118 protein-coding genes, 2 tRNA genes and 4 pseudogenes (2 of these 124 cut by a window edge) are annotated in these 115,343 nt (G+C 36.6%); 19 read left to right on the top strand and 105 right to left on the bottom strand.

Annotated features, from left to right (window positions below):
• From alaS to budA, 11 genes are all read right to left on the bottom strand, one after another.
• Positions 1–590: the beginning of an alanine--tRNA ligase gene (alaS, locus tag M1F37_RS03550; protein ID WP_247934742.1), read on the bottom strand. It extends 2,029 nt beyond the left edge of the window; 590 of the gene's 2,619 nt are visible here — the first part of the coding sequence; the start codon lies at positions 588–590; its stop codon lies off the left edge, out of view.
• Positions 591–605: 15 nt separating this feature from the next.
• Positions 606–1,091, bottom strand: coding sequence for an LURP-one-related/scramblase family protein (locus M1F37_RS03545; protein WP_247934741.1), 486 nt, complete (start codon positions 1,089–1,091; stop codon positions 606–608).
• A gap of 294 nt (positions 1,092–1,385) precedes the next feature.
• Complete coding sequence (locus M1F37_RS10110) at positions 1,386–2,174, bottom strand: PASTA domain-containing protein (protein WP_247934740.1); 789 nt, start codon at positions 2,172–2,174, stop codon at positions 1,386–1,388.
• A 422-nt stretch (positions 2,175–2,596) separates the two neighbouring features.
• Positions 2,597–3,502 (bottom strand): GIY-YIG nuclease family protein, encoded by a 906-nt coding sequence (locus tag M1F37_RS03535; protein WP_247934739.1) that lies wholly within the window; start codon positions 3,500–3,502, stop codon positions 2,597–2,599.
• A gap of 204 nt (positions 3,503–3,706) precedes the next feature.
• Positions 3,707–4,777, bottom strand: a complete 1,071-nt coding sequence (locus M1F37_RS03530) for an ABC transporter substrate-binding protein (protein ID WP_247934738.1) — start codon at positions 4,775–4,777, stop codon at positions 3,707–3,709.
• Positions 4,774–5,547: an ABC transporter permease gene (locus M1F37_RS03525; protein ID WP_000712740.1), complete on the bottom strand. Its 774-nt coding sequence runs from the start codon at positions 5,545–5,547 to the stop codon at positions 4,774–4,776. Before M1F37_RS03525 ends, M1F37_RS03530 begins: the two co-directional genes overlap by 4 nt.
• Positions 5,544–6,350, bottom strand: coding sequence for an ABC transporter permease (locus M1F37_RS03520; protein ID WP_000753801.1), 807 nt, complete (start codon positions 6,348–6,350; stop codon positions 5,544–5,546). Before M1F37_RS03520 ends, M1F37_RS03525 begins: the two co-directional genes overlap by 4 nt.
• Positions 6,331–7,488, bottom strand: coding sequence for an ABC transporter ATP-binding protein (locus tag M1F37_RS03515; protein ID WP_247934737.1), 1,158 nt, complete (start codon positions 7,486–7,488; stop codon positions 6,331–6,333). Before M1F37_RS03515 ends, M1F37_RS03520 begins: the two co-directional genes overlap by 20 nt.
• Positions 7,489–7,648: 160 nt before the next feature.
• Complete coding sequence (murB, locus tag M1F37_RS03510; RefSeq protein WP_247934736.1) at positions 7,649–8,554, bottom strand: UDP-N-acetylmuramate dehydrogenase; 906 nt, start codon at positions 8,552–8,554, stop codon at positions 7,649–7,651.
• Positions 8,555–8,668: 114 nt separating this feature from the next.
• A complete protein-coding gene (locus M1F37_RS03505; RefSeq protein ID WP_247934735.1) occupies positions 8,669–9,421 on the bottom strand; it encodes a YhfC family intramembrane metalloprotease in 753 nt (250 codons plus the stop codon).
• A 9-nt stretch (positions 9,422–9,430) separates the two neighbouring features.
• On the bottom strand, positions 9,431–10,162 hold the full coding sequence (gene budA / locus M1F37_RS03500; protein WP_247934734.1) for an acetolactate decarboxylase: 732 nt from the start codon (positions 10,160–10,162) through the stop codon (positions 9,431–9,433).
• Between the two features lie 141 nt (positions 10,163–10,303).
• On the opposite strand from budA, the gene M1F37_RS03495 reads away from it, so the two are divergent.
• The gene (locus M1F37_RS03495) at positions 10,304–11,575 is read left to right on the top strand and encodes a PLP-dependent aminotransferase family protein (RefSeq protein WP_247934733.1); all 1,272 of its coding nucleotides are present in this window, start codon (positions 10,304–10,306) and stop codon (positions 11,573–11,575) included.
• 20 nt (positions 11,576–11,595) lie between these two features.
• On the opposite strand, the gene M1F37_RS03490 is transcribed toward M1F37_RS03495, so the two are convergent.
• The 11 genes from M1F37_RS03490 to M1F37_RS03440 form a co-directional block, all read right to left on the bottom strand.
• A complete protein-coding gene (locus tag M1F37_RS03490; protein WP_247934732.1) occupies positions 11,596–12,411 on the bottom strand; it encodes an ABC transporter substrate-binding protein in 816 nt (271 codons plus the stop codon).
• A 157-nt stretch (positions 12,412–12,568) separates the two neighbouring features.
• Entirely contained in the window at positions 12,569–13,222 is a 654-nt protein-coding gene (gene phoU / locus M1F37_RS03485) for a phosphate signaling complex protein PhoU (protein WP_000946458.1), read from the bottom strand.
• An 11-nt stretch (positions 13,223–13,233) separates the two neighbouring features.
• A complete protein-coding gene (gene pstB / locus M1F37_RS03480; protein WP_000133484.1) occupies positions 13,234–13,992 on the bottom strand; it encodes a phosphate ABC transporter ATP-binding protein PstB in 759 nt (252 codons plus the stop codon).
• A gap of 12 nt (positions 13,993–14,004) precedes the next feature.
• Positions 14,005–14,808: a phosphate ABC transporter ATP-binding protein PstB gene (gene pstB / locus M1F37_RS03475; RefSeq protein ID WP_020900241.1), complete on the bottom strand. Its 804-nt coding sequence runs from the start codon at positions 14,806–14,808 to the stop codon at positions 14,005–14,007.
• A gap of 10 nt (positions 14,809–14,818) precedes the next feature.
• Positions 14,819–15,703 carry a phosphate ABC transporter permease PstA gene (gene pstA / locus M1F37_RS03470; RefSeq protein ID WP_000543046.1) on the bottom strand — a complete coding sequence of 295 codons (885 nt, stop codon included), beginning with the start codon at positions 15,701–15,703 and terminating at the stop codon, positions 14,819–14,821.
• On the bottom strand, positions 15,693–16,610 hold the full coding sequence (gene pstC, locus M1F37_RS03465) for a phosphate ABC transporter permease subunit PstC (RefSeq protein WP_001070903.1): 918 nt from the start codon (positions 16,608–16,610) through the stop codon (positions 15,693–15,695). Before pstC ends, pstA begins: the two co-directional genes overlap by 11 nt.
• Complete coding sequence (locus M1F37_RS03460) at positions 16,610–17,488, bottom strand: phosphate ABC transporter substrate-binding protein PstS (protein WP_247934731.1); 879 nt, start codon at positions 17,486–17,488, stop codon at positions 16,610–16,612. The genes pstC and M1F37_RS03460 overlap by 1 nt, the downstream gene beginning before the upstream one ends.
• Before the next feature lie 221 nt (positions 17,489–17,709).
• Positions 17,710–19,014 carry an RsmF rRNA methyltransferase first C-terminal domain-containing protein gene (locus M1F37_RS03455; protein WP_247934730.1) on the bottom strand — a complete coding sequence of 435 codons (1,305 nt, stop codon included), beginning with the start codon at positions 19,012–19,014 and terminating at the stop codon, positions 17,710–17,712.
• Positions 19,015–19,788 carry an inositol monophosphatase family protein gene (locus M1F37_RS03450; protein ID WP_247934729.1) on the bottom strand — a complete coding sequence of 258 codons (774 nt, stop codon included), beginning with the start codon at positions 19,786–19,788 and terminating at the stop codon, positions 19,015–19,017.
• Positions 19,778–20,056, bottom strand: coding sequence for a UPF0223 family protein (locus M1F37_RS03445; protein WP_247934728.1), 279 nt, complete (start codon positions 20,054–20,056; stop codon positions 19,778–19,780). Before M1F37_RS03445 ends, M1F37_RS03450 begins: the two co-directional genes overlap by 11 nt.
• Positions 20,056–20,457: a Spx/MgsR family RNA polymerase-binding regulatory protein gene (locus M1F37_RS03440; protein ID WP_247934727.1), complete on the bottom strand. Its 402-nt coding sequence runs from the start codon at positions 20,455–20,457 to the stop codon at positions 20,056–20,058. The genes M1F37_RS03445 and M1F37_RS03440 overlap by 1 nt, the downstream gene beginning before the upstream one ends.
• Before the next feature lie 148 nt (positions 20,458–20,605).
• Here M1F37_RS03440 and M1F37_RS03435 point away from each other — a divergent pair, with 148 nt between their 5' ends.
• Complete coding sequence (locus M1F37_RS03435; RefSeq protein ID WP_247934726.1) at positions 20,606–20,764, top strand: hypothetical protein; 159 nt, start codon at positions 20,606–20,608, stop codon at positions 20,762–20,764.
• Positions 20,765–20,863: 99 nt separating this feature from the next.
• On the opposite strand, the gene M1F37_RS03430 is transcribed toward M1F37_RS03435, so the two are convergent.
• The 11 genes from M1F37_RS03430 to M1F37_RS03380 all read right to left on the bottom strand — a co-directional run bounded on the left by M1F37_RS03430 (position 20,864) and on the right by M1F37_RS03380 (position 28,906).
• Complete coding sequence (locus M1F37_RS03430) at positions 20,864–21,481, bottom strand: TIGR01906 family membrane protein (protein WP_247934725.1); 618 nt, start codon at positions 21,479–21,481, stop codon at positions 20,864–20,866.
• Positions 21,471–22,244 carry a TIGR01457 family HAD-type hydrolase gene (locus M1F37_RS03425; protein ID WP_247934724.1) on the bottom strand — a complete coding sequence of 258 codons (774 nt, stop codon included), beginning with the start codon at positions 22,242–22,244 and terminating at the stop codon, positions 21,471–21,473. The genes M1F37_RS03430 and M1F37_RS03425 overlap by 11 nt, the downstream gene beginning before the upstream one ends.
• A 9-nt stretch (positions 22,245–22,253) precedes the next feature.
• On the bottom strand, positions 22,254–22,991 hold the full coding sequence (locus tag M1F37_RS03420; protein WP_247934723.1) for an acyl-[acyl-carrier-protein] thioesterase: 738 nt from the start codon (positions 22,989–22,991) through the stop codon (positions 22,254–22,256).
• Positions 22,992–22,995: 4 nt separating this feature from the next.
• Entirely contained in the window at positions 22,996–24,126 is a 1,131-nt protein-coding gene (hemW, locus tag M1F37_RS03415) for a radical SAM family heme chaperone HemW (protein WP_247934722.1), read from the bottom strand.
• Between the two features lie 83 nt (positions 24,127–24,209).
• Positions 24,210–24,599 carry a YtxH domain-containing protein gene (locus M1F37_RS03410; RefSeq protein ID WP_247934721.1) on the bottom strand — a complete coding sequence of 130 codons (390 nt, stop codon included), beginning with the start codon at positions 24,597–24,599 and terminating at the stop codon, positions 24,210–24,212.
• A 15-nt stretch (positions 24,600–24,614) separates the two neighbouring features.
• On the bottom strand, positions 24,615–24,998 hold the full coding sequence (locus M1F37_RS03405; protein WP_000895040.1) for a DUF948 domain-containing protein: 384 nt from the start codon (positions 24,996–24,998) through the stop codon (positions 24,615–24,617).
• On the bottom strand, positions 24,999–25,787 hold the full coding sequence (gene lgt / locus M1F37_RS03400; RefSeq protein WP_247934720.1) for a prolipoprotein diacylglyceryl transferase: 789 nt from the start codon (positions 25,785–25,787) through the stop codon (positions 24,999–25,001).
• Positions 25,780–26,715, bottom strand: a complete 936-nt coding sequence (gene hprK, locus M1F37_RS03395; RefSeq protein ID WP_247934719.1) for an HPr(Ser) kinase/phosphatase — start codon at positions 26,713–26,715, stop codon at positions 25,780–25,782. Before hprK ends, lgt begins: the two co-directional genes overlap by 8 nt.
• 136 nt (positions 26,716–26,851) lie before the next feature.
• Positions 26,852–27,814 (bottom strand): hypothetical protein, encoded by a 963-nt coding sequence (locus M1F37_RS03390; RefSeq protein ID WP_247934718.1) that lies wholly within the window; start codon positions 27,812–27,814, stop codon positions 26,852–26,854.
• A 65-nt stretch (positions 27,815–27,879) separates the two neighbouring features.
• The gene (rpsU, locus tag M1F37_RS03385) at positions 27,880–28,056 is read right to left on the bottom strand and encodes a 30S ribosomal protein S21 (protein ID WP_000048054.1); all 177 of its coding nucleotides are present in this window, start codon (positions 28,054–28,056) and stop codon (positions 27,880–27,882) included.
• Positions 28,057–28,198: 142 nt separating this feature from the next.
• A complete protein-coding gene (locus M1F37_RS03380) occupies positions 28,199–28,906 on the bottom strand; it encodes a glucosamine-6-phosphate deaminase (protein ID WP_247934717.1) in 708 nt (235 codons plus the stop codon).
• Positions 28,907–29,056: 150 nt separating this feature from the next.
• Here M1F37_RS03380 and queA point away from each other — a divergent pair, with 150 nt between their 5' ends.
• Positions 29,057–30,085, top strand: a complete 1,029-nt coding sequence (gene queA / locus M1F37_RS03375; protein ID WP_247934747.1) for a tRNA preQ1(34) S-adenosylmethionine ribosyltransferase-isomerase QueA — start codon at positions 29,057–29,059, stop codon at positions 30,083–30,085.
• A 76-nt stretch (positions 30,086–30,161) separates the two neighbouring features.
• Here queA and M1F37_RS03370 read toward each other — a convergent pair whose 3' ends face one another.
• Genes M1F37_RS03370 through M1F37_RS03350 form a run of 5 tightly spaced genes read right to left on the bottom strand, consistent with a single transcriptional unit; the run spans position 30,162 to position 34,860 of the window.
• Positions 30,162–31,022 (bottom strand): YihY/virulence factor BrkB family protein, encoded by an 861-nt coding sequence (locus M1F37_RS03370; protein ID WP_247934716.1) that lies wholly within the window; start codon positions 31,020–31,022, stop codon positions 30,162–30,164.
• A gap of 27 nt (positions 31,023–31,049) precedes the next feature.
• On the bottom strand, positions 31,050–33,104 hold the full coding sequence (locus M1F37_RS03365; protein WP_247934715.1) for a cation:proton antiporter: 2,055 nt from the start codon (positions 33,102–33,104) through the stop codon (positions 31,050–31,052).
• A gap of 11 nt (positions 33,105–33,115) precedes the next feature.
• Positions 33,116–33,370 (bottom strand): hypothetical protein, encoded by a 255-nt coding sequence (locus tag M1F37_RS03360; RefSeq protein ID WP_000361084.1) that lies wholly within the window; start codon positions 33,368–33,370, stop codon positions 33,116–33,118.
• Positions 33,363–33,920 carry a tRNA (mnm(5)s(2)U34)-methyltransferase gene (locus tag M1F37_RS03355; protein WP_247934714.1) on the bottom strand — a complete coding sequence of 186 codons (558 nt, stop codon included), beginning with the start codon at positions 33,918–33,920 and terminating at the stop codon, positions 33,363–33,365. The genes M1F37_RS03360 and M1F37_RS03355 overlap by 8 nt, the downstream gene beginning before the upstream one ends.
• Positions 33,904–34,860: a TIGR01212 family radical SAM protein gene (locus tag M1F37_RS03350; protein ID WP_247934713.1), complete on the bottom strand. Its 957-nt coding sequence runs from the start codon at positions 34,858–34,860 to the stop codon at positions 33,904–33,906. Before M1F37_RS03350 ends, M1F37_RS03355 begins: the two co-directional genes overlap by 17 nt.
• A 91-nt stretch (positions 34,861–34,951) precedes the next feature.
• Between M1F37_RS03350 and M1F37_RS03345 the strand changes: the two genes are divergently transcribed.
• Positions 34,952–35,311, top strand: a complete 360-nt coding sequence (locus M1F37_RS03345) for a DUF3397 domain-containing protein (protein WP_247934712.1) — start codon at positions 34,952–34,954, stop codon at positions 35,309–35,311.
• 78 nt (positions 35,312–35,389) lie between these two features.
• On the opposite strand, the gene M1F37_RS03340 is transcribed toward M1F37_RS03345, so the two are convergent.
• The 23 genes from M1F37_RS03340 to M1F37_RS03230 all read right to left on the bottom strand — a co-directional run bounded on the left by M1F37_RS03340 (position 35,390) and on the right by M1F37_RS03230 (position 55,903).
• On the bottom strand, positions 35,390–35,698 hold the full coding sequence (locus tag M1F37_RS03340; RefSeq protein ID WP_001815396.1) for a hypothetical protein: 309 nt from the start codon (positions 35,696–35,698) through the stop codon (positions 35,390–35,392).
• A gap of 411 nt (positions 35,699–36,109) precedes the next feature.
• Complete coding sequence (locus tag M1F37_RS03335; protein WP_247934746.1) at positions 36,110–37,243, bottom strand: site-specific integrase; 1,134 nt, start codon at positions 37,241–37,243, stop codon at positions 36,110–36,112.
• 37 nt (positions 37,244–37,280) lie between these two features.
• Positions 37,281–37,616 carry a DUF771 domain-containing protein gene (locus tag M1F37_RS03330; RefSeq protein WP_000665060.1) on the bottom strand — a complete coding sequence of 112 codons (336 nt, stop codon included), beginning with the start codon at positions 37,614–37,616 and terminating at the stop codon, positions 37,281–37,283.
• Between the two features lie 61 nt (positions 37,617–37,677).
• Positions 37,678–37,923: a DUF4160 domain-containing protein gene (locus M1F37_RS03325; RefSeq protein WP_247934711.1), complete on the bottom strand. Its 246-nt coding sequence runs from the start codon at positions 37,921–37,923 to the stop codon at positions 37,678–37,680.
• A complete protein-coding gene (locus M1F37_RS03320) occupies positions 37,916–38,167 on the bottom strand; it encodes a hypothetical protein (RefSeq protein WP_000588738.1) in 252 nt (83 codons plus the stop codon). Before M1F37_RS03320 ends, M1F37_RS03325 begins: the two co-directional genes overlap by 8 nt.
• A gap of 49 nt (positions 38,168–38,216) precedes the next feature.
• Positions 38,217–38,534, bottom strand: coding sequence for a hypothetical protein (locus M1F37_RS03315; RefSeq protein ID WP_247934710.1), 318 nt, complete (start codon positions 38,532–38,534; stop codon positions 38,217–38,219).
• A gap of 61 nt (positions 38,535–38,595) precedes the next feature.
• The gene (locus M1F37_RS03310) at positions 38,596–39,468 is read right to left on the bottom strand and encodes an LPXTG cell wall anchor domain-containing protein (protein ID WP_247934709.1); all 873 of its coding nucleotides are present in this window, start codon (positions 39,466–39,468) and stop codon (positions 38,596–38,598) included.
• Positions 39,469–39,483: 15 nt separating this feature from the next.
• Entirely contained in the window at positions 39,484–40,578 is a 1,095-nt protein-coding gene (locus tag M1F37_RS03305; protein ID WP_247934745.1) for a phage tail tip lysozyme, read from the bottom strand.
• A complete protein-coding gene (locus tag M1F37_RS03300) occupies positions 40,578–42,644 on the bottom strand; it encodes a hypothetical protein (protein WP_247934708.1) in 2,067 nt (688 codons plus the stop codon). The genes M1F37_RS03305 and M1F37_RS03300 overlap by 1 nt, the downstream gene beginning before the upstream one ends.
• A gap of 9 nt (positions 42,645–42,653) precedes the next feature.
• On the bottom strand, positions 42,654–45,161 hold the full coding sequence (locus M1F37_RS03295; RefSeq protein WP_348771859.1) for an ATP-binding protein: 2,508 nt from the start codon (positions 45,159–45,161) through the stop codon (positions 42,654–42,656).
• Positions 45,145–45,537, bottom strand: coding sequence for a TcpE family conjugal transfer membrane protein (locus M1F37_RS03290; RefSeq protein ID WP_049504189.1), 393 nt, complete (start codon positions 45,535–45,537; stop codon positions 45,145–45,147). Before M1F37_RS03290 ends, M1F37_RS03295 begins: the two co-directional genes overlap by 17 nt.
• A 9-nt stretch (positions 45,538–45,546) precedes the next feature.
• Positions 45,547–45,765, bottom strand: coding sequence for a TcpD family membrane protein (locus tag M1F37_RS03285; RefSeq protein ID WP_049504187.1), 219 nt, complete (start codon positions 45,763–45,765; stop codon positions 45,547–45,549).
• Positions 45,766–45,770: 5 nt separating this feature from the next.
• The gene (locus tag M1F37_RS03280) at positions 45,771–46,691 is read right to left on the bottom strand and encodes a conjugal transfer protein (protein ID WP_419991946.1); all 921 of its coding nucleotides are present in this window, start codon (positions 46,689–46,691) and stop codon (positions 45,771–45,773) included.
• Positions 46,692–46,699: 8 nt separating this feature from the next.
• Positions 46,700–47,173, bottom strand: a complete 474-nt coding sequence (locus M1F37_RS03275) for a hypothetical protein (protein ID WP_247934705.1) — start codon at positions 47,171–47,173, stop codon at positions 46,700–46,702.
• On the bottom strand, positions 47,170–47,637 hold the full coding sequence (locus M1F37_RS03270) for an antirestriction protein ArdA (protein ID WP_247934704.1): 468 nt from the start codon (positions 47,635–47,637) through the stop codon (positions 47,170–47,172). Before M1F37_RS03270 ends, M1F37_RS03275 begins: the two co-directional genes overlap by 4 nt.
• 22 nt (positions 47,638–47,659) lie before the next feature.
• On the bottom strand, positions 47,660–48,028 hold the full coding sequence (locus tag M1F37_RS03265) for a hypothetical protein (RefSeq protein WP_247934703.1): 369 nt from the start codon (positions 48,026–48,028) through the stop codon (positions 47,660–47,662).
• A gap of 59 nt (positions 48,029–48,087) precedes the next feature.
• A complete protein-coding gene (locus M1F37_RS03260) occupies positions 48,088–48,360 on the bottom strand; it encodes a hypothetical protein (RefSeq protein ID WP_001152052.1) in 273 nt (90 codons plus the stop codon).
• An 81-nt stretch (positions 48,361–48,441) separates the two neighbouring features.
• Positions 48,442–48,762, bottom strand: coding sequence for a hypothetical protein (locus M1F37_RS03255; RefSeq protein ID WP_247934702.1), 321 nt, complete (start codon positions 48,760–48,762; stop codon positions 48,442–48,444).
• The gene (locus M1F37_RS03250) at positions 48,759–49,988 is read right to left on the bottom strand and encodes a replication initiation factor domain-containing protein (protein ID WP_247934701.1); all 1,230 of its coding nucleotides are present in this window, start codon (positions 49,986–49,988) and stop codon (positions 48,759–48,761) included. Before M1F37_RS03250 ends, M1F37_RS03255 begins: the two co-directional genes overlap by 4 nt.
• Positions 49,989–50,266: 278 nt before the next feature.
• On the bottom strand, positions 50,267–52,018 hold the full coding sequence (locus tag M1F37_RS03245; RefSeq protein WP_247934700.1) for an FtsK/SpoIIIE domain-containing protein: 1,752 nt from the start codon (positions 52,016–52,018) through the stop codon (positions 50,267–50,269).
• Between the two features lie 19 nt (positions 52,019–52,037).
• A complete protein-coding gene (locus tag M1F37_RS03240) occupies positions 52,038–52,496 on the bottom strand; it encodes a hypothetical protein (protein ID WP_247934699.1) in 459 nt (152 codons plus the stop codon).
• Positions 52,496–52,798: a hypothetical protein gene (locus M1F37_RS03235; protein WP_247934698.1), complete on the bottom strand. Its 303-nt coding sequence runs from the start codon at positions 52,796–52,798 to the stop codon at positions 52,496–52,498. Before M1F37_RS03235 ends, M1F37_RS03240 begins: the two co-directional genes overlap by 1 nt.
• An 87-nt stretch (positions 52,799–52,885) precedes the next feature.
• The gene (locus M1F37_RS03230; RefSeq protein ID WP_247934697.1) at positions 52,886–55,903 is read right to left on the bottom strand and encodes an SspB-related isopeptide-forming adhesin; all 3,018 of its coding nucleotides are present in this window, start codon (positions 55,901–55,903) and stop codon (positions 52,886–52,888) included.
• Positions 55,904–56,782: 879 nt separating this feature from the next.
• On the opposite strand from M1F37_RS03230, the gene M1F37_RS03225 reads away from it, so the two are divergent.
• Positions 56,783–57,115 (top strand): helix-turn-helix domain-containing protein, encoded by a 333-nt coding sequence (locus M1F37_RS03225; protein ID WP_247934696.1) that lies wholly within the window; start codon positions 56,783–56,785, stop codon positions 57,113–57,115.
• A gap of 2 nt (positions 57,116–57,117) precedes the next feature.
• Positions 57,118–57,543, top strand: coding sequence for an ImmA/IrrE family metallo-endopeptidase (locus M1F37_RS03220; protein WP_247934695.1), 426 nt, complete (start codon positions 57,118–57,120; stop codon positions 57,541–57,543).
• Between the two features lie 148 nt (positions 57,544–57,691).
• Here the strand turns inward: M1F37_RS03220 and M1F37_RS03215 are convergent, their stop codons facing one another.
• The 3 genes from M1F37_RS03215 to M1F37_RS03205 are packed head-to-tail and all read right to left on the bottom strand — an operon-like array spanning position 57,692 to position 62,638.
• Entirely contained in the window at positions 57,692–60,010 is a 2,319-nt protein-coding gene (locus M1F37_RS03215) for a hypothetical protein (RefSeq protein ID WP_247934694.1), read from the bottom strand.
• Between the two features lie 10 nt (positions 60,011–60,020).
• A complete protein-coding gene (locus M1F37_RS03210; protein WP_247934693.1) occupies positions 60,021–61,067 on the bottom strand; it encodes an RNA helicase in 1,047 nt (348 codons plus the stop codon).
• Complete coding sequence (locus tag M1F37_RS03205; RefSeq protein WP_247934692.1) at positions 61,049–62,638, bottom strand: ATP-dependent nuclease; 1,590 nt, start codon at positions 62,636–62,638, stop codon at positions 61,049–61,051. Before M1F37_RS03205 ends, M1F37_RS03210 begins: the two co-directional genes overlap by 19 nt.
• Positions 62,639–63,065: 427 nt before the next feature.
• On the opposite strand from M1F37_RS03205, the pseudogene M1F37_RS03200 reads away from it, so the two are divergent.
• Positions 63,066–63,242: pseudogene (locus tag M1F37_RS03200) on the top strand (ImmA/IrrE family metallo-endopeptidase); the annotation flags it as partial.
• A gap of 184 nt (positions 63,243–63,426) precedes the next feature.
• On the opposite strand, the gene cbpF reads toward M1F37_RS03200, so the two are convergent.
• From cbpF to M1F37_RS03180, 4 genes are all read right to left on the bottom strand, one after another.
• Positions 63,427–64,455: an N-acetylmuramoyl-L-alanine amidase family protein gene (cbpF, locus tag M1F37_RS03195; RefSeq protein ID WP_247934691.1), complete on the bottom strand. Its 1,029-nt coding sequence runs from the start codon at positions 64,453–64,455 to the stop codon at positions 63,427–63,429.
• 17 nt (positions 64,456–64,472) lie between these two features.
• Complete coding sequence (locus M1F37_RS03190) at positions 64,473–65,858, bottom strand: trypsin-like serine peptidase (protein WP_247934690.1); 1,386 nt, start codon at positions 65,856–65,858, stop codon at positions 64,473–64,475.
• Between the two features lie 264 nt (positions 65,859–66,122).
• The gene (locus tag M1F37_RS03185; RefSeq protein ID WP_247934689.1) at positions 66,123–66,407 is read right to left on the bottom strand and encodes a hypothetical protein; all 285 of its coding nucleotides are present in this window, start codon (positions 66,405–66,407) and stop codon (positions 66,123–66,125) included.
• 28 nt (positions 66,408–66,435) lie between these two features.
• Positions 66,436–68,205 carry a DUF4365 domain-containing protein gene (locus tag M1F37_RS03180; protein WP_247934688.1) on the bottom strand — a complete coding sequence of 590 codons (1,770 nt, stop codon included), beginning with the start codon at positions 68,203–68,205 and terminating at the stop codon, positions 66,436–66,438.
• Positions 68,206–68,489: 284 nt separating this feature from the next.
• Here M1F37_RS03180 and M1F37_RS03175 point away from each other — a divergent pair, with 284 nt between their 5' ends.
• A complete protein-coding gene (locus tag M1F37_RS03175) occupies positions 68,490–69,482 on the top strand; it encodes a hypothetical protein (protein WP_247934687.1) in 993 nt (330 codons plus the stop codon).
• Between the two features lie 43 nt (positions 69,483–69,525).
• Here M1F37_RS03175 and M1F37_RS03170 read toward each other — a convergent pair whose 3' ends face one another.
• Entirely contained in the window at positions 69,526–70,491 is a 966-nt protein-coding gene (locus M1F37_RS03170) for a polyprenyl synthetase family protein (protein ID WP_247934686.1), read from the bottom strand.
• A gap of 102 nt (positions 70,492–70,593) precedes the next feature.
• Here M1F37_RS03170 and M1F37_RS03165 point away from each other — a divergent pair, with 102 nt between their 5' ends.
• Together M1F37_RS03165 and M1F37_RS03160 are read left to right on the top strand one after the other, a co-directional pair.
• A complete protein-coding gene (locus M1F37_RS03165) occupies positions 70,594–71,490 on the top strand; it encodes a tyrosine-type recombinase/integrase (RefSeq protein ID WP_247934685.1) in 897 nt (298 codons plus the stop codon).
• 321 nt (positions 71,491–71,811) lie between these two features.
• Positions 71,812–72,464 (top strand): annotated as a pseudogene (locus M1F37_RS03160) (transposase); the annotation flags it as partial.
• Here the strand turns inward: M1F37_RS03160 and M1F37_RS03155 are convergent.
• The 5 genes from M1F37_RS03155 to M1F37_RS03135 all read right to left on the bottom strand — a co-directional run bounded on the left by M1F37_RS03155 (position 72,437) and on the right by M1F37_RS03135 (position 79,538).
• On the bottom strand, positions 72,437–73,102 hold the full coding sequence (locus M1F37_RS03155; RefSeq protein WP_247934684.1) for a NisI/SpaI family lantibiotic immunity lipoprotein: 666 nt from the start codon (positions 73,100–73,102) through the stop codon (positions 72,437–72,439). The pseudogene M1F37_RS03160 and the gene M1F37_RS03155 sit on opposite strands and share 28 nt — an antisense overlap.
• A 10-nt stretch (positions 73,103–73,112) precedes the next feature.
• The gene (locus tag M1F37_RS03150) at positions 73,113–74,384 is read right to left on the bottom strand and encodes a lanthionine synthetase C family protein (protein WP_247934683.1); all 1,272 of its coding nucleotides are present in this window, start codon (positions 74,382–74,384) and stop codon (positions 73,113–73,115) included.
• Positions 74,377–76,152 carry an ATP-binding cassette domain-containing protein gene (locus M1F37_RS03145; RefSeq protein ID WP_247934682.1) on the bottom strand — a complete coding sequence of 592 codons (1,776 nt, stop codon included), beginning with the start codon at positions 76,150–76,152 and terminating at the stop codon, positions 74,377–74,379. The genes M1F37_RS03150 and M1F37_RS03145 overlap by 8 nt, the downstream gene beginning before the upstream one ends.
• Positions 76,153–76,156: 4 nt before the next feature.
• Entirely contained in the window at positions 76,157–79,120 is a 2,964-nt protein-coding gene (locus M1F37_RS03140) for a lantibiotic dehydratase (RefSeq protein ID WP_247934681.1), read from the bottom strand.
• Positions 79,121–79,361: 241 nt separating this feature from the next.
• Positions 79,362–79,538 carry a gallidermin/nisin family lantibiotic gene (locus tag M1F37_RS03135; protein ID WP_247934680.1) on the bottom strand — a complete coding sequence of 59 codons (177 nt, stop codon included), beginning with the start codon at positions 79,536–79,538 and terminating at the stop codon, positions 79,362–79,364.
• Positions 79,539–80,114: 576 nt separating this feature from the next.
• Here M1F37_RS03135 and M1F37_RS03130 point away from each other — a divergent pair.
• The 3 genes and pseudogenes from M1F37_RS03130 to M1F37_RS03120 all read left to right on the top strand — a co-directional run bounded on the left by M1F37_RS03130 (position 80,115) and on the right by M1F37_RS03120 (position 82,207).
• A pseudogene (locus M1F37_RS03130) lies at positions 80,115–80,948 on the top strand (IS630 family transposase).
• A 4-nt stretch (positions 80,949–80,952) separates the two neighbouring features.
• Positions 80,953–81,116 (top strand): annotated as a pseudogene (locus M1F37_RS03125) (IS5/IS1182 family transposase); the annotation flags it as partial.
• A gap of 43 nt (positions 81,117–81,159) precedes the next feature.
• A protein-coding gene (locus tag M1F37_RS03120) for an IS630 family transposase (RefSeq protein WP_247934679.1) occupies positions 81,160–82,207 on the top strand; the annotation gives its coding sequence in 2 pieces (ribosomal slippage) (positions 81,160–81,656 and positions 81,655–82,207; 1,050 coding nt in all).
• An 87-nt stretch (positions 82,208–82,294) separates the two neighbouring features.
• Here M1F37_RS03120 and M1F37_RS03115 read toward each other — a convergent pair.
• The 22 genes from M1F37_RS03115 to M1F37_RS03010 all read right to left on the bottom strand — a co-directional run bounded on the left by M1F37_RS03115 (position 82,295) and on the right by M1F37_RS03010 (position 103,684).
• Positions 82,295–82,972, bottom strand: coding sequence for an ABC transporter permease (locus M1F37_RS03115; RefSeq protein WP_247934678.1), 678 nt, complete (start codon positions 82,970–82,972; stop codon positions 82,295–82,297).
• Entirely contained in the window at positions 82,950–83,690 is a 741-nt protein-coding gene (locus M1F37_RS03110) for a lantibiotic ABC transporter permease (RefSeq protein ID WP_247934677.1), read from the bottom strand. Before M1F37_RS03110 ends, M1F37_RS03115 begins: the two co-directional genes overlap by 23 nt.
• Positions 83,687–84,373, bottom strand: a complete 687-nt coding sequence (locus tag M1F37_RS03105) for an ABC transporter ATP-binding protein (RefSeq protein ID WP_247934676.1) — start codon at positions 84,371–84,373, stop codon at positions 83,687–83,689. The genes M1F37_RS03110 and M1F37_RS03105 overlap by 4 nt, the downstream gene beginning before the upstream one ends.
• Before the next feature lie 168 nt (positions 84,374–84,541).
• On the bottom strand, positions 84,542–85,885 hold the full coding sequence (locus tag M1F37_RS03100; protein WP_247934675.1) for a sensor histidine kinase: 1,344 nt from the start codon (positions 85,883–85,885) through the stop codon (positions 84,542–84,544).
• Positions 85,878–86,561 (bottom strand): response regulator transcription factor, encoded by a 684-nt coding sequence (locus tag M1F37_RS03095; protein WP_247934674.1) that lies wholly within the window; start codon positions 86,559–86,561, stop codon positions 85,878–85,880. The genes M1F37_RS03100 and M1F37_RS03095 overlap by 8 nt, the downstream gene beginning before the upstream one ends.
• Before the next feature lie 128 nt (positions 86,562–86,689).
• The gene (locus M1F37_RS03090) at positions 86,690–88,057 is read right to left on the bottom strand and encodes a S8 family peptidase (RefSeq protein WP_247934673.1); all 1,368 of its coding nucleotides are present in this window, start codon (positions 88,055–88,057) and stop codon (positions 86,690–86,692) included.
• Positions 88,058–88,244: 187 nt separating this feature from the next.
• Positions 88,245–88,406, bottom strand: a complete 162-nt coding sequence (locus M1F37_RS03085) for a DUF5966 family protein (protein ID WP_247934744.1) — start codon at positions 88,404–88,406, stop codon at positions 88,245–88,247.
• 837 nt (positions 88,407–89,243) lie between these two features.
• Positions 89,244–89,316 (bottom strand) — tRNA-Thr (locus M1F37_RS03080).
• Between the two features lie 100 nt (positions 89,317–89,416).
• Entirely contained in the window at positions 89,417–90,202 is a 786-nt protein-coding gene (locus M1F37_RS03075; RefSeq protein WP_247934672.1) for an ABC transporter permease, read from the bottom strand.
• Position 90,203: 1 nt separating this feature from the next.
• The gene (locus tag M1F37_RS03070; RefSeq protein WP_247934671.1) at positions 90,204–91,022 is read right to left on the bottom strand and encodes an ABC transporter permease; all 819 of its coding nucleotides are present in this window, start codon (positions 91,020–91,022) and stop codon (positions 90,204–90,206) included.
• Position 91,023: 1 nt separating this feature from the next.
• On the bottom strand, positions 91,024–92,016 hold the full coding sequence (locus tag M1F37_RS03065) for an ABC transporter ATP-binding protein (protein ID WP_001240792.1): 993 nt from the start codon (positions 92,014–92,016) through the stop codon (positions 91,024–91,026).
• A gap of 365 nt (positions 92,017–92,381) precedes the next feature.
• Complete coding sequence (locus M1F37_RS03060; protein WP_247934670.1) at positions 92,382–93,314, bottom strand: alpha/beta fold hydrolase; 933 nt, start codon at positions 93,312–93,314, stop codon at positions 92,382–92,384.
• 129 nt (positions 93,315–93,443) lie between these two features.
• The gene (locus M1F37_RS03055) at positions 93,444–94,325 is read right to left on the bottom strand and encodes a class II fructose-bisphosphate aldolase (RefSeq protein ID WP_033688381.1); all 882 of its coding nucleotides are present in this window, start codon (positions 94,323–94,325) and stop codon (positions 93,444–93,446) included.
• 140 nt (positions 94,326–94,465) lie between these two features.
• A complete protein-coding gene (vncS, locus tag M1F37_RS03050) occupies positions 94,466–95,794 on the bottom strand; it encodes a sensor histidine kinase (protein ID WP_247934669.1) in 1,329 nt (442 codons plus the stop codon).
• Positions 95,791–96,447, bottom strand: a complete 657-nt coding sequence (gene vncR / locus M1F37_RS03045; protein ID WP_247934668.1) for a response regulator transcription factor — start codon at positions 96,445–96,447, stop codon at positions 95,791–95,793. The genes vncS and vncR overlap by 4 nt, the downstream gene beginning before the upstream one ends.
• A 141-nt stretch (positions 96,448–96,588) precedes the next feature.
• Positions 96,589–97,968: an ABC transporter permease gene (gene vex3, locus M1F37_RS03040; RefSeq protein ID WP_247934667.1), complete on the bottom strand. Its 1,380-nt coding sequence runs from the start codon at positions 97,966–97,968 to the stop codon at positions 96,589–96,591.
• Between the two features lie 60 nt (positions 97,969–98,028).
• Entirely contained in the window at positions 98,029–98,676 is a 648-nt protein-coding gene (gene vex2, locus M1F37_RS03035; protein WP_247934666.1) for an ABC transporter ATP-binding protein, read from the bottom strand.
• Between the two features lie 126 nt (positions 98,677–98,802).
• Positions 98,803–100,080, bottom strand: a complete 1,278-nt coding sequence (locus M1F37_RS03030) for an ABC transporter permease (protein ID WP_247934665.1) — start codon at positions 100,078–100,080, stop codon at positions 98,803–98,805.
• 137 nt (positions 100,081–100,217) lie between these two features.
• Positions 100,218–100,303, bottom strand: a tRNA-Leu gene (locus M1F37_RS03025).
• Positions 100,304–100,384: 81 nt separating this feature from the next.
• Complete coding sequence (locus M1F37_RS03020) at positions 100,385–100,960, bottom strand: cysteine hydrolase family protein (RefSeq protein WP_247934664.1); 576 nt, start codon at positions 100,958–100,960, stop codon at positions 100,385–100,387.
• Positions 100,960–101,748: a GTP-sensing pleiotropic transcriptional regulator CodY gene (gene codY / locus M1F37_RS03015; protein WP_000940738.1), complete on the bottom strand. Its 789-nt coding sequence runs from the start codon at positions 101,746–101,748 to the stop codon at positions 100,960–100,962. The genes M1F37_RS03020 and codY overlap by 1 nt, the downstream gene beginning before the upstream one ends.
• Positions 101,749–102,109: 361 nt before the next feature.
• Positions 102,110–103,684 (bottom strand): DEAD/DEAH box helicase, encoded by a 1,575-nt coding sequence (locus tag M1F37_RS03010; protein ID WP_247934663.1) that lies wholly within the window; start codon positions 103,682–103,684, stop codon positions 102,110–102,112.
• Positions 103,685–104,012: 328 nt separating this feature from the next.
• Between M1F37_RS03010 and M1F37_RS03005 the strand changes: the two genes are divergently transcribed.
• From M1F37_RS03005 to M1F37_RS02990, 4 genes are all read left to right on the top strand, one after another.
• Positions 104,013–105,329: an FAD-containing oxidoreductase gene (locus M1F37_RS03005; protein WP_049535119.1), complete on the top strand. Its 1,317-nt coding sequence runs from the start codon at positions 104,013–104,015 to the stop codon at positions 105,327–105,329.
• Between the two features lie 204 nt (positions 105,330–105,533).
• Positions 105,534–106,877, top strand: a complete 1,344-nt coding sequence (murT, locus tag M1F37_RS03000) for a lipid II isoglutaminyl synthase subunit MurT (RefSeq protein WP_247934662.1) — start codon at positions 105,534–105,536, stop codon at positions 106,875–106,877.
• Positions 106,877–107,659: a lipid II isoglutaminyl synthase subunit GatD gene (gene gatD / locus M1F37_RS02995; protein ID WP_125386166.1), complete on the top strand. Its 783-nt coding sequence runs from the start codon at positions 106,877–106,879 to the stop codon at positions 107,657–107,659. Before murT ends, gatD begins: the two co-directional genes overlap by 1 nt.
• Before the next feature lie 126 nt (positions 107,660–107,785).
• On the top strand, positions 107,786–108,868 hold the full coding sequence (locus M1F37_RS02990; protein ID WP_247934661.1) for a M24 family metallopeptidase: 1,083 nt from the start codon (positions 107,786–107,788) through the stop codon (positions 108,866–108,868).
• Between the two features lie 101 nt (positions 108,869–108,969).
• Here M1F37_RS02990 and M1F37_RS02985 read toward each other — a convergent pair whose 3' ends face one another.
• From M1F37_RS02985 to M1F37_RS02970, 4 genes are all read right to left on the bottom strand, one after another.
• Positions 108,970–109,431 (bottom strand): ECF transporter S component, encoded by a 462-nt coding sequence (locus tag M1F37_RS02985; RefSeq protein ID WP_247934660.1) that lies wholly within the window; start codon positions 109,429–109,431, stop codon positions 108,970–108,972.
• On the bottom strand, positions 109,409–110,182 hold the full coding sequence (locus M1F37_RS02980; protein WP_247934659.1) for a bifunctional hydroxymethylpyrimidine kinase/phosphomethylpyrimidine kinase: 774 nt from the start codon (positions 110,180–110,182) through the stop codon (positions 109,409–109,411). Before M1F37_RS02980 ends, M1F37_RS02985 begins: the two co-directional genes overlap by 23 nt.
• Entirely contained in the window at positions 110,172–110,921 is a 750-nt protein-coding gene (gene truA / locus M1F37_RS02975; protein ID WP_247934658.1) for a tRNA pseudouridine(38-40) synthase TruA, read from the bottom strand. Before truA ends, M1F37_RS02980 begins: the two co-directional genes overlap by 11 nt.
• A gap of 98 nt (positions 110,922–111,019) precedes the next feature.
• Positions 111,020–112,171 carry an MFS transporter gene (locus M1F37_RS02970; RefSeq protein WP_101785892.1) on the bottom strand — a complete coding sequence of 384 codons (1,152 nt, stop codon included), beginning with the start codon at positions 112,169–112,171 and terminating at the stop codon, positions 111,020–111,022.
• Positions 112,172–112,299: 128 nt separating this feature from the next.
• On the opposite strand from M1F37_RS02970, the gene M1F37_RS02965 reads away from it, so the two are divergent.
• On the top strand, positions 112,300–112,497 hold the full coding sequence (locus M1F37_RS02965; RefSeq protein ID WP_247934657.1) for a hypothetical protein: 198 nt from the start codon (positions 112,300–112,302) through the stop codon (positions 112,495–112,497).
• On the opposite strand, the gene M1F37_RS02960 is transcribed toward M1F37_RS02965, so the two are convergent.
• The 4 genes from M1F37_RS02960 to M1F37_RS02945 all read right to left on the bottom strand — a co-directional run bounded on the left by M1F37_RS02960 (position 112,489) and on the right by M1F37_RS02945 (position 114,755).
• A complete protein-coding gene (locus tag M1F37_RS02960) occupies positions 112,489–113,118 on the bottom strand; it encodes a Pr6Pr family membrane protein (RefSeq protein WP_000033944.1) in 630 nt (209 codons plus the stop codon). The two genes, M1F37_RS02965 and M1F37_RS02960, sit on opposite strands and share 9 nt — an antisense overlap.
• Before the next feature lie 2 nt (positions 113,119–113,120).
• A complete protein-coding gene (locus tag M1F37_RS02955) occupies positions 113,121–113,459 on the bottom strand; it encodes a zinc ribbon domain-containing protein YjdM (RefSeq protein ID WP_020903640.1) in 339 nt (112 codons plus the stop codon).
• Between the two features lie 130 nt (positions 113,460–113,589).
• Entirely contained in the window at positions 113,590–114,261 is a 672-nt protein-coding gene (gene cmk, locus M1F37_RS02950; RefSeq protein ID WP_049551335.1) for a (d)CMP kinase, read from the bottom strand.
• Between the two features lie 8 nt (positions 114,262–114,269).
• Entirely contained in the window at positions 114,270–114,755 is a 486-nt protein-coding gene (locus M1F37_RS02945; protein WP_247934656.1) for an SAG1386/EF1546 family surface-associated protein, read from the bottom strand.
• 45 nt (positions 114,756–114,800) lie between these two features.
• Between M1F37_RS02945 and M1F37_RS02940 the strand changes: the two genes are divergently transcribed.
• A complete protein-coding gene (locus tag M1F37_RS02940) occupies positions 114,801–114,998 on the top strand; it encodes a ferredoxin (protein ID WP_004235080.1) in 198 nt (65 codons plus the stop codon).
• Between the two features lie 57 nt (positions 114,999–115,055).
• On the opposite strand, the gene M1F37_RS02935 is transcribed toward M1F37_RS02940, so the two are convergent.
• Positions 115,056–115,343, bottom strand: partial view of a glycosyltransferase family 2 protein gene (locus tag M1F37_RS02935; protein WP_247934743.1) — the 3' end only. It continues 678 nt past the right edge of the window; 288 of the gene's 966 nt are visible here — the last part of the coding sequence; the start codon falls outside the window, past its right edge; it ends in the stop codon at positions 115,056–115,058.

The following is a 115,343-nucleotide window of genomic DNA, read 5'->3' as shown; positions in this document are numbered from 1 at the left end:
CGGTCGTTTTCGATATCTTCTGCGAGAAGGCGAATACCGATATTTTCTGGGTCAAAAGCTTCCCCACGGTCAAAGAAGATTTCTGTATCTGGTCCAGAAGGTCCAGCACCAATTTCCCAGAAGTTGTCTTCGATTGGAATCAAGTGACTTGGATCCACGCCCACTTCAATCCAGCGGTTGTAAGAATCTGTATCAGCTGGGTAGTAGGTCATGTAAAGTTTTTCAGCTGGGAAGTCAAACCATTCAGGACTTGTCAAAAGTTCATAAGCCCAAGTAATGGCTTCGTCACGGAAGTAATCCCCAATTGAGAAGTTTCCCAACATTTCAAACATAGTATGGTGACGCGCCGTCTTCCCTACGTTTTCAATATCGTTGGTACGGATAGCCTTTTGCGCATTGGTAATACGTGGGTTCTCAGGAATAATAGTTCCGTCAAAGTATTTCTTGAGGGTTGCTACCCCTGAGTTAATCCACAAAAGCGTTGGGTCGTTTACTGGAACCAAGCTAACAGATGGTTCTACAGAGTGGCCTTTACTTGCCCAGAAATCAAGCCACATTTGGCGGACTTGTGCACTAGATAATTGTTTCATAATGTCTCCTTTTTACTAATTTGATTGACTTTCTAGCATTTCCACATAGTCTATAGCGACACAGAGGGAAATGACTAGGTCTGCATAAGCGTCCTCAAGAACCGTTACGTTATAGGTAGAGGTCAGATGGAAGAGTTCTTTCCTGATTTCCGCAATCAATTGATCGCGATCATCCAGTAGTTTGAAATTCAAATCCCAGATATTGCCCTCGATACGAAGCCCCAGATTATCAAACTCATACTTATCTCGCCAGAAGGTCAACTTCTTACGAATGACAAAATTCGATCCGTCCTGAAGCTGAATCTCAAAACGAGGAAGTAGAGTCCAAATCTCTTTACTAATCTCACTGACTTGGTTACCAAATGCATCATAGATAGTAAAGGTTTTGGGAATTTTAAAAAATAATCCCTCTACCTGATAGGCGATTTCTCCCCTGTCATCCTTGATAGCGAAGCGTTCGCCTCCAAGACGAAACTTTTGTTTGACAAGAAATGTTTTCATCAACACCTCCAAAAATCAAAAGACAAGCTCATATCACGAAGGGCGAAAAACCGCGGTACCACCTTCATTCAATGAACTTGTCATTCTCTTATTCTTATGCAATTGTATGATTGAGTAGCATGACTTTCTAGCTTAGATGGCTCGCAGCACCGCCATTTCTCTGGACTAAGACAAGTGAAAATCAATTCTCAACTTTCTTATTATAACGTTTTTTTAAGCTTGCGTCAACTGGAAATGATCTTAACCAATAGAATGAGTTAGCAATAAGTTAGCTTGCTGCATTAACCTCTTAGTTTATCTAGATCTATTTTGTGATGTTTGATGAGTTTTAGGCTTATAAATTGAAATTTTAACTCGTGTACGTTTCAAATCAAACTTTTCGTCTGGTTTGGGAATTTGATCAACTACACTTCCTTCAGAAGTCCCCTCAGGCGCACTAGAAACTTCTACTATTTCAATATTAGCTTCTTTAACACCAACAATCTGTTTTAAATTATTTTTGGTAAACTCTAAACTTGAACCTGCATAATTTGGCATTGTAGCACTAGTTCGTTCTTTTGCAATAGTCAAAATAATATCTGATGAATCATTCAAATCATATAAAGTTCCCTCCGACAAACTCTGACGTAAAATTGTACCAGGAGAGTATTCATCACTTTCTTCTTCCTCAACTTTTATATGATTCTCGGTAATTTTTCTACTCTTCAATTCTGATATAGCATCAGATTTACTTAAACCAATAAGGTTTCCAATATATACTTTTGTAGGCTGTGGTCTAGAAGAAGCAGAAGTTGTTGATGAAGTTTGTTTATCTTTAGACTTATTTCCACCAAGAGAAGCTTGCTTTGTAGAACTTGTGGAGGTTGCTGAATTAGATGATTGAGTTGATTGCTTAGTACTATTATGAGATGATTTAGACTTATTCATACCTATGAAAAAAGTTACAATTATCACTAATAAAAGTAAGCTTATAACTATTCCAAAAAACCACTTTATCCTACTAATTTTCTGTCTGCGACGCTCTAATAATTCATTCTGTTCTCTTTCTTCCTGCTGTTTTATTTGAAATTGCTCTGTAGCCAATCGCTTTCTTTCTGCTTCTCTCTCTTTCTCCAGTAAATACTCATTCCAGTCAGCTTCTGCTTCTGCTAAGAGTATCTGAATTCTCCCTCTCTCATTTTCTGATTCAGCTTTGGCCCACAGTTTTTTTAAATCAAATATATTATCTTTATATTGTTACTCAATACGTAATTCTAACTCTCTTTGATGTCGAGATTCCTCATCCCATTGCCTCTGACGTTCTAACTCATTTCTCTCTTTTAATGTTTCTTGTTGTTCTCGAGCAAGACGATTTTGTTCATCTAGTGCTGCCTGTTGTTTTTGGTTAGAAAACTGCTGTTCCCATCTCTGCTATTCCAACAAGTTATTCTGTCTTTTTAGCTCTTGATTCAATTCTTCTTCTCGACGAGCTTTTTCCCAATCATTCAAATTATTCATAGCCTCTCCTAATTTGCATTATAACCATGTTCTTTAGATTTTAATACTTTCTTCCAATATCGTTCACGTTGAAGTGCCTTTTGTTTTCCAACTTCATTCTTTGGAAAAATCTCTAATAAACTATATTGAAAATACTTTTTAATATAACTTATTCCATATTTTTCGACTATCTCACACAATCTTTTATTCGGATATCGATTTTCTTCCATTTCGGATTTATCATAGCCTTCACTTAAGTATGTAGACCATCTTCCGTAAACTCCATTATCTCCATAAGCAGAACCGACATAGAGCTTTCCTGTCTTAGAATCAGTAATGACATAGACACCATAAACAGCTGAAAGATATTGTCTCCAAGAACTATTTGACCAATTTTTCTTTAATTCTTGATAAGAAAATGAAATATTTTCATAACCTGGAAAATGAGACGTTTGATTAAAATAAGAAATACTGTTTACAGATTCTACTACAACTGATTCAATTATTTTAGGATTAACATAAAACCATGATTGACCTGTATTAGTATGATTAACCAAAACTTTTTCTATAAACTTATCATACTCTTTTAATCGTTCAGCTAAAGCGAACTTAACATGATGGTTCCTATAGGTCACTTGCTTTATCTGACTATTCGTTTCTTTTATAAGATAAGCACCAACAAAAAGCCATTTATGATACTCTACTTCTATAAATTGAAACTGAATTTCATTTCTACGATTTCGACTTTTTTTATCTGAACCATTACTTAAAATCCATGGTAAAAAATCTTCAGATCCACTGATATAATCATCAACAAAACTATAATCATCCCAATTCTTGTTAAATCGTAACTTAATACGATACCCTTTATACTCCGATTGTGACAATAACTCATTAAATCTGAAAATATCCTTCAAATATATCTTTTCATTCATATTGTATTTCTCTTTTATTTATATGGAAAATTTTGCATAATCTCTCTTATATCATTATATAGAAGGTCTTAATAACGGTCAAGGGCTTAAATATTTTTTTCAAAGGTTTATTGAGAATTGAATTTTTTCAATTTCATACTAACACTTCCATCTGATTCAAAAGAAAAAACGAACCAGCTTAACTGATTCGTTTCGTTACTATCACTACTTCCGATACATCTTGAATTGTAGGAAGAGGTCGCTGTATTTGCCTGTCCATTTATGATTAAATTTCTCATAAACTTCTAGGTGTTTCATGGTTTCAGCATCTGGATAGAAGGCCTTGTCTTCTTTTTTCTCCTCTGGGAGCATTTCCTTTGCAGCTGTATTTGGTGTTGAGTAGCCGACATACTCTGCATTCTTCAAAGCATTTTCAGGTTTCAACATAAAATTGATAAATGCATAGGCTGCATCTTGGTTTTTGACTGTTTTTGGAATGACCATATTGTCAAACCAAAGGTTGCTGGCCTCTGTCGGAACCACGTAGCGGAGGTTTTCATTTTTCTCCAGCATCTGACTAGCTTCCCCTGAGAAGGTCACACCGATTGCAGCGTTATTCTGAATCATGTAGCCCTTCATCTCATCAGCAACGATGGCCTTGATATTTGGAGTCAGTTTGTAGAGCTTATCCACTGTCTCCTCTAACTGCTGGGTATCCTTGGAGTTGAGGCTATAACCCAAAGAGTTGAGCCCCAGTCCCAATACCTCACGCGCCCCATCAAAGAGCATGATGGAGTTTTTGTACTCAGGCTTCCAAAGGTCATCCCAATGCTCAGGCGCTTCATCAACCATGGTTTCATTGTAGACAATTCCCAGGGTCCCCCAGAAATAAGGGATAGAGAATTTATTGCCTGGGTCAAAGGACTGATTGAGAAACTCTGGTCCGATATTTTCAAGACCTTCAAGTTTTGAATAGTCAAGCGGTACCAAGAGGTCTTCGTCCTTCATCTTGTTGATCATGTATTCACTTGGGATAGCAATATCATATGTCGTTCCACCCTGCTTGATTTTGGTGTACATGGCTTCGTTGGAGTCAAAGGTCTCATACTGAACCTGAATTCCTGTTTCTTCTGTAAACTGAGTCAAGAGTTCTGGATCGATATAGTCTCCCCAGTTGTAGATAACCAGTTTTTGACTATCTCGACTATTGATTTTACTATCTAGATGAGTTGTAATTCCCCACAAGACTAGGATAATGGCTACAATTCCTGCTAAAAATGAATAGAGTTTTTTCATGCTTGCTCCTCCTTCTCACGTGAGATAAAGTAATAGCCAACAACTAGGATAATACTAAAGAGAAAGACAAGGGCAGACAGGGCATTGATCTCTAGCGAAATCCCCTTACGAGCACGAGAGTAAATCTCGACTGACAGGGTTGAAAAGCCATTTCCCGTTACGAAGAAGGTCACGGCAAAGTCATCTAGCGAATAGGTAAAGGCCATGAAATAACCTGCAATGATAGACGGTGTCAGATAAGGAAGCATAATTTCCTTGAACATTTGAAATTGACTGGCACCAAGGTCATAGGCCGCATGAATCATATCGCCATTCATTTCCTTAAGTCGTGGCAAGACCATCAAGACCACGATAGGAATGGAGAAGGCCACGTGACTAGAAAGAACTGTCAAAAAGCCAAGTGAAAACTTGAGTTGGGTAAAGAGAATCAAGAAGCTGGCACCAATCATAACATCAGGCGCAACCATGAGGATATTATTGAGTGATAGAAAGGCTTCTTGGTATTTCTTACGAGACTGGTAGATGTAAATAGCACCAAAAGTCCCGATAATGGTCGCTATCAAGGCTGACAGGAAGGCTAAGAAAAAGGTCTGGGTCACAATCAACATGAGGCGACCATCGCCAAACATGGTTTTAAAATGGCTCAAGCTAAAGCCTGTGAAGCTATTCATGTCGTTGCCTGCGTTAAAGGCGTAGCCAATCAAGTAAAAAATCGGCAGGTAGAGGACAAGAAAGACTAGTCCCAGATAAAGGTTGGCAAATTTTTTCATCGTTCTCTCCTTTCCTTAGTCACCCACATGGTGATGAACATGGTCAGGATGAGAATCACACCAATTGTAGAACCCATACCGTAGTTGTCATTGGTTAGGAAGTTCTGCTCAATAGCTGTACCCAAGGTAATAACTCGGTTCCCACCAATCAAACGGGTCAGCATAAAGAGACTCAAGCTGGGGATAAAGACCGACTGAACCCCACTTCGCACCCCATTCATAGACAGAGGGAAAATGACATGACGGAAGGTCTCCCACTTGGTCGCACCCAGGTCGTAGCTGGCATTTATCAGATTGTTGTCCATATCGTCCAAGACATTGAAAATGGGCAAAATCATAAAGGGAAGCTCGATGTAGCTTGCGACAAAGATAAAGGAGAAATCGGTAAAGAGCAACTGTTGCGAACCAATTCCGATAAATTCCAAAAATTGGTTAATGGAGCCATTTTGACCAAAAATCCCGATAAAGGCATAGGCCTTAAGGAGCAAATTAATCCATGTTGGCAAAATAATCAGCATAAGCCAGAGTTGACGGTGCTTGAGACGGGTCAAAAAGAGGGCTGTCGGATAGCTGATAAGGAGGGTTACAAAAGTCACAATCCCTGCATAGAGTACTGAGTTGAAACTCATTTTAAGATAGGTCAAGTTTTGTGACGCAAAGTAGGATTTATAGTTTTCTAAACTGAACTGACCTTCGATGTTGAAAAATGATTGTCCAAAAATCAAGACCAGGGGTGCCAATACAAAGAGCGCAATCCAAAGCATGTAGGGCACTACAAAGAGTTTAGAGCTTGTTTTCTTCATCTCTTTCCTCCTCAATAGCGTTAATCAAACCTGCTTCTTGCTCTTCGATTTCTACGTATTCTTCGATACGAGCATCGAACTCTTCTTCTGTTTCATTGAGACGCATGATGTGGATATCCTCTGGCTCAAAGTCCAGACCGATTTCCTCACCAACGATAGCCTTACGAGTTGAGTGAATCATCCATTCATTGCCCAATTCATCATAAGCGATGATTTCATAGTGAACCCCACGGAAGAGCTGGGTATCGACCTTAACTTGGAGCTTACCTTCTTCAGGAAGAGTAATACGCAAGTCCTCTGGACGAATAACGACCTCAACAGGCTCATTTGGTTTCATCCCCCCATCAACCGCTTCAAAGCGTTTGCCATTAAACTCAACCAAGTAGTCCTCAATCATGGTTCCTGGCAGGATATTTGACTCACCGATAAAGGTGGCAACAAAGTGGTTAATCGGCTCATCGTAGATGTCCACAGGTGTTCCAGATTGGACGATTTCCCCATCATTCATAACGAAAATCCAGTCACTCATGGCAAGGGCTTCTTCCTGATCGTGAGTGACAAAGACAAAGGTAATGCCCAATCGTTGTTGCAGTTCACGCAGTTCATACTGCATGTCTGTTCTTAATTTCAAGTCTAGGGCTGATAGAGGCTCATCTAGCAAGACCACACGGGGTTGGTTGATGATGGCGCGGGCAATAGCCACACGCTGACGTTGTCCTCCAGAGAGTTTACGGATAGAACGCTTTTCATAACCTTCCAACTGAACCATCTTGAGAACTTCCGCTGCACGTTTTTCGATTTCTTTCTTGTCAATCTTACGCAAGCGGAGTGGAAAGGCAACATTTTCAAACACATTCATGTGTGGAAACAAGGCATAGGATTGGAAGACCGTATGGACATCTCGCTTGTTGGTTGGGATGTCATTGATTCGGACACCGTCCAGCAAAATATCTCCTGTCGTCGCATCCAGTAAACCTGCAATGATGTTTAGGATGGTTGATTTTCCTGAACCAGATGCGCCTAAAAGAGTGTAGAATTTCCCTTCTTCCAACTCAAAGTTGATGTCTTTGAGAACCTTGGTGTTGCTGTCTTCAAAAACTTTAGAAACGTTTTTGAATTCAATAATTGGTTTTTTCAATTGTCATTTCTTCCTTCTTTTTCATAGATTAACAGATCAGGGCTCTGTCAGGCCGCTACTACCTCTTGTAGGAGATTGAACTGCCTACATTCTTCTGCGCTAACGATAGGCTTTCACCCCCTTTCCATGACATAGCAGCAGCTTTTTCAACTAAAACTTCCTACTTACTTTCACCCAAGATACGGACTTCTCTCTCAAGAGTGACGCCTGAGTGTTCCTTAACTTTTTCAATCACAGACTCAATCAAGTCCTCGTAGTCTTTAGCCGTTCCGTCAGCGACATTAATCATGAAACCAGCGTGCTTTTCAGATACTTCAACACCACCGATACGATAGCCTTTCAAGCCAGCTTCTGAAATTAATTGACCCGCAAAATGCCCCACTGGACGCTTAAAGACCGAACCACAAGATGGGTATTCTAAAGGTTGCTTGAGTTCACGTAGGTGCGTCAAACGGTCCATTTCTTGATTGATAACCTGATGATTTCCTGGAGCAAGGGCAAATTTAGCTGACAAGACAACTGCACCAGACTCCTGAATGGCTGAATGGCGGTAACCAAAAGCCAAATCCTTGGCAGACAAGGTTTCTATTTCTCCATCCTTGGTCAAGACCTTGCAAGACTGTAAGATATGGGCAATCTCGCCACCATATGCACCCGCATTCATAAAGACAGCTCCACCAACACTTCCTGGAATGCCACAAGCAAATTCAAAGCCAGTCAAACTATGGCGCAGGGCAATGCGAGTTGTTTCAATCAAGTTGGCACCAGCTTCTGCTTCGATGGTATAGCCATCAACCGAAACGTTATTGAGCTTGTCACACAAGATGACAAATCCACGAATCCCACCATCACGAACGATGATGTTGCTGGCATTTCCAAGAACCATCCAAGGGATATTTTCTTGATTGGCAAATTTAACAACACGAGCCAACTCAAAACGATTTCGTGGAAAGACCAGATAATCAGCCTCTCCACCTACTTTTGTATAACTATAGCTATGCAAGGGTTCCTTAAAACGGATATCAATCCCTTCTAAGATTTCAAGCATTTTTTCTTTTACTGACATGTTACTCTTCCTTTTACAAAATTCATTCCATTATACCATTTTTAAGACCATTTGACGACCATAAAAAAAACTTGGTTAGTTCTTAAATAAGAAAAAGAGGTTGCCCTCTTTTTCTTATAATTTTTTGCAAAAGATTGCCTTGGTTCCATAGGTAACTAGGATCAGTTCAACTAGTAGAAGCACTTCAACCAAGACTGGACTTGTCAGCCAGCCAACTTGGGCTAGAGATGGAGCTAGGTCAAAGAAGGCATGTAGGCCATAGGCTGCTAGGAGATAAATCCATTTCTTCTGGCGAACAGCTTGGTAAACCCAAACAGTCAAGAGTAATTGGAAGCCTAGGGCCAAAATCCGTTCAAAACCAAGCAAATAAATCTGCCAGACAGACAGTGACTGGATAGTTTTCAACATATTTTCAGACAGCAATTGCATGACCTGTGGATTCTGAGTTTGAACTGCTGAGAGAACGATGTAGAGATTAAGCAAACTAGTAAGGCCAAGGAAAATCAATTCCAAGCCACCGTGCCCTAGTCCATAGGCCAAAGCGTCTGCCTTTTCCAAACTTCTCTTTTTCTCCAACCATTTGAAGAAAATAAGACGAGCAGTTTCCTCAAAAAGGGCTGCCATGGCTAAACCATAGATGATATAGAGAAGTGGATGGTCCTGCAAAAGGGCAATACTACCGTCTTTTTGAGGATGCAAAACCAAGATATGCACCAGTTTTTCCAAAATCTGTGAAGAGACAAAGAAGGCTACAGCCCCCAAGCCCAAGACAGCTAGGTTAATCTGGTATTTCTTTTTGGCATACCAAATGCTCCCTATCAAAAGAGCCAGCAACAGCACCATGGTAATGATAATATGAATGGTCATCATCTTCTCCTATTCTGCCTTTTCAATATCTTTTTTCATCTCGTCAACATTGAACTTAGCAAACAAGTATTGACGATCTTGGACTGGGAAACGTTGGTCCAACTGGTCAACAGCTCCTACCTCGATAATGCCTTCCTTGATGACAAAGTCCATGACATGCCCACCAAAGGTCAAATCATCTGAGATGAAGTGCAGATGATAGCCTGCCACACTAACTCCATGGAAAATCTCTGGCGTCCAGAAACCAACAATGGTACCCGCAACATTGTCACGACTATATTCCGGTTGATGGGTTGCAACCTCAGCAAACTTGGTATCTGGTGTCGACTTGGGAATCATGCGCACATGCATATGTGAAAATTCCCCACGAATCTTGATAGAGCGGAAAAGATTTTCCCCATCATAATAAGACTCGATTCGCTCTTCCAATTCCTTGTCTGTCATCTCAAAGCGCTGTCGGAAAATAACCTCTGCCTGATGCGGTACTACTGCTGCATAAGGAATAAGGGCATCTGGTGATACTTCCACAATTTCTGGCTGGTCTCCTGACCCTTTGGCCTGATAAGCCTTGCCATCTAAAACAATCAATTCCCCATCAATGGAATCCAAGGTTCCTAAACCAAGGTCACCATGCTCTAGCAATTCTCCTACTGTCATGGAACCACCATAAAGGCCGGCCATCAAGGCTCCAAGGGTATTGTATTGAAATAATTTCACTGGTTCCTGCACGTTCTTATCCATTCACTTTCTTGTCTGTTATTCTATAAATGTTACTCCTAAGTATACCACATTTGCCCCTAGATGTGAACGAGAGAAACACTCTAGACATTGCCAAGAAGAAAAAAAAAGGGTACAATGTAACAAAATCAAGGGAGGTCTGGAATGAAGAAACAAAGCAAGTACCAAGAGGTCATATCTTTTCTGAAAAATGGCATCGAGTCTGGACACTTTCCTACGGGAAGTCGCCTGCCTTCTATCCGTCAACTGAGCCTGGACTTTCACTGTAGCAAGGACACCATTCAACGAGCCCTGCTGGAATTACGGCACGAACAATACCTCTATGCCAAGCCCCAGAGTGGCTATTATGTTCTAGAACAAGGACAACACCAGGACCTAGAAATCGAAGTCACTGACGAACATGCCAGCGCCTATGACGATTTTCGACTCTGTGTCAATGAAACCTTGATTGGCCGGGAAAACTACCTCTTCAACTACTATGACAACCAAGAAGGATTAGAAGACCTAAGACAGTCCATTCACCATCTCCTCTTTGACCAAGCCCTCTACTGCAAGGCTGACCAGCTGGTATTGACTTCTGGAACCCAACAAGCCTTGTTTATCCTTTCTCAAATATCCTTTCCAAGCCAAGCAAAGGAAATCTTGGTGGAACAGCCGACCTACCATCGGATGAATCGTCTCTTGATTGCTCAGGGATTGGACCATCAAACGATTGAACGAGGCATTGATGGGATTGACTTGGAGGAACTGGAAGACCATTTCAAGACAGGAAAAATCAAGTTTTTCTACACTATTCCTCGCTTCCACTATCCTCTGGGGCATTCCTATTCAGAACAGGACAAACGGACTATTCTTGACTTAGCTACCAAGTATGGTGTCTATATCGTAGAGGACGACTATCTAGGGGATTTAGACTCCAAGAAAGGCCAGACCTTCCACTATCTGGATACAGAGGAGCGCGTCATTTATATCAAGTCCTTCTCAACCAGCCTCTTTCCAGCCCTGCGGATAACTGCACTCATTCTTCCAAATGCTATCAAGGAAGCCTTTGTGGCCTACAAAAATATCCTAGACTACGACAGTAACCTCATCATGCAAAAGGCCCTGTCACTCTATATTGACAGTCAATTGTTTGAGAAAAATCGTTTGGCTCGCTTGTCCAATCAGGAAGCTTACCAAAAACAACTCGAGGAAAGACTAGCTAACACTCCTTGTCCCCTTCCTCACTTTCCCCTACACGATGGTTTATTGCTCGATCTGAGACAATATCCTAAAATCGCCAGTCTCAAACACAGCCAACTGGGCTTAGACTTCTTTGAAGAGGCTTACTTGGATGCCTGTCCTTATCAATTTGCCAAGGTTTCCTTAGACAATCTGGAAAATGTTTTAAACTATTTAAAAGCAGAATTGGATTGACCTCCAACTCTGCTTTTTTCTTATTGTTCAACTTCTGTTAGGCTTGCTGCTTTTTCAAGATATTTTTGGTAGGTGCCGTCATCCTTGAGTTTTTGGATGACCTTGTCCACCACTTCTTTCAAATCAGCACTATTTTTTCTAAGGGCAACTGCATTAGCTTCGCCGTCTTTCATCTTCAAGCTGACAGTTGCGACAGCTAGGTCGGCATTTTTAGCAGCATAGCTAAGCGCAACAGGTTCATCCATATGAACAGCATCTACTTTTCCAGCCTGCAATTCATTGACTGCTTCACCCATATTTGTTAAGGATGTCAATTGAGCTTTTGGCAATTGTTCCTTGACCATTGATTCTGGAACAGTCCCTTTTTGGGCTGCAATATTAGCACTTTCAAGGCTTGTTAAATCCTTGTATTTTTCTACATCAGCCTTACGAACTAAGAAACTAATCTTGTTTTCATAGTAAGGGATTGAAAAATCAAAGACTTCTTTTCTCTCGTCAGTAGCGCTAATTCCCGCAACTGCTAGGTCAGCCTTACCAGTTTGAAGACTGGTCAAGACATTATCAAAACTCATGCTTGAGATTTCCAACTTAACCCCAAGTTCATCCGCAATCGCTTGGGCCATATCAATATCCGCACCGACTACCTGGTTTTTTCCGTCAACCAATGCTTGGAATTCAAAGGGTGCATAGTCAGGACTAGTCGCTACAACTAATTTCCCCTTTTGCTTAATGGCCTCAAGAGCTGACTGAGAACCATTAGCACCTGACTGACAAGCAACTAAGAAGAAGCTTGCAAGAAAACTACATAAAACAAATATCCATTTTTTAAATTTCATAAATAAACAACCTCTCTGTTAATTTTGTATAATTATAACGCTATCCAAGGTGCTTGTCAAGTGTTTATTGAATTTTTATCTTAAAAATATTTTTTTCATTCAAGAAAAGGAGCCATCAGTTGATTTCAAGCTCCTTTTTATACAAAACTATCCTATTTTATAGTTCGACAATCTTACCTGTTTCAAAGTAAACAACCCATTCACAGATATTTTTGGCATAATCTCCAATGCGTTCCAAGAAGGCAATTACTTGGAAGTAATCACGTCCTGTAACGATGGCATCTGGATTTTTCTTGATTTCTTCTGTAGCCAAGTCACGAATGCTATCAAAGTAATGGTTGATTTTTTCGTCCATGGCTGCTACTTCATAGGCCTGGTCTACTGAACCATTCAGATAAAGTTCAAGGGCTGCTTCGACGAAGTTTTTGACATCGCGACCCATTCTCTTGATTTCTTCTTCAACAGCCGGGATACGTTGCTCTCCCTTCATACGAATGGCTGCTTTTGCAATGGAAACAGCATGGTCACCCATACGCTCCAAGTCAGATACGGCTTTTAAAACTGTTAAAACTGTACGCAAGTCTTGAGAAACGGGTTGTTGAAGGGCAATCATTTCAAATGATTTTTTCTCCAATTTCACTTCGTATTCGTTTACTTCTGCATCGTCTTCGATGACTTCTTTAGCCAAATCACGGTCATGCGTAACAAAGGCACGTACCGTACGATTGATTTGGGATAGCACTTCTTGTCCCATAGCATAGAACTGGTTGTGCAATTTCTCTAAATCTTCCTCAAATTGAGAACGTAACATCTTTTATCTCCTTATCCAAATTTTCCTGAAATATAATCTTCTGTTTCCTTGTGTTGTGGGTTGAGGAACATCTTCTTGGTATCATTAAACTCGATTAAATCTCCATCTAGGAAAAATCCTGTCTTGTCAGAGATGCGAGAAGCTTGTTGCATGGAACGCGTAACCAAGAGCATGGTGTATTTATCTTTTAAGCCATACAAGGTTTCCTCAATCTTACCAGCAGAGATAGGGTCCAAGGCTGAAGTTGGTTCATCCAAGAGGATGATTTTAGGACTGGTTGCCAAGACACGGGCAACACAGACACGTTGCTGTTGTCCACCTGAAAGCCCGATAGCTGAATCATGCAGGCGGTCCTTAACCTCATCCCAAATGGAAGCTCGTTGCAAGGCTTTTTCTACTGCTTCATCCAGAACCTGCTTGTCCTTAACTCCATTGATACGAAGCCCGTAAACAACATTTTCATAGATAGACATAGGGAAGGGATTTGGTTGTTGGAAAACCATACCGATTTCCTTGCGCAATTCAACTGTATCTGTACGTGGACTGTAAATGTTGTGGCCGTTGTAAACCACCGAACCAGTTGTAGTCACCTCTGGATTGAGATCCCCCATGCGGTTGATAGCCTTGAGAAGGGTTGACTTCCCTGACCCAGATGGACCGATCAAAGCTGTAATTTCCTTGGGTTGGAAAGATAGGGAAACACTATTCAAGGCCTTCTTTTGATTGTAGTAAACGGACAGGTCTGACACCTGTAAAATCGCTTCTGTCATACTGTTTCCTTTCTATCCAAAGTGTCCTGTTACGTAGTCATTGGTTGACTGTAATTTTGCATTTTGGAAAATATTAGAGGTCTTATCGTACTCGATCAAGTCACCCAAGTAGAAAAATCCTGTGTAATCACTAGCACGCGCAGCCTGCTGCATACTGTGGGTCACGATGATGATGGTAAAGTCCTTCTTCAATTCCAACATGGTTTCTTCCAGCTGGGCTGTCGCAATCGGATCCAAGGCTGACGCAGGCTCATCCATCAAAAGAATATCTGGTTTAACAGAGATAGCACGAGCGATACAGAGACGCTGCTGCTGACCTCCTGATAGGGTCAAGGCTGACTTGTGCAAATCGTCTTTGACTTGGTCCCAAAGGGCCGCCTGACGAAGAGAGGTTTCCACAATTTCATCCAAGACTTGCTTGTCCTTAACCCCTGCACGTTCATGGGCAAAAGTGATATTGCGGTAGATAGACTTGGCAAAGGGATTTGGGCGTTGGAAAACCATTCCGATGTGCTTACGCATCTCATAGACATTGATTTCTGGACGGTTGACGTCAATCCCTTGATAAAGAATTTGACCTGTTACCTTGGCAATATCAATGGTATCATTCATACGGTTGAGACTGCGGAGGTAGGTTGACTTCCCTGAACCAGAAGGGCCAATTAAGGCTGTAATTTTATTTTTTTCAAATTGCATATCGATGCCCTTGATGGATTCTTTTTTACCGTAGTAAACATGTAAATCCTTAGTAGAGAGGGCCACTTTCTCTTCAGGAAAGGTGATGATATGCTTTTCATCCCAATTATATTTTGACATGGCTTCTCCTTTAGGCAGCGGTTAATTTCTTATGTAGGTAGCTTCCGAGTTTGCGAGCTCCAAAGTTAAAGATGAGGATAAAGATGAGGAGCACGGCTGCAGAACCTGCTGATACGATGGTCCCATCTGGAATGGTTCCTTCACTGTTGACTTTCCAGATGTGGACAGCCAAGGTTTCTGCTTGACGGAAGATAGAGATTGGGCTGGTCACACTGAGAATATTCCAGTTAGACCAGTCCAGAGCTGGAGCGGATTGTCCTGCTGTATAGATGAGAGCAGCAGCCTCACCAAAGATACGACCAGAGGCCAAGACAACCCCCGTTACGATACCTGGAAGAGCTTCTGGAATAACCACATGAACCACAGTCTCCCAACGAGAAATTCCAAGGGCCAGACCAGCCTCACGTTGCGTATGGTGAACGTGTTTCAAGCTGTCCTCAACATTACGAGTCATCTGAGGCAGGTTAAAGACTGTCAAGGCCAAGGCACCTGAGATGATTGAAAATCCATACTCAAACTGAACTACAAAGATCAAGTAACCAAAGAGACCAACAACCACTGATGGTAGTGAAGACAAGATTTCAATACAGGTTCTGACAAAGTTGGTCACAGGACCTTTTTTAGCATATTCAGCTAGGAAAATCCCAGCTCCCATAGATAAGGGCACAGAGATAATCAAGGTAATAACCAGAAGGAAGAAGGAATTATAGAGCTGAATTCCAATCCCTCCACCTGCTTGGTAGGAAGATGATTTGCCAGTCAAGAAAGACCAAGAGATGTGGGGCAATCCACGAACCAAGATATAAAGAATCAAGGATGCCAAGATGGCAACAATAATTCCTGCAATTGAGTAGAGGACAGCTGTTGCAATTTTATCTAATTTCTTAGCGTGCATAGTTTTTCTTTCCTCTTTCTTTCGTAATCAATTTAATGACACTGTTGAAGGCCAAACTCATCAAAAGCAAGACTAAGGCCAGTGACCAGAGAACGTTATTGTCAACTGTTCCCATAACGGTATTTCCAATACCCATGGTCAAAACAGAGGTCAAGGTCGCAGCAGGTGTTGTTAGTGAAGTTGGGACAACGGCTGAGTTTCCGACCACCATCTGAATAGCCAAGGCCTCCCCAAAGGCACGCGCCATCCCAAAGACCACTGCTGTGAAAATCCCTGAACGCGCTGCCTTCAAGGTCACGCGCCAGATGGTTTGCCAACGAGTAGCCCCCATAGCCAAGCTAGCTTCGCGGTAGTGACGAGGTACCGCACGCAAGCTATCGGTTGTCATAAAGGTTACCGTCGGTAAAATCATGACAAAGAGAACGAAAATCCCTGACAAAATCCCAAAACCAGTACCACCAAATACACTGCGGACAAAAGGAACTACGACCTGCAAACCGATAAATCCATAAACGACTGAAGGAATTCCGACTAAGAGTTCAATAGCTGGTTGCAAGATTCTAGCACCTTTTGGTGAAACCTCGGTCATAAAGACTGCCGCACCAATAGCAAATGGAGTTGCGATAAGGGCTGATAGAATTGTGACAATAAAGGAACCCAAAATCATTGGAAGGGCACCGAATTGTTTCCCAGAAGGATTCCAAGTCTGTCCAAATAGGAAATCAAAAATGTTGACTCCATTAACAAAGAAGGTCGATAAGCCTTTCTGAGCCACGAAAATCAAAATCATAGCCACAATGATGACAATCAAAGACAGACAGGCAAAGGTCAATCCTTTTCCTAGTTTCTCTAGACGAGAGTTCTTTGAGGGAGAAAGTAATTTTTTAGCTAATTCTTCTTGATTCATTATTGACTCCCTTCTAGTGCTGTCACCGTTCCTACAGCATCTTTTTCAACCTTCATTTCCTTAACAGAAATATAGCCCATTCCCTTAACGATTCCACTTTGCGCTTCATCTGAGAGGACAAAGTTGAGGAATTCTGCCACCAATTCATTTGGCTGACCTAGGGTGTACATGTGTTCATAAGACCATAAAGGCCAATTGTTAGTTGTAACGTTTTCTGAGATTGGCTCATAACCATTGAGTTTGATAGTCGCTACTGAATCATCAACATAGGCGAAGGCTAAGTAAGAAATGGCTCCTGGTGTTTGAGAAACAATGGATTTAACCATTCCGTTTGAATCTTGTTCTTGACTCTGCATAGCAGATTGGCCATCCATGATAACACTATCAAAGGTTGCACGCGAACCAGAACTTGCCGCACGGTTAATAATAGAAATGGCTAGGTCTTTGCCACCGACTTCTTTCCAGTTGGTAATTTTACCTGTAAAAATTTTGCGAAGTTGTTCTGTCGTAAGATTATCAACATCTACTTCTTTATTGATGATAACAGCTATACCCGCAACAGCTACCTTGTGGTCAACTAAGGCAGAGGCGTCTATCCCGTCTTTTTCCTCGGCAAATACGTCTGAATTTCCTACATCAACTGCTCCAGACTGAACCTGAGACAGACCTGTACCAGACCCTCCACCTTGGACGTTGACTGTTTTTCCAACGTGCATAGAGCCAAATTCATCTGCTGCTGCTTCGACCAAGGGCTGAAGAGCCGTTGAGCCAACAGCTGTCATGGATTCTCCACGATCAATCCAGCTAGCGCATCCCGCCAAAGAACCTGCTAGCAAAAGAGCCGCAAGGGATAGAGCGAGTTTTTTCCTTTTTTTCACTGTTTTTCTCCTTGAAAATAATGGTGAATGCTGTGAATTTTTTCAACTATTTATTTATGTTTTTCCTTTTTAAAATTGGGAGCCAACTGAAGTTGCTAGCTTAGTTTTACTAGAAATTTGCTTAGTTTCCTTCTCCACCAATTTTGACTTAAAATGAAAGACAATTTGAAAAAAATCCATACTTCCACTATAACATAGACAAGCTACTTTGACTAGCATTTTCACTTGAATCTGAGGCCTTTTGGAAAATAATTTTTCAAAACATTTCCAGTCACCTTTGCAAAGCCCAAACCATTGCCTTGAACTAAAACTTGGTACCAACCATTTGGCAGACTTTCCGCCAGCTGAACAGTTTCTCCAGCCGCATACTTTACAAACTCTTCTTGGTCAATTTCAACCGACTGCTCGACCTGACTCGGTTTCAAGGCTAGACCAAGAGCAAAACTGGGTTCAAAGCGTTTCTTCTTAAAGGTACCCAGATGCAGTCCATTGCGAGCAATCTTGAGTTTCCCTAAATCTGGCAAGAGTTCTGGCAAGAGATAGAGTTGGTCTCCAAAAGTCTGCAAGATGCCCAGTAGATTAACCTTCAAGTGTTTTTGGGCAAATTCCTGCCACAAGGCAACTTGTTCACGGCTGAGATTGCTCTTACTTGCCTTACATTTAGGGGTTGGATTTTCACCTTTAAACTGTAGATGGGCTACAAACTGCCCCTCTCCCTTAAAATGATGAGGGTACATCCGAGCTGTTTCTGGCAAATCAATTCCAGCTACCATTCCATTGATATGTTCAACTGGCAACAAGTCAAAATCATACTCTTTCAGTAGCCAATTGACAATCTCTTCGTTTTCCTCAGGTGCCCAGGTACAGGTTGAATAAACCAAACGACCGCCTTCAGCTAGCATGGTCACTGCATCTGCTAGAATTTCTCTTTGCAAGCTAGCACATTGACTCGGATAATCTAAGCTCCAATAGTCCATAGCATCTGGCTGCTTACGAAACATTCCTTCACCAGAGCAAGGGGCATCAAGGACAATGAGGTCAAAATAGCCTTTAAAGACCTTGGCCAAGCGGTCAGCAGATTCATTGGTCACCACAACATTTGTCGCTCCAAAGCGCTCCATGTTTTCTACTAAAATCTTAGCCCGTTTGCTTGAAATTTCATTGGAAACCAGGATACCTTCACCTGCTAGATAGGCTGCTAGTTGAGTTGATTTGCCACCTGGTGCAGCGGCCAAGTCCAAGACCTTCATTCCAGGACTGGGCTGGGCTACCTGAGCCACTATCTGAGCAGCAGGTTCTTGCGAATAAACCAAACCTGTAGCATGCTCAGGAGATTTCCCTGAAACCTTCCCATAGTGGCCCCAAGGGGTTTGAGGAATGGGATCAGGAAAGGAAACTGGCGCTTCTTTTAAAGGATTGACCCGAAAAGCCGAAACCGCTTCCTCCTCAAAAGAGGCAAGAAAATCTCTTGCCTCATCTCCTAGTATCTCTTCATATTTTTCAACAAATCCTTCTGGAAATTGCATTTAAGTTCTTTTCCTTTCGTAAATATAGGACTGAATTTCCTCTTGCATCTCAAGAGGCACCATCATGACCGCCTGTCTGGTTTGAAAATCAGGAGTTTCACCAGAAAGAGTCACAACCCGATAACCCAGACTTTCCCCTAAAATACTGGCGGCAGCATAATCCCATGGTTGCAGATAAGTGACATAGGTCAACAAACGCCCTGACAAAATCTTGGCAAAACTAATGGCCGCACTCCCATAGACACGAACACCAAGTACAGCTCGACTCAAATCAGCCAGGCCCCATTCATTAGTTTCTAGCATACCACTATTTCCTGCAATGAGAAAATCTCCAAGAGGTTTTGCTTTAAAGGGAGCTAGGGGCTTATCATTTCGACAAACTGGAAAGGCTCCACCACCATGGTAACAATCCCCTTTGACCACATCATAAATCAGACCAAACTGCCCTTGACCATTTTCAAAATAAGCCATCATGACAGCAAAATCTTCCTGCTGGGCTACAAAGTTATTGGTGCCATCAATTGGATCAATGACCCAAACCTTGCCCTCTTGAACCGAAGCTCTCAGACAACCTTCTTCAGCACAAATCTTATCCTCAGGATAACGGGATAGAATCTCACCAACCAATAGCTCCTGAACTTCCTTGTCCAGTCTGGTCACCAAATCCGTTGGAGAGGTCTTGGTCTCAATCTGCAAATCTTCCTGCATATGGTCAAGGATGTACTGGCCCGCTTTTTTAACAAGCTCTTTGGCAAATTCAAATTTACTTTCCAAGAGAAATCTTTCCTTCCCCTTTTTCCTTAGCCGCCTGAACTGCTCGGTAAAACGAATAGCCACTAACCGTTTCAAATTCTCGTCCCAAACGTTTTTCTTCGCTCTTACTTGGCACGACCGCTTTGAATCCTTTATAGGAATCCAGTAACTTTTTAGCCTCTACCTTGCCTTCATAGGCAGCTTCAACATCATTAAAAAAAGAAAGCACTGAAGCAAGTTCTTCAGTGCTCCACGACAAATCTAGTGGGTAACTATACTGTTTGTTCATTAACTAATACCAGCTCTCATTCTTGCTTCTTTTAGTTCTTGCTTACGGTAACTACGAGGGAGAAAAGCACGAATCTCATCTTCATTAAAACCAATCTGCATACGTTTTGCATCGATAATAATCGGACGACGCAAAAGACTTGGATACTGCTCAATCAAATGAAGCAATTCCGATACCGAGATACTCTCTACATCAATATTCAATTTTTGAAAAATTTTTGAACGAGTTGAAATGATGTCATCAGTACCATTTTCGGTCAAGTAAAGGATGTGTTGCAATTCTTTTCTTGTTAAAGGACTGGTCATAATATTGTGTTCCTCAAAGGGCACCTTATGTTTTTCTAACCAGGCCTTTGCCTTACGACATGAAGTACAGCTCGGTGATAGAAATAGTGTAATCATGCTTTTCTCTTCTTATCTATACTTTGCTACCTCTATTATACAAAAAAATAAAGCGCTTGACTAGGGATTTTTAGAAAAAAAAGCCTATTTTTTCAAGAAAAATAGACTGTTCGCGAACGATTGACGCAATTGGATTTGGCTATACTCAATGAAAATCAAAGAGCAAACTAGGAAGCTAGCCGTAGGTTGCTCAAAACACTGTTTTGAGGTTGCAGATAGAACTGACGAAGTCAGCTCAAAACACTGCTTTGAGGTTGTAGATAAGGCTGACGGAGTCAGTCACATATATAATCCAAGGCGAAGCTGACGTGGTTTGAAAAGATTTTCGAAGAGTATTAATTCACTCTTAACGATGGTTTCAAATGATATACATTTTTATATATACAAATTAAAAACATCTTTCTTTTCACTTCTTACGACTTTTTAGATATAGATAGCCAAAAAAGCTTTCATAGAGGGCAAAAAAGAGGAGGAAGGCATGGAGGAAGAAGGCCTCTGGCAAAATCAGAATAACTGGATCCTTGGCTGGATCAAAAAGCCAGGTATCATCTCCCACAAAGAGAATTTGATGAAAAAGAGTAAAGAACTGCTCAAAACCAATCAAAACTCCCCCAAGTCCAATCAACACAGGTAAAATTACTAAAGCGAACAACGCCTTACTAAATAGAGATAGAAATCCTTTTTTCACAATCCCTTTTACAAAGAAATAGAAGCTTGGCAGTGTCATTAGGGCTACTAGCTGAACCAAGTGAAAGAGGTTCTTGACCACTGCAAAGTGGTGCAGACCAGCTGCTGACGAACGAAAATCAGGCATCTGCAAGACCTGACTAAAAGGATTGGTCAGGTAATTCATCAAGATATGAAAGTTGTATTGAATGGTTTCTGGTTTTAGATAGAGGCGATCTGTTAAGTTCAGCCACTGAATTTCCAACGGATAAAAAATCCAAGCCAAATAAATGGTCAGAAGGATTGAGAGAGAGAAGAGAAAAAGCATAGAGCTCCAAAAGGTCAGTTTAATTTTCATCAAAATCCCACTCCGCAAGGCTAGAAACCACATAAGTCGGTGCGATTGGTAGATCTGCTACTTCTTCTGCCTTGGTAAAACCTGTCGTCACCAAGAGCGTTGGAATGCCATTGTCAATCCCAGCCCGGATATCAGTCAGGTAATTGTCCCCGACCATGATTAACTCTTCACGTTCCAAACCTAGATGCTCAACCGCCTTGTCCATAATGATAGCATTTGGTTTTCCTATATAAACAGGTTTCACTCGTGTTGCTACTTCAAGCAGGGTAATCAGTGAACCTGCTCCAGGTAAAAGCCCTCGTTCTGTCGGAATGTTGAGGTCAGGATTGGTTCCGATAAAGTGAGCACCCTTTTGGATCGCAAGAGTTGCTGTGGCAAATTTTTCATAGTCGACTTGCCAGTCCAGGCCAACTACTACATAGGCAGGATTTTCCTTGTCTTCCACATATCCAGCCGCCTTGATAGCATCCTTTAGCCCTACTTCTCCGATGACATAGACAGTCTTTTCAAGACCCAAGTCATTCATATAGTCGATAGTTGCCAAGGTCGCTGTGTAGACAGTCGATAGGGGTGTATCAATATTAAAATTCTGAGCCAACATCTCCTGAACACTCTCAGGAGTGCGGGTTGTATTGTTAGTCACAAAGAGATAGGGAATGTCCCGCTTTTGCAATTCATGGACAAAAGCCTCTCCTGCCGGGATTCGATCTTTCCCCTTATAAATAGTGCCGTCTAAATCAATTAAATAGCCTTTATATTTCATACTTTCTCCCTAATCCTTTTTTATTTCTTGCCAAGTGATAATAGCTTGGGCATTAGTAGCCCCGTCGCTTGTAATCTCATGCTTGCTTTCCAGTCCAGTCCGTTCAACAGCCGATGTAATAAGCCCACCTGGTCGAACTTCCTTGACATACTTGAGGTTAATCTTTCGAGGAATATAGTGGGTCAAAAAATCCTCACCCATAACCTCAAAAATCCAGTCCAGATACTTACTGTTATTAACATGACCATTCATATCCAAGTCGTAAAAACGGACATGGTAATCCTTACTGATTGACTCTTCTAGATTTGCATACTTTGGCCCGCGAATCATTTTTTTATCAAACTCAGACTGGTAAGGAGCCACAATCTCAGGTTCTACTGCATGAACTTTTCGACTGTCTCTATCCATAAGAACAAAGGTCGCCATCATGTGGATGAGTTCCTGTCCCTCTTCATCATAAATGGTAAAGCGACGATAGCAAAAGAGTCGATTGTAGCTCAAGGCTTCCGTTTCGATGGTGATTTCTTCCGCAAAACGAGGCAAACGAGCCACCTCAATATCATAGTCTGTGATAATCCAGACCAGATTATAGTTTTCTAAAATGGCCTTATCACTAACACCCAGTTCAATAGACTGCATCCCTGAAACTTGTAGGGATAGTAAAATCACATCTGGAAGTTTGATATGACCGTTCATATCAGCCATATCAAAAGGAATTTTTATTTTCATTTGATAAGTTAAGCCCATCATCCTACTCCAAAATAAATCGTTCTGCTACAGTATCTCCCAAAAAGAGACCTCTCTTTGTCATGCGAACTCGGTCACCCTCTATTTGCATGAGACCTTGTTGAACCAATTCCCTGACAATTTCTCCATAAAGTCCTTCAAAAGACCGTCCAAATTTTTCCTCAAATCGCACCATGGATACCCCTGATTTCTTACGAAGCCCTAGGAACATTTCTTCTTCCATTTGCTCTTTTTGGCTCAGGTGTTCTTCGGTGATGCGAGTATTGCCTTCCTCAACCGCAGTGAGATAATGACGAACGGGACCATGATTTTTATAGCGTACTCCATTGACATAGCCAGAAGCCCCAGCACCGATGCCATAGTATTCAGCATTGTCCCAGTACATGAGATTGTGGCGACTTTCAAAACCAGGCTTGGAGAAATTGGAAATCTCATAATGCTCAAAACCAGCTCGCTCCAGCTCTGCGATGATGTACTCAAACATCTCAGCTTCCAGTTCCTCCTTAGGCAGAGGCAATTTCCCTCGTCGCATCCGGTTCATAAAGACAGTATGATTTTCTAAAATCAAGCTATACAAACTCATATGGGGAATATCTAGCCCAATGGCTTTAGCCACATTTTCCTTGACCTGCTCCATGGTCTGACCAGGTAAGGCATAAATCAAATCGATGGAGATATTGTCAAAACCAGCCAGTTTGAGACGGTCGATATTTTCATAAATATCCTTCTCCAAATGACTGCGCCCAATCTTTTTCAGCATCTTGTCGTCAAAGGTCTGCACACCTAGCGAAACACGATTGACAGCTGAGTTTTTCAAAACGGTAATCTTATCCGCATCCAAGTCGCCTGGATTGGCTTCAATGGTCAACTCTTCTAAGACAGACAAGTCCAAGTTTTTAGTCAAGCCCTTCAATAACACCTCCAGTTGCGAAGCTGACAAGGCTGTTGGTGTCCCACCACCGATGTAGAGGGTTCGCAACTTTTGAATATCATAAGATTGAAATTCTGCTAACAAATGCTCCAAATAGCTATCGACTGGCTGATTCTTGATAAACACTTTTGAAAAGTCACAATAATAACAAATCTGGGTACAAAATGGGATGTGCACATAGGCTGACGTTGGTTTTTTCTGCATAGTAATTATTATACCACAAAGACAGGCTACGAGAAAAAAATCACCATCCCTAGATACAAAGTCCGTCTAGAGATGGTGATGGTTTATTCTTCTGTTATGTCAATAACAATCTCTTCTGATTCATCAAGAGTTTCGGCCTTTTCTTGCCATTGCTCCTTGAGATTGTTAAAGGTTTCTTTTGATGCTTTTGTCGCTTGACAAGCGCATGATTTAGCTTGAGCAAGTACACTGTCCACAGTGATTTCACCTGACTCAACCTGTTCTTTAGTTTTCAGAACAAAATCTGTAGCCTGCTCCTTGACTTCTGTCAGTTTGTCACAGACCTGCTCCTTGGCATACTCTGGATTTTCTCGCAAATCATCTAGAAAATCTTGAGCCTGACTGCAAACTTGTTTTCCTTTGTCACTTGTTAAAAACAAGGCAAGAGCTGCACCTGAAACGGTTCCTAAAAGGATTGAGGATAGTTTACCCATAAGGATTCTCCTTTTTTATTTTTTGAAAAATTTACTTGCAAGACGAAGGGCTGACAGACTTGCACCAGTCTTGAGTGTTTTTGAACCCGCTGATGAAGCTTTCTTGCTCAAGACACGCGCATGGTCATTGAGGTCTGAAACAGATAGCGATAAATCTGCAACAGCACTGAAGAGTGGATCAATCGTTGCCACCTTGACATTGATATCATCTGCCAAGACATTGACCTTAGCCAATAATTCATTAGTATGATGCAAGGTCACATCCACATCTGAAGTCAAGGTTTTAATCGTCTTTTCTGTTTCATCGATAACACGTCCAAGCTTTTGTACAGTAATGATTAGATACACTAAAAATACAATCAAAGCAAGGGCTACAAGAATATATGCAACTTCTAACATTTAATTTTCCTCCTCTGTAACATAGTAAGGGACCTTCTTTCGATTTTGATATAGAATGATAAAAATACCAAGACCGATAAGGACAACTGACAGCCATTGAGATACTCGAAGGCCAAAGAACATGAGGCTATCTGTCCGCATACCTTCGATAACCATACGACCGAAACCATACCAAATCAAGTAGAAAGCAGTAATATGACCTCGTCTGAGGCTCTTCCATTTTCGTCTAAAAATCAGAATCAAGGCAAATCCAAGCAGATTCCATAGAGACTCATAAAGGAAGGTTGGCTGACGGTAGCTCCCCTCGATATACATCTGGTCCCGGATAAAGGCAGGTAGATAATTCAGATTATCCACTGCTGCACCATAAGCTTCTTGGTTAAAGAAATTTCCCCAGCGACCCAAACTTTGGGCAATCATGACGCTAGGCGCCGCAATATCTAGAAAATCCCAAGTATTGATGAGTTTACGATCAGCAAAGATATAGAGTACAAGAGCCCCAGTAATCAAACCACCGTAAATGGCCAAACCACCATTCCAAATGGCAAAAATTTCTCCCAAGTTCTGACTATAGTAATCAAAACGGAAAATAACGTAGTAAAGACGAGCTCCTAAAATAGCCAAGGGAAAGGCGATCAAGATGAAATCTAAAATATCGTCTGGGATGATCTTCTTTCTAGGTGCTTCTTTCATGGTCAAATAAACCGCAAGAATCAAACCTGTGACAATACACAAGGCATACCATCGAATAGCTAGAGGACCTAGATGAATAGCAATTGGATCAAGCATTAGGCACCTCGTTTTGAGCAATGAGATTTGTCAAGCGTTCTTCGAACAAACGCGTAGCATCAAAGCCCATTTCCTTGGCACGATAATTCATGGCAGCTGCCTCAATCACAACAGAGATATTACGACCTGTTTTCACCGGGATACGGATACGAGGAATAGCTACACCAGAAATTTCTATTTCCTCTGCATTATTTCCAAGACGATCAAAGGTCTTATGTGTATCATAATTTTCCAAGTAAACAGCTAGCTGGACTTGTGAAGAATCCTTGACCGCACTCGCTCCGTAGAGACTCATAACATCGATAATCCCAACCCCACGAATTTCAATCAAGTGTTTCAAGATTTCGGCTGGTTCGCCCCAAAGAGTAATCTCATCCTTGGCAAAAATATCGACACGATCATCAGCCACCAAGCGGTGACCACGTTTGACAAGCTCCAGACCTGTTTCACTCTTACCGATGCCACTATCTCCCTGAATCAAAACACCCATACCATAGATATCCATCAAGACACCGTGCACACTGGTCCGTTCTGCCAAACGAGAATCCAGATAACTAGATAATTCTCCAGACAAACGACTAGTAGCTGTACGGCTGGTTAAAATGGCAATCTTACATTCTCTGGCTGCCTTCAACATCTCCTCTGGAATCACCAAACCACGGGCAACAATGACCGCAGGCGTCTCAGGTAGAAACATTTTTTTCAAGACTTGGTAACGGTTGTGAGAGGACATCGAAACAAGATAAGACCACTCCTTCATTCCCAAGAGCTGGATTCGCTCTGGTGTGTAGTAGTCAAAATAACCTGTCATTTCAAGACCAGGTCGCGTAATGTCCGCGGTATTGATTTCCTTTTCAAGCAATTCTGGTTCACCATAGACAATGTCTAGTCTAAGCTTTTCAATCACTTCTTTTACTAAAACCGACATCATTTCCTCCTTCAAATGAGTTCTTCTCTCTATTATATCAAATTGTAGGAGGATATTTCAGATTTTTGCAGGCTTTGGAGTATTTATTTGATGTTACTTGGGAAAAGATTTGACTAGGAAGTCTTTTCGTACTCTTTTAAATTAACCTAGACAAGTCTACTGCAAATCGGTCAACGTCTATCACCAAGTCCCTTCCAGATTTTTCTAAGTAAATCCTTGGAAGACCTTTTGTTAATATTCTGTTCGCATCAGCCATATCTTGAGGATAGGTATAGAACTGTTGACCTTGTGGAAACTGATTTCGGACTTGCCATTTTTCAAAATCCTTCAGAAAAGTCTTATGAGACGGCATACTAACTTCTTCGAACATCGAATGGTCAAAATATTTCACCAATCGATAGAGACCATGAACTTCATCAGCAAAGCATTTATCTATCTTTTCAAAAGGATAACCCCGTCTCTGATAAGCTAGGCATAAGTTTTGCAAGGAGTCACTTAATGCAACTGCATCTTTTCTTTCCAAACTTATAAAATACCGAACAGAAAATTCTTCCATACCTGTTCGTTTTTTCTTCTCGAGAAACTGTTGTGCCAGTATAATAGACTCTGATAATCTATCTTCATCTTGATAATAAAGAGCGTATAAAAGATTAATGACGTTTTGGGGATAATAGGTTCCTTTCAGTAAAGGCAAGTCTTCTGGTATATAAGATGAAATGACTGAAAAATCATTACATGCAAATGAGGTAAATAAGCCTCTCAAAATACCATCAGTATAGATTGTTGCACTTGCAAGCAAACCACCTCTTATCAATTTGTCTCTTCCAACTTGCCACAAAGCATTATTTAATTGTTTATAATCTCCGTCTAAAAAAGCTATATAGTATGCAAAATACTTGATATCATCTAGCAATAAGCTACTGTACAACTTTGTCCTTAAAACACTATCAGACAATACTTTCGAATCCTTCAAATACTTATGAAAAATCCTCTGATTAGACTCTTCAAATTCCTGCCAGTTTATAGGATTTGAATAATAACCCCAATCCTTAAAACGTTCTTCGCGCATCTTTTGATATTCTTTTATATACTCTTTCATAAGTTCATCCTATCTCTATACAATGTGCAAAAAAAGACTAGACAAGTCTAGCCTTTCATTTCTAATTAGAATTTTTTACGTTTACGAGCTGCTTCTGATTTACGTTTACGTTTTACAGAAGGTTTTTCATAGAATTCACGTTTGCGTGTTTCTTGAAGAGTACCAGCTTTAGTAACCGCACGTTTGAAACGACGAAGTGCGTCGTCAAGAGATTCATTCTTACGTACTACTGTTTTAGACATTTTTTTCACTCCCTTCAAGTTCAAGATCTATTCTATTTTACACGTAAAAGGAATAATTGTCAAGAAAAATGCGGTTTAATTTTGATTTTTTCTGCCATTTATACAAGTCTTGAAACCACTCATTCCAAAGGGTTTCACTTTTTTATTTTTCAAGTAAGCTGAGCGCTTCAGCATCTGCAATGATGGTCACATCAGGGTGGTTTTGTAGGCTACTTGCTGGTAGACTCTCAGTCACTGGGCCAGACACTGTTCCGGCAATGGCTTCTGCTTTTGATTCACCGTAAGCAAAGAGAAGGATTGACTTGGCATCCAAGATGTTTTTAATCCCCATTGAAATGGCTTGGGTTGGAACGTCTTCAATCTTGTCAAAGAAGCGCGCATTGGCTTCGATAGTCGACTGGTCAAGCTCTACCAGATGCGTTTGACTGTCAAATGGAGTACCAGGTTCATTAAATCCGATGTGTCCATTGCGACCGATTCCCAAGATTTGGAGGTCAACTGGATGGTCAGCCAAAATTTGATTGTAGCGTTCAACTTCAGCTTCAGCATTGTCCTTAACACCACGAGGCAAGAAACTTTCTTTAAATGGTTTTTGGTTAAACAAGTTTTCTTGCATAAAGTAACGATAAGACTGTGGGTTATCCCCATCAAGCCCTACATACTCATCAAGGTTGACACTGGTTAGTTTTGAAAAATCAAGGTCACTCTCAACGATTTCCTTGTAAAACTCCAGTGGGCTGCTTCCTGTCGCAAGTCCTAGGGTTTGAGCTCCATTTGCCAACCTTTCCTTCAAAATCTCAAAAGCAACTTTTCCACCTTCGACTTGGTTTTCAACTTTAATGACTTTCATCTATTTATCCTCCGTTTTAATCTATATTTATTATATGGTATAGACCAATTTTTGTCAAGTGAAAACGATTTAATTTCCAAAAAAAGAGCGTCCAAACTTGAAACGTGTTATAATGGATAGGATTAGAACTTAGAAAGAATGAACAGATATATGAATACAGCTGATTTTGATTTCCACTTGCCAGAGGAATTGATTGCCCAAACCCCCCTTGAAAAACGGGATGCTTCTAAACTCCTCATTGTCAACCGTGAGACAGGAGAAATGCAGGACAAACACTTCCACTCTATTATTGATATGCTGGAACCTGGCGATGCCCTCGTTATGAACGACACCCGCGTTCTCCCTGCCCGCCTCTATGGTCAAAAGGAAGAAACTGGAGGTCATGTGGAACTTCTCCTGCTCAAAAATATTGCTGGTGATGAGTGGGAAGTTTTAGCTAAACCTGCCAAACGCCTCAAGGTCGGCACTCGCGTCAGCTTTGGTGATGGTCGCCTCAGCGCTGTTGTTACGGAAGAATTGACCCACGGGGGCCGCATTGTCCGCTTCGAATACCAAGGAATTTTCCTAGAAGTCTTGGAAAGTCTGGGTGAAATGCCTCTGCCACCTTATATCCACGAAAAACTGGATGACCGTGAACGTTATCAAACGGTCTACGCTAAAGAAAGTGGCTCTGCTGCAGCACCGACTGCTGGACTTCACTTCACCAAAGAACTACTAGCAGAAATCAAAGCTAAGGGGGTTCATCTAGTCTATCTGACTCTTCATGTCGGGCTCGGAACCTTTAGACCAGTTTCTGTGGACAATCTGGACGAACACGAAATGCACTCAGAATTCTATCAACTTTCTGAGGAAGCAGCTGCCACTCTTCGCTCTGTCAAGGAAAATGGTGGTCGCGTCATCGCTGTCGGAACCACTTCTATCCGCACCTTGGAAACTATTGGTTCCAAGTTCGATGGGCAAATCCAAGCAGATTCTGACTGGACCAATATCTTCATCAAACCTGGCTATGAATGGAAGGTTGTGGATGCCTTCTCAACCAACTTCCACCTGCCAAAATCAACTCTAGTTATGCTGGTTTCTGCCTTTGCAGGCCGTGAATTAGTCTTAGATGCTTACCACCATGCCATTCAAGAACACTACCGCTTCTTTAGTTTTGGCGATGCCATGTTTATCTATTAATTTTCATAATCAAAAAAGCGCATATTATCAGGCATTATAAAACCTTGATAGTATGCGTTTTGTAATGGATAAAGAATTAGTCTTTTTTAAAGCTCGAATCTTTCAAACTCTGGACACTGGCATTGATAACCGCGCCGACAATCAAAATCTTAGCAATGAGAATAAACCAGAACATCATGACCACCACGACGACGGAACTGAAAAAACGCACGTCCACTAGGTGATTGACATAATTGTTGACATAGACTGAAAAGATATTGAGCAGTAAGACCAGGATCAACAAGACAAAGGCACTACCTGGCAATACATGTCGAATCCGTCGGACCTTAACATTGGGCAGAAAATAATAAAGCATGACCAAGATTGCAAAAATCAAGGCATAGACTAAGGGGCCTGTTAGGTCTTGCAGGTAATCAAAGAGAGGACTATCCGATTTCAAGTAGCTTTTGATAAGGTTGAGAAGCATGCGACCAAAGACACTCAAAAACAGAGCTAAGGCGAAGAGAATCTGCAAGCCAAAACTGACAAACAAACTCATGAGCTGCTGGGAAATCATCCCACGATTTTTTGCAACTCCGTAAGCTTTATTAAAGGCTTTCTGTAGGAAATTCATAGATTTTGAAAAGGTCCAGAGGGCTGACAAAACCGCAAAACTCAATAAGCCCGTTGAAGGTTGGGTCAGCACTTCTGTGATAATCTTTGATACCACATCATACATGGTATCCGGCAAAAATTCATTGACAACCTTTAAAAAATTGGAAACCGGAATCTGAAAATAAGGGAGAATATTGACCACCACCAAAAGCAGAGGAAAAATCGAAATCAACCAATAGTAGGCTACTGCGACACTGGTCAACTCACTATCTGATGCTTGATAATAATATAAAAAAGCTTTTAATAAGGGCTTGTCTGTCAGCTCTTTCCACCACTTCTTCATGTCACACTCCTTCACTTATAATCTTGATTAATTTCTTCTTACCAATTCCATCATATCATAAGGCAGGGTATTGGCAGCTTCCTTCAGAGAATAGTTCTCTAAGTTATTCATATTTTGTCGTAACTTCTTGGCATACTTGGTCGAAATCAATCGTTTTTCTTCATATTCGAAAATCAACTTGCGCTCCAGATAATAGCCTCTCAGCATTTCATCGATATTATTGGGTTTAACGCGATTAATAACGCGTTCGACAAAGGCACCACTGGTGATAATAGCTGTTTCTCGGAGTCGAGAATCCTGCATAAAGCTGATTAAAGAACTCTTATAAACACCTTTAAGGTTCTCCAAACTTTCGATAATCATCTCTGTATTTTCTAGATAGAGCTCTGCAATTTGGTCATAGTCAAGGGCTCTGAGTTTCTGCGATTCTTCATTTTTCCAATTTCGGAAGGTCTTTCCAAAAGTAAAGACTTCGTGAAGGAGAAAACGTAAAATCCGCAAGGAAACAAGGAAATAATAGGTCAAGCGTGAAGCAAACTTGCGATTGATACTTTGTTCCATGTTTTTTAAATAACGTTGGTAGACTCGATAGGCACGCTCACTCATCTTGCCTTCTTCGTAAGCCTGTTCTAACCCATCACTTTCAATACTGAGGATGAGAAGTTTCAAGGTCTCCCAGTCTTCTTGAGCCCCCTTATTTTCTTGACTCAATATAAGGTTCTCTATTCGTCCATGGTAATTGTCAATGGCTGCATAAAGAGGGAGCTTATTCTTATGAGTTTCAAGTTCCTTTTCTAACTCCGAAGTAACCTCATTCAAAATGGCAATATGCATGAGATAATCCTTGCTTTCTTCCTGTTCATCCGAAAGATGAGGCAAGACCAAGAGACCTGTTAAAAAACTTACAAGCGTCACACCTGCGACAAGGAAAAGCAAGAGAGGATACTCCTGCTCTAGATCACTTGGTATCAGAAGAATCGTAGCGATCGACACAGTTCCCTTGACACCTGAGAAGGTCAAGAGAAGCATGTCCTTTATATACTTATTTAACTTTTTCTTAAGGCGTCGGGTCCTATAGGCATAGTAGCCATAAATCATGACAAAACGAATAGCAAAGAGGAAAAAGGTAAGGGCTATAAGAGATCCCAATAAAAGTAAGGGATTATAGATTGGATTGGTCAAGATAGGCTCTGCTATCATTTCCAGCTCCATCCCTAAAATCACAAAGACAGAACCGTTGAGCATAAAGTTCACTGTATGCCAGACCGTCTCGGTCACCGTATCCACTTGGGCTTCTAGGAGCGTAATTTTCTTAAAACGACTTGCCTGTAAAATCCCAGCAACCACAACGGCAATAATCCCTGAAACATGGACTTCCTCTGCCAAGAAGAAGGTCACCAGAGGCAAACTCAATTCTAATAAAAGTTCGCTGGCAATATCCGTTGCGCGCACACTCAGCAAGAAGGTGTGGAGGAAACGGTTGGTCATGGCTGTTAAAAAGCCAATTAAAAAGCCGCCTAGGATTGAAAAGATGAGCGAACTACTAGCTTGCCCAAGGGAAAAGGCTCCAGTTGTCCAAGCTGTCAAAGCTACCTGAAAGGCCACCAAACCAGAAGCATCATTCAAGAGTCCTTCACCTTTAAGAATATTGGACACGCGCTTAGGAAAGCTAAACCGCTCCGAAAGAGAGGCAAAGGCCACCAAGTCCGTAGGCCCAAGGGCTGCCCCAACAGCCAAGCAAGCTGCCAAGGGAAGGCTGAGCCAAAGAAGATGGGCTAAGCCCCCTAAACTCAAGGTCGAGATGAAAATCACTGGAAATATGAGATAAACAATGATTCGCCAGTGTTTTAAAATAGCCGTAATATCGGCTTCCTCCGACTCTCTGAAAAGCAAGGGCCCGATAACCAATGCCAAAAACAACTCCGTATTGAGGTGAAAGTCGGTATTGGGTAAAAAGAGACCAATCACAATTCCCAACAGAATTTGCACCAAAGGGAGAGGTAAAAAGGGCAGGAGCTTATTGGTTGTACTTGAGACAATCAAAACCAGTAAAAATAGGATTAGGTAAATCAGTAATTCCACGCACGTCCTCCTTAATCTTTTTTACAACAGAATTCAAATATCTCCTTCTGCTCTTTGATTTTTTGGTCAATCTTGGAACAGTCTTTGTGCTCAATTTTTCTCTGGCACCGTTCCATTTCAAGAGCAACTAATTTTTTCTTGATTTTAAGCATTTTTTTGCTCATATGCGCTTGGTCTAACACACCCACTGCTCGTTCGTGGTGGGTTGACTCAACAAAATTCTGGCGCATGGCATCCAGCTTTTCACGTAGGTATTGTTTATCCATGTCTATATCTTTCTAATTTTTCAATCATTACTAAAAACGGTGGGTTGTTGACTTGATTTAAAGTTCGGTAAATAGCAGCTGTGTACTCTTGTTGGTTCAACTGGCTAACAAAATCCAGCACAGCATCTTTCTCGAGGTCGCCTCCTTCATGACCATAGTAGATCATGATGGCAATCCGTCCCCCTTTGACAAGTAACCCACACAGCTTTTCTAATGCTTCAATCGTTGTCTGAGGTCGGGTGATGACAGACTTATCAGCTGACGGCAAATAGCCTAGATTAAAAATCCCTGCCTTAGCTTCTGTCACAAACTGGTCCAGTGTCTCATGGCCTTGCAAGATTAACTGGGCATTTGTCACTCCAGCTTGGTCCAAACGCTCTTGGGTCTTTTCCAAGGCTTGCTCCTGAATATCAAAGGCATAGACTTGCTTTGCTAATTTGGCTAAAAAAAGCGTGTCATGACCATTTCCCATGGTCGCATCCACTACGATATCCTCTTTTGTCACTACCTCAGCCAAAAAATCATGTGCCATCTCAAGTGGTCTTTTCATTTTCAAACTCCTGTTTTACAGCCTTGCATCCTTGAACGCTTCCACGACGCCGCATTTCAGTTTCAATAGCATTTAGCACTTCCCATTTATTGAGGCTCCACATAGGACCAATCAGCATATCTCTAGGAGCATCTCCTGTGATTCGATGGATGACGATATGCTTGGGAATGATTTCCAGTTGGTCACAAATGACCTTGACATATTCGTCCTGACTCATGAGTTGCAAACGCCCCTCGTGGTAATCCCGTTGCATACGTGTATTGGTCATCAAGTGAAGCAAATGCAGTTTAATCCCTTGAATATCGTTATCCGTGACACAGCGACGGACATTTTCAATCATCATCTCATGGGTTTCACCAGGAAGTCCGTTGATCAGATGGGAAACAATCTCAATCTTGGGATACTTTCTTAAACGCTTGACCGTTTCCACGTACAATTCATAGGAGTGGGCGCGGTTAATCAGGTCAGAAGTTGTTTCATAAGTCGTCTGCAAGCCCAATTCTACCGTCACATGCATGCGCTCCGATAATTCAGCCAAATATTCGATGGTTTCGTCTGGCAAACAGTCTGGGCGCGTTCCAATATTGATTCCTACCACACCTGGCTCATTGATAGCCTGCTCATAACGTTCCCGAATAACTTCCAATTTTTCATGGGTATTGGTAAAATTTTGAAAATAAACCAAATACTTCTGCACATCTGGCCACTTACGATGCATAAAGTCAATTTCCTTATAAAATTGCTCACGAATAGGCGCATCAGGTGCCACAATCGCATCTCCAGAACCTGAAACCGTACAAAAAGTACAGCCTCCATGAGCCACAGTTCCATCACGATTGGGACAGTCAAAGCCCGCGTCGATAGGGACTTTAAAAGTCTTTTCTCCAAAGAGTTTTCGATAATAATCATTCAAGGTATTATAAGATTTCATAACTTTCATTATAACAAAAAACACTCACAATCTCAAAAGCCTGACTTTCCTCTAAATTCCTCTGTTTCTCGTTTCCATTAGCCATTTTTTATGATACAATATGGGTATGATTTTAATGAAATTAGCATCTATTTTATTATTGATACTGACCTTGGTAGTCTGCATTATCATAACCAAACTTTTTAGATTAAAAAAACTAGGACGAAACTTTGCGGATTTAGCTTTTCCAGTTTTAGTATTTGAATATTACCTCATTACAGCTAAAACTTTTACCCATAATTTCCTCCCTAGATTGGGCCTAGCCCTCTCAGTCCTAGCCATTATTCTCGTTTTTTTCTTCCTTCTGAAAAAACGCAGCTTTTACTATCCTAAATTTATCAAATTCTTCTGGCGTGCAGGATTCTTATTAACCCTTGTCATGTATATCGAGATGATTGTTGAATTGATAGCCCAAAAATAAAAAACTAAATCGAAAACACCTCAATCAAACTAAAATACAGTGATTGAAGTGTTTTTCTTTATCTATTTTCAATAAATCCTATTTTCCTTCTTTATCAGGAAAGAGGTATCCAATACCTACACAAGCCAGTACTCCTGCTCCAATTACCAATCCACTTGAAATTGGCAAAAGATCCAAAATTGCATTTGCGATGATAAAGGCAATAATCAAACACATCAGACTAGCCTTATAGTCTTTTTTCAAAAGATTCTCCAGAGTGAAAAAGAGGAACAAGCCTACTGGAATCAATGACCAGAGGTTGACATCCAAACTTGGCCAGCCAACAGAACCAAAATACACTACTGTCGCTGCTGCTACTAAAAATACAATCCCCAATAATTTTTTCATTTGTTTATCTCCAATTTCTTTTTTAATACTCAATGAAAATCAAAGAGCAAACTAGAAAGCTAGCCACAGGTTGCTCAAAACACTGTTTTGAGGTTGCAGATGGACGCTGACGTGGTTTGAATTTGATTTTCGAAGAGTATAAGAACTTGAGTTATCTGATATTGACACCTCCCGTCCCTTACAAAAATCATTATAACAGAGCTCATTTTCAAGAACAAGTTCTTTTGCCTATCTGGTCTATATATCGGTCTAAGTGGTCTGATTTTCTTTAAAAAGAAAAAGAAGCCTGATAAGACTTCTTCACTTTGCCGATTGCAGGGATAAGAAAACATCTCAGAAATACTGTATTATCAATACTTTTGATACACTTGGTCAAATTTTGGTCAATGAATTTGCTTTCACTTTTCTTCTTTAATCGACCAATAACTGCCTAACTGTATCATACTCTTTATCGATCACTTCTTGCAAAACATGACCATATGTCCTAATAATTTGCTGAATATCTTTATGTCCCATCAGCTTTGCTACTATCCATATATCCACCCCCTTTGCAAGTAGAAATGAACCGTAGGTATGTCTACCTGAAGTTGCTGACATTTCTTGACTACCAATTCCAAGTTCTGATAAACAAACTCTTAAATATTTATTAAGACCTACATTTGTTGGGATTCTATATCTTCTATCATAAAAAACTAAATCTTCTTTATTCAAATCTTCACGATCATAAAGAACTTTAGACTGTTCTGCTTTTAAATCTTCTAGAACTTGCAATAATTTTTCATCAACAGGAATCTCTCTAACAGATGTTTTCGTCTTTGGAGGAGTAAATTCTTGTCGATCTCCTGAAAATCTTCTATATGTTTTAATGGTCTTGTTTTCAAAATCAATGTCAGACCAGCATACTGCCATACCTTCTCCAACTCTAAATCCAGTCTTAAATAAAAAGTATAATAGATAAGCCATCACCGATTCTCGATAATTAAATTTTGACCGTAGATGAGATAACAAACTTTTATAGTCAGAAATACTATGGAGATATTTATCATCAATATCTTTACCAGACAGACCAAATATTTTTACACCCTCAGTAAAATCATTCAAAACTAGACCATTTCTCTTGCTAAAATTGACTACTGTTCGAATATCAGCATTTAATCGACTTACATGATCTTTAGTTACTTGTTCACCATATTCATTCAATTTAGACTGATATTCTTTATGACTAATTTGAACTGCAGGTATGTCTAAAAAGATTTTCTCCATCATCTTTCCTCTATAAGAATAGCCTTCTTTTGTCGATTTTGCCTTTTCTGATGGAAGAATCACTAAATCATACCAATCCTGCCACAACTCATACAGTGTAGCCTTACTATCAAACCTCGCTGTATAATTTGATTGATATAATTTCCTCTCTTTTTCCTGAGCTTCATTCATTGCTTCTCGTTTAGTTCTAAAACCCGAATTTGTCGCAATAACATTACCTTGCTTATCAAAGATACGGTAATCCCAAAGTTTGTTTTTTCCACGCTGTCTGTAACTTGCCACACTAACTCCTTTCTGAATGGCAGTCATCACCATTCTATTATAACATTAATAATATTTTTTGATAATTTTTATCAAAATATTCCCTTGTTTTTCTTGCTAAAAATCTATAAGGTGACCCCTTACTTTTCGGATATAAGACAAATCCTTCTTTATTTTGCTCAATATCTAATTCATTTTTGATTGTTGGATTCAATAAAATGTCATTGACCAATTTTGTTTTACTAATAGACAATAATTCCTCAACCTTATCAATAGTCCACCATTGACCAATTTCTTCTTTCTGTATTAAATCTAGATACTCGGAACGACTGATCAAAACCATATTAGAAGGAATTGGAACTTCAATATTAAATACTTGTTTCGACTCTTTCATTTACTACTCCTTAAACAACAGCAAAAAAAAAACAAGCCATTTCTGGCTTGAATTTATTTTCTTAATACGCACTTTTTTGATATTCATCCCATAAAGCTTGAAGATCATCTGCATTTTCTAAGACATACTGTCTTACAATCTTCATATCTTTTGACTTTAATTTTCCATCTCGAAGCTCTCCAGTCAAAAACATTGAACCAACTTCCTCACCATGGATATAGATATGAATATGTGCCTTCTGACCTTTATGATTATGTTCATTCGGACGAATCTCAATACCATACTTCAAAAAAGAATACTTAGGCATGTAACAACCCCACGTAGTCCTTCCACGTTTCAAGGTAGTTATCACGATTCAATTCAATTTGTTTTTGAGCAAACCGAATATCATAATCAGCCAAGTCCAAGTCCTCTAAGACTTCACCTGTAAGAATATTAAAAGTTCCAATCAATTCTTCATCATCATACATACGTAAAATAGGGTTATTGGGATTTTTAAAAATATCCTCTTTTGTGACTTCTAGATTTGTAACACCAAATTCTTTAATCATGATTCCTTCTCCTTTCACTTTCTTTTATTATATCACATTTTCAATTATTTTATAATTGTTCTAACAACTTCTCTATATCAGGAAAATAAGTATAAGCTACCCCTCTACTAAAATCAAAAGAGTAGCCTTCCTCAACTGACACAGATACACTCGCATAATTTCTTCTTGGTAATTTTTTATTAGCATGACTCCCTTCAAAATCATAAATAACTTTAACAAACTTCGCATTTTTTATAACTTCAACTATCATAGTTTCAATACCATGATCAGTAACAGAGTCAGCAATAAACTCTACAGATTCTTGATTTTCACCTAACCTACTAGCTAACTTCACAGCATAGATTTTTAATAATTCTACTTGATCCATTTTAACTCCTTAAACCAACAAAAAACAAGGCAAGTTTTACCCTGCCTTGGCTAATTTTGTGCTACTTAACTTTTCGTTTTCCCAAAAATGTCGCAACTAAACCAACAAATCCCCAAATAGTTGCAAAAATTGTGCTAGCTGTTCCAGTATTTGGAAGAACTTTTAGTTCCCCTTCCTTATCTTTCAAAGCGATTGTTCCATCTTTTTGTTTGACTGCTCCCACTTCATAAGGCTCTTTTTCTACATAATTGCCTTCACTTTCTTCTACAACTACTTTGCCTTTATTAGTGCCTACAATCTTATATCCTGTATTTGTTTCGATAGGTTTTTCCTTAATTTCTTCTTTAGTCACATTTAAGGGTTTAGGTTCTTCTTTTTCTTTTACTCCAACATTATCCTCTGCCTTTTGTTTTTGTTCCTTCACTTCTGGAGTATCTTCTTTATTTGGTTTCGTATTTTCTTCTCCCTCTTTTGATTTTTCCGAAGTTGAATCAGAAGATTTTTGATCTCCTTGTTTATCACCATCTACATTTTCAACAGGCTTTTCTTCTTTAGATTTATTGGTAGAAGGACTTGTTGGCTCCACAACTACACCTGTATGATCGTGTTCCTGATTCTTATTAGTATCTTTTCCAAGTTCTTCAGATGGTTTATCTTCTTTTGGTTGTTCCGTTGGCATTATCTTCTCTACAACTACTCCTGTACTATCCTTGTCCTCTTTTTTATCCACACTTCCACCCAAATCCAGATTTTCATTTACTGTTGTCGCTGTAGATTCCGTAGGCGCTTCGGCAGGTTTTTCTGAAACTACTAAACCTGAATTATCATTTGGAGTTGAACTATTTCCACCCAAATTAATTTCATCTGCTAAAATTCCATTTGCGACTGAACTCAATACAGCCACTGACAACAATGTTACAAATTTTTTATTCATATTTTTCCTCTTTTCTTATTTACCAATTACATATAAAAAGTTTTTTGCTTGGTCAGCAGTAAAGACACGATAATCAGTAATTCCTGTTCCTTGCATCGGTTGGATCACATTACATTCAGAAATCAATATCGAACCATCATCTTTAACATCCTCGACAAAGGCAACATGACCATAAGTTGCATGACTACCTGCTTGTCCTCCTTGAAACGAAACAGCAGAATGTTTAGTCGGTGTATTTGTCACCTCATATCCATCCTTGTGTGCCCAATCCTGACCATTTCCCATATACGGATCAAAGTTTATTCCAAATTCTTTTGCCCGATTGAAAACATACCAAGTACATTGACCATACGGATAAGACTGAGTGATATAGCCATCTTGATTTATTTCCTTATCAATCGAAAATCCACTAGGTAATTCAGTCGAAACCTGACCAAATGGAACATCTACGCTCCCTGCTATTGAATTGCTACTTGATGAACCGTCTGATTCAATCGTACCTTTAAAGACTTCATACCACTTCTTACTGTCCTTTTCTAGTTTCTCTAGTTTTGTTTGTCCGTCTGATAACAATACACCTTCATAATGTTCAGACCAATACTTGGCACTTTCAAAAGGATCAGTTGCCTTTTGCATATAATCTTTGACTTTTTTATAGCCATGATTTAATTCATAGCTCATTAGTTCTAGCTCTACTGTACTATCCAAAGCACGAGAACTTGCATTTCTCCATCTATCACCATTGATAGTATTATCCCAACCTGACCATTGGAAATATCCAGCAACCCCACCTGAAGGATTCGTTAGTTTAGGATCAAATCCACTTTCTCTTTCAGCATTTGCAAGAGAACCACTAGCACCCTCTAAAGTAAATTTCTCTTTAGATAGTTGCCAGTTAAGAATCTTAATGACATCTTCTGCACGTTCCACCGAGATATTCGCTTTTTGAGCTACTTCTTGTGCTGTTAAACGTGTTCTCTTTCCAGTCGTACTATCAGATGAACTCCCTGAAGACACACCTACAAATCCAATCATCAGAATCAAGATTAGAAATAAGGGTAGAATTGTCGCAATTATAGAACCAAAAATTTTTGCGTATTTTTTAGCTATCACTTCCTCCCCCTCTTTCTTTCAATATTTACATTTGGAAGTTCTACTTTTTTATCTCTTCCCTTTTTCTTTAAACTACTAATCTTACCTCCTTTCATTTTTTTACTTTTCGGAGAATTAATCTTTGGTTTTTGAGGTGATACCTTATTCAAAGGATTCACTTGATTCATTCTCTTGTCTACCTTGGCTTGAAATTCTGCTTTCTTTCTGGCCAATCGTTTTTCTCTCAAACGTTTCACCTCATTACGAGAACTATTTTTTATTTTCTCATGATAATCTGCCTTTGTTCCAAAAGACTTTCTTTTTGAATTTAAGTCTATAAACTTATTCGATTCTTGATTTCTAAATGCATTTGTACGAACTTCATAAAGGAAAGACATCGCTCTATTTCCTTTTTCTTTCAGAGCATTAACCGTACCTGTTGTTCTATGTTTGACAGTCGCATAACCATCTCTAACTCTACTATAAGTTTCATTTTCGTTAGTATCAGATACCTGTTCTTTAGTCAACCCTTGTTTTTTATCCAGGTTATTAGTTGGCGAGCGTAAATTTTTAAGACGAGCTTGTAGACTTTCTTTCCCCATCTTCAATCCACCTTTTGCAAACTGACCACTAACTACTAAACCGTCTTTACCTGTCCTATACAATTTCTCTCGAATCGTTTTAGTTCCTTTATTCAGATTAAATCCATTCATTCGACTAACAGGCAAACGCCCAATTCGTGAGAACATAGATAAAATCATTGCTCTATTCTTAATCATTAAAACTAACAATATCGCTTTTACAAATATCACAACTAATACATTTTCACCAACTGCATAGCCAATGAAATCTGTTAAAGAATTATAGAAGAATACAAACAATGTTGTAGCTAATAATGTTACAGATGATAAAATCAACATAGATATAGCTTTTTTATTAAATCCATGAATCAAATGTTCCATCTTTGGAAATAGACTGATCAATAAAATAAATGGCAATATCAAAATTAAAAAGATATAAACCATTAAAAAGAAAAATCGTGATAATCCTAAAACAAGATAAACACTACCAACTACAATTACATCAACCAGTGAAGCAAAAGCATAGCTAAATTTTGCTCCCCACTCATTTTTCAACATCTTATTTTCAGGATCTTTGTCTTTGGCAATATCCTTGATTTTTTTCTCACCGACAAGATGATCTCCATCACCCTGCTTATATCCAGCTAAATCTTCAAATTCCTTATCAGATAGTTGAAATGAGCCATCTTCCTTTACTGGAGAATTCATATACTTATAAGCCTTGATAATAGTATCATTAAAATAAGCATCAATCTCATTGGAACTTTCTGAAGTCAGAGTTTTTGTTATCTCGCCATTAAGCGTAATTGTTGTTGTTCTAAATCCATCATATAAGTGAGCCAATAAATATTTATTTTGACCGTCCACATTGAATCTTATAAAATATAAACCAATAAGAGTATAGATCAGTACCATTTTAATAAATGATTTCATCACACTACCCTTACCAGTCGCAAACAAATACAATAGATAAACTGCCATACTAGCACCAACAACATAAACAACTTCTTTACTGAATAGAGAAGAAAATACTTTACTAGAATTGTCTATCGTATTATTCAATAAAGAAGTTATATCACTCATTCCATCAACTGCACCATAAATACCAGCAATAATCCAAAAGATAAATTTTGATACCCAAAATACAGCTTGCACAATCGAATTGAAGAAATAATTCATATTTGAATCAAATCCAAAAAATTTCTTATCAAAATAAACCTTACTAGTCAAATCAGACATTTTGGACTTATAATTTTCAAAAGTCAATTTGCTTGATTCTTCTTCTTTTTTCTTTAAGGCATCTTGTGTTTCTTTTGCCTTTTTGGCATTATCCAGTATTTTTTTTGCATTTTCAGCAGGATCGGTTAATTTGGGAGTATTTGTATTTTTATCAAACTCAATAATATTAAAATTATTATTCGGTAAAATTGGCTCAGTAGCACTAGCTACAAAAGGAAAGAAAAATATAGACAAAATAAATCCTAATAAAATATTCCTTCTCATTTTTCCCCCTTACTGTACTGACACTAAACTAGATTCAACTGTTTCAAATAATGGTAAAAACTCAGGGAAAATTGTACCATCTACTGTAATACGTTCTTTTCGTCCGAAAGTATCGTAATAGATACATTGACCCATTGTTTGATTTTCTAACCACGCTCTTGATAATTCATCATTTTCAACTCGTAAATGTTCCAGTATTGCTTCTGTTTCTGTATGTTCAGGAAAAGCAAAGACTGTACCAAATCCAGTTGTATCATCACTTGTTTTCAAGTCTTTTACAGATTGAGTCACCAATACCAAGAAATTGTTAAAGGATCGTCCTGTACGTTTAATACGGTTAACTACTTGTCGTCCAGCAGGAGTTGACATAATCTGCCATGCTTCATCAAGGAATAACATTGTTTCCTTATCTTTCTCACGTTCACCAAAAATCGCACAGAAATAAGTTAAAGCATACATAACGGTCAAACTTCTCAACTGAGTTTCAGTCATTTCATCTTTATTTGTACCTTTAGGCATATCAAGACCTGTAATTTCAACAATAATTACTTTATCATCTGTTTTCAAAACTTCTTGACTACCATCAGAAAAGCACAAAGATAGCAGTGAATTCTTTGAAATTCTCTTCAGGAAATAGCCAGCAGTAGCAACTTCTTCTTTTGCATTATTTTCTAATTCTGCAAATACCTGCAACATACCAACCTTTTCACCAGCATTCCTACGCTCAAATACCTTATCAATCGCATCTAACAGATAGGGTTGAATCTTGATATAAGAATCTTTATCCAATACAGAAGCTACAAGTACTGTTGCTAATTCTGTCAACTCTCCTTCATCTTCTAAAAATGAGAATGGATCAAGAACCCCTCTATTTTCCTCTTTTCGCATATCCAAAGTGATAAAACGAATAGAGTGTATAAATTTTTGAAGTGGTTTATAGGTACCAGCTTTTTCTAACTTAGCTAAAACTGACAAAAACTGTTTCTTCATTTCAGCTTTGGGATCGACATATAATACTCTAGCCTTAAATAGAGCATGAAAAACAAATAATAACTTTGTCAGGAAAGATTTTCCATTCCCAGTCGCACCAGTAATAGCTGTATGAGGATTGCTTGTTTCCTTTCCATGAATACCAATTTTATTCGCTTGTAGCAAGTTCGTAAACACAATATTGGTACTTGAATCCAAAGCACGTTTAAAATCTCCAAACCATGAAGCAATTTCTTTATCAATTCGAGCAATAGGAAAGCCAATATCTGTACCTACTTTTTTCTTTGTAAAGAAAAGATTCTCACATAATCCACGCAGACTTGAATATTGTAAATAACTTTCTCTTTTATTATCAATCAACTCTGTCAAACGACACTTATAGAATAAATAAACTTGATCTGCAACAGCCTTGACAATTTCAACTTCCATATCTTTCAATCTTGAAGCTAATACATCATACTTCACATTCAATTCTTCAATACTGTCACCAGTAATCTGTAACAAGTGAAGATACGTTACCATCAATTCCTTATTATCATGCTTCTCTTGAAAATCTTCTAACAACTCATGACTTTCCAAAACTTCAATTTTTTGAACATCATCATTCTCAGCAGTTTCATTTACTGTATTCCCAAGATTTTTACGTTTATTTCTTGCTTTTGTGCTCAAAGAATAGATTCCACTTCTTGTTGAAAAACGAACTTTCAACACACTATTGACAGGAAAACCAATATTCTTAATTTCCTCTAGTAAATGTAGATAAGAAACGTTTTTGGGATAAGCATATACAGGAATCGTTGCAACATAACTTTCTTCTTCACCATTGATCAGCTTCAAAGCATTTCCAGCACCAACTTCAATAATTGTTTCGTCCACATTCTCAATCGAATTTTCAAGCGCAACAATTTCACTTTCCTTATCATAGTATTGACCATTCAAAAAATGAATTCGATTCAATAGCTCTAAATCAGTTTTTTCAATTTCCTTAATAGTTAAAGCGTGTAACTTTGTTTGAATCAATTCTTTCTGTTTTTCCCAATCCTTCCACCATTCAACTTTCGGCAACTCTTCAAAGCCAATCATTTTCATAATTGTTTTTCGGAAAGTCATAATCGTCTGCTTAATCGTCACCTTAAAATCAGACGACACATTGACCGACTTTAAAGGTACAACTAAATAATCTCTTGACTCTGTTAAATATGTAACTTCTTCCTCTAGCCTTTCTTCTAGTTTTGAAATCACATAATTTCCTAACGGACTTGTACCAACATCTTGTTCAATATCCTGAGATAGTAAAGCTATCTTCTTTGCTAAATCTAAATCAAAGTTAATAGTATGAATCGCAAGATCATTGTATTCAGCAATACTAGACAAATTATTAAATACTAGGTCTTTGCTGTCCTCTTTCTCACCATCTTCAATCGTATTGATGACTTGTGGCTCTACTTCAAATACAGCCAGCACACTTCCATCTTTTAAGAGAATCAAGCTATCATCTATCGCCCAAATGTTATTCGTTAATTCCACGATAAATTCTTCTCACTTTCTCATATTTTTTTCCTTTACATAGATACATTGTTGTCCGTTCTCTATCATACTCAACCCAAAACTTGAAATAGTCCACTAGAAATCGAAACAATGTTTTTCCATCAATCTTATTCTCAGATAATATGTTTCCACACCACCAACCAGCAAACAATGAAGTTACAAAACGAAAACCCCAATCCAATAAGGGTACATACCCTAGTAAGAACCATACTAAAACAAAACTTACTAGAGTATAGACTATAGTCGACATTTTTATCGCAAATGGTAAACTAAAATCCTCATTTATCTTATGTACCCAAATAGGTTGTTTAAAAGCAGTAGTATAAACATAGAGTTTTTTATCTTCCCTCCTCATAACATTTTCCTACTTGAATAATTCAAGGGCTTTAGACCAAATAGGCTTCGTAGCATTTAATACTGTCTCAGGATTTTCAAAAAAGAAAAGAATGAATCCTGCAACCAAAACAATCACAACAAGTTTTCCTAACTGCTGCTCCTTCCATGCTTTAAGAGCCTTCATACCAGCAAAAAATGCGACTGCTGGAACACCAAGTTTTGACACTAAAAATTGAAACAATGCCATTTATTCTATTCTCCTTTTTCTTCCTTTTTATTAAAATCAGATGGAATTGTGTGTTCCATCTTTTCTACAAAATAACTATCTTTATCTTGTCGTAACTCAAAACTAAAATTTTCGCTATGAGTTGTCCCAGCAACATCAAGAGTAATTTGAGCATAAGCAAGTATTTTCCCATCTTTTTCCTTGAAATAGGTATAATCCAAACTCTTGAATGTTGCTCCACCAATAGACTTAATTCCACTAGAAATCAAATCTAAGTTTGCTTGACTAGTCGTATAATTTTTAAAGAACAATTCCATGAAAGATACCAACTTTTTACGTTTTCCTTCTTCCATTTCATCATTCGCAACTAGAGATACATGATTCTCTTTTTCTACCCCATCAGCTTTAAAATCACTTACAGGAGAAAACCAAGACAATCCAGATACATAGTACTTACCATTTTTTTCACCGTAAGGAATCGAAAATTCAATCCCTACTCGCTGGCTTTTATCTCCATTTTTTGTATCATAGATCACACGGTAAACAGCGATTCCATCTTTAGCACTTAACATTCGAGCACTAACAAGATTCATTTCCTGTTTTGTCTGACCTTGATTTTTTACATCAGGAACACTTCCATAATAGTCATTCAGTTTGGAGATATTTTCATCAGATGATCTAGCTTGTGAATCATAAGTAAAATATCTACTTACATAGCCATCTAAAAACTGTTCCAAAGTTCGATCTGTTTCTTTTCTTGATTCGACAACAGGAGGTTCAGAAAGTCTTGCTTTCATTTTTGCAGTAGTCGATAAAGAAACAAACATAGAAAAAGCTCCGAATAAGACAAAAAAAGATAAGCCAGCTAAAAAAATCAAATTCGATTTTTTCTGGCTTATTTTTTTAATCTTTAACTGTTTGTCTTTTCGTGGCTTCTTTAAAAACATATTCCTCATTAAAAAGAAACCTTTCTATAATATCCATTAGGAGTATTCAAAACTTCTCCTTGGTTAATAAATCCTTGAAATACTGTCACCCAATTTCCACACTTAAAAAAATAATCAATAACCGATTTATAATCTAACTCTTTCGTCAATTCAAAAATTGTATCAACTTCATCTTTAGAACAAAATCTATAATAAGTCGTTACAATTTTTGTCACAGGAATATAACGCTGTAATTGAAATTTGACAATGTATTCATCACCATCATATAATTCCAACACTGCTTTCTTCAGCAAGTAAACCTCATCTAAAGACATAATCATATCTACTTCCCAATCAGAAATCCCACAAATAAAAAAATTATCTTTTTCAATTCCTCTATCTTTCATTCTTTCTAGGATTTGATCTCGACTGTACTTCATAATATCCAATTCACAAAGAAATTCAAAATTACCTTCGTTCAGAACCCTTATATTCGCTATCATCTTGATACAAAGTAACCTTTATCAACAAAGCTACCACCTTCTTCTAAACGAACATCACGACCAAATTTTTCATAGTCTAAATAAAGAAGCAACTTTTCCTTAGATAGTTCTACACCAAGTTTTTCAACAAGATATTCGCCTAAATCTCTATCAGTTGTAACTTCAGGATATAAATAACAATCATCAAAATCATAACTATCTAAGTATGATGGATCAGAAGATTCTGTTTCAATAACCGATAAAACAATATCTTCATCTACATCTTCAACATTTTCAGCAATACTATTCGCTAAATCTAAAGTTAAATCTTCACAATTCAAAGTAGGCAAACCTTCAATCGAATCAATTGTAACCTCAATTTCTTGACCTTCATAGCCAAAGCGTTCAGCTACTTCTTCACTAGAGCATGGAAGCAAAACTCGTCTTGCGATTCCTTTATAAATAACTAAAGCCATTAAATCCATTTTTATTTCCCTCCTTTACTTTCTACTGCAACAAAAACCAACTATCGTCCTCATGACCTAAATAGGTATATGATTCACTCAAACGATTGATGATTTCTTCTTTATGTTCTTCCACATAAGCAAATAATCGCTCTTCATTGACTAACTGCTCATATTCTTCATGATTTATAATTTTGGCAAAATCAATCAATGCTTCCTTCGTATCAACTTCTGTAAATGAATTGACTGCTACATTATCAGGATTACAACCTTCAAATTCTTTAAACTCCACACCATCAAAACATCCATCTAACTTAGCAATAACTTTCTCAGGTAAATCCAATAAGGTTTTCCCATGCACATAGTTTTTACATACATCAGAAAAATTATCGTAAACTACTTTAACACTCATTTAACTCTCCTTTCAAAAAATAAAAAGGAAGCCATAATTGACCTCCTTCACAATTTTCATTAAATTGAAGCTGAACGCTCAAAACTACAACCAATCGCAAATGCTCGATTTGTAACTTTATTAAGTTCCTTATTCATTGCATAATAACTAGACAGGTCTTTCTTGATACATTCAAGAACTTGATACGGTAGTTGCAATTCTTCTTCATTTTTAAGAAGTGCACTCAATTCACCAGCCATAGTCCATGCTTGCTTAAATTCTTGATCCTTCAGTTTTTTTGCAAGTTCATTCGACAAATCAATAATTTGTTTATCTTTTCCAGCTAAAGCCATTTTTTATACCTCTTTCTTTTCATTTTTATCTTTTACATTTTCTAATTAGACATGCTGGAGAACGTTTCTTAACTTTCATATTCACATCCACTCCTCTAAATGAAATCGTTGAATCAAATTCAAACATTCATTTTCCATTTCTTCTTTGCTCCTTCTCAACAATCCAAACCATAATAGTTTTCGTTTCACATCAACTTGATTTGCCAAATATGATTCATATTCAGTAATCAATCGTTTCAATTCAATCCAATCGTTCCTTTTTTTAGTCTGATGATATTTCTGAGATTGAAATTCAATATAAGCTTGATACTCTCTTGCTACCTTACTATCTGTCAAACCATCATAAAAATTTCTTGCAGGAATCAAATATACAATTTTTTCAATGTCTTTATATTCAATCATTCTATTCTCCCTAACTGATTTTGAAGAAACTCTAATTCTTTTCGCTGTCTAGGTGTAAGTTCTCCTGAATCCATTATCTTTTTCATATTCTCTTGCATGAACATTCGATCAATCTCAGACACAAATAATAATGAATTAGAAACCCTTTCTACCAACCATCTAATCGTCCTTTCCACTGAATAAGGTTCAGGGCTAACTGTTAGTCTGACTGCTTCATGATTTCCGAAAAGTTGTTGCCACTTGCTATCATACTTTCTAAAACCATGTTCATCAGTACCATCATAGATTTGTATCGCTCCTTGAAAAATTGACCTCGTTAATTCTGCAATCTCACTACCAGCTAAGACTTCTGAAACAAATGCCCTAGCTTTTCCTTGCGAAAAACGAACTTCGTAGCGATTCCATATCCTAAACAGTCTGACACTAGCTGATATGCTAATTCCTTCTTTCTTTGCTATCTCGTATCTCTTTTCATAAAAGTTAAAATACATTTCAGATTGACGACTACCAAGATAGATTGATAAGCCTTGCCTATTTTCTGATTCAAATGGATTTTCAAAATCAAATCCTCCACCACCGACAAATGAAAAGCTCTTCAAATAAGGTGATACAATCTCTTGTTGATAGTATCTAGTCACTAGTGTTGACAAATCAAAATTCTCCTTCGTATCCTCCATTGCCATTTCATCAACTGCAATATCTATTCGAGTTACACTAAAATCACCTCCATAACACTTCTGAAACCTTTTTATAAAGTCAGTCCACGTTAGGTTACTATTTTCAAGATACATTTCTAATTGACGACAGCCTTGACCACTTAATTGAACCGTAATCCTATTTTTATCCTCTCCATTTTCACTAAAACAGGAATTAAAGCCGAAAAACCAAATATCACCATAACGATACAACAGTTCATATTTCATAAATGAAGTTGTTTCAGGTCGAAGCATAACATCCAATCCGAAAAATTCTTTTGCCACAAAGTATACATCTGTTTCATTGTGAAGCGTAAATCTGAAATAGTCAATCATGTATCTTGTTAGATTAGTATCACCGTTTTTAAAACTGAACTGATTTTTTATTTCTACGAAATCTTCCTTTTTCAATGTTCTATATCCATTTTCATAGGCTTTTAAGGTAGAAACAGGGATACCAGTCTTTAATGACAACTCTTTTCTTGTCATATTTCGTTCTTTTCTAAATTTTTTTAAGTTTTTTCCTTCCATTTCTCCTTCAAAACTCCATTATTTACCAAAAGGGATACAAAAAATCACCAAAGGGACACACCGTTATCCCTTATCGCCGTAAGCGTAAATTGCATTTTGTAACTTTTGTTACCCACCTATTAGAATAGGTGGGTTAATTAGTATAGTCCAGCCCTCTAGTGAGCGCTAGTGAGCGCAGGCGTTCGTCGCTTCGCTTCCTCACTTCTGCTACTAGCTACTAGAGAGCTGGACTACACCAACTACCTTTTAACAAAGAAAAAGGGGTATCTCCCCTATTCTCACAGTTCGTATTCATCAAATGGATAATTTTCCAAAATATCAGACCATTTCTGAGTTCTTGACTTTTTCAACTCAAACAAATCTCTAACTAAAAGAACCTGATCCTGATTCATCACAATTATTCCATCTTCCCTCATAATCGTAATTTTTCCTTGTTCTTCTAGCTTCTTCAGTAAATTTTGAACAGAGGAGAAACTAACTCCAATATCCATAGATACATCACTTGCTTTAGCAAGATCCTTTTCATCTTTCTTTATTTCTTTCTTACTAGCCATCAACTGTTTCACCATTTCAGAACTAGCTTTTTTAACTTGCCCTTTTTGCAATTCTTCTTTGGCTTGCATTTCTTCCTGTAATACTTGTTTTTCTAATTCAGATAGTCCAGCACTAGGATTCTCTAAAGGATTGAAAGGATTTTCTCTTCTATCTATCTTTTCATATTCATCATAAAATGATAATTTTCTTTCAAGTAAGGGTGAATAAAATTCCCTCGCTACTTCTCCATAAACACAAGCATAACCACGACCATAAACACGCTTACCAGCAAGATATTTCACATACTTAAATTCCTTGTTCCTATTTATTTCACCAAAGGCTAGGTCATAACCTACCTCGTCCAATCGACCAACAGAAATACGAAAGTTAATGTTCGCTTGAAGTTTAGAGCCTAAATCTTCTCTCGAAGGTTTCTGCATCGCTATTACTCCAAAACAACCAGCTTGCCTTCCTAAAAGTAGGAATTGCCCCATAGCATTGTCTAAACGCTGTCTTGTTTGAAAATCAAGCATGGCACACAAGGCATTATACTCATCACAAACTAAGAAATATGGCTCTAAGCCATACTCATAAAACTTCTTCAAATCCTTATCACCATGTTCTGCACGTTCCTTGCGCATATAAGAATAACGAGCAAACATAATTTCTACTGCTCTTTCTATCATAGAAACTATATCTTCTGCTTCATAAGAGATACGACCTTCAAAAGCTCTTTGTTCTGCCATAGTCACAAAGTCAGCTTGTTTGGGATCACCTATATCCACTACACCAACTTTAGCCATTGCACGAATCAATGTTCTCAATAATACTGTTTTACCACCACCAGTACCACCAACAACCAACAAATGAGGATCATCAATAGGATTCCAATAAAGATTCTTCATCAATTGAATACCTTTATCCGAATAGTTGACATCAGTAACCTTGATCCGATTCAAAAACGCAGAATAGGCAAGTTTATAAGTCTTAAACTTAATATCGTCCTGAACTTCCATAAAGTCCATGAAAAAGGTTGTTTCAAGTTCACTAGCAATCTTTTTAAATTTTTCCTGAAACTTATTTCCAGCCATTTTAAAGGCTACATCTAAATCATAACGATTCTGTTTCAAGTAAATAGCAGGAAATACAACCTTATCAATCGTACCTGAATCTCTTTTCACCTTTTTTGTATAAGAATATCCATTTTCTTTCAAAAAGAAAGCCAGTTTAGATAGTCTTTCCAACTTTTGAAATAGGAATATTCTTTCTTGCGAAAACCATGTTAAATAGATACTTAAAACAACAAATACAATCAATAGGATCACAGAGTTAACAATTGATGATCTATCTAAACTCTTGATTTTTTCAAAATTTTGATACACATAGTATCCAAGTACAGGACTAAATATCAAAAAGAAAAAAGAAAAGATAAAGTATCTAAGATTCACCATGTAAGGCTTAATCTTAATTCCCCTATATGCAGGAAATAAACCCATATCTTTTCTCCTTTAGCAATTATCCTTTATGTTCTTGTTTCTGTTCTTGCTTTTGATCCTGTTTAGGTTTGGCAGCAGTTTTTTTTAGCTTATCAACTACAAATACGAATCGGTGCTTATTCGGCTCAACTTGATTTCGGTCAGCCTTACGCATACCATGATATGCGATCAACAACGTATCAAAATCAATAGTTTCTTGATATCCAAGATTCAAAGCATCAATTTCTTCTGCTGATTGTTCAGTTACTTTCAAGAATACAGTGTCTTCTTGTCCTTCTGAATATACTAGAACTTCAACACCATCATAATCACCTTCTCCTGTTTCAAGATCAATATTTACAAACTGTGCCCCTTCATTCTTAATAAATTTACAATTCCCCAAAACTTCCTTTGGATTTAACAACAAGTCATTCAAAATACGATATTTTTTTGAAAAAATTTCTACACGATTTCCAAGTTCTAGTCCGTTTTTAGCCATTATTTATTACCTCCTACACGTTTAAGTCCTTTAGCCAATACATTTGTTGAAGCAGAGAAATTCGGTCCTTCAACATAATCTTCTAGGAAAATTGGATCAATAGGTTCAACTTCCTCATTTACTTGATATGTAGCCATATCTTTTGGAGTGATAATCGAGAACATACCATGTTTCCCATTCATCACAATATGTCGAGTCCCCTCAAAAGGCTTACCTTCAATAATTGCTGGTGCTTTTTCAGAGCGTACATAGTTAGCTTTCCCAATAGCTTCAGGATTGAATTTAAAGTTTTCAATTTTCATTTCTTATTTTCCTTTTCTATTTACATTTTTAAACAAAATAAAAGGACGATAATCCTGTTCTATTATCGCCCAACAACACAATATTCACTAGTATTTTTTACGTTTAAGACCAGCTAAACCAAGAACAGATAAAATAGCAGTACCTATCAATCCAAGAGAACTTGCATCAGTACCTGTATTTGGCAACTCTTTAAATTCTACAGATTGTTCTTGTTTAACAGATTCAACTGACTTGGATGGTTCAACTGGTTTAGATGGCTCAGTCGGTTTAACTGGATTAGGTAGTTTAGGTAATTTAGGAGAATTAGGAACTTCAGGAGTATGAGTCACTACTTTAGCTTCCATCTCTTGACCATTGACAATATTGACAAATTTATTTTCAACTTTCCCACTTGCGATACGCTCAACTTCGATATAGAAATCAGCATCAAACGTACCTTGTACTCCTAGAGAGTTTAGAAACTCTTTATCAATAGTGTAAGCCCACTTACCGTCTTGTTCGTTCCATGTTACTTTAACAATCTTCTTGATAAAGTCAGAGCTTGTACTTTGATCAAATTCAAATTTAAAAGCATAAGCAGAACCTTTCACAATCTGATCTCCTGCCTTAACCACTTTACCGTCAGCCAAGACGACATCATAAGGAAGAACTAAGTCTTTTTCAGCAAGGTATTCTGTACCACGAATGATTCCTGACCATTTGCCGGTATAACGATCATGTCTAACATCTAACTTATCAATACCATCATACTGATAAAGAGTGTCATGCTTCGCAGGAACAGTTACACCGTCCAAAAGATAACGTAGATATTCCCCAATTTGAATTTCTTGACCGTCACGAACTTTAGAATTATCTTTGTGATCCAAAGCATGTTTTTCAGGTTTCAAGTTAGGAACTTGAACCGTTACCAAGTTAGAAACATAGCCATTTCCAAAGTCAATTTGGTGGAAATCGTTCTTCACAATTTGACCTTTTTCTACCAACAAATGAGCAGGAAGATCAATCGTGATATTCTTAGCCTGTCTTACATAATTCTTATAGAATGAAGCCGAGTCTTTCGCTACAAACATATAGAACTCACCTTTTGGATTCAAGCCTGCCTCTTTCAAAATGTTTTGAATTTCCTGTGTACGTTCTTTTTCGGAAAGAACATGATACATATTAAAAAGATCCTTAACATCTTTACCAGTAGAATCCTTCATTGTGATTTTGTTATCGTCTACCATGTAAGCACCATCTTGTACATCATCTACCATTGCCCAAGTCTTACCATGAGTTTTAGAATCAGCAGTAAATGTTGAATATGGTTTGTAATCCGTTGTCAAACTGAATTTCACATTTTTATCAAATATATTTGCGCCATCAATATTGTTTCCAAAATTATCAGTAATGGCCTTTACAGGTTTTGGAGTGGAAGGAGTTACACGTAAACGTCTATATTTAATTTTTACAGTTGGTGCATCAGGTTTATTCGGCAAATCTTTTGGTTTTCTCAAAACAAGCTTTATTTCTTTAGTATCCTTTTTCTTCCACTCAGGTTCAACTGGTGGCTTAGAAAGAATAGTCACAGGCACTGTTGAACTTGCTTTACCAAAGATACCAACAGCCCACCCATCTTGATAGAAAATATCTTCATCTTTCAGATTACTTCCTGCTGAACCAAGCTGTCTTTTAACTTCTGCTCGTTTGGATTCAATTTCATCTTCTCCACGCACGCCTACTCCATTGTGATAAGTAAAATTCAACTTAGAACCATACCCAACAGAAAGAAGTGAACCAAGTGGAATATCTGATTCATCCCCTACGTTAGCATATCCAAGATCACCTGCTTTTACTCCCAATTCAGGGACATCATGAGTCCATGGTGTTTTATATTCGCCTTTATAATATTCCTTATTATCACGGTTTACTTTCTTAACTTCTGAACCAGCAGGGTTCAAAACAACTCCTTCTGAACCATCTTGATAAGTAAAGCGTAATTCTTGGCCATAGTCAATATCATTAAATGTAGAAGCGATAGCCATCACAACTTCTTTCCCTGTCTTTTCATCAAAGAAGTCAATTTTGGTGTCAAATTGAACTAGATTTCCAAAAAGGAAATTGATTGAACCACTTCCATTGTCTTTTCTAATAAAGATTTTTGTAGCACTTAATGGCTTGCTATCCTTAACCCACTCAGCTTCAGCACTATTGAAAGTAAATCGGGCAGAGATTTTCTGACCTTCTTTACTTTCAGCAACATTATGGAGCGTGAATGAATCACCTGCTTTTGGATTCACAATTTCAGCAAAAACATCATCATTTTTTGCGAGCAAGTCTGTACGACTTCCACTAATAATCGTGTCTGAATGTAGTCCAATATAATCTTTAACAGCCGTTAAACCTTCTACTCCTTCAAATGAAGCAGTTAGGTTGCTGTAATAGCCCACACTGCCACGTTTGCTTTCATCATAATTGCCATAAACTTTAATATGAGTATTGTCAGCCTTCAATCCTTTCTTAGCAAGTTCTTCTTTTTGCTTGTTGTAAGCAGTCAGTTCCTTGTTGTAGTTTTCTAGCTTCTTGTCATACTGCTCTTTTAGTTCAGTATTTTCCTTGTCAACCTTCTTATTATAATCTTCTTGAGCTTTCAGGCTATCTTTGTAGTCATCTTTTTTCTTTGCATTATCACGTTCGATACTCTCGTTTTCAGCTAAAACTGCTCGACGTTCAGCTTCGTTATTTGTTTTAGCTTTCTTATATTCGTCCGTTTTCTGTTTGACTTCTGATTCATGTTTTGCATATTCAGCTTCAATTTCTTTCTGCTTACTTACGACTGTTTCGCTTGTTGCAACTCCTTCATCCTGAACATCATCAATTTCAACATTTACCCCAGCTTCTTTAGCTTCAGTCATAGCTTTATCAAGCGATTCATGAGAAATCACAACTTCAAATTCTGCTTTCTTTTCTACAGCTATAGGGGTATTCACATTTACCTCATCAGCAGTTACAGTTGAAGAAAAAGCCATTCCCAACATTGCAAGTGCAAGGATAACTCCACAAGCACCACCAGATTTCATCTTACGAATAGAACCGTAAGCCTTAAATTCTTGATTTTTTAACATTTATTATTAATTCTCCTTTTATTGATATTTTAAATTTCTAATCTCGTCACTTTCAAGAAGGGGAACGAGATCGCTTAGTTACTACAATCATTTTTCTCCTTTTCTACAAATAAAAAAGCCAGTTCCCAACTGACTTTAAAAATAATAATTCATTTTTGTATGCTATCTTTTGAAATATCTATTCATTGATTGTTCAAAACTATAGAATCTTGCACATAAATTTTGAATAACTCGTTATCACCTCATTTCCTATTGTTAATTCACATAAAAGAATACAAGTATATTCTCTTGTGAAAACTAACAATAACACTTATTGTTAATTTTCTAATCTTTAAAGACTTTTATCCAAAGTCTTTACTGATTCCTGGTTATTTATATGCTCATATCTTCGCATATTTTCAGCTTCTAAGCCTACTACCTTCGCCAAAGTCACGAATTTAAGAATAACTCAATATCCCCTCTTTCTTACCTAAAGGCATTAGCACAAGTTAATTACTCAACTCCCACATACCGACCATACGACATATAGACTTCACTATCTCTCTCTAGCTACCTTCTACGAAGTATCATTGACTGTTTTCAGCCGTCAGTTCCCTTTACTTATCTACTAAGGCGAAAGGACGAAAAACCCAACGTGATCATATGAAATGACTAGTAGATATAAAACCTAGAGCTACTAACAGTCTTGACTTTTAACCAGAAATCACTTATAATTAAATTGCTACATTTATTAATCGTGTTTGGTCAGTGTAAATCATTGCCTGACACGTTTTTTTATTAAATTTTCAAAGCTCATACCTAACAACTTTTGTTGTTAAGAATATAATACTACATTTGTTGTTACAAGTCAATAGTTTTTTAATTATTTGGAGAGAAATTATGTTTTCTAACAGACTAAAGGAACTTCGGCAAAAAGCTAAAGTTACTCAAAAAGAATTGGCACAGTCTATAAATTCAAGCCAACAAAATATCGCCCTATATGAACAAGGTAGACGTAAACCTAAGTACGAAACTTTAGAAAAATTATCTGTTTTTTTCAACGTTTCAACTGACTACCTTTTAGGGAAAACTGATTTTCCTGAACCTGATTCGGATATTGATTTAGATACTGCTATTGATAATTCAGTCGCTTTCGATGGTACGCCTATCACAGATGACGACCGAGAAATCATCAAAAATTATCTGAAAGATTACTTCGCAAATAAAAAATAAGTATGAATCTAAATAAAGTTATAAAAGAGATTGAGCAATTAAACTGCCAAGTTGTCATTCTTGACAACTTATCCTGTAAGGGGAGATATGTACTTGCAAATAACAAACACTTTATTTTCCTTAGTTCCGATACAACAGATATTGAAAAAATAAATATACTTCTTCACGAAAAACACCATCTCATTAATGATGATTGTAACAACTCTTTATCTCAGATCGATACTTTTAAAAATCATATTGAATCTGACACTGAAAAAAGAAGAATCCTTGATTTTATGAGTCTAGTAAATAGTGAATACCCAATTGATGAAAGTTTTAATTATCAAAACTATATTTCGAACGCAGAAATTCCAGCAAAATATGAAAACTATGTTAAAGAAATAGCTAGACAATTTTATAATGATAACAAAAAAAATAACATTATCTGATGATAGTGTTATTTTTTGACTCTATAAAATTTGTAGAAATTTAATCCATCACATAGATTATACAATTTTTCAAACACATATAAAAACGCCCTTGAATTTATTTGTAATTACAAAAGATAGAATCACACTCTGATTCTATCTTAAAACTCTATACAAATTTGATTTTTTCTGGAGAACCAAGAGATGTAAATATTATACTCTCTGGAAAGACATAGTTATGTTTAAAAATATAATCAATTAACATTCTAGTCGATTCTGGATAGTTTTTAAAATATTCTTTATAAGCTTTATCTCTATATATGACACTTTGTTCCATCACAGAAATATATGAGGTGTTAGCATTACAGCTTGATTCTATACAATATTTCATAACATATTGTGACAAACTTTCTGAGTTTACTCTAGTTTTATCTCCCTTTTTATCTAAATATTCAATAATTGTATTAACTGGTTCAATGATATAATGAGTTCGTCGAGCTTGTAAAATAATATCAGACCAGTTCTTTATATACTCTGGCGCTTGATTGCTTAAAAAATTTTTTAAATGTCTAAAAATAGACTCTATTAAACTAAATGTATAGAAACCATCAACTGGGAAATATGTTGCCAATACTGATTGACTTCCTAACCCGAGAAACATATTTCCAATATTTAAATAGTGAGCATCCAATACCTGAGTCTGACATGCTCCCAATATTGTGACAGCAGGTACAACTTTTATATTATTTTCTAACTCAATCATATCAATTTCATCATCGCCAATATGAAGTTTACCAATCTGATCTGGTTGATTTCTACTCACTTCAGGCATACTACCATGTCCATAGTAAATAAAAAAAGTTGAAGGGTTTTCATTCATCGTACGAATAAAATCAGTTTTATTTTTAACTTCATAGTAATTAACACAATGTTTAGGAAAATACTCTTTTAGTAGCTCTCCCAATTTTTTTCCATTTTTATATAATGTATCATTAGGGTTAAGTGCATTAATAATTAAAAATGATACAGTAGCTTTTGGAATTTTTGTTAGTAAATTATGCTTTGCTGAGTTTACTAGCGTATTACCAGGAATAATTGGCAATCTGCTGATTGATTTTATTAAGCCCAGAGGAGTATCTTTATATTTAACCCATTCAATTGGTGCATCTGTAATGAATTTTATATGCTTCCCATATTTGACAAGTATATCAATAAACTCATCATCTAATGATAACTTTAACTTCTCAGATATTTTATGGAAATTATTATTAAATTTTTCAATTTCTGATAAATTGGCATTCTTCATTGTATTTTTAAACATATGGGAATACCAAACTGTTAGGTCTTGCGAAGGTAAGTTAGGTAAACGCACATACGGAGATTTTGTATCTAGTGTAAAATTAAGGGATAAAGAATCTAAAATTGAGTTTTCTGATGCTCTATCAGAAATGATTCTCAGCATCGTTTCGAAATCTTTGCCGCCCCCTATTCCATAATATCCTGAAAAATCATATATCTGCCTAAGAACAGGTTTAGATAGTCGTAACTGAAACTCTCTATTTAGTAAATCAACACTTGTTTTATTTACCATCGGCAACACAAATACCATATCTGTACGATAAACTATTTCGTCAAATTTTTCAAAAAAATAATCCGATAGATTCAAAAAATATTTTTCAAGAATATCCAAGTCTAAATCTGCAGTATCTATTGAATCATCCCATTTCCTTATAATTTCAATCAAAGAATCAATTCCTTTTTCATGTTTTGCAAGATATATGATATACTTTTCTGCAATTAGGAGCTTTAAATAATATTTCAAATCACTTATCGCTTGTTCCTCTGCCACTAGTTTTCCTTCTGTTGTTGGGTTATCAAATGGTTTTGGTTCCTGCCTATTTTCAAATATAGATAGGTACAAACCTCTATTACGATTGATTGCAATCTCTAAAGGTCGCAAAAAGTGCTTATGAGGTATGCTAATCGGCTCAATTTTTGTTTTATCAGAGATTGTAACTTTATTATCTAATATCTGACTAGCATTAATGCTATTTTTTTCAACAATCAATTGTAGTTTGCTGAAAGGAATATCTACTCCATCTGTTAAAAAAATCACAGGTAGTGTTGTTTCTTGTATTTGTTCAATAATAGGATGATCTTTTAATTCTTCAGGAATGAAAACGCAGCCTAAAGGAGTTTGTTTAATTAAATCTATAATACCCTCTGTATTCTTAATTAACAGCTCTATGTTTATGTATTCCGTAATATAATTTGGTTCTTCAACAAATGAGGATAGAGGCCAAGGAAGAACTAACTCTTCAAAACTTTTAGGTATATGAGCAACTAAATACCTTGATTGAGTATGAGTCACAATGTTCCTATTAAAACGATAGGAGAATGTGTCTCTCTCAATAAAATTTGGATTATCATGATTATTTGTAGTTAAAAAATAACTTACAAATGGTATGTTTAAAAACTGTTCTGTCATAATATTTCTTTTACTTTATCTTCTTATAATCTATGATATCTTTTTGATTTACAAAATAGAGATTCCCTCTCGTACGAGTACACGCAACATAAAATTTACTTTTGGTTTGTGAAGGAAGTTCATTCAAGCGATCAGCTGCGAATAATTTGTATGATGTTGGATTTAGTACTACACAAACATTGTCATATTCAGAACCTTTACTATCCCCCCAATTCTGACTCTTGCATTCATAATCATAAGATTTTTGATAAAAAAGTTTCATGATATTGTCATCTGTCATTATTGATTCTATTTTTTTCTGTGAATCGATAAGAGTAATTTGGGAAGAAAGCTTTTCTTCTCGCTGTGATAAAATTTCAATAGCTAAATTATCAACAATAAAGTCACAAACTATTTTGGGACAACGATAACTTTTTGACAAACTCGATAAATCAATTTCATATCCTGAATCAGAAATAACTTTTAACCAATTCTCAAAACTCGAATGGATCCCTTTTCCTTTATTACCTCTCCTTGAAGTACTAAAGGTTTTTTGATAAAAATCTCCAAATAAAAATACTTCTGCATTAAGATTACTTAAACTTAAAAGCCAATCAAAATCATCTGACTCAAAATCCTGACACTCATCTACATAAATACAATCAAAAAATTTATCAATTCTATCCAAATATGAATTATCAAATCTAATTTCTTTCCTCTTATAGATTAATGAACCCCTTAATAGAGATTTAGAAAGTTGATTCTGAACAATTCTTCCAGTATTATCTATAGCAGTCTTATCAAATTTTCCTTGAGTTTTATAATCAAAATTTATTCCTTTTGGTCGTTTCCCTAAATATGGCACTAAGCAAAAACTATATAGAAACTCAAAAACACCAAAAATAAAAGTAGACTCAGGAATGTAGCCAAATTTTTCAATCAACTTTGCTCTGATTGTATTCTGGTTCATCTCTGTATACGTAAGGATAAGATTTCTTTTTTGAGGATCAATACTTTCAATTATTTTAGTTGTTTTGCCACTTCCAGCAACAGCATGAATCAATCTTTTATTATCCATTCAATCGCCTCTTTAATATAATTGGGTATAATAAATTTTTCCCTTATATTATCAGTTTCCATTTGTTCTAGTAATCTCAGTGCAAATTCAGCCTTTTCCCTGAGCATGTATTCTAATAAATCATTAGATTTGGTTAGTCCTGAAGACTCTAATAAATCCGAGTTACAATTATAAATGCATATCTCAAATGTTCGATTATCATTATCTAAATCAGAAGAAACTTTTATATTCTGGAATTGTTGATAAGAACTATATTTTGACTGTACTTTACTTTCGTAATCACCATCATTATCCGTGATGACTACTACTTTTTTATCAGTAAAGTTAGTTGCAATTTCTAAATACCTCTCAAAACTTAATCCATCTACAGAAATAATTGATACATTAAATTCTTCAGGCTTTTTGGAGTGGAGTATTTCGAAAAACTTCTCTACTAAAATATACTCAGCATTTCCCTCAACAAGAATTATCTTCTTACCTAGAGAGAAGTTCAATAAATTTTGATTAGTAGATTTTTTGAAAAATCTTACAGTATCTTTTTTCAAACCTTTAAGTTTAGATATCTGACCATTATCTAAAAAAAGAAGATTGTCTACACCCAATCTTGAAGCAATCATATTTGAATGAGTTCCAATAAAAACTTGAACACCTGTATTTGAACTTAGCATTCTAACCAATTTCTGGAGGTTTTGGAAGCTCAAATGATTCTCAGGTTCCTCAATAAGTAGTATTTTAACCGTTTCCTTGAGATGACTGTATGCATTTTCAACACCTAATAATACCTTTTCTCCTTGCCCTAAATTTTTTATATCTACACCATTTTTTACAGCTGATACTGAATTTCTAAATGAATTTTCTGATTCGTCAAAATGAAGTTGGAATTCTGAAGCATTCTCCTTCAACAGTTCATCCTTCCTTAAAGTCTTTAAAAAATTAAATGAATTTATCCTGTATTGATGATTAACTTTTGCTCTATTCTCAGCTGATATATTATCCAAATATACCTCATGAATACGTTTTTGAATTTCTTGTTGTGTATCAATAAGACTCGTATTTATTATTGAATGTAGAAACTTATATGGTTTATTGTAAGAGGAATAGGTTTTTCCTGAAAATGTCAAAAATTCAACTCTATAGAACTCAAATGGAAAGACTGTCCAGTTACTATCATTTAAGACAGAAGTAATTTCAGCTATATAATCTTGATTAGGAATTATTTTTAATGAAAGTCCAAAAGCTTTGATTTTTTGAGAGTTATGTTTCCCTTCAATATTGAAGTTAGAGGAAATTTCAGTACTTAATTCATCAAAATAAATTTCAATGAAGACCTCAGGGAGCTGATTTATATCCCTTGTACCCATAAATTCTAAAATCGCTTCTTGATTAATGATACTAGACAAACTACTTCTTTCAATTTGACTGTGACTACCACTCAGCACTAAACCAATTCCGTATAATAGAGTTGATTTCCCAGCACCGTTCTCCCCAACAAAAATATTAACTTCAGAATTACAAGTAAAATCAACATTCTGATAACGTTTAAAGTTTTGTAATATTATTCTTGATATCATACAGACTACCTAAACCTCGCATATTAGTTTGAATAGTTATTTATTAATATTATATCACATAAATGGTGTTAATTTTTCAAAATTGTAATTACAGATAAGATGAATATTGCTTTATTCTTGCATCTTAAAAAGATTTTGACATAATTGTTGCATAATAAAGCAATAGGAGTTTTAGCTTATATTTTTTAGTATTCATCTTAAAGAACACATAATAGATAAACACTATTCCCAATCTGAGCTATCTAATCTATTAAAAATCAATAGAGCTTCGTACAACAAGTGGTAAAGTAGTAAATCCGTTCCAGATCAAAAAACTCATTCTGCTCTTGCAAGAACACTTGATGTTCCAACAACATATTTTGAATCAGTATACAAGATTATGATCCCCTATCTTTAGCTCTCTTAAAAAAATTAAGATTCTGATACTGAAAAAAGAAGAATCCTTGATTTTATGAGTTTAGTAAATAGTGAATACCCAATTGATGAAAGTTTTAATTATCAAAACTATATTTCAAATGCAGAAATTCCAGCAAAATATGAAAACTATGTTAAAGAAATAGCTAGACAATTTTATAATGATAACAAAAAAAATAACATTATCTGATGATAGTGTTATTTTTTGACGCTATAAAATTTGTAGAAATTTAATCCATCACATAGATTATACAATTTTTCAAACACATATAAAAACTTTCTTAAAATCATTTTAAATTACAAAAGAGAGAATCACACTTTGATTCTCTCTTTTACTATGTTAAGTATCAACTACAGTTTACAATTAACCTTCATTACTTAACCCATTCACCATTATAGTTTACGTAGTAACCACCTACTGTGGTATTAACAGCTAGAGCACCTGAACCATAGGCAAAGTACCATTTACCATTGACTTGGAACCAGCCTGTCTTCATATCTCCATTACTTGCATTTAGGTAGTACCAAGTTGAACCATCTTTCACCCAACCAGTAGACATTGCACCTGATGAACGAAGGTAGTACCAACTGTTAGAAACATAAGCCCAACCTGTTTTCATATCACCATTTTCAGCGTCAAGATAATACCAAGATGAGCCGTCTTGATACCAGCCAGTTGCCATAGCTCCTGATGAACGGAGGTAGTACCACTTGTTACCAAGATATTGCCAACCAGTTTGCATACTACCAGTTGTTGGATCTAGATAATACCATGGAGCAGCTTTTAGCTTATCTTCATCATATGTAAGAGGAAAATCCTTAACCCAACCACGTGCTAGCTCCCCAACAGTCAATCTGTTGATGCGAGAATCAAAGCCACCATCCTTCAGTAAATAATACCAGTCCCCCTCATCATAAACCCAACCAGTTTTTAAGGTGTGATAGCTATTCTGATCTGTAAAATAATAAACACGTTTTTCGGCTGGGCTATCATATTGTTCCCCATGATGTTTGTTGGTATTTGTAGCAGTTTTTGCTTCTAACACTTGCTTGCCAACAAATTCTTGTAGTACCCCATCTTGACCGAAGTAAAACCAATTTGGTCTAAAAGCAATCTCTTGTCTTGGAGAAGGACCAATCGTAACCCCTTTGTGTGGAGCAGGTATATATTGCCAGCCGACAACCATCTCTCCAGATAAAGGATCAAAATAATAGTACTTACCATCAATCACTCGCCAGTAGGTTTCTTTGAGTTCCCCCTTCTTGTAGTAGGTTCTACCATTTTCTTGGACAAATTGCCAGCCTTCTGAATCAGCATCATCCGCCAATACTGTACTTGTCGCTAGCAAACCAAAGAAAAATACTGTTAGTCCAACTTGTATTATTTTTTTCAAAATTTTCATCTATATACCCTCCGATATTAAATCCACTCACCAGATGAAGCAAAGTTATAAACTTTACCATCAATCGTCTGACTACCTGTGACCATAGCACCACTTGATTTGAGATAATACCATTCACCTGATACTTTTATCCATCCGGTTTTCATATCTCCATTAGAAGGATCTAGATAGTACCATGTTGAGCCATCTTTGTACCAACCAGTCTTCATGTCTCCATTACTCTTATCTAAGTAATACCATTTGCCTCGGAGGTATTTCCACCCCGTTGCCATTTCACCAGAGGAATCAAAATAGTACCATTTGCCACGTACATATTTCCAGCTTGTTGCCATTGCGCCAGAAGATTCAAAATAGTACCACTCCCCGGATATTTTTTGCCAATCTGTGAGCATCTTACCAGAAATATCTAGATAGTACCAAGTATCATTTATCTTTTGCAAACCTGTTTGCTTCGTACTATTCTTATAATAATACCAAGTACCGCTAATAAACTTCCATCCATCAATAGAATGTCCTTGAATAACAGAGTAGATGAAAGATAGAGCTTTCTCATTTAACTTGACAGCATAATTCATTTGTCCAGGGTCACTCCCAGAAACATGAACTCCGACAACCCTATTGGTAGAATCATACACTGCTGAACCGCTCGCACCAGCCTTTGTATCTATTTGGTAGAATAAAAAATCCCCTGTGTCTTTAAGAATATTCTTAAAGTCTGTATACATCTGCACGTCTTCACTAATGGCTGGATAACCAGTAATCGTAGCTCCTATATCTTTGAGATTTTCAATATTATTCGGAAGTCCTAACGTCCCTAATTGAGCACCAATCGGTTCTTCCAAAATTAAAACTGCTAAATCATAGGTAGTAAGCTCATCTGGAGCAGTATTTCGAAATTCTTTTAAATAGCGAGCTTCTTTTACTTTTATCCGACCAAATGGAGCATTATTGGGTGTAGCAGCAGGAGTAACATATAGTTCTTCTGCATCTTTACCAAACTCATGTCTATAAATATTATGAGCAGCAGTAATAAGGACATTATCCTTTATAAAATTGGCACTCCCTCGATAAGTTACATCTTCACCATCTTCCACACCACGAAATACTGACTCTACATAAGCTGATGTAGAATAAGGATATTGTAAAGTATTTTTTACCTTAACTAAATCATTTTTACCAATAATGACTTCTGACTGATTTGTATAATATTGACCATAAGTCGGTGAAATATCGGGAAGTGAAAAATTATTAGTTCCTGGACTCTCTTGTAATGTTTCACTTACCTCATATTCTTCACCAGTACTAGAAATAACAGTCAAAGCAGATACTGTCGACAACTGGCTAGCCAATAAAGTACTCGCAATAATTGAAATACCCAATTTTTTATAAAACGTTTTCTTCATTATTGATCCTCCTAATGTGATTATAGCATACTATTTTATACTTTTCAATATATTAATTGATAAAATTAAGAAAATTTAGCATCTTCTCACTAATCTAGTATACTATTGTATCTGTCAGGAAAATACACTTCAAACTTCTTAAATATATATAAAATAGACCATTCCAGAATCTACTTTGATCTATATTAATTTTGATCACAATTTTTTTCTTAGTGATGTATATCTTTTTTATTTTGATATTACCTTTTATTTTTAATTCCTTTTTTATTCCAAAATTACAGTTGCGCTGAGTTCATAATTGCAATAAATATCTAATTCATTTTCAGAATTACCACTAAACACTCCACCACCTTTTTTACTAAAGATAAACTTAACAAAATAAACTTCTAAATCACCTTCATACTCCACTTCAACTTCAAAATTAGAACCTGCTTCTATATCTTCTACCTGATCAAAATAATCATTTAGAAAATCTCTTGCAAAATAATTTAATTTAGGTTTTAAAAATTGTGGCACTGTATTGTAATACATTACTTTCTTTATTTCCATATGTTTTTTCTTCCAACCTCTTTTAATTTTACGATAATTTCATATATAAAGTATAAATAGGAAAGTCTTTATAGCTTTCTTTTGTATCATTATCCAGTTTGTTCCAAAACAAATCAGCTTGTGGTTTCGATTTTAATAATACTGATGAACCGAAACAAAGTTCATAGTTATCATTACTATTTACTAAAATGTTGCTCAGAATCTCCATTTCTTTGCTGTTTAATTTACGAACTCTAGATTTTATTTGAAGGTCATTTATTATAGCCATCTCATAATTTTTGGAGTATTTTAAGTTCCAGTCAGAAAGAAATTGTGCCCAATTAAGCAATAACTCACTTCTAGAAACATCTTCTGCCTTGTCAGCAGCCACAACTATTTTTAAAATAGTGTTGTTAGTACATTCATATTTCAATTGATTATCAACTAATATTTGGTAAGAGGCAATAACCGAATCAAAATCACAATTATCTATTTTTAGCCAGTCATTTGGTTCTAAAACTTCAAATATTGAAATGTAGGACGAATCTTCACCTTCACCTCTCCTGCACCACGGAGTTTCAGTAAAAATGTCTATCATAGTTCCAATATTATCTGTCTCAAAGTCATATAAGGTAATAATGTGGATATTAGCAATTCTTAGGTGAAGTAATTTTGATTCATTATAATTTAAGGCAACTTTCTTCTTTAGAATAAGGCCTAAATTGAGAATATTTAGATTTCTTAGAGATTGTTTATCAAAGTAAGTTAGATCAACCTCTTTTTGTATCCCCATATTTTCCATGAAGTTTGAAATCTGTATCAATTCCTCTATCTCAGTCTCTAAATCACGTGAAGTAATATCCAATATTGACTGTTCATCTAGTTCTATTGTATTACCATTGAGCTTGCAATATCCGAATTTTCCTAGTTCTTGAAGTGCCTGAGTGCACTTTATAGCTTTTGATAACATATTAGGTCTTGTGTAGTTAAATGTGAATTGTTTCTTCTTAACATCAAATGACATTTTAAAACCTTCACCAAAATGGAGTTGTACACTCCCATCAGGGAATCTATGCCTTTTTACATTTTGAAAAATAGTATTCCCGATTGTAATAATTAGATCTGTTTCCTCGTAAGTTTCGACAACCTTTATTGTATTTTCAAGTGGTACTTCAATACCAGTTAAAGGATCTTTATAATAAATGAAGAGATCATTTTCTTCCTGATAGTTAAAGATCTCTCCTTTTTCTTGACCATAATAATAGAATTTAAGGTTACTATCATCAGAGATATCTTCAACTGAAATACCATCAACATTTATGAAGCTATATTGCTTACGACTATTTGTTATAAAATCGACTAGCATAGGGTACAGTTTTTGTTCGTCTAATTCATGAATCTGTACAGAAAGTTTCTTATTGCTTGTTGTTTTATTTTTTAAATTACTTTTTTTAATCAGCTTCTTTATAGAAAGAGGAGGTAATGATTTATAGTAGATATTTCTTAAATCACCATCCTCGCTTAACCAAACTACGAATAAAACTACACCACCATTTTTTGAATATAATTCTAAATCACTTATGTCCAACGAGAAGGATTTCAATTTATTCTTCTGTTGCCTTGTAGCTTTAATTTGAACAGGCACTTTACCAAATATTTCACTTCTTTTCTCACTAGAAGTTTTAAGAACATGAATCTCACCATCCCAGACTGGAGTTTTATCATTACTATCAAAATAAGTCTGAAGTAAACTATATCTATTTATGAATGTTGTCAGATATGAAACACCTAATGTCTCAATTTGTCTATTATTTGCCAAATTCTAACCTCGATAAATAACTCTCTCTATATATTACATTATACCATTAACAAAGAAAAACATATAGCATACCACCACTATTTTGCTTAAACTGAAAATATAAAAATCACAACTATACTATAAAATTTCCTTTTATAAATTAAATATCCTTATCAAAATTCACAAGAGAAAATATGCACTTAACGTGACAATTCAAGACTAAAAAATCATTATACAAATCAAACTACTAAAAATGAATTTATGGTATACTAGTGATAATAAATAGTTATCACTAGGAGAATACTATGGAAATAAAAATAATTGATAAAATTTTATCTCAAAAATGTTTTTGGACAATTATTTTTACTTGTTGGGTTTTTATTGGAATTATAGTATCAATTTTTGATTCATCATTAAAATACAATTATATATATGTTTTCGGGATGAATTCTCTATTGTTAGCCCAGATTATCACATATCAAAATTTAATGAAAAAAGAAATAATCCTTAAAACATCTATTTCAGGTACTAAAGTCAATAATCTTCCACTATTTCCAGTATTCAGTAAAAATAATAGTTATCTAAACAAATGGTATAATATATCTATTTGTTTTGTAATTGGTTTAATTTATTTCATTTCTCTAGTATTATTAAAGGTTCTTATCTTGCAGGAGCTAATTACAATCTATGGTGCAATTACTTTAATTCTAACTGTATTTATTGCAATACAACTGTATTTAAAGTATATACTTTATATTCTCACATTAAGGAAAATTTCAAAATTAGAGTTTATTTCATTAGTACCAATTTCCCTGCATAATCCATCTGAATGTGATTGGATAGTTAAATTTACCGATAGTATGAGTTCATTTAGTAATTATTTTGGAATTTTAGGTATTGCTTATACTGCTCTATTCTATTTAACCACTCCACTATCTGCTATTAAATTTACCGGATATACATTAATAATAGATACACCTAATAACCTAGTATTTATAATTACTTGGGGAATAATTTTTATACTGATTGGCTTTGGTTATTTAATTTTTGACTATCTTTGGAAGAAATATATTAAAGAGATAATAAAAAAAATAAAAATAATGCAACTAAAGGAATATGATATTACTGATTACAGTAATAAACAACTTAATAAAGATTATATTGAACTATTTAAACTCTATAAAGATTCCCCGAACTTTCCACAGTTATTCAATGGAAAAACACTCAATCCGATAGGTTACATCCCCATTTTGATAAATCTATATAGGTTACTTCAACCATTTTTATCACAAAATTAGTGTTGTTAAAAGAGCAGAGAATTCCAATCTCTGCTCTTTTATTTTAATAAATCCCCGCTCTCACCTTCGCTAATTTAATTGAATAATCAATAAAATAATTTAATCTTTCCATAGAGTGATTTTTTTCTAAAACTTCACATTGTTTTTTAATATCAAACTCAATTAACGAAACTTCATTTTTTATATGTTTTAACACACTATATTTATTCAATAGAATTTCTATATTAGTCACCTTATCTTTATTCTGAAGTCTCAATTTTTCTTTATTAGAGAGAAACTGTTCAAGGTAAACGTAACATAAATTTTTCCTACTTTTATTAATATCAAAATTATGATTCCCTTTGTATTTTACAGTGAACTCAGGATTAAAGTATGCTTCGCAATCATTTAGTAATTGAAATAAGTAGCCTAATTTATAACCAATAATTGCTAAATGTTGATTGTCTAATTCAGGATCATATGATTTCATACCAATCACTAAACAATTTTGAATAACTTGTGAAGTTTGGTTATCTAAGATTTCTTTTATTTTATCAATGCTTACATTAATATCAATATTTAATTCTTGTATTGTTCCCTGACACATTCTAATAATCATTTGGCTAAATATCCTAATCGTAGAATCATCAATTTCAGATAATAATTCAATACACTTTCCTAATAAAAAAACTGTGATTACTAAGGCTTCATCAATAGAATATTGCTTATGTACTGTGTATATGCTATGTCTTTTATCGTCTTGATCTATAATATCATCAATAATAATAGAGGATTTATGAATTAACTCAATAGCTATTGCAGATTTGTAAACTTTTTCATTTAGATTCTCAGAAAACAATTTATAACCATAATATGTTAACAATGGTCTGAAACGACTCCCATTCACCACTTGAAGTATCTCATGATATTGTACTGGTAGTTCAAGCAGTATTGATTTAATCCTAGAATCAATAGTGAACAAAAAATCTTTTTCTTCACTATTTAACGTAATTTTTTGTGTCTTTTCCATAGTATTCTCCATAGTATTCTCCTAGTGATAACTATTTATTATCACTATACAAAGCATCCAAATAAGTTTATAATAGCATGATTATTGATAAAGGAGATTTTTATGGATTATAAACTTATTTCTACTTACTTAGATTATTGCAAAACTCATAAGCGTTTGAGTTCACACACGATTCGCGCTTATAAGAATGATCTTATGCAATTTTATAACTCAAACTATGATAATGTCGAATCCTATATAGAACAGTTGACACAATCTAACATAAAAACGAATACATTAAGAAGAAAAATTGCTTGTATGAAGGTGTTTTATAACTATCTAAAATACCAGCACATAATTGAAGAGAATCCCTTCAATCAATTACGCTTTCAATTTAGAACTGAAAAAATATTGCCTAAAACGATTCCGTATGATATTCTGAAAAATATTTTTTCATATTTAGAGCAGAGAGTAGTTATATCTAAAACTGAGTATCAAAAACAAAAAGCTGAAAGAAATCTACTAATTATTTCCCTTTTACTTTCAACAGGTATCAGAATTTCTGAACTTTGTCACATTCATCTCAAAGATATTAATCTTTCCAATAAGACACTCCATATTATAGGAAAGGGTAAGAAAGAGCGTATCCTTTTTTTAGGAGATCAAACAACCTTCAATTTATTAGAAACATATATAAATAAAATAGGGGAGGAATCCAATGATTTTCTATTTCCAGGGAAACATTCGCCAAAACCATTGTCAGAGCAAAGTGTACGTTTAATTTTAAAGAGAATCGTTGAACAAAATAACTTATCTAGAACTATTACACCACATATGTTTAGACATAGTTTTGCAACAATGCTTCTGGATAATGATGTAGATATCCGATACATTCAACAAATTCTTGGACACAGTTCTATATCAGTCACACAAATCTATACTCACGTATCTCATTCAAAACAAAAAGAAATACTTAGTTCTTTTAATCCTGTATCAGCAATTCATTCTGAAATCGAATAAGAGAACTTTCCAAAGTCTACAGTTCAGTTCATCTAAAATTAATTTTTGTAGTTCGACTTTAGTTAATAAATCTTATACTCAACAAAAGCAACAAACATACAAAACCTCACTTTGAATCAGCATTTATACTATATTCCGTATTAAAACTCCATAATTGTTTTCTAAAATACTGTCTTCAAATATTCTTAAATATAATAAAAAGAGATGGGAGAAAAACTCAATTTCAGGAGAAAATGAAGTAATTCTTCCCACAATAAAACGCATAGTATCAAGTATTTTTTAACACCTGATGCTATGCATTTTTCTGATTTTTAAGATTTTTTTCCTAATGCCAAAATTATTCTGAACCGATTTCATATTATCAAACATCTCAGCAGAGCTTTTTTAAAAACGCGCATTTAATAGGATGAATCAATTTGATAAAAAGTCGCTCTCTTATCGTTCTTTGAAGAAGCATTGGCGCATCTTCCAGAAGGATAGTTGTAAACTTTCTCTGCAACCTTTCTATTCCAAGACCTTCCATCAAACACTAACACCAAGAGAAATAGTCGAGAAAACACTTCGCTATTCTCAGGAACTTGCATATCACTACAATCTTTATCAACTCCTCTTATTTCATTTTCAATAAAAGAATAAAAAGTTGTTCTTTGAACTGATTGAGGAGAACATAAACACTGTCAATTCTTATTTTCAAACTGTATTTAGAACTTTTATGAAACATAAGAATTACATTAGCAAATGCTTTAGAAGAATCTTATTCAAATGCAAATCTTGAAGCGACTAACAAGCTGATCAAAGACATTAAACGTCAAGGATTTGGCTTTAGAAACTTTTTAAACTTTAAGAAGCATGTTTTCATATCCCTTAACATCAAAAAAGAAAGGATAAATATTAGGCTCTTGATATTATGCTTGTTCTGCTTTTCAAAACTTTTTGTACAGGCTTATCATAAAATTTTTAGGAAAGCTAAATGATATTCTCCGTTCAATTTAACTGCTACTTTCTCGTGGATAGAGTGATTTTTTAAAGAACAAATTTCTCCATATTTCCAACTTTCGTGCTCCCCTGATAATCTAGTAACTGACTTCACTTGATTATCTAAGTTAGCAACTGTAGCACTAAGCTCTTCTTTTGGAATAATTTCTTCAGTAATTGTAAATAATTGTTCCCCTATCTTCAACTCTCTGGCTTCTTGCTCATTGATAGCAAATCCTCCTACTAAGCGAACATTAAATAAGTCAGAAACTTTTAGAAGTTCTTCTTTAGAAATATTATCAAGTAATCTACATTTATAGAAAGTACTATCAATTTTTATGGCTAATTCTCTATTCTTAGTCTGATATAAGTCACCAATCTCTAACAAATCAGTCTTTATTTCATTATTGGAATCATCGTAAGAGATTTCAAAAGTATTATCATGATTGCTTACTTTACTTTCAATATCTTCATATGAAATTAATTGATTAGTTACACCATAATGCTCTCCATTATAATCGAATCGATTATAACTTGAGTCGAAAAATTTAACATCGTACTTCTCATATGTACATCCAGTCAATCCAAGTAAACCTAAGAAAAAAATTACGGAAAGATAAATCTTTTTGAATTTCATTGTTCTCCTCCTAATTTTCTATAGTTAAATTATCAAAAATCAATAACGCCTCTCTCCAATATGTCATTACAGACTTATTTTGGATATGAAGTAAAGTCAAAATAATTCCCAAGCTCCCATCCAAAAATTTAACACTACCTTCATTTCCTTCAGAATAATAGCTATCTTCCTCAAAACCAAACTTTTTTGATAGTGTAAAACTACTTAATATTTTTTCTTTAATTATGAACAAATACTTATCCCAAGGTTCTTCTTTAAAAATTTGTTTGTATAAAAAACCGATTTCATATAACCCAGAATATCCATGACATAATATAGAGGATTTTACACCCACTGGACATTTCAGTGAAGTAATCAAAATGTTCTTTGATTTTTCTACCAATTTTTGATCCTTCAAAAATACTCCTACATACAGATAGAGTAAACTGATACCTGGACTACCATAACACCAAGCATCTCTATAATATTCTTTGTCGTCTAAAGAACTACCGTTATTATATTCGTCCATATCAATAGCCGATTTCCACTTATATTGATTAGTACCATCTGCTATTTCTAACCTATCATATATTTCAATAATATTTTTTAAAAATCTTTTTGTTTTTGAATTTGTAAATCCCTTAATGCAAGCAATAGCTACCATTATACCTACTCCTGCCAAACCATGTGCTACTCCTAAATTCAAGCACCCATTAGGAAAAATCTCACTTTCTATGATTGATAATTGATTTTGGGATTTAACATAATATGGAGGAAGACCTTGATTATTTTCAAACAAATCAACTAGTTTATTAATGATATCAGAAATAATATCATTAAATTTTTCATCATCTTTAATCAGTAAATATACTAGTATTCCAGATATTCCCTCAATTATATCATAATTCAAGGGAGACAGCGTATCTACATCTATATGATGTATTGAATCCTCTACAAAATAACAGATATAATTATCAATGCTATTTATTAAATCAGAGTAATTCTGATCCTTATTTGCTAAATGCAATAAACTTAATGCTAAACCTGCAGCACCTGAATACAGAGAGCTAGATACAATACCATTATTTGATAATATTTTGACAATATATGTAAGATAGCTATCGATTTGGTCTTTATATTCATCATAATTAATTTCTGATAATAGCAATATTACACCTGGTAAGCCCGCAGCTAGAGAGTAGTTTTCATAAGAGTTATATATCGTATCACTTTTTATTTTAATGTCCCATTCCTCAATAATTCTTCTTTGAAGTAATTCGATTATTTTAGATTCATCATACATTTCCATACTCCTCTGAATAATAGATTTCTTGGTACTCAGGACATTTGTGCAAAAGTTCCTCATGAGTACCTACTCCAACTATTTCTCCATCATCTAAAACTACTATTTTATTTGCTTTTTGAGCAGATTTTATATTATGGGAAATAAATATTGAAATTTTGTCTTTTGCATTCTTTTTGAAAGTATCAAACAATTGCTTTTCTGATATTGGATCTAATGCCGAACTAGGCTCATCAAGTATTACAATAGGTGCTTCTTTAAAAAAAGTACGTAGCAAGGCAATCTTTTGCCATTGGCCACCAGATAATTGTCTCCCATTATTGAACCAATTTCCTAACTGAGTATCCAAGTCAATACTACCATCTCTCTTAATAAAGTCTATATTAAAATTATGTGATATAAGATTAATACTTTCCTCAATATCTATTTTAGATAAATCACCTAGACATATATTTTCCTTAAGCGAAAGTTCATATTTTACAAAGTCTTGAAATAAAACAGATATATTATTTTGGAAAAATGTTTCATCATCCTTAAAATCCAAATTATCATATAAAATAACCCCTTTGGAAGGAGTGTATAACCCAGCCAAAAGTTTGACTAATGTACTTTTTCCAGATCCATTTTTTCCAATTATAGCAACTAGTTCATTTTTCAACAGCTTTAGATTTATGGATTTTACAGCAGGAGTATTATTTCCATTGTAGATATAGCTAACATCTCTAAATTCCACCTCGCTTATATCAACTTTAGATACACTATTACATTGTTTAGCTGATTGACTACTGTCATCCAAAAACATAAGCAATTGCTCCATATATAAATTTGAGTTGTTAATAATATAAATGTTGTGGATTATATCTTGCGAATATGTGTCTACTCTTCCAAATGCCTGTATCAAACTCACCATGTTCCCAAGTAATAGTTTTCCTTGTCTTATCAAAAGTACCATAAACACTATTCCCACAAGACCAATTATATTTAACAATCCACCTAATAACAGATTAAAAGAAATTTTTTTTCTTGATATACTAAGATCTTGCAGAATAAACTGTTCTTTTAATTGTTTATACTCATTTATTAAATAGTCACTTATACCATTTAATTTAATTTCTTTGAATGAAAAATCATGAGTTAGCAAATAATTTAGATACCAGACTTTTCGCTCTTTATCTGCTCTCTTCCACTGTAATAAAAACTCCATTTGACCAACTTTAATAAACAGTACTAATGATAAAATCGGAATGATTAGTAATAGAAGTGCAAACTCTATTCTCCAACTTCCTATATAGTATAAACTTAAGAATAGAGATACTGTAGAAGATAACAAAGACAGTATTGCATTGAGCAATTGAAGTGGCTTATAGGAAACACCTTGATTTAATTTCTCTACTAAATTGTAGATAGTTGACTGTTCAAAATCAGGTAATTTCAACATTGCAACTCTCTCCATTAACCGCGTAGTCAAATTGTAAGAAAGTAAAAAGCCAATTTTCTCCCCAAAGTATGAGTTGAGCTGAGTAACTACAGCAGAACAAATTTGTATGATAACGTATACGGATATTATATAGGATAATTGCCCTCCAGAAATAATAGTGTTAATTAGTTCTTGAGATACCAATAGGCTGATAATTGGTATCACACCATTAATCAATGTCAAAACGATTAATCCACTAATATATTTCTTGTCAACTTTATAAATCATTCTCAAGCTACTCGGGATTCCACAAATTGTTCTAAAAAAATCACTATGAGTAAACTCTGGCATTGCCCTACCTCCTATACTGTTCAGAAATAATTATCGAACGTAAAATGTAATAAATTTCCCTTTCTCTTTCTCTATCAATACCGACTAGTCGATTATTATGTACGTGAATGATACTATCCGCTATAGAAAATCGTTGTTCTTTAGAGTATTCAGTCAATATCTCTTTTAATTCTATTAACTCATTTTTTAAATTTTGGACATTTTCGCTATCTAAAATATACAATTCATCTATTCTCTCAATAGCTTCTTGATATTTCTTACGTTCCTTGTTTATATTAAATTTATCAGTTCTAGGTGAAACAAACTCTAAAAATTCTACTCTACATACATAATCAAATAAATATTTTAGATAGAAATACGGTATTAATACTGATATATATTTCACATCCAAAGAAAGATTCCCTTTTTTATTTTGATTAATGATTTCCATATTCAAATAACTATCTAAGCAGAATATATTCTCAATTTTTTCTAATGTTCGTTCTCCTCCATATCTTTCAATCTCTCTATCATATGTACTAATCTCATAATTAACCATAAGATTATTAGTAATAGCTTTTTTCAATTCTCCCTGAATAGCTTGAAATACTTCTATATTATTGTTTGTTTTAATTCTAAGTCTAATTTGTGAGTATTTTTCAATGTATCTAAGATAAAATAATTCTCCCTGATATTTGTCTATTAATATTTTTATATTCTGTAAATAATCAGTTATAAATTCGTCCTGACGATTATTAGGAACATATAATTTCAAATATATCCAATCAGTAATCGGGAGTTTTTCTCTTGATAATCGATCTACCCTTTGCATATTACTTTTATTTCCATAACTATTATAAAAAACTCTCTCTTTTTTAAAAGGAATAACAATTTCAGAAGTTACTGACTTACTATTTTTTAAAAATACTCCTTCATCATCAATTATTTCTTGAATTATAATAAATTCAAGATTATTTCTCTTAGCCTTCAAAAACATATCAGTGAGTAGCAGAATGTCTAGATGATTTGTAAGATCAATATTTATTTTATTGTCGATGTTAACCACATTAAATTTATGAGGGATACTTTTGGCTTTCAAATACGAACAAATATTTTTATCAGTTATTTCATTTAATTCATTTTGATAGATTTTCCAAGTTTTTGGAGAAATAATGATATTTCTATAACACAATCTTGGTACAAAATTAAATTTAGCATACACTAAATCCCATGGAATATTTCCAAAATATTCTTCAGAAATATCGCATAAAAACCTAACTTCGTTGCTAAATAACATTCTATTGTACATATTGGTTACATAAAACTTAATTAGTTCACCTGTCAATTTCTCTCTTGCATAAAATTTCCCTCCTTCCCCAATACCAATGTAAATATTCTCTAATTTAATTTCATTTTTATAAGAGTTTAAAAATAGCGAAAGTGTATAATTGCGAACGGTATTATTTCTCATAACATTACAATCTCTGAAAGTTTCAGGCATAAATTCTATTTCACAAGTTACTATACCTTGATTATTATTCCAATTATTACAGTAATTAACCATTTTTTGATGATACTCATTAAACGATTGTGAAAATTGAGAAAATCGTCCTGAGCTTGCACCCAAGGTACTTGTACCAACTAAATTACTCAAGTGAAATTGTACCGTACCAGTTTCTAACATTTTTGTAACATTAAAGAATAGCTCCATACCTCCTAATTCATATTTTTTATTTTCTTTTAGAAAATGTCCCTCTAATTTTTGTAAATCTATATTAGTATCCGTTCTAACAGCATATACATATAAATCTAGCAAGATTTTTTCTAAATTATCAGAATAATATTTAACCTTAGGCTCTGTTTCAATAATCTCATTTTTAGGATGTGTATAATCAAAGGGGGCCCCAATTCCAAAATTACTATCCATCATTTCAATTATAGGAACCTCTTGATTCAATCCATATTTTTCTAAAAACTTATCTTTATAGTGATCAATATATAATTTTTTTTCGTCCATATTTACCTTTTCGATAAACTGAGCACACTCTTCAAGAGTATTCTTATATTGATTATCTAAAGTAATTTGAGATTTATTAAATAAATCTACTTGGACATAATTAGAGGAATAACAGATGTCACACATCTGGGAACAAATTTTAGATAATATTTCGTTTCCCTCACCAACACTTGACTTCTCATATTCAGATACGAGATATACAATTTGTTTCAAAGCTTTCAACAACTCATTGCATCCCAACTTAGAAACAGTGGTCAGTAAAAAATCCCAGTCATTATTTTCGTTATTTTTAAATCTCAATTCCGATAATAAATAATTATTTTTTATTAACTCAACAATATAATTAGTTACAATCTCTTTCTTTTCAACTCCATATTTTTGCATTAATGTGGCAAGCAAATTATCAAACGAAATAAAGCTATCACAGCACAAACTAACAATTAATTCATATGCCTTTGTTTTTTTGATACTCACCTCTTCTGCATTTTTCTTTAATGAATACAATTGAACAGCTCTATTACCATTTACATAAACAGCTCTATTAACTTTAAATGATAAAATCTCATAATTGTCCATTTCCAACATATCAATAAATTTCATATACCAATCGCTATCAGGCCTAATAGACTTATAGCTAGAATTTTCTAATGACAAATTAGATTGAGAGGTAAATTTCCCAATACTTGTTTCTGAAAAAAGTCCAAAAGGTGTGGCTCTATTCATTGAACGTTTGTAATATTTGTAGGTAGATATAAAAAGCTGTCGAATTTGCTTATCTTGTGTTAATTTATTTTGATAATATTTCAATAAACTTTGATACACCAATGGACTTGCTACTTGTAATTGCTCTAAAAAAACACTATCTTTTCTAATAAAATCAAAAAAATCATTTATTGTATCAAAAATATATGTATCTCCAGCTCGAATAGAATTTCTAATTAAAAAATCTTGAGCCTCAAACTTATTAGCCATATAATTCTCCTAACCATTTTTTTAAAACATTAGTAATTTTTTGTACTAGTTAATTCTCAGAAGACTACTGATGTAGGATTTTTATAATAATAAAATTTAGATTCTACTTTCAGTCAAAATTCTAGAATCACTTATTTAACAGAGAAAGCACAATAAAACTCCTCTTACTTAATGAAATAAAGATAATTTTATTTTATTAAGTAAAAGGAGGGTAATTCATCACTACCCTCCCCTACTAAAATCATCCTGTGATATGAATAGAGCAGTGACCATTACAAGAAATTGTATTGCCTGGACACATTAATATTCCTGTAACACAGCCTGGGGTACAGAAAGATCTACTTGTAATTCTTGGGGAAGCGCCAGAATTATCTTTAGTTACTTTTACCAAATCTAAGTTAAAATCGTCGTTACTCATTTTTTGAGTCCTCCTTAAAATTTTATGATTTTCGTTCGAACAATTGAATTATAGAATTATTTTTTCAGAATACGATCAGAATTTAGCAATATAGAAAAATTTTTGACGCGTTTTAGCAAAATATTTGTAATACTGTTTTGAAGCTACTATGGATTAAATACTTCACTTAGCTTCGAAAACTATAAAGTGCTATGCTTAAGTTATGAAAACTATGTTGGAAAAAGCAATGTATCTAACTCCTGAGAGCTTTAAATTAAATTATTAATTGGTATCAAAAATACATCTTACAAGAGATGATATCCGTCTAGATACAGCTTATCAATCCAAACATTGTAAAGGAGGACGTCAAAAACATTAAGTATAGAAGAACAATTGATATCTACCTTGCGTTATTTACGCTATTACTCAACTCAACGTCTCCTAGCTTTTGGTTTTGATAATGGAATAATTACAGCCAACAAAACAATAACATAGGTAGAAAATACTCTTCTTTCTTCAGGTCTATTTGACTTAGACAACTTAGAGGCATAGCTATTATAGTTACTTAGTTTATAAAATACATGTTATAATAAAGCTATGGCATATAGTACAGATTTTAAACAACGAGCATTAAATTACATCAAAGAGGGACACAGCCATGTCGAGGCATCCAAAGTTTTTGATGTTGGCGTCAGAACTCTCTTCACATGGGAAAAGAAATTACGTGAACAAGGGCACTTAGAGCGGAAAAAGAGAGTCGCCAAAAGCCGAAAGATTCCTTTGGAGGAGTTGAAGACCTTTGTAGAGGCTCATCCAGATGCTTTTTTACGGGAAATTACGGCACTGTTCCTTCAGTATGGGCAGCTTTAAAGCAGATCAATGTCACTTTAAAAAAAGACGACTAGCTTTAAGGAACAAGATCCAGAAAAAGCCGCTGAATTTCTCGATATTTTGGATAATCTAAAAGATTTACCAGTCGTATATATTGACGAAACAGGAATCGACCGCTACCTCTATCGTTCTCATGCACGGGCTCCTAGAGGAGAGAAAGTCTATGAAAAGATTAATGGACGGCGTTTTGAGCGGACTTCAATTGTTGCAGGACAAGTAGATGGAGAGTTTATAGCTCCTATGATTTACAAGGAAAGCATGACGAGCGACTTCTTTGTGAAGTGGTTCAAAACGCAACTCCTGCCTGCTTTGAAGACACCTCATGTCATTGTCATGGACAATGCTAGTTTTCATCCCAAGAAGATTTTGGATGAACTTTGCGTCAAAGATAAACACTTTTTCTTACCTCTACCACCTTATTCACCAGATTTGAATCCCATTGAGCAAGCTTGGGCTGTCTTGAAAAAGAAAGTGACAAATTTATTAAGGGAAATCCCAAATATCTTTGAATGTTTAGAGTGCTTTTTTAAAACTAAATGACTATAATGTCACAGAAAGTCCTATTCAATATCATAAAAGAAACCAAATCAAGAATTATGCTGGAAAAAAGAAACAAACCATAAAGACACAAATCATATTCGATTTAACGATACATCGTCTTGCCAATTAATTTTTTCAAATGGTCATACTCATGATTTTACACTGTTTTTATACTGGACTAAAATCAAAAAAACATCTTATAATAGTAGTTATGAAACTGACAAACGAAGAAACACAAAAAATTGAACAACTCCTAAGAGATTCATCGTACGCCAAATATCACAAACGTCTACAGATTATTTATTTTCGCTCAAAAGGAAAGAGTTATAAGGAAATCATGGATCTGCTAGATTGTAATAAAACAACTGTTTGGAGGAATTTGAAAAAATATAAGGAGTTTGGTTTAGAAGCTCTTCTTCAAGAAACCCGTGGTGGACGTCATCGAGAATATATGACTTACGAAGAGGAACAAGCATTCCTAAAACGTCATATAGAAGCTGCTCAGGCTGGGGAATTTGTAACTGTCAATCAGTTATTTGAAGCCTATCAAAAAGAGATTGGTCGCACTTCCACACGTGATGGTTTCTATTATCTCCTGAAACGCCATGGTTGGCGAACGGTCACTCCTCGACCTGAACATCCCAAGAAGGCAGACGCTCAGACAATTGAGACGTCTAAAAATAAAATCTACATTCGAGACCTTAAGTAAGCGCTTTAAAGAGGAGGGGACTTATAACAAAGTACGATTGATGTACCAAGATGAAGCTGGTTTCGGGAGAATCAGTAAGATGAGTTCTTGTTGGGCTCCTCAAGGAATTCGACCTAGCATTCCTAGTCATTATATGCGAGAATATCGCTATTGTTATGGGGCAGTAGATGCTCAGACAGGAGATTCCTTCTTCCTTATTGCTGGAGGATGTAATACTGAGTGGACGAATGAATTTCTACGGCAAGTCTCACAAGCTTATCCAGACGACTATATTTTACTTGTTATGGATAATGCTATCTGGCATAAATCAAGTACCTTAGAGATTCCAAGTAATATTGAATTGGCTTTTATCCCACCTTATACACCAGAAATGAACCCTATTGAACAAGTCTGGAAAGAAATTCGAAAACGAGGTTTTAAAAATAAGGCTTTCCAAACATTGGAAGCTGTCATTGATAAGCTTCAAGAAGTTATTCTAGGACTGGAAAAAAGCGTTTTAAAGTCTACTGTCAGCAGACAATGGACAAGGTTGCTTTTTGAAAATAATTGAGTATTACTAGATTAAGACATACCTGTTGTAGGACAAATAAACCACCCGTATAACGAGTGGCAGTGATTTTTCAGATATAAAATTACTCTACTTAGTATATGATTGAGTGCCTTTTCTGCTCACAATTACTAAATTAGCAACAAAAAATAATACAACATAAAAAGTTAAAACTAATAAATTGGTTGTGCTTCTAAAATTATTTTCTAAAATTATATTAACTGGTAAAATTACTGGAATCCAAAAAATATTAAGAAAAACTTTATTTGTTGCAAATAATATAAATAAACTTTCTACAACAGCTAAAAGTAAATTTCCACCTTTCGCAATAAACAATGTCAATAGCATGTGGAAATGATTTAGCAATATTAGTAATAACCAACTAACTATTCCTACGTAAAAATAATATGAAAAGTGTTCTAGCTCTATACCTACAACTACCCATAAAGGAATAGTGAGTAAAGATAACAGTAAATCTAACACAAAAAGTTTCGCTCCCCATATACTGGATATATTTCTCCCGCTCCTAATATTCTGATAATTATTAGCATTGATTTCTTGTTCAGATACTAATAAAGTGATTATCGTAGTTATCATACAATAGCCTAACATGGGTAAAAAGATAATATTTTCCAATACAATTGTGTTATTTACAGATAATATGTAAATTGGAATTGTCAATAGTTGTATAGTAGACAAAAACAAAATAATGTATAGTTGATACGAACCTTTAAGTTTAATCATTTCACTTTTTAGCAATTGAATCATTACTTAACCTCCAATTCAACATTAACAAGGAAACAATAAATAGCATCAATGATAGAAATACGGCAAATACTACCATTCTAACGTCTGTTACATGCTTTGTTAAATCTAAATCTCCTGACGGTTTTAAATATATAAGGTTATAAACAATTTTATAATGATATGTAAAAGGAAATAAGTACCAAAAACTACTTTGAGCAATAAAAGGTGCAACTAAAAAGCAAATCAAGGTGTTAATAGATACTAGGATATAGGGATTTATCCATTTTGAAAATAAATACAGAAGTGGCAATAACCATATGGATGTTATCGAGATAAGTACTAAACAAATTAAATCATCAATAATATTCAATGATATTAAGTCAGTATACAAAAAATTGCTCGTAAATAATAATATAGCTAAAAACCATACGTTAGAAATGAGCAAATCTTTTAATTTTAAAAGTATCTTTACGATATATATTTTTATAGTATCATTTCGAAAGTATATATTCTGAAAATTTCCTGCATCTTCTTCTGCTTTATAATCATATAAAAATAACAATCCAATAAGTGTGTACAAGAAGACGGCTTCCCACCAGTATATTGAAAAACTTTCCACTATACTAGGTCCAACAAGTAATACAGCTATTAAAATCGACAAGACAGGAGCTAATATCAAGAATTTTTTGGATGTATTTTTTCGCTGTTTTAACCATTCTGATTTAAATATTTTTATCATATTGCGTCACCTCCATGAACAATTCTAAAAAATAAAGATTCTAAATCATCACTTTGAACATTCGACCCGTCGTAAAAAATTTGACCATCATGTAAAATAACAATTTTATCTGCCACTTTACTAACTTCATACAGTTGATGGCTAGATAAAAGAATTGTCATTCCTGATTTCTTTAAAGAAATCATTAAATTCAATAATTCCTTTATACCATCTGGATCCAATCCATTGGTAGGTTCATCTAAAATGAGCAAATCTGGACTAGTAATTATTGCCATACCCAATCCCAAACGTTGTTTCATACCTAAAGAAAAACTCCCTGCTTTTTTCTTTCCCGTATTAGATAGTCCAATCAAGTTTAATACTTCATTAATTCGTTCGTCAGAAATGTCATATAACAATGCTCTTGTTTTTAAATTATCAAAAGCAGATAAGTTCATATAGATAGCAGGAGTTTCAATAAGCGCTCCAATCTCATATATGCCCGCATTTTTTTCTCCATAAAAAATAACCGTACCACTATCAGCGTTTTCAAGACCAAAAATAATCTTCATAATTGTTGATTTTCCTGCACCATTAATACCTAATAATCCACAAATACTTCCCTCTTTTATTTCAAAAGAAATATTTTTCAGTACTTCTCTATCCTTATATGATTTTCTAAGTTTTTGAACTTGTATATTCATAACTATAATTCCTCCTTTATTTATACTTGTATGTTACACTTTATTTTTCAAAATTTGTTCAGATTTTACAATTTTTAAAAATAAAAAATAGACAGTCCTCAGTTTAGAAAACCATCTATTTTTATACATAACTATTATATGGCAGCTATCTAATATATCCCTATAGAATTATTTTTTAATAAGCAACGTCACTTGAGCTCCACCTTTATCTGGATTTGATAAAAACAATTCTCCAAAATGTCTAGTTGCAACTTGTTTAGCAAATGCTAACCCTAAACCATAGTGCTTATTATTCCTACCTTTATTCTCAGTATAAAATAACTTATCTGCATTTAATAAGGACTGTTCAGTAAAAGGGAGACCATTATTCCACACTCCAAAATTAATATACTCTGTTTCCTCAATGATAGTAAGCGTAACTTTTTTTTCTCCAGAACTATATCTTGCTGCATTTGCTAAAATATTAATTAATGCCCTATTTAAATTAAAACGATTTCCCTTAAAAAACATTAATTTTGTAGTATTAATAATTTTGAAATCAACCTTTGCATTATTCATTACAGATTTCGCCTCTACTGACAGATCACTTAAAAAATCAGGTAAATATATCTGTTCCCCATAATCTTTATCTTCAATTAGTAATCTTGAATAATCAATCATTGAACTAAAGTATCTTTCAAAAATCACTATACTGTTATTCATTGACTGAGTATATTCCTTCTGTTGATCAGTCAGGTTAGTTAATTCAAGCAACTCTAAATTTCCCTTTAGTACTGTTAAAGGAGTTTTTACATCATGAGCTAATGCACCAACTTGAAAAGATAAATCTTCCTTCTCCCTTCTCTCTGATTTGAGTAAACTAGTTAACTCGTCGTCCTTTTGATATAATACAGAAAGAATTTCATCGAACTCTTGTATTTGAGCAGGAATGTTTTTATCTTTAAATGTTAATTGCCCCATGTTTAAAGCTTTTTTTTGTATAAGGAGAAAATTTTTTGAAAATTCTTTTATTAATCTTGTCAGTGACCAAATGAGTAAAATTGTTTCGACAACAAAGAAAAATAAATAAGAAAATAGATTAAATGAAATGTGACGCAAATTTGGATTAACAAACTCAGGTATCATGGGTTGCCTGACAGTAAGTACAATCTCTGAATTACCGTAATATCCATAATACACTACCTCATTACTTACAGATTCATTTTTAGCAAAAACTTCTCGATAGGCAGGCAAATCCCTTTTTTGATAATTTCCCTCTTCAATTGTACCTGTCTTGCGATTAAATATAACATAGTCAAATATAGAATTATTCATTGCTTTAACTACATCACTTAAATTGCTGGTATCACTCACTGAAATTTCAATTTTAGATCCGTATGCATTTAATTGTCCAGTAAAAACAAGTAAATAAGTAAAAATAAAAAATAAAAGTATACTCAGCAACGTACCTGTTACTAGTTCTAAAACAGTCCTTATTATGCGTCCTCTAATTGTACGCTTTTTCTTATTCATGCCACTTGTATCCCATACCTCTAACTGTTTTTATAGGATTAATTCCATACGATGAGAATTTTAATCTTATTTGATAAATATACTCAGATATTGAATGAAAGAGGGTTTCAGCATCATCATCATAAACATTTTCATATATATCTTGTATAGTAAAAACTTTTCTTGGATTTCTAGATAATAGCTCTATGATATCATATTCTCTACTTGTAAAAGCAAGACTATCTCCATTAATACAAATAATTTTTTCTTGTAAATAAATCGTTATTGGAGATAATTCTCGAACAACTTGATTACTAAATTCACCTTGTTTGTATCGTTCTTCTCGTTTGAGATTTGCAGCAACTTTGGCAATTAATTGATTGATGCTGAAAGGTTTTGTAATATAGTCATCTCCTCCTAAATTCAACCCTGATACTATATCGTCTTCTGTATCTTTTGCACTAACAAAAATAATAGGAGAGCTTACTTTATTTCTAATCTGCTTACAAATTTGCATACCATCTATATTAGGCATCATTACATCTAATAAAATCAAATCAAATCCTTTGAAATTGTTAATATTGATTGGTACGTTCACTTCTTGATACGTCGTTACTTGATAGTTTTTCATCTCTAAAATGGTTCGCATCAGTTTCAAAATTTCAAAATCGTCATCTACAACTAATATCTTATACATTCTATCACCTCAAAATATTTTAGAGAACTACCTGCAAAGTTCCACATTTTTGACCAAGAATAGTCTCAATACATCAATTTGTAATGTTCTTTATTTTTAAAATTAAATTTTTATAAATTAGTACAAATCTATTTTACACTATTTTGAACAAAATTCGTAATATTTAATAATCTAATTTGAGTGCCATCAATGTCATTACTTACCCAGCAATTATCATACAATAATTTAATCACTTCATCCGGTCGATCTTTCAAATGATATTTCTCAATAATTAGTCCAAGTGCTGCTGAAACCTTTGGTGTTGAAATGGATGTCCCATAAGCATAAGTATATTTCCCTTCAAGTGTCGGTACTATGACCCATTCTTTTTCAAATGCTTTATCATTTACCCACTGTTCATATCCAACTCTTGCTAGTTCATGACTTCCTCCTCCTGTTGCATATATATCTATTATATTATTTCCTTTATTTGAAAAACTAGATACAGAATCATTATCATTTACTGACCCTACTGTTACAACATTGTCTAATCCCGCAGGAATATCCATAACTTTCCCATCTATATGTGAATAGTCCTTCCCCTTAAGTTCTCCAAGATAATGTTTTAATGATTCTTGATTATTTAAATCTAGCCCCTCATCACCTACTGAAGCAACAATTATTGAACCTTGACTATACGCATAATTGATTGCTCTCTGATAAATGTTGATTAATGCTGTTTGGTCATCTTCTATAGTTGAGTTTTTTAGCAAGTATTCACCCAAACTAAGATTAATAATATCAACATCATCTTTCGCAGCTTGAATAATTGCCTTTAATATCCACTGATCTTGTGCATTTCCCTTATCAAATACTCGATACATTCTAACTTTCATTCCAGGAGCAATACCTAAATAATCACCACTTGATGAAATCTGCCCAACCACTGATGTTCCATGACCTGTTTTATCTAATATATTTTGATCATCAATTAAGCCCGTTTCCAAATCCGCCGTAAAGTTCTTGACAGAAATAATATTTGAAGATACTTCTGGGTTATCGTAAGTAACACCTGAGTCTATTACACCAATAGTAGCTTCCCCAGTAGATTTATGACTAAACTTTCTACCTGTACCAATACTTTTTTGCATATCCCACTGATAATCCCAGAAATCAGTTTTATTATTTGTAATTACACCTTCTCCATAGAGATAAGTAACATTAGGTTTTACAGTCAACATACCATCAACAACTATCTCTTTTATTGAATCATTATTTTCTTTTTTTATCTCCTCTTTACTTTTTTCAGTAGAAACAGTAATAAGATTTATTTCAGGAATAGTATCGATAACTTGCATCCCCTGTTTAATAAATTTTTGTTGGATAGTACTAACTGTTTCTGTCTCTTTTAGTAGTATATTATATTTAGAAGCTGATCCAGTAGTCGCTTGAACCCCATGGACTGTAAAAAATAATGAAAATAATACTCCAACTGATAATAAGAACTTTCTGTTCATATAATCCTCCTTAATGTTTTTATTTTAGATTATATCAGAGAAAATTCAGATTTTGTTCAGAGAAAAATCATCTTTACACAACTAATGAAATTCAAATTTAAGAAAGAGTCAATTTCTAATATTTTTCACGTCCTAAAAAAACGGAACAAATTTCGAACTTGTTCAGATTATTTTTTTATCCTTTCCTTCACTTATATCCTGCCCAGTCTGCTAAAACAAGTATAACTAAATTAAAGATGATAAAGAAAGTAGTAAAATCAAATAAGGCATTTTGTGCCAAAGCTTCCGTATAAAATACAGTCTCTATAAAGAGAAGATAAAATCCATATACACCTATAAAAACATTCACACAGGCTAGCTCTATCAAGAATAGTCCACTTACTAGGACTAAGAACCATTTTTTATAGATGATTTAGAAAGTTTACTTACCAGATAAGGATATTATTTTGAAAAGAATTATTTGCTCTTTCCAAGAGGTATTTATCTTATAAAAACTAATCAAATAGAGCTAGGTAAAAAGAATATTCTAAAGCTATGAGAATATTTAAGGAATATAATGATAGTGACACAATAAATAAATTAAACCAGAGATTTAAGCTTGATCTAACAATTTAATTGTTAAATGATATCGTTTAGAGATATAATTCCTAAAAAATTAGACAAATAATTTATCTATAAGATTTGGTTCTGCATTTCAATGAGCTAAGTCTTTTTTTAATACATTTGTCATTATATAGGCTTTTGTTGATTATTTTTTGTTTTTATTCAGAGGAATAGTAACGATTCTTCCCTTTTTTAACGCTCTCTGTTCCATAACGATCAATTCACCTTGTCACATACCTTAGCCAGAAATATCCATACCAAATCTTTTTGAAAACTCATTAAAGCTTTGTTCTTGTTTTCTTAATTTATAGAACTAAACCTTAACCTCATTTGTCAATTCCATAATAAAAATAAGGACATTCCAATAAAGGAAGTCCTTTTTAACACTACTATAAATCAAAGACATTTTCATTATCCATTTTATTCTATAATCATTGACCAAAATATAATTTTTGGTCAAAATTTGGTCAAAATTTGGTCAAAAAAACAAAAAATACTAATTTATTTTTAAAAATGAATTTGTGATGATTGCCTTTAAATAAACATTTTGAATTTTCTTTGTCTTTCTTTACATTACTAAAAATGCCGATTGCAGGGATTGAACCTGTGACCTAGGCTTTACGAGTGCCTTGCTCTACCAACTGAGCTAAATCGGCGATTACACTTATAGTATAGCACTCTGAGAATAGATGTCAAGAAATTTTCATCTCTATTAGAAAAAGCCTGTCCTGAGACAAGGCTTTGATATTCTATTATTTACGAACCCGCACTTTCGTAGGCATCTAAGCCCCTATCCCAAAGTTTAAGGGAAATAACAAAGAAAACAAGGGAAATAAACATCAAACCTCCGATGTTAAAGATTACATCCTTGTCCTGCAAGAAATAGCTGGCAGGATAGTAGGCCGTAAAGGCAAAAGGCACGATAAAGCTGATCAACCAACGAAGAAGCGAATTGTAAATGGAAATTGGGTACTTGGCAAAGTCATTAAACATATAAAAAATGTAAATCATGGCGCCTGACTGTTTGGTCCAAAAAGCGATACTAGCTGTCGCAATTTTTAAAGAAGTATAAATCAAGGTCGCAAAAGGAATACAGACTAGGAAAAGCAAGAATTTTGGAAGAGTCCAAGCAATGCTTGATACTGTTGTCGCTAGTAAGATTCCACCGACCAAGAGTTCTCCCAAGGCATCAATCTGAAAGGTCTCGACTAGGATGTGGAAGAGGGGATTGATAGGACGCGTCAGGTACTTATCAAATTCTCCTTTTCGCACCAAGCGCTGTCCCAGAGCCCAAAGATTGTCAAAAAAGAGATGGTCCAATCCCTTGGGAATCAAGGAAAAACCATAGATAAAGGCTATCTCTTGAAAGGTCCATCCTTCTAAGGATGGGATATGTTGAAAGATGACATTGAGAAACAAGAGGTTCAGACCTTGAGTCAGAAAGACTCCCAAGACACCAACCACAAAATCGACCTTGTATTCCATAATTTGTTTGATGTACTGTCTGATAAAAATCAGATGCATGCGTTGATATTTTTTCATACTAACCTCCTTGAATGGTGATAAAGGACTGGACTCGTTTCCAAATCAACTGAGACAAGCCCACCATCACTAAGAGCCAGAAAAACTGCAAAGCGAGCGCCTGAAGAATCTGACTGGCATCGTATTTCCCAACAATGATCATAACCGGAGTGTAGATCAAGGATGAGAAAGGCAAGAAGGACAGAATATCTGAAACGATTTTCTGAAAGAAAGCCAAGGGAATTAAACTTCCAGACATAAAGGCCACTATTGAAGTCTTGAGGAGATTGGATCCCCATAAATTTTTAAATACAAAGGCTGAAAATCCAAAGCAGATATTAAAGAAAAAGTTAATCAGATAAGCCAGAGTTAAGCTAAAGAGATAAAGGACAGTTAATCCCAGCACTTCTACAATACCTTGCCCAGATAAGATTTTCATCAAAACAATGACACTTAAAAATGGCAGTCCAACAGAGATAAAAATCAACCACTTGGAGCCAAGTTCGGTGAAAAGATAGGAGGCTGCAAAATGTACTGGTCTCAACAAGCGCATGATAATGGAACCATCCTTGACCTCCTCCCCAATCATAAAGGAGCTATCCGACCTAGTCAGAAGATTGGTCACAAAACTCATAATGATGTAGAGGGTGATATCTGCCATACTGAAGCCCTGAATCAAGGACTCCTGTGAGGAATCAAAGACAGCCTTCCAGAGATAAAAAGCCACAAAAGCCCCCATAACATCCCCAATCCGATAAAGAATAAAGTTGACTCGATAGGTAATCAACTCCTGAACACCTGCATTGATAAAGGGTTTATAACGTCTCCACAATTTGAGCATCTTAGAGCTCCTTTCGGTAGAAGCGACGGATAATATCCTCGATATCCGTATCCACCATCTTCAAATCGCGGATTTCAAAATCAGACAGGGTTTGCTTGATAATATCAGCCGACTGGTAGCGGGAACTATCGAATTCAATGTTGAGACTATTCCCTTGTCTATCAATTGTCATATCCGAAAAGCCTTCATAGTGAGAGACGAGATGACTTTGACCTGGTAGCAGTTCAAAAGAAAGAGTCTTCATCTTGCCAAAGGTTTCCTTGAGTTGGCTAACCGTTCCATCAAAAATCTCTTGCCCCTTATCAATCATAAAAATCCGATCACATAGTTGCTCAATATCACTTAAGTCATGGGTGGTCAAGAGAATGGTCGTCTCTTCCTCCTGATTGATCTGAGTAATAGCCCGACGAATATTATCCTTGACCGAAACGTCCAAACCAATGGTAGGCTCATCTAAAAAGAGAACCTTGGGATTGTGGAGCAAGGAAGCTGCAATGTCCGCCCGCATCCGTTGTCCCAGTGAAAGAGTTCGTACGGGATCCTTGATAAAGTCCTTCAAATCCAAGACTTCATTCAAAAAATCCATGCGCTTATGAAAGAGCGAGTCTGGCACATCGTAAATCTCCTTCAAGACCGTGTAGGTCTCTTGCAGAGCCAAATCCCACCATAGCTGGGTGCGTTGTCCAAAGACTACACCAATATCCTTGACATAATCTTGGCGATTGTCCTGGGGAATCTTGCCATTAATCCGACAAAAACCAGATGTCGGTTTTAAAATCCCTGTCAGCATTTTGATGGTGGTTGACTTCCCAGCACCATTTGCCCCAATAAATCCTAAAATCTGCCCTTTTGGAACTTCAAAAGTCAAATCCTTGACCGCTTCAAAGGTCTGCTTTTCAGGATGAATAAAGGAACGTAAAGCCCCCTTCAAGCCCGGTTCCTTAACAGTCTTCACAAAATTTTTCTGAAGATGTTCCACTTCTATCATTGCCATATCTATCTCCCTAGCGTAAGGAATAGCAACATTGTATTTTTGATTACAAATATTCTAAATCCTTACTTTCTAAATCTGCTACATTTTATCTTTACAGAAGGCTTTATACCAACCTATTATAATCCAATAAAAAACAGAATGCAAGCGTTTGCCTAAAGTTTATAAATTTGAAAATTTTCTCTTAAAATAATACTTTTAATCAAAATTTCTGGTTTCATCGTTTCCTTAAAACACCAATAAAACCTGCCCAGAAGGACAGGTTTATTGTTAAGAAAAAGAATTTTTTTAATCGAAAAACTCACGATTCTACTGTTAATCCTTCAGCATTTAATTATTGCCATCAGTCTAAAATGTTTTCTAACCCCTCAATTACTCTTTAAAAAATCTTCAATGCGAGAAACAACCTCATGATTTTGATAATGATAAAGGTCGTGTGGTATATCCATATAGATGACTTTCACATTAGACTGTCCACTAGCAAATTTCTCTGCGTAGCGTTGCCATTCTGATTGACCAAAACTAGTTCCTTGACCGTTAGACACCAGTAGTAAGGTGGGAATTTTCGGATTAATGTTTGAGGGAACTTTCTTGGCATTTTCATTTACCGTTTGGGATTCATGAAGCATGGCTTGTGACATCAACTGCTTATAAGCTAGAAGTTTATATTTTTTTCGTTCACTTTCGTTCAGAGTTGGATTTTTTATATAAAAAGACTCAGGGAAGTAGCGTAATAAGCCAATCTTGCTAGTCCAATAGGCCACAGTAATCAAGGCTTGATTGTCCTTTAAATTCTCATAACTAGCTGGCAGTGCCCAATCTAACCCAACCAAAGTTTTCACTTCATCAGGATATTTTTCCTGCCAAGCTAAGCTCTCAAGACTAGCCATGGAATGAGACAAAATGATAAAAGGACCTTTGACATTTACTTGTGAAAGAGCTTGACGCGTCTCAGACAAAATCTCCATCACATCTCTTGAATGATTGCTATCATCACTATAACCATATCCAGCTCTCTCGACTACGACAATTTTATAGTTTTTTGATAGGGAATCTGTTAAATTCTTAAAGTCCAAGATCGGAGAGGCAATTCCAGCACCTGAGAGAACTACTATAGTCTCTGGACCATCCCCTTCAACGTAAACATTCATTTTGTGCCCATTGACAAGAACTGTTTTCCCCATAGGATTTAGGGAGGCTCGCTCCTTCTCTAGACTAATACGGTGAAAGATAAATGTTGCCCCTAAAAACAAAAGAATGAAACTAAGAAACCCAAGACTCCATTTTTTCAGTTTTTTCATAGCATTATTGTACAAAAATTAGACTCTTTTAGCAAATTTAGATTATTCTTCTTCAGTATATTCTCTAAAACTCCAGACACAAAAAACCCACCCAATGGGTAGGTTTCTGTTTTGTATGGTTAAGCTAGATTAAGCTTTACCTTCTGAACCGAATACGTCGATACGTTCTTCAACTGATGCTTGGATAGCTTTTACACCGTCAGCCAAGAATTTACGTGGGTCGAAGAGTTTCTTCTTGTCGTATTCTGCTTCGTTTGCTTCGTAGTCACGAGCAAATTTACGAGTTGCGTTAGCGAATGCGATTTGGCATTCAGTGTTAACGTTAACTTTAGCAACACCAAGTTTGATAGCTGCTTGGATTTGCTCATCAGGAATACCTGATCCACCGTGCAATACGATTGGGAATCCTGGAAGAGCTTCTGTCAATTTTTGCAAGTGGTCAAGGTCAAGACCTTCCCAGTTTGCAGGGTAAGGACCGTGGATGTTACCGATACCAGCTGCCAAGAAGTCGATACCAGTTGCAACCATTGCTTTAGCGTCTTCGATTGGAGCCAATTCACCTTTACCGATGATTCCGTCTTCTTCACCACCGATAGTGCCAACTTCAGCTTCTACTGAGATACCTTTAGCGTGTGCTTTTTCAACAACGTCTTTAGCCAATTTAAGGTTTTCTTCAACTGGAAGGTGTGAACCGTCAAACATGATTGAAGTGTAACCAACTTCGATACACTCAAGTGCATCTTCGTAGTGACCGTGGTCAAGGTGGATAGCTACTGGTACAGTGATACCCATTGATTCTACAAGGTTAGCGATCAAGTTGCGAGCAACTTTGTAACCACCCATGTATTTAGCAGCACCCATAGAAGTTTGGATCAAAACTGGAGCTTTTTTAGCTTCTGCTGCGCGCAAGATTGCTTGAGTCCACTCAAGGTTGTTTGTGTTAAATCCACCAACTGCATAACCGTTGTCACGAGCTGCTTGGACAAATTTTTCTGCTGAAACGATTGCCATTTTATCAGGCCTCCTGTATATTTTTATGGGACATCCCATTTACATTGTTCATTTTATCACTTTTTCACAAAAAAAGCTAGTTTTTCCCGTGGTTTCGATTGAATTTCTTCTATTTTCAGATATGTAAACCTTTTCTCTCCCTAGTCTTGGGTGACTTTTGGAAAAGCTATAAAGAAGGTCAAACGATTCTCCTCCATCTCGAAACGATAAGCTAATTTTTCATGTTCTAATAGACTCTTAACCACAAAGAGTCCCATACCAGACCCCTTGGCCTTGCGACTAGCATTATCAGAAAAAGATTGGGCTAGTTTTTCTTGTTCTTCAGGACTACAGCTATTTTCTATAAAAAGTTCCCCTTCTCTTTCTCCAATTCGAACCAAACCACCTGGAACAGAGTGCTTGATAGCATTACTGATGAGGTTAGACAGAATCAACTTCATGACAGATGGGTTTAGATAAGCCTGCTGATGAGTCAAACTATTGTCTATCTGGAGATCTCTTTCCTTGGCTAGCAGGACATAATCCTTAACCAGACTTTGCGTCATCTGGAGTAAGTCAATTTGTTCCCTATCATCTCGTAATTCCTGTACAGACGAGAGAGAAAGTATCTGGAGAACGTGGTGATTGAGCTCATCCACAATCCCCAAGGCAACTCCCAGATAGTGGTCTCTATCCTTATAACGACCGACATTTTCTTTCATGTTTTCGATCAGGATTTTCAAACTAGCCAGAGGTGTTTTCAGTTCATGCGAAGCACCTCGTAAAAACTCAACCTTCATTTTTTCCAGCTGGAGAATGGCTTCATTCTTGTCATGCAAGTCCGCAATGACAGTCAAAAGATGCTGGTAGAGGCTATTGATTTGTTCCTTGAGATCACCAATCTCATCCTTAGAATCCACGCGCAAACGCACTTGGGCATCCAAATCCATCATCCGACGGGTCACTCGCTTGATTTCCAAAATCGGAGCGACAATGGTCCGAGCATAGATGTAGGCCACCAAGAGGGAAATCAGAAAGGAAGCCAGCAGGGTATAGGGTAGAAACTGGAGACTGATCTGCTCTGCTTCCTTTTGCAAATCCATGGAAGCTAAAAATTGCAGGGTCATAGTGCCACCGTCTTGCGTTTTCACCTCGCGCTCTTCGATAAAGAGAGAGGTGGTCTGGCGATCTGTATCCAGAGGAAGGCTGTCCTTGACTTCTAACTTGTCCTCGGTCATCTCGCCCTTGACCGCTCCCTTGATATCACTAGTCTGGGAATACAAGTCTAACACTTGCTCGATGCTCTGCCTATCCTTACCTTCTAGGGATTGGGCAATGGCTGTCGCTTTCTGGCCAATGGTTTCCTGACGATGGCTCAGATAAGTTGACGGAAAGAGAAAATAAATGGCTAAATGAAGACAGACGACCAGAACACTAAAAATTGAGAAGGTATAGATAAATATCTTTGTAAATAAACCTGTTCGTTTCATTTTCGCTCCAATTTATAACCAACATTGCGCACAGTGAGGATGCAATCCAAGTCTAACTTTTTTCGCAATTCCTTGATATAAACATCAATGACACGGTCAAAAGGCACCTCATCTGTCACCTTCCAGACAGCATCAATAATCTGAGATCGAGTCAAGGCCCTTCCTTCATTTTTCACCAAATAATCAAGAATTTCCAACTCTTTAGCATTGATGGCTACTTCCTCTCCTGCTAGGCTTGCACTGTAGCTCTCAAAATCCACCTTGGCATCCTTATAAGAGAAGATTCGTCCCGTATCGTAATAGCGCTTGAAAATCGCGTCTACCCTCACTTTTAAGAGGGAGAGGGAGAAGGGTTTTTCCAGATAGCCATCTGCCAGAGAGGCAAAGGCACTCATCTTATATTCTTCATCCTGAAAGGCTGTCAACATCAAGACCGGAACTTGGCTACTTTTACGGATTTCTGACAAAACCTCTAAACCATTGAGTTTCGGCATTTGAATATCTAAGAGAACCAAGTCTACTTGATGATTGGAAAATTGCTCTAGCGCTTCTTCTCCATCTGCAGCCTCAATGGTTTCATAACCACAATCCGTCAAATAATCACTGACCCCCTCACGGATCATCTCTTCATCTTCTACAATTAAAATTTTCATAGAAAAATTTTTCACATTCCTTTAAATTTCTTATAAGTCATCTCAGTTTCACCCTAAAAGGTAGAGACCTTATCAAGATGAAATAGATAAAAATGCTACCTATATTATACCCCATTTAGGGGAGAATAGGTAGCAAGTTTGTTATTCGCTATCGAGCAAGAGCTCTTTTGGTTGTTTTCTAAGGAGATTGCTTGAAGCAAGCACCATAACGAGAACCACTAGAACCAAGGCAAGGACAAAGACGATGATAAAGTCTGATGTCTGAATGGAAATATCTAGGCTCGACAAGGTCTTGCTAAAGCCATCTACTTCTGCACCACCACCAAGGTTAGAGGCTTGAGCAGCCTTGCTGGCTTGCTTGGCAACACCTGAAGTGACATTGGCAAGAACAGTATTTCCGATTGCACGCGCTGTGTAAGTAGCTAAGAAGTAAGCAGAAACAAGAGCAGGAATGGCAATCAAGATGGATTCAGTGATGAATTGACCCAAGATACTTGTCTGCTTGAGTCCGATAGAGAGGAGAATTCCCACTTCCTTGCGACGGGCATTGATCCAAAGGCTAAGCAAGAGGGCAAGGAGAAGAACTGAGAAGCTCAAGCTACCCCAGAAGAGGAGGTTAGCCATCTTGTACATACCAGAGATGGATTGCTCAAGAGCTGGGTAGTTAGAGGAGCTCTTAACCAGTGTGTAGCTCTTCCAGTTGATACCGCTGATACCATTCAACTCTTTCATGACGTCATCCAAGTTTTTATCGGCTGTTACAAAGAAGGTTGCATCTCCATAAATAGCAGTTTCTTCTGTGTAACCATATAGTTTAGCAGCTGTATGGATGTCTGTGATAGCTGTGTTTTCGTAAAGCTCTTGTGAGTAGGTTACTGCTGACTTATTGTGACCATCAAAGAGTCCCTTGATGGTCACTTCGACTGTTTCCTTGGCACCTTTTTCATTGTCTGCGTCGTAGACATTGGAGTCCAGTTTGACCTTATCTCCGACTTTCCAACCGTGTTTGGCTGCCAAGTCCTTGTGCATGAGGATCTTGTCTTTGTCATCGTTGGTTAGGTGCTCACCTTCGACCAGCTTATAAGAACCAGAGACAAACTTGTCTTCTTTAGAGGAATCATTGACACCTGTAATCATCAAGCTACTTCCAAAATGTTTAGCACGATCAGGTGTTAGATTCTTCTTGGTTTCTGGCGTTTCGATGAGTTCATATCCAGTCAAATCTCCGATAGCGTTGATACGTTTAACATAAGACTCGATGGCCTTGTTTTCGGTGATTTTTTTGATGTCCTCACCCTTAATATTCCCAGCACCACGTGGTGTTCCTTGATTGACGCGACGATTGATTTGCATAGAAAAGCTGTTGGTGATATTTTTAAAGGTCTCCTGAGAAGCCTTGGCAGTAGCTCCCTTGATCGATAAGCCGACCAAACTCAAGCTCGCCATGAGGAGAATAATCAGGAAGATGACAATCGATTTGAAAAACTTCCTTGTAACATAGGCAAATGCATTGTGTAACATAGGTTCCCTTTCTAGATTTGATTTTATAATTCTATCAAAACAAGTTCATATTATTTCATATTATTTCGTAGTATTGCGAGTTTCAGTCAATTTCTTGTCCTTCAACTCAAGTGTAATATCTGACGCTTGTGCTACTTCTTTGCTGTGAGTTACGACGATAACACATTTACCTGTTTTCTGGGCAAGTGATTTGAGCAGTTCGACAATATCTCCAGCAGTTTTAGGGTCCAGATTTCCTGTTGGCTCATCTGCTAGAATAGCTGGAGCTTCTGAGACCAAACTACGAGCAATGGCAACACGTTGTTGTTGACCGCCTGATAACTGGAGAACATTCCGCTTAATCTGACTTTCATCCAAACCAAGCTCAAGCAGTGTATCCTTGCTTGCCTTTTTGTTGACCAAGCGGATATTTTCCAGTGGAGAAAGATAATCTATCAAGTTATAATTTTGAAAGACCAGGGAAATATGGTGCATGCGATGATAAGAATAGCCCTTCTTACGAATATCTTCTCCTTGGAAAAGGATAGAACCTTCAACAGGACTATCTAGACCAGCAAGTAGGGACAAGAGAGTGGATTTTCCTGCTCCTGACTCCCCAATAATACTGTAAAATTTCCCAGGTTCAAAATGATAATTGATCTGATATAAAACTGCCTCAGCAGTGTTCTTATAACGGTAGGTAACATCTTGTAATTGTAATAAAGTCATGATTTCTCCTTCTTATACTCAATGAAAATCAAAGATTAAACTAGGAAGCTAGCTGCAGGTTGCTCAAAGCACAGCTTTGAGGTTGCAGATAAAGCTGACGCGGTTTGAAGAGATTTTCGAAGAGTATTAACTAATAGATGATAAAATTTCCTTAGGTGATTTTCTAAATAAGAATAGGAAACAAAGTGCTACTAACAAGCAACTAATCAATAACAGAAAGACATAGGATTCTGCAAAAGATAGGATGCTGGTTGATAAACCACTTGCTTTGACTAGTGTGTCTTGTAAGGCTGTCTGATCTCCATTTGCTAATAGAGTTTGGAGTAGGTAAGTTGTGATAGTATTTCCTGCAACAAATGCTGGAAGCAAAGCACCGAGAGATACCAAAACTACCTCTAAACAGAACTGTAAGAAAATTGAACTCTTGCCTTTTCCAAGTGCCAGTAAAATTCCCACCTCGTAGACCCGTTCTCTCAACCAGAGAGACAAGACCAAAATTAAAGCTCCTGCTCCTGCTATCAACATCCCATAAAGGAAAATGGTCAAAAAGGTTTGGAAGGTTGCAACTGAGTCTTTGATTTGTTCAAAAGCCTTGTTTTCCTTCTCGACTTGGTAGCCTTGATTTTCCAAGGATAAGTTTTCCACCTGCTTCATAAGTCCATCCATTTCCTTAGGATTTTCTACATAAAAGCGAGCTGCACTGACTAGAGGTTCACCATTACCCAAAAGAGTTTGACTGCTTTCATAGTCTGTAAAGACTTGGTTTTCACTGAAGTCAGAAGACAAGCCTGTGAATTTCTCTTGTTTTTTACCAGAAAAGATGCCGACAATCTCAAACTCTACTGTTTGCCCGTTTCCAGCTTCGAACTGTCCAACATCCAAGCCAATCTTGTCATGAAGCGAAAGACCATTCTTCTTAGCCAACTCTTCGTGTATGAGGATTTTCTTGGAATCCCCTTTTTGAAGGTGTCGCCCTTCTTTTAGGTTGAAGGCCGAACTGGTAAAGGTCACATCCTTAGATGAATCTTCAAGAGCCGTTAAGCTAACTAAGTTCTTGTCCGCAGCTGACAAATCATCACGCTCCACGCTCTGCTCTCCACTCACCGCTTCCTTGTCTTTTAATTTTGCGACCGTCTCGAGTTCAGGAGAGACAGTTTCCAGTCCCTTAATCTTGCTTACAGATGCTAGATCTGACAACTTGAAAGTCTGACCATTTTCTATCCTCTTAATAGAAAAAGATGTGTTGAGTGATTTGTAAAGATTGGTTTCCACTGTTTTGTTGGACTTCATCAGAGTCAAACATGCTGAAATTCCGCCCAATAGGACAAATAAAATCAGAAATAAAATAAAACTTCTCAGTCGTTTTCTGCTGACATAAGCCCAAGCTCTTTGGATTGGATTCATTTGTCACCTCCATATTTGTAAGACTATTATAAAATCCAAATATGAAATGTTTATGAAATACAAAAAAAGAGCAAAAATTTTTTGCTCTACTTGAATTAGATGAAAAAAAGAGCTAGCCTAAGCTAACTCTTATCCTATGCGGAGAGAGGGACTTGAACCCTCACGACCTAAAGCGGTCACAGGATCCTTAGTCCTGCGCGTCTGCCAATTCCGCCATCCCCGCGTCGATTACTTTACTAGTATATCAACTTTTGGGATGCTTGTCAACACTTTTTTTCAAATTTTTTTCATTTCATCAACCAAATTACTCTGAAATTTCATTTAGATTTTCATCTACCAACTTAGCTCCAAGTGTATTTTTGAAATGACCTAGGGCAAATTGATGATTTTCAGGCCAGATGGAAGCAACAGCTGGTTTAACAATCTCAATGTCATACCCTAGATTATAGGCGTCTATAGCTGTATGCAGGACACAGATATCCGTCAAGACCCCTGTTAAGATAACTGTAGAAATTCGACGCTCTCTCAAACGAATATCCAAGTCTGTCCCTGAAAATGCTGAGTAATGGCGTTTATCCATCCAAAAGACACGACTGTCTGAACCATGCTCTTGATAAAAGGTCCCCAAATCTCCGTATAAATTGCGTCCACTAGTCCCAATCAAATTATGAGGAGGAAATAGCTTGCTTTCTGGATGGAAACAATCGTTCTCTTCATGAGCATCGATGGTAAAGAAGATGTAATCTCCGCGTTCAAAAGCTAGTCGAGTCACCTTGCCAATGGCATCTGAAATTGCCTGAGCTGGAGCGCCTGCTGTCAATTTTCCACTATCTGCAACAAAATCTTCTGTATAATCAATCGAAATTAAAGCCTTTGCCATTAGTAATCTCTTTTCTTCACTTCTTCAAAAATATCTGAAATCAAGACCTTAAGATAGGTTCCCTTCATTCCAAGTGAGCGACTTTCAATAATCCCTGCAGACTCAAGTTTACGAAGGGCATTGACAATCACAGAACGGGTGATTCCAATACGGTCTGCAATCACTGACGCAGTTAACTGCCCTTCATTTCCATTTAATTCCCCTAAAATGGCTGAAACAGCACGGAGTTCGGAGTAAGAAAGGGTATTGACCGCCATGGTAACAGCAGTACGGCGACGGATATTTTTCTCATCTTCTTCACGCTGGAAGTTGAGGAGTTGAATCCCAACAACGGTACTGGCAATCTCAACAAGGATCAAATCCTCATCTTCGAATTTTTTATCATTGCGCCAAATAATCAAAGAGCCAAGGCGAATCCCTGATACATGAATCGGTGCAATAGTCGTTAAACCATCTGGAAAGTCGGCACGACTTTCCACAGGGAAAATACTCAAATCATGATCAACTGTCAGATTGGCTTCTGTATCGTATATCATGTTCGCACCTTGAATGTAGTCATCCGGAAAAATCTTAGTTTGGAAGAACTGCTCTACACGATCTGTATTGGTTTTATAACGCATAAAATAGCCAAGGAGACGTCCCTTGCTATTGACGATACAAGCGTTACAATCAATAATATCTGCCAGTTGACGCGTAATCGCATTGTAGGGGAGTTCTTCCTGCAACTGCTCCTCTGAACGCTTCAGGATAGAAGTAATTTTTCTAGTCTTTTCTAATAAATGTGCCATTTTTCACCTCGAATTTAATCGCTCTCATTATATCATAAACAGCTTGAATTTTCAATTATTATCTGAAAATTGCTTATTTAATTGCAATTTGAAAAAACAAGAATATTTTTAATTAAATTTCTTATTTTCTATTGACAAGCTCCCTATTTTTGTGTATTATAATATTACAAGAAGATAATATATCTATTTTATTTATACTCAATGAAAATCAAAGAGCAAACTAGGAAGCTAGCTGCAGGCTGTACTTGAGTACGGCAAGGCGAAGCTGACGCGGTTTGAATTTGATTTTCGAAGAGTATTATCTTTCTTTTCCATTCGGTCTCCTTATATAAAAAAGCGATTCATTTTGAACCGCTTTTTCTTATTTATCGCCCTTGTTACGAATAACAAAGCCTGTTTGCTTTTCACTTGAAGTAGTGCGTGGTTTTTTATTATCCTTACGGTAACGTTTTTCCTTATCAAAACGATCATTGCCACGACTTCCTTTTTTGAAATCATCACGGCGACCATTGCCACGGCGATCACGGTCTCGACGGTCGTCCCCACGACGGCCTCCACGACCTCCCTTAGCTTTACCACCGAAGCCATTACCTGATGGTTTAAATGGTAGTGGTTTTTCACGCGCAATCTCCACTTCTGGAAGGCTATCTGGATCTTGAACAGTCAGACTCAAGATATACATTGCCAATTCTTCTGGAGTAAATTCGGCAGCTAGCTTACGAGCATCCTTGCCAAATTTCTCAAAGTTGGCACGAATGGTTTCATCTGCAAAATCACGTTCGATTTTCTTGAGAGCTACCTGTTTTTTAGCTTGGAAGGCTTCTTCTGCACTTGCAGGTTTGAGACCTTTCATGCGTTTCTTGGTCAAGTTTTCAATAATTTGAAGGTAGCCCATTTCATTAGGTGATACGAAAGTAATAGATTGACCTGACTTACCAGCACGACCTGTACGACCGATACGGTGAACATAACTTTCAGGATCTTGTGGAATATCGTAGTTATAGACATGGGTCACACCTGAAATATCCAAACCACGCGCTGCCACGTCTGTCGCAACCAAAACATCAAGATTACCATTTTTGAAGTCACGAAGGACACGAAGACGTTTGTTTTGGTCTAGGTCGCCATGAATTCCTTCTGCACGGAAACCACGGATTTTAAGACCACGAGTCAATTCATCCACACGGCGTTTTGTACGACCAAATACGATAGCAAGTTCTGGTTGTTCCACATCCATGAGACGAGTCATGGTGTCAAATTTTTCTTGTTCCTTAACTCGGATATAGTACTGGTCTACCAGTTCTGTTGTCAATTCCTTGGCAGCAATCTTGACATGCTCAGGTTCTTTCATAAACTGAACACCGATACGTTTAATAGCATCTGGCATAGTTGCTGAGAAGAGCAAAGTTTGACGGTTTTCAGGAACACGAGAAATGATAGCTTCGATATCTTCAAGGAAGCCCATGTTGAGCATTTCATCCGCTTCGTCAAGGATGAGAGTTTCAATATCTTGTAATTTCAAGGCTTTGCGTTTAATCAAGTCCAAGAGGCGACCTGGAGTTCCCACCACGATATGGGCACCCGATTTAAGAGCCTTAATTTGTTTTTCAATACTTGAACCGCCATATACTGAGCGGACTTTGACTCCCTTACTACGACCAAAGCGGAAGAGTTCCTCTTGACTTTGGACAGCAAGTTCACGAGTTGGAGCGATGACCAAGGCTTGGATAGTCGCTTCTTCTGTACGGATTTTTTCAAGGGTTGGCAAGCCAAAGGCAGCAGTTTTTCCTGTACCAGTCTGAGCTTGACCAATAACGTCCTTGCCTTCTAGAGCCAAGGGAATAGTTTGTTCTTGGATAGGACTGGCTTCTACAAAACCAGCTTTTTCAATCTCTGCTAGCAAATCAGCAGACAAGTTTAATTCATTAAATTTCACGTTATTCTTCTTTCTAAAGGTGGTGCGAAGCCACCCTATAGGGCTTAGTTTATACTTTTCTTTTTATGACGTATTTTCATATACTGGATATAAAATCGTGTTGCTTCTTTTCCACAAAAGAAAAGTACTGTTTTCTTTGCAACCTATCTAGTATAACACAAGACAAACTTAAAAGATAGCATTATCCGAAAATAAAGTCATGTAAACGATTTTTTGAGAAAATGAGGCTGAAATTTCAACTATTTTATAAACTTTTTTAAAGCGTAGCAGAATTGTGCAAAAGTTTTTTTCTTGTGCTAGAATGAAAGTCGAAAAGGAGGAACTCTAAATGTTAACTTATGATTTAATCGTTATCGGATTTGGTAAAGCTGGTAAAACACTAGCTGGTAAATTGGCTTCAGCTGGCAAAAAAGTTGCCCTCGTTGAACGTAGTAAAGCTATGTACGGTGGAACTTGTATCAACATTGGTTGTATCCCAACTAAAACTTTGCTAGTTGCTGCTGAGAAAGACTTGTCTTTTGAAGAAGTGATTGCTACCAAAAACACGATTACTGGTCGCCTAAACGGTAAAAACTATGCGACTGTTGCTGGTACAGGCGTAGATATCTTTGATGCGGAAGCTCACTTCCTTTCAAATAAAGTCATCGAAATCCAAGCTGGTGATGAAAAGAAAGAACTGACCGCTGAAACAATCGTCATCAACACTGGTGCTGTTTCAAACGTCTTGCCAATCCCTGGACTTGCTACAAGCAAAAACGTCTTTGACTCAACAGGTATCCAAAACTTGGACAAATTGCCTGAAAAACTTGGAGTTCTTGGTGGAGGAAATATCGGTCTTGAATTTGCTGGTCTTTACAACAAACTTGGAAGCAAGGTTACAGTTCTAGATGCCTTGGATACTTTCCTACCTCGTGCAGAACCTTCCATCGCAGCTCTTGCTAAGCAATACATGGAAGAAGACGGTATTGAATTACTTCAAAATATCCGCACTACTGAAATCAAAAACGATGGTGACCAAGTGCTCCTCGTAACTGAAAACGAAACTTACCGTTTCGACGCCCTTCTCTACTCAACTGGACGCAAACCAAATGTAGAACCACTTCAACTTGAAAATACAGATATTGAACTAACTGAACGTGGTGCTATTAAAGTAGACAAACATTGTCAAACAAACGTTCCTGGTGTCTTTGCAGTTGGAGATGTCAACGGTGGCCCTCAATTTACTTACATTTCACTTGACGACTTCCGTGTTGTTTACAGCTACCTTGCTGGAGATGGCAGCTATACACTTGAAGACCGTCTCAATGTACCAAACACCATGTTTATCACACCTGCACTTTCACAAGTTGGTTTGACTGAAAGCCAAGCAGCTGATTTGAAACTTCCATACGCAGTGAAGGAAATCCCTGTTGCAGCAATGCCTCGCGGTCACGTAAACGGAGACCTTCGAGGAGCTTTCAAAGCTGTTGTTAATACTGAAACAAAAGAAATTCTTGGAGCAAGCATCTTCTCAGAAGGTTCTCAAGAAATCATCAACATCATTACTGTTGCTATGGACAACAAGATTCCTTACACTTACTTCACAAAACAAATCTTCACTCACCCAACCTTGGCTGAGAACTTGAATGACTTGTTTGCGATTTAAGTTGAGATTTAATCGTATCGAACAGCCCTCTGAGGGCTGTTTTCATTTCTGCGAAATCTCATACTCTTCGAAAATCAAATTCAAACTACGTCAGCTTCACCTTGCCGTACTCAAGTACAGCCTGCGGCTAGCTTCCTAGTTTGCTCTTTGATTTTCATTGAGTATCAAATCTGTCTTTTCCCTCTTTTATGATATAATAGAAACATGAAATTAAAAACTACTTTAGGCCTTCTTACTGGGCGTTCTTCCCACTTCATTTTAAGCCGTCTTGGCCGTGGAAGTACGCTCCCAGGAAAACTTGCCCTTCAATTTGATGAAGATATTTTACAAAACCTAGCTAAAAACTACGAGATTGTCGTGGTCACTGGAACCAACGGAAAAACCCTGACAACTGCCCTCACTGTCGGCATTTTAAAAGAGGTTTATGGTCAAGTTCTGACCAACCCAAGCGGTGCTAACATGATTACAGGGATTGCGACAACCTTCTTAACAGCCAAATCTTCTAAAACTGGGAAAAATATTGCCGTCCTAGAAATCGACGAAGCCAGTCTATCTCGTATCTGTGACTATATCCAGCCAAGCTTATTTGTTATCACTAATATCTTCCGTGACCAGATGGACCGCTATGGTGAGATTTACACAACTTACAAGATGATTTTGGATGCTATTCATAAGGTACCTACGGCTACTGTTCTCCTCAATGGTGACAGTCCACTTTTCTACAAGCCAGCTATTCCAAATCCTGTACAGTATTTTGGTTTTGACTTGGAGAAAGGCCCAGCCCAGCTGGCTCACTACAATACCGAAGGAATCCTCTGTCCTGACTGCCAAGGCATCCTCAAATATGAGCACAATACTTATGCAAACTTGGGTGCCTATATCTGTGAAGGCTGTGGATGTAAACGTCCTGATTTGGACTATCGTTTGACAAAACTGGTTGAGTTGACCAACAATCGCTCTCGCTTTGTCATTGACGGACAAGAATACAGTATTCAAATCGGTGGTCTCTATAATATCTACAACGCCCTAGCTGCAGTTGCCATTGCCCGTTTCCTCGGTGCAGATTCACAACTCATCAAACAGGGATTTGATAAGAGCCGTGCTGTCTTTGGACGTCAAGAAACCTTCCATATCGGGGACAAGGAATGTACCCTCGTCTTGATTAAAAATCCAGTCGGTGCGACCCAAGCTATAGAAATGATCAAACTAGCACCTTATCCATTTAGCCTATCTGTCCTCCTCAATGCCAACTATGCAGACGGAATTGACACTAGCTGGATCTGGGACGCTGATTTTGAACAAATCACTGATATGGACATCCCTGAAATCAACGCTGGCGGTGTTCGCCATTCTGAAATCGCACGTCGTCTACGAGTAACTGGCTATCCAGCTGATAAAATTACTGAAACAAGTAGTCTGGAACAAGTTCTTAAGACCATTGAAAATCAAGACTGCAAGCATGCTTATATTCTGGCTACCTATACTGCTATGCTTGAATTCCGCGAACTACTGGCTAGTCGTCAGATTGTTAGAAAGGAGATGAACTAATGGTTTATACTTCACTTTCCTCAAAAGCTGGCAATTACCCTTATCAGCTCAACATTGCCCACCTCTATGGAAACCTCATGAATACCTACGGGGACAATGGAAATATCCTCATGCTCAAGTATGTGGCTGAAAAACTAGGGGCCCATGTGACGGTTGACATCGTCTCACTTCATGATGATTTTGATGAAAACCACTATGACATCGCCTTTTTCGGTGGTGGTCAAGACTTTGAACAAAGTATTATTGCAGACGACCTACCTGCCAAAAAAGAAAGCATTGACAACTACATCCAAAACGACGGTGTGGTTCTGGCTATCTGCGGTGGTTTCCAACTATTGGGGCAATATTATGTCGAAGCTTCAGGGAGACGTATCGAAGGACTAGGGGTCATGGGCCACTACACCCTCAATCAGACCAACAACCGTTTTATCGGGGACATCAAGATTCACAATGAAGATTTCAATGAAACCTACTATGGATTTGAAAACCACCAAGGACGTACCTTCCTCTCAGATGACCAAAAACCACTAGGACAGGTTGTCTATGGAAATGGAAACAATGAAGAAAAAGTCGGCGAAGGGGTTCATTATAAGAATGTCTTTGGTTCCTACTTCCACGGACCTATCCTCTCTCGCAATGCCAATCTGGCCTATCGCCTAGTCACTACCGCCCTCAAGAAGAAATATGGTCAGGACATCCAACTCCCTGCCTATGAAGATATTCTCAGTCAAGAAATCGCTGAAGAATACAGCGACGTCAAAAGCAAAGCTGACTTTTCTTAAACCAAGAAAAACCATATCAAAGAACTCCGTTATCTTGTCGGAGTTTTTTTGTCTTTTCTTTTACCCTTCTCCCTTGCATTTTCTCTCATTTTTTGCCAAAATAGAGGGGTAGAAAGAAGGTAGCATATGTCTAAATTACAACAAATCGTAACATATCTTGAATCAGAAAAACTAGACGTCGCTGTCGTATCTGACCCCGTCACAATCAATTACCTCACTGGCTTTTACAGTGATCCCCATGAACGCCAAATGTTCCTTTTTGTCCTAGCAGATCAGGAACCCCTCCTATTTGTCCCTGCCCTTGAGGTTGAGCGTGCAAGCAGCACTGTTTCCTTCCCAGTTGTGGGCTATGTGGATTCTGAAAATCCATGGCAAAAAATGAAACATGCTCTTCCACAACTTGACTTCAAACGTGTCGCTGTTGAGTTTGACAATCTTATCTTGTCCAAATACCATGGCTTGAAGACAGTTTTTGAAACAGCCGAGTTTGAAAACCTCACTCCTCTCATCCAACGCATGCGCCTCCTCAAATCAGCTGACGAAGTGCAAAAAATGATGGTTGCAGGTCTCTATGCTGATAAGGCTGTTAAGGTTGGTTTTGACAATATTTCTCTTGATAAGACTGAGACAGATATCATCGCCCAAATTGACTTTGCTATGAAGCGTGAAGGCTATGAAATGAGCTTTGATACTATGGTCTTGACTGGTGATAATGCTGCAAATCCACACGGTATTCCAGCAGCTAACAAGGTTGAAAATGATGCTCTTCTACTCTTTGACCTTGGTGTCCTCGTCAACGGCTATGCTTCAGATATGACTCGTACAGTCGCTGTTGGTAAACCAGACCAATTCAAGAAAGACATTTATAACTTGACTCTTGAAGCCCAACAAGCTGCTCTTAACTTTATCAAGCCAGGAGTGACTGCCCATGAAGTGGACCGCGCTGCCCGTGAGGTTATCGAAAAAGCTGGTTACGGCGAGTACTTCAACCACCGTCTCGGTCATGGTATCGGTATGGATGTCCACGAATTCCCATCTATCATGGAAGGAAACGACATGGTCATCGAAGAAGGCATGTGCTTCTCTGTTGAACCAGGTATCTATATCCCTGGTAAAGTCGGTGTTCGTATCGAAGACTGCGGTGTTGTTACCAAAGATGGCTTTGACCTCTTTACAAGCACCAGCAAAGATTTACTTTATTTTGATTAAAATTATTTAAAAATCTTCCCACAATAAAACGCATAGTATCAAGCTTTCAACACTTGATACTATGCGTTTTTCATATTTGAAAGATTTTTGACTCAGCCTCTTTACTTAATCTTCTTGATACTTTGACTAAGAATAAATCCTACAATCATCCCTACTATATTTTGCATGAAATTTGGTAGAATTTCTGGTAGGGCTGCTGCCCAGCCATTCATCAAAGTAGAACCCAAGGCGTAGCCCCCTACCATGGCAATCGTTGCTAAGACAAGACCTAGCCACTGAGTTTTTCCTTTAAATCCTGCGAAAAATCCCTGCAAGCCATGGTTGACCAAGCTAAAGAACATCCACTGAGGGTAGCCTGATAAGAGGTCAATCAAGAAACCTGCTAGTCCTCCGACTACAGCCCCTTCACGACTACCAAAGTAAAAGGCCGCAAAGAAGACACCCGCATCTAAAAGGGTTAGAATACCTGTCGGTGTTGGAATTTTTAAGAAATAGCCTAGAACCACAGAAAGGGCGGTCAATAGGGATACAAAGGCGATTTTAGTTGTTTTGGTTTGCTTCATATTGTCTTACTCCATACTGATCTGCTTGTGCAATAGCACGATAAACGAAAGCCTTAGAGCTTTCTACTGCTGATAAAAGTTCATCACCTTTGACTAGATGACTGGCAATGCTAGAGGCAAAGGTACAACCTGCACCAGCATTTTGCCCTTGGATAACGGGATTTTCTAGGACTATAAAGGTTTGTCCATCATAAAAGACATCCACAGCCTTGTCCTGACTAAGGCGATTGCCTCCCTTGATAATGACTGCTGGTGCTCCTAAGGCATGTAATTTCTGCGCTGCAGCCTTCATGTCTTCCAAGGTTTTAATTTCCTGACCAGCTAATAATTCTGCTTCTGGGAGATTAGGCGTAATCACACTGACATGAGGGAAAAAGCGAATCAACTCTTGACAGAGTTCACTTACAGCCACGTCATGCGTTTCCTTGCAGACTAAGACAGGATCCAATACCACAGGTACTCCTGGACGTTGTTTGATAAAGTCCAAGGCCTTCTCAGCTACACTAACAGTCGGCAAAAGACCAATCTTAATTCCCCCAAACTCCACATTACGCAAGCTATCCAATTCATGTTGAAAAATGGTATTGTCAGTTGGAAAGACTTCAAAGCCCTTTTCTGTCAAGGCTGTCAAGCAAGTCACTGCTACAAAGCCGTGCAAGCCGTTCAAGGTATAGGTAGCCAAATCAGCGGATAAACCACCTCCACTAAAAATATCATTTCCAGAAAGTGCTAAAATACGATTATTCTTCATAACGAATCTCCTTTAAATACAAACCATTTGGTGCTGCCGTCGGACCTGCAAGTTGCCTGTCCTTTTTCTCCAAGATCAGGTCAATCTGCTCTACTGGCATACGGTTGTTTCCGATTTTGAGCAGTGTCCCCACCATATTACGAATCTGCTTATACAAGAAACCATTTCCTGAAAAGGTAAAAGTCAAAAACTGACCTGTCTCATCAACTATTAAACTAGCTTCTGTAATGGTACGAACCTTATCCTCCACACTAGTCCCCGAAGCTGTAAAACCTGTAAAATCATGGGTTCCCTCAAGCTTTTTGATTGCAACCTGCATCCGTTCCACATCAAGCGGATAGGGAAAGTGAGTGGCATAGTGACGGCGCATAGGATTTTTTGGACGCCCCCTATCCACGATAAACTCGTAGGTCTTGCTATGCTTGGCATAACGGCAATGAAAATCATCTGCCACAAGCTCAATCGAAATCACATCAATATCTTCAGGGGACTGGGTGTCCAGAGCAAAACGGAGCTTCTCCTCATCCATCCGATAAGGAAGGTCAAAATGAATGACCTGTCCTAGAGCATGAACCCCACTATCTGTCCTACCAGCACCGTGAACAGTAAGGGCTTGCCCCTTATTCAATCTAGTCAAGGTTTTTTCAATTTCTTCCTGAACGCTACGCGCATGAGGCTGGCGCTGAAAACCAGCAAAGGCATAACCATCATAGGAAATAGTTGCTTTATATCTCGTCATGACTTCTATTTTATCAAGAAATTAGTCTCGTAACAAGCTAGAAAATTTATAATTGTCTGGGTACAATATTTCCGAAAAGAAAAACTTAGGAATCAATCCTAAGCTCTCTTTTGAAGTAGGTACATAACAAAGATAGAGGTTACAATCAACCAGGATCCTAAAATGGCGAAGACCAGCATCCCATTGTGAGTTAGTAAGCCAATTGCACCTAGAACGAATGGAGTCGTAAAGGCTCCGAAACTACAGCCTAAAACTGCAAATGAGGTTGCTTGATTGAGGAGTTTAGCTGGAATTCTTTCAGAGACAAGTTGAAAGACCGTCGTCAAGGCTACACTGTAGGCAAAACCAGCCAGAATGCTTCCTGCCACCACCACCCACAAGGATGGAGATAAAGCAATCACAATTTGCCCTAAGCCGAAGGTAATACCAGACCAGAGGAGTAATTTTTCCTTAAAGATAGAAATCAAGAAAGAAAAACTCACCCCAGCCACAATCCCAATCAGCTGCATGATACTTAGGACAAAACTAGATAACTGGGCATCTCCAAGCCCTCTTTCCACCATCAAACTTGGAATACGAATAGTAATAGCCGTATTGGTACAAACTACAACTGCCGCTTCTATAGCTAGGGTAAAAATCAAGCCTTTCATTTCACGAGTTAAACGACTTGCTTCCTTCGCTTTTTTCTTGACTTCTTTCTTTTCTTTTCCATAAGGGACAAAGAGCAGATAAAGGGTCAGCACCAAAAATCCAGCACTATAGGCCAAGAAGGTAGCTGTCCAACCAAAGGCCAACAACTGACCGACTGCCAAGGTAATGAGAGAAGCTCCTACGACCTCTGCAGAACCGCGTAGTCCTAACATCTGAATGCGCGTTTTTCCTTGATAGCGTTCACTAATAATGGAAATGGCCTTGGCATTGATCATCCCAACACCCAAACCAAAAAGAATCCGTGTTCCAAAGACAAAAGGATAGGCCTGATACCAGAAGGGAGCCGTTCCACTCAGTGATAAAATCAACAAGCCCAAACTAATCTGTAAGCGCTCAGGGAATATTTTTTCTAAGAAACCATTTAGTAATAACATAATCATGATTCCAAAGGATGGCAAGCTCGCTAAGAGCTCAATTTGTTCCTTAGGATAACCTTGATAATAGTCAAACATAGCTGGTAGAGCACTTGAAATCGAAAAGGAGGTAATCAAAACGAGGGAGAGAGCCAAAATACTGACCCGTTCTAAAAATTGTTTCATGAAATCTCTTTCTATATTTCTCTTAATCTTCTATTTTTTGATGGTTATCAAGCAAGAAAAGAAGAAGTCTCTTTGGTGTATAGACTCCTTCTTAAACTCGAAAATGAATCCCTTGTGTCTTATACTCAATGAAAATCAAAGAGCAAACTAGGAAGATAGCCGCAGGTTGCTCAAAGCACTGCTTTGAGGTTGTAGATAGAACTGACGAAGTCAGCTCAAAACATGGTTTTGAGGTTGTAGATGAAACTGACGAAGTCAGTAACTATATATACGGCAAGGCGAAACTGACGTGGTTTGAATTTGATTTTCGAAGAGTATTAGGATGACTTTCTCTTGATTTGCTTGATAAAGTAGAAGATAAATCCTGCCACCATATAGGCAACAAAGATAATCAGACACCACTTAAACACGACATCCCAACCCTTGTTTACATTCAAAAAGAAGTAAGGGAAGGGACTGACCTTAGAATTAGGAACATCAAGTTTCAGTACCAAGCCATTAAAAAGAGCAAAAATCATATACAGCAAGGGTAAAATCGTCCACACAACTGGATCCCAAATCTTGTATTGACCCTGTTTGTCAAAAAAGAGGGTATCCGCTAAAAACCAAAGGGGAACGATATAGTGGCAAAGGAAATTTTCCAGAGTATAGAAATTAGTCGCAATGGGCGCTAAGAGGAAATGGTAAATCACACAGGTAATCATGATACTCATGGTAACCCCACCTTTTAAGCGCAAGAGACTTGGTCTTTGCCAGTTTTCACCTAAACGGCTCATAACCTTTAGGAGATAGAGCGTAAAAATCGCTACTAAAAGATTTGACAAAACCGTATAATAGAGAAGCATCCCAAATCCACCATGCTTGGCGATTTCAAGATAAACTCCCGTAAAAGCCGCTAGAAACAAGAAGATACGGCTATAAAATACTAGTTTATAGTGCTTTGACATGCTTAAATTTTCTTCACAAACTCTGATTTGAGTTTCATGGCACCAAAGCCATCGATTTTACAGTCGATATTGTGGTCGCCTTCTACGATGCGAATATTTTTCACACGCGTTCCTTGTTTCAAATCTTTTGGCGCACCTTTTACTTTCAAGTCCTTGATGAGGGTTACTGTATCACCGTCAGCCAATTTATTTCCGTTGGCATCGATAGCGACAAGACCTTCTTCTACTTCTGCAACTTCAGCAGGATTCCACTCATGAGCGCACTCTGGGCAAACCAGTAGGGCACCGTCTTCGTAGACATACTCTGAGTTACATTGTGGGCAATTTGGTAGGTTGTTCATGGTTTCTCCTTATCATCATTCACTATTCTTTGAAAATCAAAATTTCTCGAACAGCAACTATTATACCTTAAAATTAGTATTTTGACAAATTTAGAAAAAAACCGATATCAATCTATCGGCTTTTCTACATTTACATTCTTTTTTCAGCTTCTGCTTTGATTTTTTCAACTACTTCTTGAATGTTCAAACCAGTTGTGTCAAGGTAGACAGCATCCTCTGCTTGTTTGAGAGGTGAAGTCTCACGATGGCTATCCTTGTAGTCACGCGCAGCAATCTCCTCTTTTAAAGTTTCAAGATCTGTTTCAATTCCCTTGGCAATATTTTCCTTGTAACGACGCTCTGCTCTTTCATCAACAGAGGCTACTAGGAAAATTTTCAATTCTGCTTGTGGCAATACAACAGTCCCGATATCGCGACCGTCCATGACAATCCCACCTTGCTGGGCAATCTCTTGTTGGAGGGAAACTAGTTTCTCACGAACCTCAGGAATTGCTGCAATAGCAGAAACATGATTGGTCACTTCATTTTCACGGATAGGATGAGTAATATCCACATCTCCTACAAAAACAAGCTGTTCCCCAGTTTCTGAGCGTCCAAAACTGATTGGATGCTGGTCTAACAAGGTTAGAAGTGCTTCAACTTCTTCTACTCCTAACTGGTTTTTAAGAGCCATATAAGTCGCTGCACGATACATGGCACCTGTATCGAGGTAGGTATAACCAAAATCCTTGGCAATAATCTTTGCGACTGTACTCTTACCACTCGAAGCAGGACCGTCAATAGCAATTTGAATTGTTTTCATATCAACTCCTATTTGATTTTGACAACATCACCTGGATTAGCAAACCAAGATCCTGTAGCCATATGGCCAGGATTCAAGGCCTCTAACTGAGCAATCGAGATTCCTGCACGAGCGGCAATGGCTGCTTCTCCTTCTCCAGCCATAACTTTTGTAGTTCCTTCTGGATCAGTTGGATGTTCTGAACTACTAGATGACTCTTCAACCTTCTCCTCTGAACTAGAAGATGCCTGCTCTGAACTACTAGAAGATGAAATCTGTACTACATTTGCATCAGAATCGTGAAAATCTTTTAAGGCTGCCGTGCGATTGCTCCCACCCGATGAAAGATAGATCAGAACAATGATCATCACGACTACAATCACAAAGAAAATACTTGCTAAGATAGTTAAGATACGGTTAGCAACGACTCCTCCACCTTGTTCTCTCTTACGACGTTCTGATCTTGTTTCTTCTTGATTCTCATAAATATCTTCTTGCCACGGTTCTTTTGCCATACCTTACTCCTTGTTTTTTTTTACTTTTCTTATTACAATATAAATATGAAAATCACACTTATACCTGAACGTTGCATCGCCTGTGGGCTTTGCCAAACTTATTCTGAATTATTTGATTACCACGATAATGGAATCGTGCGTTTTTACGATGACCCTGACCAACTAGAAAAAGAAATCTCTCCTAGTCAGGACGTCGTAGAAGCTGTTAGAAACTGTCCGACACGTGCCTTGATTAAAGATTAACTCTAACATCGATAAGAACGTTCCACTCCTTCTAGTTTAGCATATTTCCATGCAAAATTATAGTCTTTTCTCTTTATTTTTTTCTGTAAGATCAGGAAGGTCACTTTTTTCTTTGACGAGATAAAGTGGTCTTTTTTTAGTCTCTAGATAAATCTTACTGATATACTTGCCGAGAATCCCAATGGTCAAGAGTTGAATCCCTCCGAGAAAGAGAATAACAGCCATCAGAGAGGTCCAACCTGATGTCGGATTGCCCAAAATGAGAGTCCGAACCACAACAAAAAAGGTCATAAGTAGAGAAATAAAACAAGATAGGAGACCTGCCACAAAGGCGATAATCAAGGG

It is taken from the genome of Streptococcus mitis (assembly GCF_023109105.1).
GTDB lineage: Bacteria > Bacillota > Bacilli > Lactobacillales > Streptococcaceae > Streptococcus > Streptococcus mitis_BW.
This window is presented reverse-complemented; position numbering and strand designations above follow the sequence as displayed.

Bases quoted from the DNA above. Each gene is read 5' to 3' on its own strand.
- M1F37_RS03310 (WP_247934709.1), bottom strand. From the start codon at position 39,468: ATGAATAAAAAATTTGTAACATTGTTGTCAGTGGCTGTATTGAGTTCA.
- M1F37_RS03530 (WP_247934738.1), bottom strand. From the start codon at position 4,777: ATGAAAAAACTCTATTCATTTTTAGCAGGAATTGTAGCCATTATCCTA.
- cmk (WP_049551335.1), bottom strand. From the start codon at position 114,261: ATGAAAACAATTCAAATTGCTATTGACGGTCCTGCTTCGAGTGGTAAG.
- M1F37_RS03090 (WP_247934673.1), bottom strand. From the start codon at position 88,057: ATGAACAGAAAGTTCTTATTATCAGTTGGAGTATTATTTTCATTATTT.
- M1F37_RS03440 (WP_247934727.1), bottom strand. From the start codon at position 20,457: ATGATTACACTATTTCTATCACCGAGCTGTACTTCATGTCGTAAGGCA.
- M1F37_RS03390 (WP_247934718.1), bottom strand. From the start codon at position 27,814: ATGAAAGAGTATATAAAAGAATATCAAAAGATGCGCGAAGAACGTTTT.
- vex3 (WP_247934667.1), bottom strand. From the start codon at position 97,968: ATGTTACACAATGCATTTGCCTATGTTACAAGGAAGTTTTTCAAATCG.
- M1F37_RS03190 (WP_247934690.1), bottom strand. From the start codon at position 65,858: ATGAAGAAAACGTTTTATAAAAAATTGGGTATTTCAATTATTGCGAGT.
- M1F37_RS03185 (WP_247934689.1), bottom strand. From the start codon at position 66,407: ATGGAAATAAAGAAAGTAATGTATTACAATACAGTGCCACAATTTTTA.
- M1F37_RS03425 (WP_247934724.1), bottom strand. From the start codon at position 22,244: ATGAAATATAAAGGCTATTTAATTGATTTAGACGGCACTATTTATAAG.
- M1F37_RS03445 (WP_247934728.1), bottom strand. From the start codon at position 20,056: ATGAACAAACAGTATAGTTACCCACTAGATTTGTCGTGGAGCACTGAA.
- M1F37_RS03350 (WP_247934713.1), bottom strand. From the start codon at position 34,860: ATGAAAGTTATGAAATCTTATAATACCTTGAATGATTATTATCGAAAA.
- M1F37_RS03055 (WP_033688381.1), bottom strand. From the start codon at position 94,325: ATGGCAATCGTTTCAGCAGAAAAATTTGTCCAAGCAGCTCGTGACAAC.
- M1F37_RS03075 (WP_247934672.1), bottom strand. From the start codon at position 90,202: ATGAAAAAATATCAACGCATGCATCTGATTTTTATCAGACAGTACATC.
- M1F37_RS02970 (WP_101785892.1), bottom strand. From the start codon at position 112,171: ATGAAACAATTTTTAGAACGGGTCAGTATTTTGGCTCTCTCCCTCGTT.
- M1F37_RS03525 (WP_000712740.1), bottom strand. From the start codon at position 5,547: ATGAAAAAATTTGCCAACCTTTATCTGGGACTAGTCTTTCTTGTCCTC.
- pstC (WP_001070903.1), bottom strand. From the start codon at position 16,610: ATGAATCAAGAAGAATTAGCTAAAAAATTACTTTCTCCCTCAAAGAAC.
- M1F37_RS03545 (WP_247934741.1), bottom strand. From the start codon at position 1,091: ATGAAAACATTTCTTGTCAAACAAAAGTTTCGTCTTGGAGGCGAACGC.
- M1F37_RS02960 (WP_000033944.1), bottom strand. From the start codon at position 113,118: ATGTCAAAGCACTATAAACTAGTATTTTATAGCCGTATCTTCTTGTTT.
- M1F37_RS03495 (WP_247934733.1), top strand. From the start codon at position 10,304: ATGAAGAAACAAAGCAAGTACCAAGAGGTCATATCTTTTCTGAAAAAT.
- M1F37_RS03320 (WP_000588738.1), bottom strand. From the start codon at position 38,167: ATGATTAAAGAATTTGGTGTTACAAATCTAGAAGTCACAAAAGAGGAT.
- M1F37_RS03340 (WP_001815396.1), bottom strand. From the start codon at position 35,698: ATGAAAAAATTATTGGGGATTGTATTTTTAGTAGCAGCAGCGACAGTA.
- M1F37_RS03140 (WP_247934681.1), bottom strand. From the start codon at position 79,120: ATGGCTAATAAGTTTGAGGCTCAAGATTTTTTAATTAGAAATTCTATT.
- truA (WP_247934658.1), bottom strand. From the start codon at position 110,921: ATGACGAGATATAAAGCAACTATTTCCTATGATGGTTATGCCTTTGCT.
- M1F37_RS03245 (WP_247934700.1), bottom strand. From the start codon at position 52,018: ATGGGTTTATTTCCTGCATATAGGGGAATTAAGATTAAGCCTTACATG.
- M1F37_RS03145 (WP_247934682.1), bottom strand. From the start codon at position 76,152: ATGCCAGAGTTTACTCATAGTGATTTTTTTAGAACAATTTGTGGAATC.
- vex2 (WP_247934666.1), bottom strand. From the start codon at position 98,676: ATGACTTTATTACAATTACAAGATGTTACCTACCGTTATAAGAACACT.
- M1F37_RS03100 (WP_247934675.1), bottom strand. From the start codon at position 85,885: ATGAATAAGAAAAAGCGTACAATTAGAGGACGCATAATAAGGACTGTT.
- M1F37_RS03325 (WP_247934711.1), bottom strand. From the start codon at position 37,923: ATGCCTAAGTATTCTTTTTTGAAGTATGGTATTGAGATTCGTCCGAAT.
- M1F37_RS03405 (WP_000895040.1), bottom strand. From the start codon at position 24,998: ATGTTAGAAGTTGCATATATTCTTGTAGCCCTTGCTTTGATTGTATTT.
- M1F37_RS03150 (WP_247934683.1), bottom strand. From the start codon at position 74,384: ATGTATGATGAATCTAAAATAATCGAATTACTTCAAAGAAGAATTATT.
- M1F37_RS03030 (WP_247934665.1), bottom strand. From the start codon at position 100,080: ATGAATCCAATCCAAAGAGCTTGGGCTTATGTCAGCAGAAAACGACTG.
- M1F37_RS02955 (WP_020903640.1), bottom strand. From the start codon at position 113,459: ATGAACAACCTACCAAATTGCCCACAATGTAACTCAGAGTATGTCTAC.
- M1F37_RS02965 (WP_247934657.1), top strand. From the start codon at position 112,300: ATGAAAATCAAAGAGCAAACTAGGAAGATAGCCGCAGGTTGCTCAAAG.
- M1F37_RS03315 (WP_247934710.1), bottom strand. From the start codon at position 38,534: ATGGATCAAGTAGAATTATTAAAAATCTATGCTGTGAAGTTAGCTAGT.
- M1F37_RS03235 (WP_247934698.1), bottom strand. From the start codon at position 52,798: ATGAAAATTGAAAACTTTAAATTCAATCCTGAAGCTATTGGGAAAGCT.
- M1F37_RS03230 (WP_247934697.1), bottom strand. From the start codon at position 55,903: ATGTTAAAAAATCAAGAATTTAAGGCTTACGGTTCTATTCGTAAGATG.
- M1F37_RS03110 (WP_247934677.1), bottom strand. From the start codon at position 83,690: ATGATAAAAATATTTAAATCAGAATGGTTAAAACAGCGAAAAAATACA.
- M1F37_RS03355 (WP_247934714.1), bottom strand. From the start codon at position 33,920: ATGAAAAGACCACTTGAGATGGCACATGATTTTTTGGCTGAGGTAGTG.
- murT (WP_247934662.1), top strand. From the start codon at position 105,534: ATGAAATTAAAAACTACTTTAGGCCTTCTTACTGGGCGTTCTTCCCAC.
- pstB (WP_000133484.1), bottom strand. From the start codon at position 13,992: ATGACAGAAGCGATTTTACAGGTGTCAGACCTGTCCGTTTACTACAAT.
- budA (WP_247934734.1), bottom strand. From the start codon at position 10,162: ATGGATAAGAACGTGCAGGAACCAGTGAAATTATTTCAATACAATACC.
- M1F37_RS03205 (WP_247934692.1), bottom strand. From the start codon at position 62,638: ATGATATCAAGAATAATATTACAAAACTTTAAACGTTATCAGAATGTT.
- M1F37_RS03210 (WP_247934693.1), bottom strand. From the start codon at position 61,067: ATGGATAATAAAAGATTGATTCATGCTGTTGCTGGAAGTGGCAAAACA.
- codY (WP_000940738.1), bottom strand. From the start codon at position 101,748: ATGGCACATTTATTAGAAAAGACTAGAAAAATTACTTCTATCCTGAAG.
- M1F37_RS03250 (WP_247934701.1), bottom strand. From the start codon at position 49,988: ATGGAAGGAAAAAACTTAAAAAAATTTAGAAAAGAACGAAATATGACA.
- M1F37_RS03505 (WP_247934735.1), bottom strand. From the start codon at position 9,421: ATGACCATTCATATTATCATTACCATGGTGCTGTTGCTGGCTCTTTTG.
- cbpF (WP_247934691.1), bottom strand. From the start codon at position 64,455: ATGAAAATTTTGAAAAAAATAATACAAGTTGGACTAACAGTATTTTTC.
- M1F37_RS03280 (WP_419991946.1), bottom strand. From the start codon at position 46,691: ATGTTTTTAAAGAAGCCACGAAAAGACAAACAGTTAAAGATTAAAAAA.
- M1F37_RS03455 (WP_247934730.1), bottom strand. From the start codon at position 19,014: ATGCAATTTCCAGAAGGATTTGTTGAAAAATATGAAGAGATACTAGGA.
- M1F37_RS03255 (WP_247934702.1), bottom strand. From the start codon at position 48,762: ATGATTGAATATAAAGACATTGAAAAAATTGTATATTTGATTCCTGCA.
- M1F37_RS03155 (WP_247934684.1), bottom strand. From the start codon at position 73,102: ATGAAATTCAAAAAGATTTATCTTTCCGTAATTTTTTTCTTAGGTTTA.
- M1F37_RS03300 (WP_247934708.1), bottom strand. From the start codon at position 42,644: ATGAGAAGGAATATTTTATTAGGATTTATTTTGTCTATATTTTTCTTT.
- hemW (WP_247934722.1), bottom strand. From the start codon at position 24,126: ATGCAGAAAAAACCAACGTCAGCCTATGTGCACATCCCATTTTGTACC.
- M1F37_RS03380 (WP_247934717.1), bottom strand. From the start codon at position 28,906: ATGAAAGTCATTAAAGTTGAAAACCAAGTCGAAGGTGGAAAAGTTGCT.
- M1F37_RS03220 (WP_247934695.1), top strand. From the start codon at position 57,118: ATGAATCTAAATAAAGTTATAAAAGAGATTGAGCAATTAAACTGCCAA.
- M1F37_RS03060 (WP_247934670.1), bottom strand. From the start codon at position 93,314: ATGAAAAAACTGAAAAAATGGAGTCTTGGGTTTCTTAGTTTCATTCTT.
- M1F37_RS03105 (WP_247934676.1), bottom strand. From the start codon at position 84,373: ATGAATATACAAGTTCAAAAACTTAGAAAATCATATAAGGATAGAGAA.
- M1F37_RS03115 (WP_247934678.1), bottom strand. From the start codon at position 82,972: ATGATTCAATTGCTAAAAAGTGAAATGATTAAACTTAAAGGTTCGTAT.
- gatD (WP_125386166.1), top strand. From the start codon at position 106,877: ATGGTTTATACTTCACTTTCCTCAAAAGCTGGCAATTACCCTTATCAG.
- M1F37_RS03290 (WP_049504189.1), bottom strand. From the start codon at position 45,537: ATGAGGAGGGAAGATAAAAAACTCTATGTTTATACTACTGCTTTTAAA.
- M1F37_RS03430 (WP_247934725.1), bottom strand. From the start codon at position 21,481: ATGAAAATTAAACTGACCTTTTGGAGCTCTATGCTTTTTCTCTTCTCT.
- queA (WP_247934747.1), top strand. From the start codon at position 29,057: ATGAATACAGCTGATTTTGATTTCCACTTGCCAGAGGAATTGATTGCC.
- M1F37_RS03275 (WP_247934705.1), bottom strand. From the start codon at position 47,173: ATGATAGCGAATATAAGGGTTCTGAACGAAGGTAATTTTGAATTTCTT.
- M1F37_RS03410 (WP_247934721.1), bottom strand. From the start codon at position 24,599: ATGGGTAAACTATCCTCAATCCTTTTAGGAACCGTTTCAGGTGCAGCT.
- M1F37_RS03260 (WP_001152052.1), bottom strand. From the start codon at position 48,360: ATGGCTTTAGCTGGAAAAGATAAACAAATTATTGATTTGTCGAATGAA.
- M1F37_RS02990 (WP_247934661.1), top strand. From the start codon at position 107,786: ATGTCTAAATTACAACAAATCGTAACATATCTTGAATCAGAAAAACTA.
- M1F37_RS03535 (WP_247934739.1), bottom strand. From the start codon at position 3,502: ATGAATGAAAAGATATATTTGAAGGATATTTTCAGATTTAATGAGTTA.
- lgt (WP_247934720.1), bottom strand. From the start codon at position 25,787: ATGCTTGATCCAATTGCTATTCATCTAGGTCCTCTAGCTATTCGATGG.
- M1F37_RS03165 (WP_247934685.1), top strand. From the start codon at position 70,594: ATGGATTATAAACTTATTTCTACTTACTTAGATTATTGCAAAACTCAT.
- rpsU (WP_000048054.1), bottom strand. From the start codon at position 28,056: ATGTCTAAAACAGTAGTACGTAAGAATGAATCTCTTGACGACGCACTT.
- M1F37_RS03490 (WP_247934732.1), bottom strand. From the start codon at position 12,411: ATGAAATTTAAAAAATGGATATTTGTTTTATGTAGTTTTCTTGCAAGC.
- pstB (WP_020900241.1), bottom strand. From the start codon at position 14,808: ATGTCAAAATATAATTGGGATGAAAAGCATATCATCACCTTTCCTGAA.
- M1F37_RS02945 (WP_247934656.1), bottom strand. From the start codon at position 114,755: ATGGCAAAAGAACCGTGGCAAGAAGATATTTATGAGAATCAAGAAGAA.
- vncR (WP_247934668.1), bottom strand. From the start codon at position 96,447: ATGAAAATTTTAATTGTAGAAGATGAAGAGATGATCCGTGAGGGGGTC.
- M1F37_RS03360 (WP_000361084.1), bottom strand. From the start codon at position 33,370: ATGGATAAACAATACCTACGTGAAAAGCTGGATGCCATGCGCCAGAAT.
- M1F37_RS03175 (WP_247934687.1), top strand. From the start codon at position 68,490: ATGGAAATAAAAATAATTGATAAAATTTTATCTCAAAAATGTTTTTGG.
- M1F37_RS03285 (WP_049504187.1), bottom strand. From the start codon at position 45,765: ATGGCATTGTTTCAATTTTTAGTGTCAAAACTTGGTGTTCCAGCAGTC.
- M1F37_RS03225 (WP_247934696.1), top strand. From the start codon at position 56,783: ATGTTTTCTAACAGACTAAAGGAACTTCGGCAAAAAGCTAAAGTTACT.
- pstA (WP_000543046.1), bottom strand. From the start codon at position 15,703: ATGCACGCTAAGAAATTAGATAAAATTGCAACAGCTGTCCTCTACTCA.
- M1F37_RS03005 (WP_049535119.1), top strand. From the start codon at position 104,013: ATGTTAACTTATGATTTAATCGTTATCGGATTTGGTAAAGCTGGTAAA.
- M1F37_RS03345 (WP_247934712.1), top strand. From the start codon at position 34,952: ATGGGTATGATTTTAATGAAATTAGCATCTATTTTATTATTGATACTG.
- M1F37_RS03435 (WP_247934726.1), top strand. From the start codon at position 20,606: ATGAAAATCAAAGAGCAAACTAGGAAGCTAGCCGTAGGTTGCTCAAAA.
- M1F37_RS03065 (WP_001240792.1), bottom strand. From the start codon at position 92,016: ATGGCAATGATAGAAGTGGAACATCTTCAGAAAAATTTTGTGAAGACT.
- M1F37_RS03020 (WP_247934664.1), bottom strand. From the start codon at position 100,960: ATGGCAAAGGCTTTAATTTCGATTGATTATACAGAAGATTTTGTTGCA.
- M1F37_RS03330 (WP_000665060.1), bottom strand. From the start codon at position 37,616: ATGAAAGAGTCGAAACAAGTATTTAATATTGAAGTTCCAATTCCTTCT.
- M1F37_RS03095 (WP_247934674.1), bottom strand. From the start codon at position 86,561: ATGTATAAGATATTAGTTGTAGATGACGATTTTGAAATTTTGAAACTG.
- M1F37_RS03240 (WP_247934699.1), bottom strand. From the start codon at position 52,496: ATGGCTAAAAACGGACTAGAACTTGGAAATCGTGTAGAAATTTTTTCA.
- murB (WP_247934736.1), bottom strand. From the start codon at position 8,554: ATGTCAGTAAAAGAAAAAATGCTTGAAATCTTAGAAGGGATTGATATC.
- phoU (WP_000946458.1), bottom strand. From the start codon at position 13,222: ATGTTACGTTCTCAATTTGAGGAAGATTTAGAGAAATTGCACAACCAG.
- M1F37_RS03270 (WP_247934704.1), bottom strand. From the start codon at position 47,637: ATGGATTTAATGGCTTTAGTTATTTATAAAGGAATCGCAAGACGAGTT.
- M1F37_RS02940 (WP_004235080.1), top strand. From the start codon at position 114,801: ATGAAAATCACACTTATACCTGAACGTTGCATCGCCTGTGGGCTTTGC.
- hprK (WP_247934719.1), bottom strand. From the start codon at position 26,715: ATGTCGGTTTTAGTAAAAGAAGTGATTGAAAAGCTTAGACTAGACATT.
- M1F37_RS03520 (WP_000753801.1), bottom strand. From the start codon at position 6,350: ATGAAGAAAACAAGCTCTAAACTCTTTGTAGTGCCCTACATGCTTTGG.
- M1F37_RS02985 (WP_247934660.1), bottom strand. From the start codon at position 109,431: ATGAAGCAAACCAAAACAACTAAAATCGCCTTTGTATCCCTATTGACC.
- M1F37_RS03135 (WP_247934680.1), bottom strand. From the start codon at position 79,538: ATGAGTAACGACGATTTTAACTTAGATTTGGTAAAAGTAACTAAAGAT.
- M1F37_RS03215 (WP_247934694.1), bottom strand. From the start codon at position 60,010: ATGACAGAACAGTTTTTAAACATACCATTTGTAAGTTATTTTTTAACT.
- M1F37_RS02980 (WP_247934659.1), bottom strand. From the start codon at position 110,182: ATGAAGAATAATCGTATTTTAGCACTTTCTGGAAATGATATTTTTAGT.
- vncS (WP_247934669.1), bottom strand. From the start codon at position 95,794: ATGAAACGAACAGGTTTATTTACAAAGATATTTATCTATACCTTCTCA.
- M1F37_RS03170 (WP_247934686.1), bottom strand. From the start codon at position 70,491: ATGGAAAAGACACAAAAAATTACGTTAAATAGTGAAGAAAAAGATTTT.
- M1F37_RS03370 (WP_247934716.1), bottom strand. From the start codon at position 31,022: ATGAAGAAGTGGTGGAAAGAGCTGACAGACAAGCCCTTATTAAAAGCT.
- M1F37_RS03265 (WP_247934703.1), bottom strand. From the start codon at position 48,028: ATGAGTGTTAAAGTAGTTTACGATAATTTTTCTGATGTATGTAAAAAC.
- M1F37_RS03420 (WP_247934723.1), bottom strand. From the start codon at position 22,991: ATGGGCTTAACTTATCAAATGAAAATAAAAATTCCTTTTGATATGGCT.
- M1F37_RS03070 (WP_247934671.1), bottom strand. From the start codon at position 91,022: ATGCTCAAATTGTGGAGACGTTATAAACCCTTTATCAATGCAGGTGTT.